At 57.9% G+C, this 115,343-nt stretch carries 107 protein-coding genes (1 of these 107 running past the window's edge); 80 read left to right on the top strand and 27 right to left on the bottom strand.

Features of this window, described 5'->3' with window-relative positions; all coding sequences use genetic code 11:
- From B3R00_RS07645 to B3R00_RS07625, 5 genes are all read right to left on the bottom strand, one after another.
- A protein-coding gene (locus B3R00_RS07645) for a heavy metal translocating P-type ATPase (RefSeq protein WP_286998444.1) crosses the window boundary here: on the bottom strand, positions 1-897 show its 5' end (the start). The gene continues 1,599 nt to the left of window position 1, outside the view; 897 of the gene's 2,496 nt are visible here — the first part of the coding sequence; the start codon lies at positions 895-897; the stop codon falls past the left edge of the window.
- Between the two features lie 205 nt (positions 898-1,102).
- The gene (locus tag B3R00_RS07640) at positions 1,103-1,609 is read right to left on the bottom strand and encodes a DUF2501 domain-containing protein (protein WP_286998442.1); all 507 of its coding nucleotides are present in this window, start codon (positions 1,607-1,609) and stop codon (positions 1,103-1,105) included.
- 296 nt (positions 1,610-1,905) lie between these two features.
- Entirely contained in the window at positions 1,906-2,613 is a 708-nt protein-coding gene (locus B3R00_RS07635; protein ID WP_286998440.1) for a DUF4136 domain-containing protein, read from the bottom strand.
- 186 nt (positions 2,614-2,799) lie between these two features.
- Positions 2,800-3,771, bottom strand: coding sequence for a tRNA 2-thiocytidine(32) synthetase TtcA (gene ttcA, locus B3R00_RS07630; protein WP_376747613.1), 972 nt, complete (start codon positions 3,769-3,771; stop codon positions 2,800-2,802).
- A gap of 5 nt (positions 3,772-3,776) precedes the next feature.
- A complete protein-coding gene (locus B3R00_RS07625) occupies positions 3,777-4,151 on the bottom strand; it encodes a dihydroneopterin aldolase (RefSeq protein WP_045267681.1) in 375 nt (124 codons plus the stop codon).
- Positions 4,152-4,397: 246 nt separating this feature from the next.
- Between B3R00_RS07625 and B3R00_RS07620 the strand changes: the two genes are divergently transcribed.
- The 3 genes from B3R00_RS07620 (at position 4,398) to trxC (ending at position 6,220) form a co-directional block, all read left to right on the top strand.
- Positions 4,398-5,408: a class I SAM-dependent methyltransferase gene (locus B3R00_RS07620; RefSeq protein ID WP_312425268.1), complete on the top strand. Its 1,011-nt coding sequence runs from the start codon at positions 4,398-4,400 to the stop codon at positions 5,406-5,408.
- A gap of 17 nt (positions 5,409-5,425) precedes the next feature.
- A complete protein-coding gene (locus B3R00_RS07615; protein WP_174862422.1) occupies positions 5,426-5,632 on the top strand; it encodes a DUF2905 family protein in 207 nt (68 codons plus the stop codon).
- Positions 5,633-5,779: 147 nt separating this feature from the next.
- Positions 5,780-6,220, top strand: a complete 441-nt coding sequence (gene trxC / locus B3R00_RS07610; protein ID WP_286998436.1) for a thioredoxin TrxC — start codon at positions 5,780-5,782, stop codon at positions 6,218-6,220.
- Positions 6,221-6,254: 34 nt separating this feature from the next.
- Here the strand turns inward: trxC and B3R00_RS07605 are convergent, their stop codons facing one another.
- From B3R00_RS07605 to B3R00_RS07585, 5 genes are all read right to left on the bottom strand, one after another.
- The gene (locus B3R00_RS07605; protein WP_286998434.1) at positions 6,255-7,415 is read right to left on the bottom strand and encodes an aminotransferase class V-fold PLP-dependent enzyme; all 1,161 of its coding nucleotides are present in this window, start codon (positions 7,413-7,415) and stop codon (positions 6,255-6,257) included.
- A gap of 102 nt (positions 7,416-7,517) precedes the next feature.
- Positions 7,518-8,696: a GGDEF domain-containing protein gene (locus B3R00_RS07600; RefSeq protein ID WP_286998432.1), complete on the bottom strand. Its 1,179-nt coding sequence runs from the start codon at positions 8,694-8,696 to the stop codon at positions 7,518-7,520.
- Positions 8,697-8,767: 71 nt separating this feature from the next.
- Complete coding sequence (locus B3R00_RS07595) at positions 8,768-9,133, bottom strand: DUF779 domain-containing protein (RefSeq protein WP_286998431.1); 366 nt, start codon at positions 9,131-9,133, stop codon at positions 8,768-8,770.
- Between the two features lie 139 nt (positions 9,134-9,272).
- Positions 9,273-10,793 (bottom strand): aldehyde dehydrogenase family protein, encoded by a 1,521-nt coding sequence (locus tag B3R00_RS07590; protein WP_286998430.1) that lies wholly within the window; start codon positions 10,791-10,793, stop codon positions 9,273-9,275.
- A 145-nt stretch (positions 10,794-10,938) separates the two neighbouring features.
- A complete protein-coding gene (locus B3R00_RS07585; protein WP_286998429.1) occupies positions 10,939-12,180 on the bottom strand; it encodes a multifunctional CCA addition/repair protein in 1,242 nt (413 codons plus the stop codon).
- A gap of 83 nt (positions 12,181-12,263) precedes the next feature.
- Between B3R00_RS07585 and B3R00_RS07580 the strand changes: the two genes are divergently transcribed.
- Both B3R00_RS07580 and queC read left to right on the top strand, forming a co-directional pair.
- A complete protein-coding gene (locus B3R00_RS07580; RefSeq protein WP_286998427.1) occupies positions 12,264-12,719 on the top strand; it encodes a hypothetical protein in 456 nt (151 codons plus the stop codon).
- A 68-nt stretch (positions 12,720-12,787) separates the two neighbouring features.
- The gene (gene queC / locus B3R00_RS07575) at positions 12,788-13,492 is read left to right on the top strand and encodes a 7-cyano-7-deazaguanine synthase QueC (RefSeq protein ID WP_286998425.1); all 705 of its coding nucleotides are present in this window, start codon (positions 12,788-12,790) and stop codon (positions 13,490-13,492) included.
- Positions 13,493-13,506: 14 nt separating this feature from the next.
- Here queC and B3R00_RS07570 read toward each other — a convergent pair whose 3' ends face one another.
- The 3 genes from B3R00_RS07570 to B3R00_RS07560 form a co-directional block, all read right to left on the bottom strand.
- Complete coding sequence (locus tag B3R00_RS07570; RefSeq protein ID WP_286998423.1) at positions 13,507-14,190, bottom strand: glutathione S-transferase family protein; 684 nt, start codon at positions 14,188-14,190, stop codon at positions 13,507-13,509.
- A gap of 93 nt (positions 14,191-14,283) precedes the next feature.
- Positions 14,284-14,559 carry a hypothetical protein gene (locus tag B3R00_RS07565; protein WP_284213054.1) on the bottom strand — a complete coding sequence of 92 codons (276 nt, stop codon included), beginning with the start codon at positions 14,557-14,559 and terminating at the stop codon, positions 14,284-14,286.
- Positions 14,560-14,578: 19 nt separating this feature from the next.
- A complete protein-coding gene (locus B3R00_RS07560; RefSeq protein WP_219162849.1) occupies positions 14,579-15,151 on the bottom strand; it encodes a 5-formyltetrahydrofolate cyclo-ligase in 573 nt (190 codons plus the stop codon).
- Between the two features lie 14 nt (positions 15,152-15,165).
- Between B3R00_RS07560 and B3R00_RS07555 the strand changes: the two genes are divergently transcribed.
- Positions 15,166-17,148: a lytic transglycosylase domain-containing protein gene (locus B3R00_RS07555; protein ID WP_286998421.1), complete on the top strand. Its 1,983-nt coding sequence runs from the start codon at positions 15,166-15,168 to the stop codon at positions 17,146-17,148.
- Positions 17,149-17,274: 126 nt separating this feature from the next.
- Here the strand turns inward: B3R00_RS07555 and B3R00_RS07550 are convergent, their stop codons facing one another.
- The 3 genes from B3R00_RS07550 to B3R00_RS07540 all read right to left on the bottom strand — a co-directional run bounded on the left by B3R00_RS07550 (position 17,275) and on the right by B3R00_RS07540 (position 20,883).
- Complete coding sequence (locus B3R00_RS07550; protein ID WP_286998420.1) at positions 17,275-18,072, bottom strand: aspartate dehydrogenase; 798 nt, start codon at positions 18,070-18,072, stop codon at positions 17,275-17,277.
- A gap of 154 nt (positions 18,073-18,226) precedes the next feature.
- The gene (locus B3R00_RS07545; protein ID WP_286998419.1) at positions 18,227-19,171 is read right to left on the bottom strand and encodes an MBL fold metallo-hydrolase; all 945 of its coding nucleotides are present in this window, start codon (positions 19,169-19,171) and stop codon (positions 18,227-18,229) included.
- A 2-nt stretch (positions 19,172-19,173) separates the two neighbouring features.
- The gene (locus tag B3R00_RS07540) at positions 19,174-20,883 is read right to left on the bottom strand and encodes an AMP-binding protein (RefSeq protein ID WP_286998552.1); all 1,710 of its coding nucleotides are present in this window, start codon (positions 20,881-20,883) and stop codon (positions 19,174-19,176) included.
- Between the two features lie 212 nt (positions 20,884-21,095).
- On the opposite strand from B3R00_RS07540, the gene B3R00_RS07535 reads away from it, so the two are divergent.
- From B3R00_RS07535 to B3R00_RS07490, 10 genes are all read left to right on the top strand, one after another.
- Positions 21,096-21,578 carry an Lrp/AsnC family transcriptional regulator gene (locus B3R00_RS07535; RefSeq protein WP_219162845.1) on the top strand — a complete coding sequence of 161 codons (483 nt, stop codon included), beginning with the start codon at positions 21,096-21,098 and terminating at the stop codon, positions 21,576-21,578.
- Between the two features lie 328 nt (positions 21,579-21,906).
- Positions 21,907-22,617, top strand: a complete 711-nt coding sequence (locus B3R00_RS07530) for a GNAT family N-acetyltransferase (protein ID WP_286998418.1) — start codon at positions 21,907-21,909, stop codon at positions 22,615-22,617.
- 105 nt (positions 22,618-22,722) lie between these two features.
- Entirely contained in the window at positions 22,723-23,607 is an 885-nt protein-coding gene (locus tag B3R00_RS07525) for an HlyC/CorC family transporter (RefSeq protein WP_286998416.1), read from the top strand.
- Complete coding sequence (gene lnt, locus B3R00_RS07520; RefSeq protein WP_286998414.1) at positions 23,604-25,178, top strand: apolipoprotein N-acyltransferase; 1,575 nt, start codon at positions 23,604-23,606, stop codon at positions 25,176-25,178. Before B3R00_RS07525 ends, lnt begins: the two co-directional genes overlap by 4 nt.
- Before the next feature lie 170 nt (positions 25,179-25,348).
- Positions 25,349-25,873, top strand: coding sequence for a bifunctional 3-hydroxydecanoyl-ACP dehydratase/trans-2-decenoyl-ACP isomerase (fabA, locus tag B3R00_RS07515; RefSeq protein ID WP_219162843.1), 525 nt, complete (start codon positions 25,349-25,351; stop codon positions 25,871-25,873).
- The gene (fabB, locus tag B3R00_RS07510; protein ID WP_286998413.1) at positions 25,870-27,090 is read left to right on the top strand and encodes a beta-ketoacyl-ACP synthase I; all 1,221 of its coding nucleotides are present in this window, start codon (positions 25,870-25,872) and stop codon (positions 27,088-27,090) included. The genes fabA and fabB overlap by 4 nt, the downstream gene beginning before the upstream one ends.
- 106 nt (positions 27,091-27,196) lie before the next feature.
- Positions 27,197-27,760: a D-glycero-alpha-D-manno-heptose-1,7-bisphosphate 7-phosphatase gene (locus B3R00_RS07505; protein WP_286998412.1), complete on the top strand. Its 564-nt coding sequence runs from the start codon at positions 27,197-27,199 to the stop codon at positions 27,758-27,760.
- Positions 27,761-27,811: 51 nt separating this feature from the next.
- Positions 27,812-28,585 carry a lysophospholipid acyltransferase family protein gene (locus B3R00_RS07500; protein ID WP_219162840.1) on the top strand — a complete coding sequence of 258 codons (774 nt, stop codon included), beginning with the start codon at positions 27,812-27,814 and terminating at the stop codon, positions 28,583-28,585.
- On the top strand, positions 28,582-29,334 hold the full coding sequence (locus tag B3R00_RS07495; protein WP_286998411.1) for a M48 family metallopeptidase: 753 nt from the start codon (positions 28,582-28,584) through the stop codon (positions 29,332-29,334). Before B3R00_RS07500 ends, B3R00_RS07495 begins: the two co-directional genes overlap by 4 nt.
- A 169-nt stretch (positions 29,335-29,503) precedes the next feature.
- Complete coding sequence (locus B3R00_RS07490; protein ID WP_286998410.1) at positions 29,504-29,923, top strand: rhodanese-like domain-containing protein; 420 nt, start codon at positions 29,504-29,506, stop codon at positions 29,921-29,923.
- A gap of 42 nt (positions 29,924-29,965) precedes the next feature.
- On the opposite strand, the gene galE is transcribed toward B3R00_RS07490, so the two are convergent.
- Positions 29,966-30,985 (bottom strand): UDP-glucose 4-epimerase GalE, encoded by a 1,020-nt coding sequence (gene galE, locus B3R00_RS07485; protein WP_286998409.1) that lies wholly within the window; start codon positions 30,983-30,985, stop codon positions 29,966-29,968.
- A gap of 87 nt (positions 30,986-31,072) precedes the next feature.
- Positions 31,073-31,552 carry a peptidoglycan-binding protein LysM gene (gene lysM / locus B3R00_RS07480; protein WP_286998408.1) on the bottom strand — a complete coding sequence of 160 codons (480 nt, stop codon included), beginning with the start codon at positions 31,550-31,552 and terminating at the stop codon, positions 31,073-31,075.
- A gap of 181 nt (positions 31,553-31,733) precedes the next feature.
- Here lysM and B3R00_RS07475 point away from each other — a divergent pair, with 181 nt between their 5' ends.
- From B3R00_RS07475 to rfbC, 5 genes are all read left to right on the top strand, one after another.
- On the top strand, positions 31,734-32,507 hold the full coding sequence (locus B3R00_RS07475) for a type III pantothenate kinase (RefSeq protein ID WP_286998407.1): 774 nt from the start codon (positions 31,734-31,736) through the stop codon (positions 32,505-32,507).
- A 71-nt stretch (positions 32,508-32,578) separates the two neighbouring features.
- Positions 32,579-33,649 carry a dTDP-glucose 4,6-dehydratase gene (gene rfbB, locus B3R00_RS07470; protein WP_286998406.1) on the top strand — a complete coding sequence of 357 codons (1,071 nt, stop codon included), beginning with the start codon at positions 32,579-32,581 and terminating at the stop codon, positions 33,647-33,649.
- Positions 33,646-34,536 (top strand): dTDP-4-dehydrorhamnose reductase, encoded by an 891-nt coding sequence (gene rfbD / locus B3R00_RS07465; RefSeq protein WP_286998405.1) that lies wholly within the window; start codon positions 33,646-33,648, stop codon positions 34,534-34,536. The genes rfbB and rfbD overlap by 4 nt, the downstream gene beginning before the upstream one ends.
- 59 nt (positions 34,537-34,595) lie before the next feature.
- Positions 34,596-35,486: a glucose-1-phosphate thymidylyltransferase RfbA gene (gene rfbA, locus B3R00_RS07460; protein ID WP_286998404.1), complete on the top strand. Its 891-nt coding sequence runs from the start codon at positions 34,596-34,598 to the stop codon at positions 35,484-35,486.
- Positions 35,483-36,037 carry a dTDP-4-dehydrorhamnose 3,5-epimerase gene (gene rfbC, locus B3R00_RS07455; RefSeq protein ID WP_286998402.1) on the top strand — a complete coding sequence of 185 codons (555 nt, stop codon included), beginning with the start codon at positions 35,483-35,485 and terminating at the stop codon, positions 36,035-36,037. Before rfbA ends, rfbC begins: the two co-directional genes overlap by 4 nt.
- A 206-nt stretch (positions 36,038-36,243) precedes the next feature.
- Here rfbC and B3R00_RS07450 read toward each other — a convergent pair whose 3' ends face one another.
- Complete coding sequence (locus tag B3R00_RS07450; RefSeq protein ID WP_376747617.1) at positions 36,244-37,335, bottom strand: zinc ribbon domain-containing protein; 1,092 nt, start codon at positions 37,333-37,335, stop codon at positions 36,244-36,246.
- Positions 37,336-37,489: 154 nt separating this feature from the next.
- Complete coding sequence (locus tag B3R00_RS07445; protein WP_286998399.1) at positions 37,490-38,629, bottom strand: SPFH and helix-turn-helix domain-containing protein; 1,140 nt, start codon at positions 38,627-38,629, stop codon at positions 37,490-37,492.
- 357 nt (positions 38,630-38,986) lie between these two features.
- Here B3R00_RS07445 and glyQ point away from each other — a divergent pair, with 357 nt between their 5' ends.
- From glyQ to B3R00_RS07260, 37 genes are all read left to right on the top strand, one after another.
- A complete protein-coding gene (gene glyQ, locus B3R00_RS07440) occupies positions 38,987-39,925 on the top strand; it encodes a glycine--tRNA ligase subunit alpha (RefSeq protein WP_286998398.1) in 939 nt (312 codons plus the stop codon).
- Between the two features lie 77 nt (positions 39,926-40,002).
- Positions 40,003-42,117, top strand: a complete 2,115-nt coding sequence (glyS, locus tag B3R00_RS07435) for a glycine--tRNA ligase subunit beta (RefSeq protein ID WP_286998397.1) — start codon at positions 40,003-40,005, stop codon at positions 42,115-42,117.
- A 66-nt stretch (positions 42,118-42,183) separates the two neighbouring features.
- A complete protein-coding gene (locus B3R00_RS07430) occupies positions 42,184-43,479 on the top strand; it encodes a nucleotide sugar dehydrogenase (protein ID WP_286998396.1) in 1,296 nt (431 codons plus the stop codon).
- A gap of 11 nt (positions 43,480-43,490) precedes the next feature.
- Positions 43,491-44,543: a Gfo/Idh/MocA family protein gene (locus B3R00_RS07425; RefSeq protein ID WP_286998394.1), complete on the top strand. Its 1,053-nt coding sequence runs from the start codon at positions 43,491-43,493 to the stop codon at positions 44,541-44,543.
- 3 nt (positions 44,544-44,546) lie between these two features.
- A complete protein-coding gene (locus tag B3R00_RS07420; RefSeq protein WP_286998393.1) occupies positions 44,547-45,128 on the top strand; it encodes an acyltransferase in 582 nt (193 codons plus the stop codon).
- Between the two features lie 7 nt (positions 45,129-45,135).
- A complete protein-coding gene (locus B3R00_RS07415; RefSeq protein ID WP_286998392.1) occupies positions 45,136-46,218 on the top strand; it encodes a DegT/DnrJ/EryC1/StrS family aminotransferase in 1,083 nt (360 codons plus the stop codon).
- Positions 46,219-46,227: 9 nt separating this feature from the next.
- Positions 46,228-48,069 (top strand): acyltransferase family protein, encoded by a 1,842-nt coding sequence (locus tag B3R00_RS07410; RefSeq protein WP_286998391.1) that lies wholly within the window; start codon positions 46,228-46,230, stop codon positions 48,067-48,069.
- Between the two features lie 6 nt (positions 48,070-48,075).
- The gene (locus B3R00_RS07405) at positions 48,076-49,338 is read left to right on the top strand and encodes a lipopolysaccharide biosynthesis protein (RefSeq protein ID WP_286998390.1); all 1,263 of its coding nucleotides are present in this window, start codon (positions 48,076-48,078) and stop codon (positions 49,336-49,338) included.
- 2 nt (positions 49,339-49,340) lie between these two features.
- Entirely contained in the window at positions 49,341-50,303 is a 963-nt protein-coding gene (locus B3R00_RS07400; RefSeq protein ID WP_286998389.1) for a methionyl-tRNA formyltransferase, read from the top strand.
- A gap of 234 nt (positions 50,304-50,537) precedes the next feature.
- Positions 50,538-51,293 carry a GNAT family N-acetyltransferase gene (locus B3R00_RS07395; protein ID WP_286998388.1) on the top strand — a complete coding sequence of 252 codons (756 nt, stop codon included), beginning with the start codon at positions 50,538-50,540 and terminating at the stop codon, positions 51,291-51,293.
- 2 nt (positions 51,294-51,295) lie between these two features.
- Positions 51,296-53,209: an asparagine synthase (glutamine-hydrolyzing) gene (gene asnB, locus B3R00_RS07390; protein ID WP_286998387.1), complete on the top strand. Its 1,914-nt coding sequence runs from the start codon at positions 51,296-51,298 to the stop codon at positions 53,207-53,209.
- Complete coding sequence (locus B3R00_RS07385) at positions 53,206-54,567, top strand: polysaccharide deacetylase family protein (protein ID WP_286998385.1); 1,362 nt, start codon at positions 53,206-53,208, stop codon at positions 54,565-54,567. Before asnB ends, B3R00_RS07385 begins: the two co-directional genes overlap by 4 nt.
- Positions 54,568-54,599: 32 nt before the next feature.
- A complete protein-coding gene (locus B3R00_RS07380) occupies positions 54,600-55,847 on the top strand; it encodes a hypothetical protein (protein WP_286998383.1) in 1,248 nt (415 codons plus the stop codon).
- 11 nt (positions 55,848-55,858) lie between these two features.
- Complete coding sequence (locus B3R00_RS07375) at positions 55,859-57,028, top strand: hypothetical protein (protein ID WP_286998382.1); 1,170 nt, start codon at positions 55,859-55,861, stop codon at positions 57,026-57,028.
- On the top strand, positions 57,015-58,250 hold the full coding sequence (locus tag B3R00_RS07370) for a glycosyltransferase (protein ID WP_286998381.1): 1,236 nt from the start codon (positions 57,015-57,017) through the stop codon (positions 58,248-58,250). The genes B3R00_RS07375 and B3R00_RS07370 overlap by 14 nt, the downstream gene beginning before the upstream one ends.
- Positions 58,237-59,280 (top strand): polysaccharide biosynthesis protein, encoded by a 1,044-nt coding sequence (locus B3R00_RS07365; protein WP_286998379.1) that lies wholly within the window; start codon positions 58,237-58,239, stop codon positions 59,278-59,280. The genes B3R00_RS07370 and B3R00_RS07365 overlap by 14 nt, the downstream gene beginning before the upstream one ends.
- Positions 59,281-59,285: 5 nt before the next feature.
- On the top strand, positions 59,286-60,416 hold the full coding sequence (wbjC, locus tag B3R00_RS07360; RefSeq protein ID WP_286998377.1) for a UDP-2-acetamido-2,6-beta-L-arabino-hexul-4-ose reductase: 1,131 nt from the start codon (positions 59,286-59,288) through the stop codon (positions 60,414-60,416).
- 60 nt (positions 60,417-60,476) lie between these two features.
- Positions 60,477-61,619 carry a non-hydrolyzing UDP-N-acetylglucosamine 2-epimerase gene (gene wecB, locus B3R00_RS07355; RefSeq protein WP_286998375.1) on the top strand — a complete coding sequence of 381 codons (1,143 nt, stop codon included), beginning with the start codon at positions 60,477-60,479 and terminating at the stop codon, positions 61,617-61,619.
- A gap of 19 nt (positions 61,620-61,638) precedes the next feature.
- A complete protein-coding gene (locus B3R00_RS07350) occupies positions 61,639-62,868 on the top strand; it encodes a glycosyltransferase family 4 protein (protein WP_286998373.1) in 1,230 nt (409 codons plus the stop codon).
- A 72-nt stretch (positions 62,869-62,940) separates the two neighbouring features.
- The gene (locus B3R00_RS07345) at positions 62,941-63,540 is read left to right on the top strand and encodes a sugar transferase (RefSeq protein ID WP_286998371.1); all 600 of its coding nucleotides are present in this window, start codon (positions 62,941-62,943) and stop codon (positions 63,538-63,540) included.
- A gap of 68 nt (positions 63,541-63,608) precedes the next feature.
- Entirely contained in the window at positions 63,609-64,271 is a 663-nt protein-coding gene (locus B3R00_RS07340) for an acetyltransferase (RefSeq protein WP_286998369.1), read from the top strand.
- A 67-nt stretch (positions 64,272-64,338) separates the two neighbouring features.
- A complete protein-coding gene (locus B3R00_RS07335; protein WP_286998368.1) occupies positions 64,339-65,514 on the top strand; it encodes a DegT/DnrJ/EryC1/StrS family aminotransferase in 1,176 nt (391 codons plus the stop codon).
- Positions 65,505-67,532, top strand: coding sequence for a polysaccharide biosynthesis protein (locus B3R00_RS07330; protein WP_286998367.1), 2,028 nt, complete (start codon positions 65,505-65,507; stop codon positions 67,530-67,532). The genes B3R00_RS07335 and B3R00_RS07330 overlap by 10 nt, the downstream gene beginning before the upstream one ends.
- 116 nt (positions 67,533-67,648) lie before the next feature.
- A complete protein-coding gene (gene argB, locus B3R00_RS07325; RefSeq protein ID WP_219162811.1) occupies positions 67,649-68,539 on the top strand; it encodes an acetylglutamate kinase in 891 nt (296 codons plus the stop codon).
- A gap of 332 nt (positions 68,540-68,871) precedes the next feature.
- The gene (locus tag B3R00_RS07320; protein WP_286998365.1) at positions 68,872-69,594 is read left to right on the top strand and encodes a response regulator transcription factor; all 723 of its coding nucleotides are present in this window, start codon (positions 68,872-68,874) and stop codon (positions 69,592-69,594) included.
- A gap of 112 nt (positions 69,595-69,706) precedes the next feature.
- Positions 69,707-70,780, top strand: a complete 1,074-nt coding sequence (locus B3R00_RS07315; protein WP_286998364.1) for an ATP-binding protein — start codon at positions 69,707-69,709, stop codon at positions 70,778-70,780.
- A gap of 90 nt (positions 70,781-70,870) precedes the next feature.
- Positions 70,871-71,560: a nucleoid occlusion factor SlmA gene (gene slmA / locus B3R00_RS07310; RefSeq protein ID WP_219162808.1), complete on the top strand. Its 690-nt coding sequence runs from the start codon at positions 70,871-70,873 to the stop codon at positions 71,558-71,560.
- A gap of 201 nt (positions 71,561-71,761) precedes the next feature.
- On the top strand, positions 71,762-72,463 hold the full coding sequence (locus B3R00_RS07305) for a TetR/AcrR family transcriptional regulator (protein ID WP_286998363.1): 702 nt from the start codon (positions 71,762-71,764) through the stop codon (positions 72,461-72,463).
- A gap of 42 nt (positions 72,464-72,505) precedes the next feature.
- A complete protein-coding gene (locus B3R00_RS07300) occupies positions 72,506-74,302 on the top strand; it encodes an acyl-CoA dehydrogenase C-terminal domain-containing protein (protein ID WP_286998362.1) in 1,797 nt (598 codons plus the stop codon).
- 57 nt (positions 74,303-74,359) lie between these two features.
- Complete coding sequence (locus B3R00_RS07295) at positions 74,360-74,794, top strand: DUF2147 domain-containing protein (RefSeq protein WP_286998361.1); 435 nt, start codon at positions 74,360-74,362, stop codon at positions 74,792-74,794.
- A 211-nt stretch (positions 74,795-75,005) separates the two neighbouring features.
- A complete protein-coding gene (locus tag B3R00_RS07290; RefSeq protein ID WP_286998360.1) occupies positions 75,006-77,408 on the top strand; it encodes a 3-hydroxyacyl-CoA dehydrogenase/enoyl-CoA hydratase family protein in 2,403 nt (800 codons plus the stop codon).
- 168 nt (positions 77,409-77,576) lie between these two features.
- A complete protein-coding gene (locus B3R00_RS07285; RefSeq protein WP_286998358.1) occupies positions 77,577-78,770 on the top strand; it encodes an acetyl-CoA C-acyltransferase in 1,194 nt (397 codons plus the stop codon).
- A 3-nt stretch (positions 78,771-78,773) separates the two neighbouring features.
- Positions 78,774-79,802, top strand: coding sequence for an alpha/beta fold hydrolase (locus B3R00_RS07280; RefSeq protein ID WP_286998356.1), 1,029 nt, complete (start codon positions 78,774-78,776; stop codon positions 79,800-79,802).
- Position 79,803: 1 nt separating this feature from the next.
- Positions 79,804-80,661, top strand: coding sequence for an acyl-CoA thioesterase (locus B3R00_RS07275; protein WP_376747612.1), 858 nt, complete (start codon positions 79,804-79,806; stop codon positions 80,659-80,661).
- 81 nt (positions 80,662-80,742) lie between these two features.
- On the top strand, positions 80,743-81,534 hold the full coding sequence (locus B3R00_RS07270) for an enoyl-CoA hydratase (RefSeq protein WP_219162801.1): 792 nt from the start codon (positions 80,743-80,745) through the stop codon (positions 81,532-81,534).
- 183 nt (positions 81,535-81,717) lie between these two features.
- Positions 81,718-82,209 (top strand): thioesterase family protein, encoded by a 492-nt coding sequence (locus B3R00_RS07265; RefSeq protein ID WP_286998354.1) that lies wholly within the window; start codon positions 81,718-81,720, stop codon positions 82,207-82,209.
- A gap of 177 nt (positions 82,210-82,386) precedes the next feature.
- Positions 82,387-82,950: a bactofilin family protein gene (locus B3R00_RS07260; RefSeq protein ID WP_286998353.1), complete on the top strand. Its 564-nt coding sequence runs from the start codon at positions 82,387-82,389 to the stop codon at positions 82,948-82,950.
- A gap of 120 nt (positions 82,951-83,070) precedes the next feature.
- Here B3R00_RS07260 and B3R00_RS07255 read toward each other — a convergent pair whose 3' ends face one another.
- On the bottom strand, positions 83,071-83,529 hold the full coding sequence (locus B3R00_RS07255) for an acyl-CoA thioesterase (protein WP_219162798.1): 459 nt from the start codon (positions 83,527-83,529) through the stop codon (positions 83,071-83,073).
- Between the two features lie 46 nt (positions 83,530-83,575).
- On the opposite strand from B3R00_RS07255, the gene B3R00_RS07250 reads away from it, so the two are divergent.
- Positions 83,576-85,396 carry an ABCB family ABC transporter ATP-binding protein/permease gene (locus B3R00_RS07250; protein ID WP_286998352.1) on the top strand — a complete coding sequence of 607 codons (1,821 nt, stop codon included), beginning with the start codon at positions 83,576-83,578 and terminating at the stop codon, positions 85,394-85,396.
- Between the two features lie 471 nt (positions 85,397-85,867).
- A complete protein-coding gene (locus tag B3R00_RS07245; RefSeq protein WP_286998351.1) occupies positions 85,868-87,697 on the top strand; it encodes a Na/Pi cotransporter family protein in 1,830 nt (609 codons plus the stop codon).
- 158 nt (positions 87,698-87,855) lie between these two features.
- Here the strand turns inward: B3R00_RS07245 and B3R00_RS07240 are convergent, their stop codons facing one another.
- From B3R00_RS07240 to B3R00_RS07225, 4 genes are all read right to left on the bottom strand, one after another.
- Positions 87,856-88,248, bottom strand: a complete 393-nt coding sequence (locus B3R00_RS07240) for a hypothetical protein (RefSeq protein WP_286998350.1) — start codon at positions 88,246-88,248, stop codon at positions 87,856-87,858.
- A gap of 425 nt (positions 88,249-88,673) precedes the next feature.
- Entirely contained in the window at positions 88,674-89,711 is a 1,038-nt protein-coding gene (locus B3R00_RS07235; RefSeq protein WP_286998348.1) for a DctP family TRAP transporter solute-binding subunit, read from the bottom strand.
- A gap of 45 nt (positions 89,712-89,756) precedes the next feature.
- Positions 89,757-91,055: a TRAP transporter large permease gene (locus B3R00_RS07230; protein ID WP_286998346.1), complete on the bottom strand. Its 1,299-nt coding sequence runs from the start codon at positions 91,053-91,055 to the stop codon at positions 89,757-89,759.
- On the bottom strand, positions 91,052-91,612 hold the full coding sequence (locus B3R00_RS07225; protein ID WP_286998344.1) for a TRAP transporter small permease: 561 nt from the start codon (positions 91,610-91,612) through the stop codon (positions 91,052-91,054). Before B3R00_RS07225 ends, B3R00_RS07230 begins: the two co-directional genes overlap by 4 nt.
- A 197-nt stretch (positions 91,613-91,809) precedes the next feature.
- On the opposite strand from B3R00_RS07225, the gene B3R00_RS07220 reads away from it, so the two are divergent.
- The 5 genes from B3R00_RS07220 (at position 91,810) to B3R00_RS07200 (ending at position 96,288) form a co-directional block, all read left to right on the top strand.
- Positions 91,810-92,760, top strand: a complete 951-nt coding sequence (locus B3R00_RS07220; RefSeq protein WP_286998343.1) for a LysR substrate-binding domain-containing protein — start codon at positions 91,810-91,812, stop codon at positions 92,758-92,760.
- Between the two features lie 320 nt (positions 92,761-93,080).
- Positions 93,081-93,977: an amino acid ABC transporter substrate-binding protein gene (locus tag B3R00_RS07215; RefSeq protein WP_286998341.1), complete on the top strand. Its 897-nt coding sequence runs from the start codon at positions 93,081-93,083 to the stop codon at positions 93,975-93,977.
- Positions 93,978-94,084: 107 nt separating this feature from the next.
- Positions 94,085-94,840, top strand: coding sequence for an amino acid ABC transporter permease (locus tag B3R00_RS07210; protein WP_174862451.1), 756 nt, complete (start codon positions 94,085-94,087; stop codon positions 94,838-94,840).
- A gap of 3 nt (positions 94,841-94,843) precedes the next feature.
- Positions 94,844-95,515 (top strand): amino acid ABC transporter permease, encoded by a 672-nt coding sequence (locus B3R00_RS07205; protein ID WP_174862452.1) that lies wholly within the window; start codon positions 94,844-94,846, stop codon positions 95,513-95,515.
- A gap of 32 nt (positions 95,516-95,547) precedes the next feature.
- Complete coding sequence (locus tag B3R00_RS07200) at positions 95,548-96,288, top strand: amino acid ABC transporter ATP-binding protein (protein ID WP_284213095.1); 741 nt, start codon at positions 95,548-95,550, stop codon at positions 96,286-96,288.
- 201 nt (positions 96,289-96,489) lie between these two features.
- Here B3R00_RS07200 and B3R00_RS07195 read toward each other — a convergent pair whose 3' ends face one another.
- A complete protein-coding gene (locus B3R00_RS07195) occupies positions 96,490-97,269 on the bottom strand; it encodes a siderophore-interacting protein (protein ID WP_286998338.1) in 780 nt (259 codons plus the stop codon).
- Positions 97,270-97,357: 88 nt separating this feature from the next.
- Between B3R00_RS07195 and pyrC the strand changes: the two genes are divergently transcribed.
- The 6 genes from pyrC (at position 97,358) to B3R00_RS07165 (ending at position 102,977) form a co-directional block, all read left to right on the top strand.
- Positions 97,358-98,401 carry a dihydroorotase gene (gene pyrC, locus B3R00_RS07190; protein ID WP_286998336.1) on the top strand — a complete coding sequence of 348 codons (1,044 nt, stop codon included), beginning with the start codon at positions 97,358-97,360 and terminating at the stop codon, positions 98,399-98,401.
- 301 nt (positions 98,402-98,702) lie between these two features.
- Entirely contained in the window at positions 98,703-99,395 is a 693-nt protein-coding gene (locus B3R00_RS07185) for a hypothetical protein (protein ID WP_286998335.1), read from the top strand.
- Between the two features lie 135 nt (positions 99,396-99,530).
- The gene (locus B3R00_RS07180) at positions 99,531-99,908 is read left to right on the top strand and encodes a hypothetical protein (RefSeq protein ID WP_219162785.1); all 378 of its coding nucleotides are present in this window, start codon (positions 99,531-99,533) and stop codon (positions 99,906-99,908) included.
- A 125-nt stretch (positions 99,909-100,033) separates the two neighbouring features.
- Positions 100,034-100,951 (top strand): NYN domain-containing protein, encoded by a 918-nt coding sequence (locus B3R00_RS07175; protein WP_219162784.1) that lies wholly within the window; start codon positions 100,034-100,036, stop codon positions 100,949-100,951.
- 309 nt (positions 100,952-101,260) lie between these two features.
- Positions 101,261-102,136, top strand: coding sequence for a protease HtpX (htpX, locus tag B3R00_RS07170; protein ID WP_219162783.1), 876 nt, complete (start codon positions 101,261-101,263; stop codon positions 102,134-102,136).
- A gap of 145 nt (positions 102,137-102,281) precedes the next feature.
- Positions 102,282-102,977, top strand: coding sequence for a hypothetical protein (locus B3R00_RS07165; RefSeq protein ID WP_286998332.1), 696 nt, complete (start codon positions 102,282-102,284; stop codon positions 102,975-102,977).
- Positions 102,978-103,189: 212 nt separating this feature from the next.
- Here the strand turns inward: B3R00_RS07165 and B3R00_RS07160 are convergent, their stop codons facing one another.
- A complete protein-coding gene (locus B3R00_RS07160) occupies positions 103,190-104,092 on the bottom strand; it encodes a LysR family transcriptional regulator (protein WP_219162781.1) in 903 nt (300 codons plus the stop codon).
- Positions 104,093-104,230: 138 nt separating this feature from the next.
- On the opposite strand from B3R00_RS07160, the gene B3R00_RS07155 reads away from it, so the two are divergent.
- The 9 genes from B3R00_RS07155 to B3R00_RS07115 form a co-directional block, all read left to right on the top strand.
- On the top strand, positions 104,231-106,345 hold the full coding sequence (locus tag B3R00_RS07155) for a 3-hydroxyacyl-CoA dehydrogenase NAD-binding domain-containing protein (protein ID WP_286998330.1): 2,115 nt from the start codon (positions 104,231-104,233) through the stop codon (positions 106,343-106,345).
- A gap of 168 nt (positions 106,346-106,513) precedes the next feature.
- Positions 106,514-107,710 (top strand): acetyl-CoA C-acyltransferase, encoded by a 1,197-nt coding sequence (locus tag B3R00_RS07150; RefSeq protein ID WP_286998550.1) that lies wholly within the window; start codon positions 106,514-106,516, stop codon positions 107,708-107,710.
- 152 nt (positions 107,711-107,862) lie between these two features.
- Entirely contained in the window at positions 107,863-109,059 is a 1,197-nt protein-coding gene (locus B3R00_RS07145; RefSeq protein ID WP_219162779.1) for an acyl-CoA dehydrogenase family protein, read from the top strand.
- Between the two features lie 24 nt (positions 109,060-109,083).
- Complete coding sequence (locus B3R00_RS07140; RefSeq protein ID WP_286998326.1) at positions 109,084-110,220, top strand: acyl-CoA dehydrogenase family protein; 1,137 nt, start codon at positions 109,084-109,086, stop codon at positions 110,218-110,220.
- A gap of 65 nt (positions 110,221-110,285) precedes the next feature.
- A complete protein-coding gene (locus B3R00_RS07135; RefSeq protein WP_286998325.1) occupies positions 110,286-111,092 on the top strand; it encodes an oxepin-CoA hydrolase, alternative type in 807 nt (268 codons plus the stop codon).
- A 25-nt stretch (positions 111,093-111,117) separates the two neighbouring features.
- Positions 111,118-112,368: a CaiB/BaiF CoA transferase family protein gene (locus tag B3R00_RS07130; protein WP_286998323.1), complete on the top strand. Its 1,251-nt coding sequence runs from the start codon at positions 111,118-111,120 to the stop codon at positions 112,366-112,368.
- 107 nt (positions 112,369-112,475) lie between these two features.
- On the top strand, positions 112,476-113,477 hold the full coding sequence (locus tag B3R00_RS07125; RefSeq protein ID WP_376747610.1) for a Bug family tripartite tricarboxylate transporter substrate binding protein: 1,002 nt from the start codon (positions 112,476-112,478) through the stop codon (positions 113,475-113,477).
- Between the two features lie 43 nt (positions 113,478-113,520).
- Positions 113,521-114,507 (top strand): Bug family tripartite tricarboxylate transporter substrate binding protein, encoded by a 987-nt coding sequence (locus tag B3R00_RS07120; RefSeq protein ID WP_286998321.1) that lies wholly within the window; start codon positions 113,521-113,523, stop codon positions 114,505-114,507.
- Between the two features lie 163 nt (positions 114,508-114,670).
- On the top strand, positions 114,671-115,343 hold a 673-nt coding region (locus B3R00_RS07115; RefSeq protein WP_286998320.1), incomplete at its 3' end, for an electron transfer flavoprotein subunit beta/FixA family protein.

Here is a 115,343-nt window from a genome sequence, read left to right as displayed (position 1 = left end):
ACGGCCCTTGGCGCGGGCCTCCAGCATGCGGCCCAGCAGGATCAGCGCGACGATGACGGCGGCGGCCTCGAAGTACACGTTCACCGTGCCGGCGGGCAGCAGGCTGGGCAGGAAGGTGGCAACCACTGAATAGCTGAACGCCGCCAGCGTGCCCACGGCGACCAGCGAATTCATGTCTGGCCCGCCGCGCAGCAGCGCGGGTAGCCCCTTGGTGTAAAAGCGCCGCCCGGGAATCAACAGCACCAGCGCGGTCAGCACACACTGCAGATACCAGCTGTTTTGCAGGCCGATGGTGCCCGCCACCCAGTGGTGCATGCCGGGGATCAGGTGCGAGCCCATCTCCAGCACAAACACCGGCAGCGCCAGCACCGTGGCCAGGGTGAAGTCGCGCTGCAGCGCGGCGTATTCGGCTTCCTTGTGCGCGGCCTGGGCCTCGGCTTGCGCCCGCGCGGCCTGGGTGTCGATGGGTTGGCCGGTGTAGCCGGCCTTGTCCAGCGCGGCCAGCAGGGCCTCCAGCGTGGCACTGCCTTGCACCGTGGCGCGCTCGGTGGCCAAGTTCACCTGGGCCGCTGTCACGCCGGGCACTTTTTTCAGGGCACGCTCCACCCGGCCGACGCAGCTGGCGCAGGTCATGCCCTCGACGGCCAGCTCGATGGTCTGGCTGGGCACCTCGTAGCCGGCTTTTTCAATCGCTTGAACCACGGCGGCCATGTCGAGCTTGCCCGCAGGCTGGATGTGGATGCGTTCGGTGGCCAGGTTGACACTGACCTCGGCCACGCCCTGTACTTTGCGCACGGCTTTTTCGACCCGGCCCACGCAGCTGGCACAGCTCATGCCTTGCACGGGCAGGCTGAGGGCCGCAGTGGCGGAAGGAGATGCTGGAGTGGGGGCATTCATACGCAGAACCTGTATCTCGAGGAGAAGGAATGGAAGCTAGCCTAATCCTTGACATCATGGGAAGGTCAAGCGCAGGGGTATGGCGCTGCTGCAAGGCAGAAAAAAGGCCAGCAGCGATTGCAAGCCTTTTTGGCATTTAGCGCTGATGTAGCAAGCGCTGGCAGCTATGGTTTGCGTATTGAATGCGTGAGACGCATCGAACGCGTCAAAGCAAAGATTTGGCGTTGTCCAGCACAAAGTCGCAGGCTTTTTCCTTGAGGTCGCCTTGGAGCTTGTCCATGCTGAATGTTTGCCCGTTGCTGCCGGTAATCATGCCGCCCAGGCCCTGCATATAGCCCGGGTCTTTGGGCGCCTGTTGCTGCTGCGTGCCCATGCCCAGTTTGCCCAGCAGCTGGGCTTTCACCTGTTCGGCCTTGTTGGGGTTCAGGTAGTTGTTTTTCAGGCAATAGGTGATCACACCTGCCGCATTGCCGGCCGAGCCCGACGCCGGCACGCCCAGCGAAGACAGTAGCCCTCCAGCCGCGCCGCCACTACCGCTGCCCAGCAGGCCGCTCAAGGCCGATGTGCTGCCGCTGCTTTCGGCGGGGGTGCCGCTGCCGCCGAACTGCGTGGCTTGCTGGCGCAAGGTGTCGCCCCAGTTGGCGGCTTGGGCTGTCCAGGCAGCTGCGCACCAAGCGGTGCCCAGGGCGATGCTGCGTATCCAATGTTTCATAGCTCACTCCCAAAAAGGATTGCAATGCACGCAAGTTACCACGCAGTGCGGCCGCAGGGCTGTGGGCGCATGTAGCCATTTGAAAAGTGGGCGGTGGTGGGGGCTTGTATGAGGGGACAAAGCTGCGTAGGGCAGTGCCTTCCCGGGGCGCCTACGGGGGGGGCTGCGCATGGAGCGGCGTGCGGATGGCCGGTGGCCATAGCCTCGGTTGGAGCACATATAAAAAAACAGGCATCCAAGGCCTGTTTTTTATCGAACCACGCTGCAAGCGTTGCCAATGTGGCAGTGCTATACGTTCAGCGGTTCACGGGTGCAGGCGCCGTCACGGCTGGCGTTGCCGTGCTTGGGGTTGCGCCAGCGGGGGCGTTGGGAGACTTGGTAGCCAACGGGGTAAGCGTGGTGCGCACGGTGCGGCTGCCCTGCGGGGGATGGGGGAAGTCGCTCAGTGCGGCATCGAACAAGATGTTCCAGATCACGTTGTCGTCCATCCACACTTCATCGTAGGTGGCCGACGTTTCGTAGACGATTTTCTGGCTTTGCTGGTCGCGCAGCACCAGCTTGACGCCTCGGTAATACACCATGGGCGGGGTATCCATCCATTGCATGCCCATTCCGACGCGGGGGCCGCCCCAGCCCATGCCAAAGCCGAAGCGTGGGCCGTAGAACCAGTCGTCATATGCAGGGTGGTAGGCGCGGCCTTGGCTGGCGTTGGCGCCAACTTGCACGACCAAGCGGGCCAGGTCAGGGCGTGGATCGCGCGTTAGGCCCACGCGCTGCAGGGCTTTTTCTGCGGCAGCCTCCACCTTGGCAAAGCTTTGCTGCTGGCTTTGGGACGGCAACAGTTCCATGCGGTAGGTGGCTGGCAGGGTGATGCCCGCCATGCTGGAGTAGCTTTGGACGCTGGAGGTGATCTCACGGGGGCCGCTGGCACAGCCCGCTAACAATGCCGCGCCGGCAATCAGTGCAGCGCAGGTCCAGCGACGAGATGGGGGGAGGTGGTTCATGGGAGGTACTCCTCGTTCATGGTTGTTCTTTGCCTGAACGTCAGATCAACGATACACCGAGCAAGTTCCGGGTGCATGCAGGCCGTGTGCTCAAAGCCGGTTTTTGCATAAAAAAAGCCCCGCCTTGGCACGGGCGGGGCTGGAGTAGTGGCTCAGTGGCGCAGTGCCTAGAGCATGGCAGCGGATTTAGCCAATTTGAACCACTTGCACGCCACCGGGCAGGGTGGGGGCGGTGGGCAGCTCTTCATGGTCAAACGCCATGTCTCCGTTCGGGTCGGCAATGCCGGTGGCCTTGGCGTCCTTGAAGTTGTGCAACTGGGGGTCCATCATGTGCGTGGTCACGATGTTGCCCATGGCGCGGAACATGCTCTCGATGCGGCCGGGGAACTTCTTGTCCCACTCGCGCAGCATGTCGCCCACGGCCACGCGCTGCAGGCCGTCCTGGCTGCCGCACAGGTTGCAAGGAATGATGGGGAAGTTCTGGTACTGCGCCCAGCGTGCGGTGTCCTTTTCGGGCACATAGCACAGGGGGCGAATCACCACGTGCTTGCCATCGTCCGACACCAGCTTGGGCGGCATGCCCTTCATGCGGCCGCCGTAGAACATGTTCAGCATCAGCGTCTGCACGATGTCGTCGCGGTGGTGGCCCAGCGCTACCTTGGTGCAACCCAGGCGGTCGGCCACCGAGTACAAAATGGCACGGCGCAGGCGCGAGCACAGGCCACAGGTGGTCTTGCCCTCTGGAATCACGCGTTTGACCACCGAGTATGTGTCTTGCGTTTCGATGTGATAGTCCACGCCGATGGACTGGAAGTACTCGGGCAGGATGTGGTCAGGAAAGCCAGGCTGCTTCTGGTCCAGGTTCACAGCCACGATCTCGAACTTCACGGGCGCACGTTTTTGCAGCTTGCGCAGGATGTCCAGCAGGGTGTAGCTGTCCTTGCCGCCGGACATGCAGACCATGATCTTGTCGCCTTCTTCGATCATGTTGAAGTCCATGACCGCACGGCCGACTTCGCGGCACAGGCGCTTTTCCAGCTTGATCTGCTCGCGCTCGATCTTGATCTTGCCGGGCTTGGCCTCGGCAGCAGCATCTGCTGCGGGGTTTTCGGCAACGGCTTCTTCGGCCATCCAGGGGTTTTCGGTCACAGCATTCATGGGGTTCACCATTGTCCGGTTTCGACGCGAATGGCTACTTCGCAGTCGTCAAAAATCTCTAACTTGGCAATCTTCACACGCACGCCCAGCACGCCGGGCAGTGCCATCAGGTTTTGCGCCAGCACACCGGTCAGGCGCTCCAGCAGGTCGGTATGACCGGCAGTGCACGTGTCGATGATGGCGTTGCGCGCCAGTCGGTAGTCCAGCACCTGGGCAATATCATCGCTGGCGGGCAACAGGGGCTGCACACCCATGTTCAGCTCGGCATCGACCTGAATGGGTTGGGCTGCCTCACGCTCGAAGTCAAGAATGCCCAGGCGTGCGTTCAAGCGCAGCCCTGAGAGCGAAATCGTGCGTTGACCGGTGGTAACCGATGACATAGTGGGTGCCCAGAGCGCCGCTGGCAGGCCTGCATCTTCTGGCAATTTGCGTATCAATCTTGGTGGGAGGGCACCGTCAACAACCTCCTGTGTACTGCGGCTTGCGCCGTTTTGGCACGCAGCGCGCTCCGCTGGGGTGACAATGCAGGGGTCATGACAGAACCCACAATTTTAACGAACGCATTGCGTTTGCATATCGACAAGGCCATTGCCCAAGCGGGTGGATGGATAGGTTTTGACCAATTCATGGCCTTGGCCTTGTACACGCCGGGGCTGGGTTACTACGCCAATGACACGGCCAAGTTTGGTTTCATGCCCGATTCTGGCAGCGATTTTGTGACGGCCCCCGAGCTGTCGCCTGCCTTTGGCCAACTGCTGGCCGCACAGGTGGCCGAGGCCTTGGCCCAGACGGGCACCCATGAAGTCTGGGAGTTTGGCGCAGGCACGGGCGCTCTGGCCTTGCAGGTGCTGGATGAACTGCAGCGCCTGGGCGTGGCCATTGAGCGTTACACCATCGTCGATCTGTCGGGCACGCTGCGCGCACGCCAGCAAGCGCGTTTGGTCGCGCACGCCCCCAAGGTGATGTGGGCCAGTGAACTGCCCGCGCACATGCAAGGCGTGGTGATTGGCAACGAGGTGCTGGATGCCATGCCCGTGCACATCATCGCCCGCGTCAATCGCCAATGGTACGAGCGCGGGATTGCCGTGGAAGAGGGGGAGCTGGTCTGGGCCAACCGCCCCACCGACTTGCGCCCGCCGCTGGAAGTGGAGGGCGAGCACGACTACGAAACCGAGATTCACCCCCAAGGCGAAGCGTTTATTCGCACGCTGGGTGAGCGTTTGCAGTGCGGCGCGGCTTTCTTTATCGACTACGGCTTTGGTGAAGGCGAGTATTACCACCCGCAGCGCCACATGGGCACCATGGTCTGCCACTACCAGCACCAGGTCGACAGCAATCCGCTGGACAAAGTGGGTCTCAAAGACATCACCGCCCACGTTAACTTCACGGGCACCGCCGTGGCGGCCCAGGACGCTGGCATGGAGGTGCTGGGCTACACCACGCAAGCGCACTTTCTCATCAACTGCGGTCTGCAAGCCAAGCTCGATGCGATGAGCGCTACCGAACGCCCCAGCGCCATGAAGCTGATGCTGGAGCACGAGATGGGCGAGCTGTTCAAAGTGATTGGCTTTGCCAAGGGCGTGGAGCCTTGGGATGCCCTGGGCTTTGTGCGCGGCGACCGCACACACCGTCTCTAAGCCACGGAGCCCCCTGCATGATCCGCTGGATGCTGCTGATCTTTATCCTGCTGGTGCTGGTCAACAGCACGTCGGGCATCTTGCGCAAAGTGGGGCTGGGGCGGCTGCCGGGCGATTTCACCTTCCGCCTGCTGGGGCGTGAGGTGTTCATACCCTTTGCCAGCGCGGTGCTGGTGACGGTGCTGCTCTTCAGTACTATCAAGCTGGTGGCTTGGCTGTTTTGATGTAAATGTATAGCTTCTAGCGCTTTATGGATAAGCGTTGGGAGCATATTTTGCATCTAACCTTCAACCGCATGCGGCGTGGGATGGCGGCTTGCAAAACGGTGCGCCGTCACCATGTGTAGGTTTTGCACAAGCCCTGGAGCTGCCATGACCGTTATGGACCCCCTGCACATCGTGTGCCCTCATTGCCACAAAACCAACCGCGTAGCCCAAGCTGCGATGGGCAGCGATCCCCACTGTGGCAGCTGCCACCAAGCCCTGTTCACGGGCGAGCCCGTGCAGTTGGATGCAGACAGCTTTGCCAAGCATGTGGGCCGCAGCCATATCCCCGTGGTGGTGGACTTTTGGGCGCCGTGGTGTGGCCCTTGCCGCATGATGGCACCGGCTTTTGCACAGGCTGCGCAGCAACTCTCTCCCCAGGTGCGTTTGGCCAAACTGGATACCGAAGCTCACCCCCAAGCCGCAGCACCCTACGGCATCCGCAGCATTCCCACCATGATTGTTTTTGACGGCGGCAAGGAAGTCGCCCGTATTTCCGGTGCTTTGCCGGCGGGCGAAATTGTGCGCTGGGTGCAGTCGGTGGTGTAAGGCGCGTGTGGCAACTGCAGTACTGCCGAGGTTTTTAAATGATAGCTGCAGACGCTTGCGCAGACTGCGTTGGAATTGATTTTATGGCATGCAATAGCGCGGTGATATCCGCAGCTGTGGTGTGCCACGCCACCGAGGCTCGCACCACGGCGTCTAAGCCCCGGGCTTGCATATCCAGTGGCGCAAAGCCCATGCCGCTGGCGGCAACCTGAATGTTGTGGCGCAGCAGGGCTTGCTGTACTTGCGCGGGCGTCCATCCTTGCACCGTGAACGCCACAATGGCGCAATCAGCGGGCGCTGAAGGCAGGTGGCGGAGGGTGACGCCGGGCACCGCTGCCAAGGCGCTACGCAGCTGGCTGGCACGCTGGGCAATCGTGGCAAAGCGCTCGGTCCAGCCTGTGGCAGCAGCCTCCTCCAAGGCGGCGAGCCAACCCAGTTTGAGTGCGATGGAGGACTCGGACTGCTCCAGCACACGGGCATCGTGGCGCAATGCGGGGCCTGCAGCGGTGATGGGGCAAGAGACGTGGTCCACGGTCATGGGCTGCAGTTGGGCGGCAAAGCCGGGCTTGAGGTACACCAAGCCGGTGCCTCGGGGGCCGCACAGCCATTTGCGTCCGGGGGCCGTCAGCGCGTCGCAGTGCAGCGCCTGCACATCCACCGGAATGTGTCCTAGCGCCTGCGCCGCATCCACCACATAGGTGATGCGGTGGCGGGCACACAGTTGGCCCACCGCCACGGCGTCATAGATGGTGCTGCCATGAGCTGGCACCCATGTCAGCGCGATGAGGCGCACCCGCTCATCCAGCATGGCTTCCAGCGCGGCCAGATTGATGGCGCCATCGGGCGTGCAGGGCATGGTTTCCAGCACACAGCCGGTGCGATCTTGCAACTGCAGCAGCATGGCGTAGTTGCCACCCCATTCGCCGGGGGCAACCAGCACACGGTCGCCGTGTTGCAGCGCCAGCGCCCCCACAACCGCGCACCAGCCGTGGGTGTTGCCGGTGGTCAGTGCAATGTCTTCCGGCTGGCAGTGCAGCAGTGCGGCCAACTGAGCGTACAGCGCCTGCAACTGCGGCTGTGCCTGCTGCGCTGCGGCGTAAGGGCCTGCGTGCTGCTCACGCTGCAAGTGTGCTGTGATGGCGTGCAAGGCACGGTCTGGCATGAGGCCGCCAGCGGCTTGGTTGAAGTAATGCATGGCGCAAAAGCAGCACAAACTGCGAGAAAGCAAACAGGCTTCATCCTAGCCCAGGAGGGTGGTTACTCCGTCCTTTAGGGGGCGGGTGCTGCCTTGGTGGCCTCAGGCAGTGGTGAGTGCAGCGTCTGGGTTGATGGTGGGTTCTCCTTCCACCTGCAGACAGTTGCGGCCAGTTTTTTTGGCCAGATACATCAGTTGATCGGCACGCTGCAGCGTCTCTTGAAGGCGCTCCTGGGCGCGCAGTCGTACTATGCCAAAGCTGGCTGTCACTTGCCGTTGGGGCTCGGGCGGGCACCAACAGGTGCCAGCCATGTGGGCTTGAATGCGGGCTATCAGTTTTTGGGCTTGCTCAATAGTGGTGTCCTTGAGCGCCAGCACAAATTCATCGCCGCCTAGTCGCGCGGTGACGTCTGCCTCTCGGACCAAGCTTTGCAAAATGTGGCCAAACTGGCGCAGCACCTCATCCCCGGCGGCATGGCCGCACTGGTCATTGATGCCTTTGAAATGATCCAGATCGCACATCACCAGCACACGAAATCCTCTGGCGTAGGGCGTGGGGGTGCAAACTTCTTCAAAGGCCCGGCGGTTGATCAGGTTGGTTAGGCCATCATGGTCCCGCTCTGCGCGCAGCTTGGCCGTGGAGTCCGCCAAAGCGCAGGCGATCAGTGCTGCGGTATACATCGCAATGACGGCGAGCAGCACCAACAGATTGACCCGCAAAAAGGTGATCTCGGTGAGTGGGCCCAGCGGCGCTGGCGTGGCTGTGAGCAGCCCCACAGGGCGCATCCACATCAGCAGTGTGGCCAGCGTAAACAGGGTCACAGCAATGCGATCGGCGGTATGGCGTTGCGGTGCCCTCCAAACGCCTGGCACAACCAGGTACAGCACCATGGCCATGGAGAGCGCAACGATGGCCCTGCGCGCGACCGGGTCAGGGGTGTGGAGGGTGTACCAGGCGATGCCGCCCAGCATCAGCAGGCCGATGGTCCACACGGCATAGGACTGTACGGTGCGGCCCATGCGTATTGCAATGGCACGTGCAGCGTATACCGCTGCTAGCAAATACAGGCTTGCTGCGCCTGCGGCGACAAAAAAACCAGGGTTGGTGCCGCCGAAAATGTCTGTGGCGAAGGCCAACGTCACCAGCGCGTAGCTGCTTGCTTGCCGCAGCAAATAGCGGTGTGCGCGCAGAAAAAAACTACCGATGGTGCAGGCAGCGGCGAGCAGCAGCAGAAAGACCGGAATCGCGACGGCATAGTAGTGAAAGCTCGTTGCATGCATGGGAACCTCGCTCATCGGCATGGAAGGCGGCAAAGCGGGCTTTGTCTGGTGGTGGGGCGGCGTCGCCGTGCTTAGGGCGTGCGCAGGGCGCGCAACTCTTCATCGCTGAACACCCGCGAGCGTGTGAGGAAGGCTTTGCCTTCGGGCCCCTCCAGTGACAGCGTGCCGCCGCCGTGGCCGTCAATCACATCGATGATGAGTTGCGTGTGCTTCCAGTACTCAAACTGCGAGGTGCTCATGTAAAAGGGCAGACCACCGATCTCGCCCAGCTTCACATCACCCGGGCCAATGGTCAGCTCGCCCTCGATGTAGCAGTTGGCGGCGCTGTTGTCGCAGCAACCGCCGGATTGGTGGAAGAACAAATGGCGCCCGTATTTGGCCTTGAGCACCTCAATCAGCGCCAAGGTGGCGGGCGTGGCAATGACGCGATCAACCATGGGTGCTCCTTGTTGAAAAAGATAGCTGCTAGCGCTTGATGGGTAAGCGCTAGTGGCTGTTTTTATTGCAATTTTTAGGATGGGAGTTGGTTCGGTTGGCCGGTGTAGCACCTCGCCTGCGGGGTGCTACACCCACCGTTTAGAAGAACCCCAGTTTGGATTCGGAGTAGCTCACCAGCAAGTTCTTGGTCTGCTGGTAGTGGTTGAGCATCATCTTGTGGTTCTCACGCCCCACGCCCGATTCCTTGTAGCCGCCAAACGCTGCGTGCGCGGGGTAGTGGTGGTAGCAGTTGGTCCACACGCGCCCCGCCTTGATGCCGCGCCCCATGCGGTAGGCCACGTTGCCGTTGCGGCTCCAGACGCCCGCGCCCAGGCCATAAAGCGTGTCATTGGCCAGCTCCAGTGCTTCGGCTTCGGTTTTGAAGGTGGTCACGGCCAGCACGGGTCCAAAGATTTCTTCCTGGAAAATGCGCATTTTGTTGTGGCCTTTGAAGATGGTGGGCTGCACGTAGTAGCCCCCTTCCAGCGCACCGCCCAGTTGGGCCTGCGCGCCGCCAATCAGCACTTCGGCACCCTCTTGTTTGCCCAGATCGAGGTAAGAGAGGATTTTGGTCAGTTGCTCCTTGCTGGCCTGCGCGCCCATCATGGAGCTGGGGTCCAGCGGGTCGGCATGCTTGATAGCGGCCACGCGCTTGAGCACCCGTTCCATGAACTTGTCGTAGATGGACTCGTGAATCAGCGCCCGTGATGGGCAGGTGCAGACTTCGCCCTGATTGAAGGCAAACAGCACCAGGCCTTCAATGGCCTTGTCCAGAAAGCTGTCGTCCTGGTCCATCACATCGGCAAAGAAGATGTTGGGCGACTTGCCGCCCAGCTCCAGCGTGGCCGGAATCAGGCTGTTGGCGGCGGCCTGGGCAATCACGCGGCCCGTGCTGGTGGAGCCGGTGAAGGCAATCTTGGCAATCCGCTTGCTTTGCGCCAGCGGCATGCCCGCCTCACGGCCAAAGCCGTTGACGATGTTGAGCACACCCGGTGGCAACAAATCACCAATGATGCCCATGAGCACCAAGATTGAGATGGGCGTTTGCTCGGCAGGTTTGAGCACCACGCAGTTGCCTGCGGCCAGTGCAGGGGCCAGCTTCCACGCTGCCATTAGGATGGGGAAGTTCCACGGAATGATCTGCCCCACCACGCCCAGCGGCTCATGGAAGTGGTAGGCCACGGTGTCGTTGTCGATCTGGCTGATGCCGCCTTCCTGCGTGCGGATGGCCCCCGCAAAGTAGCGAAAGTGGTCGGCGGCGAGCGGAATATCTGCGTTCAGCGTTTCGCGGATGGCTTTGCCGTTGTCCACCGTTTCCACATAGGCCAGCAGCTCTTTGTTGGCGTCAATACGGTCGGCAATCTGCAGCAAGATATTGCTGCGTTCGGTGGGGCTGGTTTTGCCCCAGGCATCGGCAGAGGCGTGGGCGGCGTCCAGCGCTTTTTCAATGTCGGCGGCGGTGCCGCGTGCAGCCTGGGTGTAGACCTTGCCGGTAATGGGTGTGGTGACGTCGAAATACTGCCCCTCGCTGGGGGCCACCCACTGACCACCGATGTAGTGGTCATAACGCTTTTGGTAGGTGTGTAGCGCGCCGGACTGACCGGGAAGTGCATAGGCCATGGGAAAACCTCCAGAACAAAGCAAACAGGGATGGGTGGGTGTGGGCACGCGCTGCAAAGTGGCGCCCGACCTGTACATATTCCGCCTTGTTCCAGAGGCTGCGTTTAGCGGTTTTCCCTTGCTGGAAACCCCGTAGCGTATTGGCTTACATAGCCGCCAAAGCCTGTGCCACGGCCTGCGTGCGTGCGGCGGTGACGGCTTCGCCAATCGCTTTGCCTTGGAGGCCTTGCTGGGCGGCGGCTTGGGCAATCGGCGCTGTGTTGACCGCCAGCGCGGCGTCCAGCGCGGCCTGTAGGCGCAGACGCTGGGGGTAGGGCTGGGTTTGTAGGCCCTTACGGCCCCGTGCGTCGCATTCGCAGGCCAGCAATGCTTCAGTAAAGCGCTCGGGTTTACGGATGGCGTCGCAGCGCTCCAGCAGGCGCATCACGGCGGCGGCGTTCAGATCGCTGCTGCGGTGGATGTTGCCGTGCTCGCGCGCCACCACGTCGGCCAGCTCTTTGCAGTCGTTGGGCACGCGCCAGCGGTCGCAGACTGCTTGGAGCAGCCGGGCGCTGCGCTGCTCATGGCCAATGTGGCGCGGCAGCACATCGGCGGGCGTGGTGCCTTTGCCAAAGTCATGGCACAGGCAGGCAAAACGTACCGTCAGCGGTGCATGCAACTGCGCGGCCATGTCCAGCACCAGCATGGCGTGCACACCGGAGTCCACCTCGGGGTGGTACTCGGGGCGCTGCGGCACGCCCCACAGGCGGTTGAGCTCGGGCAGGATGACTTGCAAGGCACCGCAGTTGCGCAGCACCTCAAACATGCGTGAGGGTTGGGCTTCCATCAGCCCGCGGCAGATTTCCTGCCACACGCGCTCGGGCACCAGGTGGTCGGTCTCGCCAGCTTGCACCATCTCGCGCATCAGTTGCAGCGTTTCGGGGGCGACGCTGAAGTCCTCAAAACGCGCCGCAAAGCGGGCCACGCGCAGGATGCGCACCGGGTCTTCGCGGAACGCATCGGTCACATGGCGCAGCAGTTTGGCTTGCAAATCCGCTTGGCCGTTATAAGGGTCAAATATGGCTCCAACGCCCGTCCAGTCTGCGGGGGCTGCTATGGCATTGATGGTCAAGTCGCGCCGGGCCAAGTCTTCTTCGAGTGTGACGTCGGGCGAGGTATGCACCACAAAGCCGCGGTAGCCCACGCCGCTTTTGCGCTCGGTGCGCGCCAGTGCGTATTCCTCGTGGGTTTTGGGGTGCAAGAACACGGGGAAGTCTTTGCCCACAGGCGTAAAGCCTTGGGCTGTCATGTCTTCGGGGGTGGCGCCCACAACCACCCAATCGGTGTCATGAAAAGGGCGCTGCAACAGGCGGTCGCGCACGGCGCCGCCGACCTGGTAAATCTTCATGCCAGCAAGTGTAGAGGCGTGTGCGAGGGAATGGGCTTTGTTGCTAGAGTTGCCCCCTTATTGTTTTGTTTGTGCGTGCTGCCATGTCCCTGCTTGCTTCTTTGACCATTGCCCAGCTGAACCCCGACGGCAGCGTGCTCGTGCCTGAGGCGCCGGATGCGCAGGCCCAGGCGGCAGCGGCTGCACTGGAGCGTGAGGCGCAGTGGGAGGCCATGCAGGCGCAGATGAAAGATCTGCAAGCGGTGCTGGCCATGCCGCTCAAAGACATCTTGGCCGAGCACGACAAGCTCAAAAAAAATGCTGCCGCCTGGGATGCCTACGCCGCCATGTGGATGCTGGGCCAGCGCGCCATGCGCCGGATGGCCATGGACTTGGCGGCCAAACAGGGCGTGAGTGAAGAGGATGTGGTCAAGCAGGCCCTGACGTATGCCACCGATGTATTGAACAATGAGGGCGAAGACTTGGGCGGCTCGGTGGCACCTGCACAGTTGGAGCACATTGGTCGCCACAAGCCGTTTTTGCGCCAGCAGTTCAAATAGGCGGGCAGCGGGGCGGTGCATGCCCCAAGTGCGCAGGGGGTGTGCGCGAGCGTGCTGTAATTTCGCCCATGCATACGACCGCACTTGTGATGTTTTCGGGTGGACAAGATTCCACCACCTGCCTGGCCCATGCGCTCGCTCAGTACGAGCGCGTAGAAACCTTGGGTTTTGACTACGGCCAGCGCCATAGCGTGGAGATGACGCAGCGCCTGCGCGTGCTGGAAAAAATCCGTGCAGATTTTCCGCAGTGGGCGCCCAAGCTGGGGGACGACCATGTGCTGAGCCTGGATGTGCTCAAGCAAATTGGCGGTTCTTCGCTGACCGATGATGTGGCCTTTGCCATGCAGGCCGATGGCTTGCCCAACACCTTTGTGCCGGGGCGCAATCTGCTGTTTTTGACGCTGGCGGGGGCGCTGGCGTACCGCCGCGGGCTGCAAGTGATTGTGACCGGCGTGTGTGAAACGGATTTTTCAGGCTACCCGGATTGCCGCGACGACACCATGAAAGCCATGCAGCTGGCGCTGAACCTGGGTTTGGAGCGCCGCCTGCGCATTGCCACGCCGCTGATGTGGATTGACAAGGCCGCCACGTGGCAGATGGCCCATGCGTTGGGGGGCGAGGCGCTGGTGCAGCTGATCGTGCAAGACACCCACACCTGCTACGAAGGCACGCGCGATGTGCTGCACGACTGGGGCTATGGCTGCGGCACCTGCCCCGCGTGCGATCTGCGCGCCAAGGGCTGGCAGCGCTGGAAGCAGGCGCAGGCGGTGTAAGTGGGGGCAAGCGCTTAGCGCTGCGTACGGTAAGGCTCGTCTTCTGGCACAAAGTCGTGCTCGGCCAGTGCGGCGCGGCTCCACTCCTGCACCGCGGGCAGGGCACGCACGCGGTCGATGTAGGCGCGAATGGCGGGTGGCACGGGCAGGTCGTAGGTGTGCAGGCGCATGCACACCGGGGCAAAGAACGCATCGACCATGCTGAAAGCGCCCAACAGCATGGGGCCGCCGTGGGTTTGCAACTGGGTGCTCCACATCTCGACGATGCGCGCCACATCCGCGCGCACACCGGCTTGCTCGGCCCAGACCTTGGCCCCCACCTCGGGCAGATGGGCTTCGATGTTCATGGGGCAGTGGCTGCGCAGGGCAGTAAAGCCGCTGTGCATTTCTGCGCACAGGCTGCGTGCGCGGGCCCGGTCGTCCACTGCGCGGGGCCACACGCCGGCGAGGGGGAAGGTTTCTGCCAGATATTCGGCAATCGCCAGCGTGTCCCACACGGCCAGGCCGTCGTGCACCAGCAGCGGCACATTGCCCGTGGGGCTGAGCGCCCGCATGGTCTGCTTGAACTGGGAGTTGGGCGCAAAGCTGTCAAAGCGCACCATGACTTCCTCAAAGGCGATGCCCAACTGGCGCATCGCCACCCAGGGGCGCATCGACCATGAGGAGTAGTTCTTGTTGCCAATGTACAGCTGCAGCATGGTGCGCTCCTTAAAGGAAAACATAGCGCCTAGCGCTTGTAATGCTTAGGTCTGAGGTGGATAACTATTGAAAACCGTTGCAGTAACAGCGCCTTAAGCTTCTTTTTTTGCACGGGGGCGCAAACTGGCCTGGGCGGCCTGGGTTTGTTCCACCATGTGCGACAGCCACACCTGGCTCTCGGGCAAGTCAAACAGAAAGTCCCAGATGGCATCGTGCTGGCGCGGCGTGAGGCTGCGTGGGCCATGCTTGCGCATGTGGCGCTGCAGGCGTTGCACTTCGTCAGGCGTGAGCGGCTCGTGCATGGGGGTTAGCGGGGGGCGCTGCAGCAGCAGACGCTGGGGAACCGATTTCTTTTTGCGAACAGGCATACAAACAGTCTAAACACCATCACACCGGCCAAACGACGCCGTTGTCGTTCAGGATGGCGTCTAACGGCACATCGTGGGGTTCTGGCAGGAAATCTTCAATAAAACCCTGCGTAAAGCCCAGCCCCACCGTGAACGGGCGCGGGCTGAGGCTGGAGAGCGTGCGGTCATAAAACCCACCGCCATAGCCCAGACGGTAGCCGCCGGGGGCATAACCCACACAGGGCACAAACAGCAAAGAGGGGGTAATCACCTCGGTGTCTTTGGGTTTGGGAATGCCGTAGGCATCCTCTTCCATCGGGCAGCCGGGGTGCCAGGCGTGAAAGCGCATGGTCTTGGTGACTTTGTCGATCACCGGCAGGCCAATGCGGCGGCGCTGGGGTTTGTCGAGCAATTCGCCATCCTCTTTCCAGCGGTGCAGCACCGGCAAGGGGTCAAATTCGCCCTTGATCGGCCAGTAAGCACCTATGACCAGATCGGGGCGATGCACCAGCCAAATGCGCATCACGCGTTGTAAATCGTCTGCGCACTGTAGGCGGTCTGCCATATTCAGGCGTTGCTGTACCAAAGTGCGTCGAAGGGCCGTTTTGTCCATCACATAATTCCCCCATGCAATTGCACAAGATTCTGACACCGCTTTGCGCGGCCGCACTTTTAAGCCTTCCCGTTTCTTGGGCAGCAGCCCAAACAGCGGCGGACAATGTTTTGCTGCAAATGCAGGAAGCAGCGCGCAAAGGTGACAAAGCGCGGCTTTCTGCGTTGCTTCCACAGGCGGCAGGCCACCCGCTGGAGCCGTGGGCGGCGTACTGGGAATTGAAGGCACGCTTGAACACGGCAGCACCGTCCGAGGTTGATGCGTTTTTACAACGTTGGCGTGGCACTTACCAAGAAGACCGGCTGCGCAACGACTGGCTGCTGCTGCTGGGACAGCGCCGCCAGTGGAATGACTTTGCGCGCATGCTGCCCGAGTACCGCATGAACGACGACAAGGAAGTGCGGTGCTATGACCTGGCCATCCAAACCATTGAGCAGCGCCAGCCCGAGCACGCGACGCAAGAAGTGGTGCGCCTGTGGCATGGGCAGCGCGATGCCGATGACGGCTGCACCTATGCCGCTAGTGAGCTGTATGCCATCAAAAAGCTTGACGACAACGACATCTGGAAGCGCGCACGCCTGTCCGCAGAGCTGAACCGCCAGACCGGTGCGCGCCGTGCCGTGGCCATCGTCGCGCCGGATGCTTTGCAGCATGTGAGCGAAGTGTTTGCATCGCCCGCGAAATACCTGGCAGGCACCAGCAAGGTGCGTGGCGACACACGCCGCGAGCTGGCTTCGCTGGCGCTGATCCGCATTGCCAGCAATGACCCGGAACAAGCCGCCAATTTGATGGACACGCGCTGGGGCAGCCAGCTGCGCGCCGAAGAGCGCGACTGGGTGTGGGGGGTGATCGGCAAGGTCAGCGCACGCCGCTTGTCCAGCGATGCCGTGGACTACTTTGCCAAGGCTGGCAAGTCCGAGCGCATGTCCGAAGAGGCGCAGGAGTGGATGGTGCGCGCCAATTTGCGCGCCGGCAACTGGAAAGCCGTGCGCAAGACGATCGATGCCATGCCCGCTGCATTGCAAGCTGACAGCGCCTGGGTCTACTGGAAGGCGCGCGCTTTGCTCAATGACCGCCACGTGAGCCAGGCCGAACAGGCCGAAGCGCAGCGTTTGCTGCAAAGCATTGCCAGCGTGAAGGGCTTCTATGAAAAGCTGGCGCTGGAAGATTTGGGGCAAGTGGTACAGATGCCGCCTGCGCCCCAGCCGCTGACACCGCAAGAGCAAGCTGCTGCGGCCCAAAATCCTGGGCTGCAGCGTGCGCTGTATGCCATCAACATGGGGCTGCGCAGCGAAGGTGTGCGCGAGTGGAATTACACCGTGGGACTGCACATTCCCGGCGGAATGACCGACCGCGAACTGCTGGCGGCGGCCGACTTGGCGTGCAAACAGCAGGTGTGGGATCGCTGTATCAACACCAGTGAGCGCACCCGCGAGGTGATCGACTGGAAGCAGCGTTTTCCCATGCCATTCCACGATGCCGTAATTGCGCAGTCCAAGAATATTGGGCTGGACCCGGCCTATGTGTATGGCTTGATCCGCCAGGAGAGCCGCTTCATCATGGATGCGCGCTCACACGTGGGGGCATCGGGTTTGATGCAGGTGATGCCCGCCACGGCCCGTTGGACGGCCAAGAAAATTGGCATGACGGACTTTCAGCCCAGCATGATCAACGACCGCGATGTGAACATCGTCATCGGCACGTCCTACCTGAAGCTGGCGCTGGATGACTTTGATGGCTCTATGCCGATGGCCGCAGCGGGCTATAACGCGGGGCCAGGTCGCCCGCGCAATTGGCGCAATGGCCCCGTGCTGGATGGTGCGATCTGGGCCGAAAATGTGCCTTTCACGGAAACACGTGATTACGTGAAGAAGGTACTGTCCAACACCACCAACTACGCGGCCTTGATTACCGGCCAGCCCCAGTCGCTCAAAGCCCGGCTGGGCACCGTAGGCCCGAAGGTGACCATGGCGGAATACAACCGCGATTTGCCGTAAGTTGAATTTACGCCCCCCTAAAAATGGCTGCCCGCATGGCAGCCATTTTTGCGTGGAGCGCTGTATCTGCTGCAGCGTTCTGTGCTGCGCCGATCGGTGAGGGACGAGGGGTGTAGGCCGCAGCCCTTACATCACCCACCTGCCCGTGCGTTGCACGATGGCGCGCACGATGCTGTAGACCGTCAGGGCGGATGTTTTCGGATTGGCCGCCAAGGGCCTGCCTTGCAAAGTCAGTTCCATGCAGCCAAAAGCACCGCGGGCTTGGATGTGGTGCACATTGGTGTCGACGGCGGGGTCGGCAAACAGGCGCACCGTGGTGTGATCCAGCCCCAGCCCGGCCAGTGCCACCGTTGCGGCCACATTGGCATTTTTGGGGTAACGCAAGGCAGCTTCGCGCGCGGTGCCCTCAAAAATGCACACTGCTTCGCGCAGGCTGGCCAGCTCACACCATGCTGCAGCGGGGGTACCCGCCCATGCCAAAGGCGGTTTGCGCCCGGTGTAGATCACTTGAGCTAACCCTCCGAGCTGTGCGGCAGACAGGGCATCCACGCCTCCAATCGCGCCAGATACCAGCTGTATCTGGGTGTTGCCTGCTGCGGCGGCGGCCTCTAGGGCTTGCGCCATGCCGGGCGTACTCAAAGCCCCGATGGAGGCCACCACGCAAGCAATGCCGCGCTCCAGCGCGGGCTGCACATGCTGCGCAATCGCACTGTGGCCGGCGCACTCCACCAACAGAGCGGGGTGCGCAGTGTCTGGGAGAGCGTGTACGAGCTGCGCGCCCGGTGCTAAATCTGCCAGCGCCTCCAGCAGCTGTGGCGTGATCCGTGACACCACCACCCACTTGGGGTGTACGTGGGGGTACTGCTCCAACAGCGTCAGTACGCTGCGCCCGATAGCGCCGCAACCTACCAGTGCAATTTCCATGGTGAATATCTCCCTGCTTTCTTTTCTGCTGCTCTGAACGCACCGTAGCAGCCTGAAAGCCGAAGGGCCTGGAGCAGCAGCGTGTACGCAGGTCTTTTAACCGATTGTGGGCGGGGCAGTGGGGAGTTGTGCCCGCAAGACAGCGGCACAGCAATCAGCGGTTGCACAGCATGGTGGTGCCATCATGCTGCTCGATGGCGGCTGCGCCACTGCCCACGAGTTCTTGCACCAACTGATCCAGCCAAGCCTGCAGTGTGTGCGCCGCGAAATACTGGGCGTGCAATAGCCCGATGTAGGGGGTTTGCAAACACCAGTCATGTGCTTGCTGCAGCGGCAGGGTTTGCCACTCCAGCAGCTTGTATTTGAGTAGCACCTTGGCCGCGTAGCGGGCATGGCGCTCAGGGCGCTGCACAAAGCCTTGCAGGCGTTGGCGGGCCGTGGTCAGTGCACTGAAAACATCGCTGAACATGGGGCCGTGGCCGGGCAGCACCAAGGCGGGTTGCAAGGCTTCAATCACATCTAGGGTGGCAGTGACTTCTTCAAACGCCTGGATGCCTTCAATTTCCGGGAAGACCACGCCAAAGCCGTGCTCCCAGAGCGCGTCGGCTGAGATCAGTATGCGGCGTTCAGGCTCAAACAAGATGATGGAGTGCGGGTCATGTCCCGGCGCAGCATGGATTTGCCAGGTTTGCGCGCCCAGTTGGATGTCGGTGCCCGGTTGCAGCACATGCTGTGCCTGAAAGGGCGGGCATGTCTGGCCGGTTGGGGTGTAGCTCAGCGCAACAGGGTTCCACTGCGCCACATGCTGCGCTTGGCCCGGGGCAATCCAGGTTTGTGCGCTGGGCCACTGCGCCTGCAAGGCCGCGTTGCCGCCGCAGTGGTCGCTGTGCAGATGGGTGTTGAGGATGTGCGTGAGTGGCTTGCCACCAATGGTGCTGCGCACCAGATCCACGGTTTGTGCGGCGTGCACCCAGTACCCGGTGTCTACCACGGCGGCGCTGTGTGCATCCACAAACACGATGTTGTTGGCAGACAGCCAGCCTCTTTCCAGGAAAAACATACCGGGCCACAGGCCCGGTGTTGAGGTGGTGGCGGGCATGTTCAATGCGGGGCTGGCGCCTTGGCAGCGGCGGGGGTGTTACGCAGTTCGCGGCGCAAAATTTTGCCCACATTGGTCTTGGGCAATTCTTCGCGAAACTCGATGTATTTGGGGCGCTTGTAGCCTGTCAGGTTGTCGTGGCAGTAGCGCATCAAACGCTCTTCGGTCAGCGAGGGGTCGTTTTTGATGACAAACACCTTGATCGCTTCGCCCGAGTGTTCATCGGGCACCCCCACGGCAGCGCATTCCACCACACCGGGGCACAGCGAGATGACGTTTTCCAGCTCGTTGGGGAAGACGTTGAAGCCGCTGACCAAAATCATGTCTTTCTTGCGATCAATGATCTTGGTGTAGCCCCGCTCGTCCATCACGCCGATATCACCGGTGCGCATAAAGCCATCGGCGGTGAAGGCTTTGGCGGTTTCTTCGGGCTGGTTGTAATAGCCGCGCATGACGTTCGGGCCTTTGATGCAGATTTCGCCGTTTTGCCCTTGTGGGACGTTGTTGCCATCATCATCTTTGATAGCGATATCAATGCCCGGCAGGGGCAGGCCAATCGTGCCGCTGAAGTGGGTGGCGGTGACGGGGTTGTTGGTACCAATCGCGCACGTCTCGCTCATGCCCCAGCCCTCAATCATGACTTTGCCGGTCACTTTTTGCCATTGCTTGGCGGTACCTTCCGAGGCGGCCATGCCCCCCGCTTGGGAGACGGCCAGCGCGGAGAAGTCGATGGCACGGAACTTCTCGTTTTGCAGCAAGGCGTTGAACAAGGTGTTCACGGCCGGCAGGGTGTGGAAGGGGCGCTTGCGCAGCACTTCGACAAATTTGGGAATATCGCGCGGATTGGGAATCAGGCTCAGGCTGGAGCCTTGGCGCAGCGCCAGCAGCAGCAAGGTCAGGGCAAAGATGTGGTAGAGCGGCAAGGCGGCAATGCTGTGCAACTTGCTGAGGTTGGGTTGCCCCTGGTAGGCCGGCGCAAACCATGCTTCGGCCTGCAAGGTGGCGGCAATGATGTTGCGGTGGGTGAGGATCGCCCCCTTGGACAGGCCCGTGGTGCCCCCGGTGTATTGCAAAAAGGCGATGCTGTCGTGGTTGACGGAGGGTTTGCGCAGCGGCTTGCCAGCACCGATGGACAGTGCTTTCTTGAAGGGCGTGACGCTGCGGCCATCCAGCGCAATTTCGTACTTGGGCACCATTTTGGCGAGGTGCCGTACGGCAAACGTGATCCATGCGCCGTAGGCTGCGCCCAGCAGGTCGCCCATGGCGGTCATGCACACATGCTGGATACGCGTGCGCCCAATCACGTCCGCCAAGGTGTGCGCGAAGTTCTCCAAGATGATGATGACCGTGGCGCCAGAGTCTTTGAGCTGGTGCTCCAGCTCACGCGCGGTGTACAGCGGATTGACGTTGACGCAGGTGTAGCCCGCGCGCAGCACCCCCGCCATGCTGACGGCAAACTGCGGAATATTGGGCAGCATGATGGCAACCCGGGCGTCGGGTTCCAGCTGCAGGCTTTGCAGCCAGGCACCGAGCTGCTGGGAGAGCTTGTCCAGCTCGCCATACTTCATCCACACATCCATGCACACGCTGATGGGCTGATCGGCATACTTCTTCAATGAATCTTCCAGCAGTTCCACGACGGAGCTGTATTCCTCAGGCTTGATATCGTGAGGAACCCCGGCGGGATATTCCTTCAACCACAGTCGATCCATGTCAGTGCCTTTCATTGCAGAAGTTCCGATGCCCGCAAACATTCTTGAAGGCTGCACCTGATTTGGGGATGGGGCTTTACCTAGGAAGCGGCGCAACAGAGGGTTAGCACGGGCGCTGCAATATCAAAATAAAGGCGTGAGGTAATGCTTGTTTGCAAAAATCTGCAGCCAACTCTTATATATGACTGATTGCCTCCCTAAAATTCCACCACATGACTGCAGAACACACCCTCGATAAGCTTGACCGATCCATCCTGCGCCGGCTGCAGGAAAATGGCCGTGAAACGTATGACGTGATTGGCGAGCAGGTGGGCCTTTCGCCCAGCGCGGTGCTGCGCCGCGTCAAGCGGCTGGAGGAAGCAGGGGTGATCGAGCGCTACGTGGCCTTGGTGCCTCCTGAAAAAGTGGGGCTGGGCCTGACGGCATATTTGAACGTGCGGCTGGAAAAAAGCTCTGAAACCCACAAGCGCAACCCCATGGATGCGTTCAAGCAAAGCGTGCAAAACTGGCCCGAAGTGGTGGAGTGCGCATCACTGACCGGTGAGATGGATTACCTGCTGCGCGTAGTGGTGGCTGATATGCAGCACTACAGCCGCTTCATCATGGAAACCTTGCTCAAGCACCCCAGCGTATCGGATTGCAAAACCAGCTTTGTGCTGGACCGCGTGAAGGCGACGACCTCAGTGCCCGTGTAAAAATAAAAAGATAGCTACTCTCGTATTATTTATAAGCACTTCAACGTGCTTTGAATTTGAAATTGTCGTTAATAAAGCGCCGGCAGCTCACTTTTTGATATGACATGGAAAACAGCGCCTACGGGCGCTGTTTTTTGTGGTGCAAAAGCCGCGTTCGGGGCACGCCACCCCGGCAAGTTTGGGCCCCTTCATATCCAGGGTAAAGGTTTTATGTTGCAATGCAGCAAATACACGTAAACCCTAGGTTTAGGCTGCGCACCGGATAGATATCAAAGTGTGGTGCAATGGCTGAAACCACGCGCCAAGCCTCTCGCACAGGACTTTGACCATGACAGAGCCCCTCCGTTGGATCACTTCTCCTTGGAAAGCCAGCAAGCAATGGCTGCGCAAGGCATCGGCCAAGCGCAGCGTGCCCAGCATGGTGCCGATTCGCGAGCTGTCCGAGCGCCACCGCGCGCGCATCCGCGCGCACTTGCTCAAGCTGGACCAAAGCGATCGCTACCTGCGCTTTGGTTATGCCGCCAATGATGAGCAGGTGGTGCGCTATGCCGACAACCTGAACTTTGCGCGTGACGATATTTTTGGCATCTTCAATCGCCGCCTGGAGCTGATTGCCATGGCGCACCTGGCCTATGTGGACTTGGCCGAACACAGCAATTGCGCGGAATTTGGCGTGTCCGTGCTGAAAACTGCACGGGGGCTGGGGCTGGGCACCCGCTTGTTTGCACGGGCAATGCTGCACTCACGCAACAAGGGTGTGGAGATGATGTTCATTCACGCGCTGAGCGAGAACACGCCCATGCTCAAGATTGCGCGCAATGCAGGCGCTCGCGTCAAACGCGATGGCACCGAATCCGAAGCCTATTTGCAGCTGCCCGCAGCAGGGCTGGAGAGCCAAGTTTCAGAGCTGTGGGACAACCAAGTCGCCGAGGTGGACTACCAGTTCAAAAAACAGGCCAAGCAGTTTTGGAGCATCTTGGCGGATGTGCAGGAAATTCGCCAAGGGGTGCGCGAGGGGCGCCATAAGTCAGCGCCTTAAATGTGTGTAGCAGGCGCGGTTACCCGCAGGTGGTCATTGCTGGGGCACGGGAATCCGCTATCCTTGGGGCCCTATTCACTACCGCACGTCCTGCACTGAAAGACTGTGTCTGACCCGCATCCTGCGCGCCATGCTGAGCGCGAAGACAAGCGCACTTTCCTGCAAAAAATTGTCGAATTCATTCATCCGGGGCTCGACTCCAAGGATGAGTTGATCGAAACCCTGGCCGAAGCCGAAGACAACGAAGTCATTGGCACCGAAGCACGCGTCATGCTGGAAGGCGTGATTCGCATGGCAGACCGCACCGCCAGCGACATCATGGTGGCCGCTCCTCGCATGGACCTGCTGGACATCGAAGCTCCCTACGCCGAGATGCTGGTGCAAGTGATCCGCACGGCCCACTCTCGTTTCCCGGTCTACGAAGGCGAGCGTGACAACATCATTGGCATTTTGATGGCCAAAGACTTGCTCAAGCTGCAGCGCTCTCCCACCATGAATGTGCGTGCCTTGCTGCGGCCCGTAACGTTTGTGCCTGAGACCAAAGGCTTGTACGACCTGCTGCGCGAATTTCGATCCAATCGCAACCACATGAGCATTTTGGTGGACGAATTTGGCAGCGTGGCGGGCCTGGTCACGATGGAAGACGTGCTCGAAGAAATAGTGGGTGAAATCGAAGACGAGTTCGATGTGCCTGAAGAGGATGGCGACATCTTTGCCCTGGCTGACAACACCTACCGCGTGGCTGGTCATACGCCGCTCGAACGTGTGGAAGAGGCGTTCAGCGTGACTTTCCCCAGCGAAGACGGCGTGGATACATTCGAAACGATTGGTGGCTGGGTCAGCCATGAAATGGGGCGATTGCCCAAGCGTGGTGAGTCACTGCAGGCTGCGGGGTTGAAGTTGACGGTGCTGCATGCCAAAGGTGGTGCGGTGCGGTGGTTTCAGGTCACCCGTGTATCTGATGACTGGCCACAGGAGCGCACTGCATGAGCGCAGTGGCCCCGGCGCCAGCGCAGCGCACCCAGCTCTGGGGCTGGATGGTAGCCATGGTGGGCTCGGGTGCGCTGCAAGCGGCCTCACTGGCATGGCCTTCGAATGGGCAGCCGCTGTGGTGGCTGCAACTGCTGTCACTCAGCGTGCTGTGTGTCGGTGTGCAACGCGCGCACAGCGCCAAGCAAGTGGCATGGCTGGCGGGGCTGTTTGCCACCACCTGGCTGACCGCCACTTTCTGGTGGCTGTTTATTTCCATGCACACCTATGGTGGCTTGCCCGCGCCTTTGGCCGTGGTTGCGGTGCTGGCACTGGCGGCTTTTTTGGGCAGCTATTACGCGGTTGCGCTTTGGCTGTGGAAGCGCTGGGCACGACCGGGCTGGCACGCCGTCATGCTGTTTGCCGCATGCTGGACGTTGGCAGAGCTGGCGCGCGGCACGCTGTGGACAGGCTTTCCCTGGGGCGCGGTGGGCTATGCCCATGTGGAGGGGCCTTTGTCGGCCTGGCCCCGCTGGTTCGGTGTGTATGGCACCGGGCTGGTAGCTGCAGCCTTGGCGATGGGCGTGGCGCAGTCGCGCATTTTGTGGTCCCAAAAACTGCAGTTAGTGGGTGTCGGCTTGGTTGGGTGTACGGTATGGTTAGGCGCTGGCTGGAGTCAGCAGCAGGCCCAAATGTCTGATTCCGCCCAATCACCCGAACGCCCCGCTGTGACGGTGGCCTTGCTGCAGGGCAATATTGCGCAAGATGAAAAATTCATACCCGGCAGCGGGGTCGAGCAGGCATTGCAGTGGTATGGCGAGCGTTTGCTGCATCCGCAGGCGGAACTGGTGGTAGCGCCGGAAACCGCGATTCCGTTGCTGCCGCAGCAGTTGCCAGCAGGGTATTGGAAAGCAATTTCTGCGCCGTATCGGCAGCCCCAAAGCACATCGGCCGGATTGATCGGCATCCCTTTGGGTAATGAAGTGCGGGGCTATAGCAATGCCGTCGTGGGCTGGATGCCCGGGGAAATGCCAGAATATAGGTACGACAAGCACCATTTGGTGCCCTTTGGCGAATTCATTCCTCCGATGTTTCAGTGGTTTGTTCGCATGATGAACATACCCTTGGGTGACTTTTCGCGCGGCAGCGTGGGTCAGGCACCTTTTGTCTGGCGGGGTGAGCGCTGGGCGCCCAATATTTGTTACGAAGACTTATTCGGAGAAGAATTAGGAGCACGCTTTGCTGATGTTTCTAAGGCTCCGACAGTATTTGTCAATGTCAGCAATATTGGATGGTTTGGCGACAGCATTGCGGTAGATCAGCACTTGCAGATCAGCCGCATGCGCGCTTTAGAGTTTGAACGCCCGATGCTGCGTGCTACCAATACAGGAGCTACGGCGGTGATTGACCACCGCGGCGCGGTGCAAGCGGCTTTGCAGCCCTACACCCGCGACGTGCTCTTGGCGCAGGTGCATGGGCGAGACGGCATCACACCTTTTGCGCGCTGGGTATCGCACTGGGGGTTATGGCCGTTGTGGCTGTTTTGCGTGGTTGTCGTAGCTTGGTGTGCCAAGCAACGCAAGAAAATTTGAGCAAACAGGGTGTGATTGATACGTTATGTGAAGATTGCGTGGGCTTTCGCCCGCCAAGCTGGCTGTGAACTTCCATAATGTCCGGCTGTGCGCAGCACGCGTTTAAACTGTCGCGATCACATACACGAGAAACCAAGTAGCGGCTCAGCCGCTGCGGAGCAAGTTAGAAAATGGCTGAATCTTTTTCATATGAACAACTGATCGCTTCTGGTGAAGGCAAGTTGTTTAAGCCCGATAGCGGACGTTTGCCTCTGCCTCCCATGCTGATGTTTGATCGCATCACACACATCTCTGAAGATGGTGGCGCGCATGGACTGGGCAAAATCGTAGCTGAATTGGATGTCAACCCCGATTTGTGGTTCTTCAAGTGCCACTTCCAAGGTGACCCCGTCATGCCCGGCTGCTTGGGTTTGGACGCCATGTGGCAGCTGATTGGCTTTTATCTCACTTGGCTGCAACTGCCCGGTCGCGGCCGTGCGCTGGGTGCTGGCGAAGTGAAATTTACGGGGGAAGTTGGCCCCGACGTGAAGCTGGTGCGCTATGAAATCGACATCAAGCGCGTCATCAAGCGCAAGCTGAACATGGCGATTGGCGATGCGCGCCTATTTGCGGATGGCAAGGAAATCTATGTAGCCAACGACCTGCGCGTAGGGTTGTTCCTGCGTGAAGGTGACGGTCAAGGGACTGCGGCATGACAAAACGCGTAGTGATCACGGGCGCGGGCATTGTCTCGTGCATTGGTAACGACTTGGCGACGGTGGAGACTTCGCTGCGCGAAGGTCGATCCGGCATCAAAGCCATGCCCAAGTTCACAGAACTGGGTATGCGCAGTCAAGTGGCTGGCATTCCCGAGATCGACGTGGAAGCGCGCATTGACCGCAAGCAGTTGCGTTTTATGGGCGATGCAGCGGCTTACGCGCAGATCGCGCTGGAAGACGCCATTGCACAAGCAGGTTTGCCTCCAGAGATGGTGAGCCACCCGCGCACTGGTTTGATCATGGGCTCGGGCGGTGGATCACCTGCCAACCAGATCGAAGCGGCAGATACGCTGCGTGAGAAAGGCATTCGCCGCGTGGGGCCCTATCAGGTCACACGTTGTATGAGCTCAACGGTATCGGCTTGTCTTGCGACCAATTTCAAGGTCAAGGGCATCAATTACTCCATCACATCGGCATGCTCGACATCGGCGCACTGCATTGGCGCTGCGGCCCAGCAAATCGCCTGGGGCATGCAGGACGTGATGTTTGCAGGCGGCGGCGAAGAGCTGTCGTGGGGGATGTCGTTGCTGTTTGATGGCATGGGTGCCATGTCCAGCAAATACAACGCAACACCCGAGAAGGCTTCGCGTGCTTACGATGCCCACCGTGACGGCTTTGTGATTGCTGGCGGTGGCGGCGCTGTGGTGCTGGAAAGCCTGGAGCATGCACTGGCACGCGGCGCCCACATCTTGGGCGAAGTGGTGGGCTTTGGCGCGACCTCCGACGGTGAAGACATGGTGGCTCCATCGGGCGACGGTGCTGTGGCGTGCATGAAGCAGGCCCTGGAAACAGTGAACGCACCGATCGACTACATCAACACCCACGGCACATCGACCCCGGTGGGTGATATGCAAGAAGTGCGTGCCATGCAGGCCTTGTTCGGTGACAAGGTACCGCCTTTCTCGTCGACCAAGTCGTTGACGGGGCATTCGCTGGGAGCTACGGGTGTGCAGGAAGCGATTTACTGCCTGATTATGCTCAACAAGCAATTCATCGCGGGATCTGTGAACGTGGAAACCCCCGATGAAGCTTTGGGTGCGATGCCTTTGGTAACCCAAACCCGCGATGCGCAGTTGAACACGGTCTTGTCTAACAGCTTTGGCTTTGGTGGCACCAACGCATCGCTGGCATTGCGCCGTTGGACCGGCGCTTAACCCAAGCGCGGTGACCGACAAAAAGCGGTGGTGCTTGGGGTTTTCATAACCCTGGCACCGCCGCTTTTATCATGTGCCGATTGCTTGCATTGACTGCTTATTGCCTATGAAGCTCGCTATCTTGGATCGCATTGGTACCCTCAATATGGAGGGCGAGGATTCCATTGTGGCGCTCAAGGACTGGACGCCCCAAGAAGGGGTGCTGGAAGCGGTGGCACAGCTCAACCGTGGCGGCTGGCATGTCGCGCTGGCCACCAACCAGCCTGGTCTGGGGCGCGGCAGTTTTGATGTGAATGACCTCAACGCCATTCATTTGCGCATGCAGCGGGAGCTGGCTGCTGCCGGGGCGCGCATCGAGGCGGTGTTTTTTTGTCCGCACACGCCGGAAGAGCACTGCGCGTGCCGCAAGCCTGCGCCCGGCTTGCTGCAGCAAGTGGCTGCCCGGTACGGTGCAGAGCCGCACGAAGTGTGGGTGGTTGGGCAAAACGCCAAGCATTTGCAGGCTGGTGAAGCGATGCATGCCCATGTGATCTGCTTGCAGCTGGATGAGCAAACGCCTGCCTCCGACATGGCGTCACATATACCGCGCTACACCAGTTGGAAAGCGCTGGCCGATGCGCTGGCGCCCGATGTGCAGGTGCCACCTCCTGCCCCCGTGGTTACGGGTTAATTGGTGCACACTCTCTGTTTTTGACACTGGCCTATCGTTAGGACTGCCTTCATGTCGTTTATTCGCTCTGTGATCCACATGCTGTGGATGGGCATCACTGTCGTTCCTTATACCTTGCTGATTTTGATCGTGCGCCTGTTCGGTGGCTCTGCAGCGCTGCGCTGGAAGATTGCCCGCGCGTGGCTCAAGCTGAGTGTGGACAGCGCTGGATGGTTTTGTGGCGTGAAATACCGTGTGCAAGGCATGGAAAACCTGCCTACGGATGCGCAGCAAGGCGTGGTGCTGCTGTGCAAGCACCAATCGACCTACGAAACCTTTTTGATGCCAGCGATCATGCCCCGCGCTTTGGCCTATGTGTTCAAGAAAGAGCTGCTGAGCATCCCCTTCTTTGGCTGGTCGATTGGCAGCCTGGACATGATTCACATTGACCGCAAGCATGGCTCTCGTGCGTTCCACAAGGTGGTGGAGCAAGGCAAGCGTCTGCTGGCGCAAGGTATCTGGGTCATCATGTTCCCCGAAGGCACCCGCGTTGCCCGTGGCGAAGTGGGCGAATACAAAACCGGCGCAACCCGTTTGGCCATCATGACGGGCGTTCCCGTGGTGCCGATTGCCGTGACTTCTGCCAAATGCTGGCCGCGCAAATCGTTTGTGAAAACCCCCGGTGTGGTGGATGTATCGGTGGGCCCGATGATTGCCAGCGCAGGGCGCAAGCACGAAGAGCTGATGGTGGAAGTGCAAGCCTGGATCGAAGCCGAAATGCGCCGTCTGGACCCCGAGGCCTACCCGGCAGCTACCGCAGCCATCAGCAACGACGGTCAAGCTTGAGCCCCTTGGAGTTTGCCCACCCGAAAGCCACGCACACCGCCCCACTGGGCAGTGCCCGCGTGGCTTATTGGCTGGTGCGCAGCAGCAGGCGCAGCATTGGGCTTGAGGTCAGTGACAGCGGCCTGACCGTACGCGCGCCCTTGCGCGCCAGCATGGCCAACATTGAAGCAGTGTTGCAGGAGAAGGCGCGCTGGGTACTTGCCAAGCTGGGTGAGCGCGAAACACGCAACCAGCAAGTGCCGCAGATTGCCTGGCAGCACGGTGCCTACTTGCCGTATCTGGGCGGCGTGCTGCAACTGCACTTGCACCCAGCAGCCCCACGGGGCGGCGAGTTGTTGGCCGTGGGAGAGCAGCGCTGGGCGTTGCATGTGAACTTGCCCACCGATGCAGCAGGCTCCAGCGTGCGCGCGCAAGTCAATGCATGGTGGCTGCGCCATGCACGGGCCGTATTTACTGAACGCCTGCAGCGCTTTGCACCCGAATTGGGCGTGCAGTGGCACAGCCTGCGCTTGTCCAATGCACGCACCCGCTGGGGCAGCGCCAAGGCGGATGGCGGCATCATGCTCAACTGGCGGCTGCTGCACTTTCGCCTGCCAGTGCTGGATTACGTGGTGATTCACGAACTCTCGCACCTGCGCGTGATGGACCATAGCCCCAGGTTTTGGGCGGTCGTCGCATCGGCATGCCCAGACTACGCACGTCTGCGCGCAGAACTGCACCAGCACCCAGCCCCAGACTGGGTGATATGAAAAGAATAGCGGTTAGCGCTTTACTAGTAATGACTTGGTGTTGAAAGTCGTCTAAGTTTGTTGTTTCGAAGGCGCTGGCAGCTATGTTTTTTTATTAAACATGATGTGGCGTACCCAGCGCCCGTGTGCGAAACTGCACTGCAATCTAGTCATTCATAAGGATCGTGCGATGACCGCTCCGCAAACGCTTCAAGTCATTCCCGCTGCAGCTTACGCGGGGGATATTCCTGCGCAGTTGGCCTGGCAGTGGGTGCAGGCGGGTGAAGCCGTGTTGATTGATGTGCGCACCGACGCCGAGCGCGCCTGGGTGGGGCAAGTTCCGGGCGCGGTGCCCGTGCAGTGGAAGCTGTGGCCCGGTATGGCCAACAACCCCGATTTCGATGCGCAACTCCAAGCCGCTGTGCCCGCTGGCGGAAAGACCGTTTTGCTGTGCCGCAGTGGCGTGCGCTCGGTGGCAGCCGCAGCACGTGCCCAGCAACTGGGTATTGAGGCCTACAACATCCTCGAAGGTTTTGAAGGAGATGTGGATGCGAATGGCCACCGCGGCAATGTTGGCGGCTGGCGCAAACAAGGGCTGCCTTGGCGGTAAACCACTATCCAAAATAAAGCGCAGTAGTGGGCGCTTTATTGTTTAACTGCGATAGCCATTGGGGTTTTGGCTTTGCCAACGCCATGCGTCAGCGCACATGGTGAGCAGGTCTTTCTCAGCGCTCCAGCCCAGAACCGCCAGTGCGTGAGCCGGGTTGGCATAGTAACTGGCAATATCACCAGGTCTGCGCGCCACAACTTCATAAGGCAGTTTTTTGCCGCAAGCCTCTTCGAAGGCACGAATGACTTCTAAGACGCTGCAGCCTTGGCCTGTGCCGAGGTTGATGGTGAGCAATTCAGGCATCGTGGTGGATGCGAGCCGCTCTAGCGCTTTCACATGCCCGCGTGCAAGATCCACCACGTGGATATAGTCGCGAACCCCCGTGCCATCCGGGGTAGGGTAGTCTCCCCCAAAAACCTGAATACGTTCACGCTTTCCTACGGCAACCTGTGCGACATAAGGCAGCAGATTGTTCGGAACATCTGCGGGGTCTTCGCCAATCAAGCCACTGGGGTGGGCGCCAATCGGATTGAAGTAGCGCAGCACTGCCACAGACCATTCGGGACTGGCATGGTGTAGGTCAGCCAGTATTTCTTCTACAAACAGCTTGCTGCGGCCATAAGGGTTCGCTGCTTCGGTGCGATGCTGCTCATCCAAAGGCAGGTACTGGGGGGTGCCATATACGGTGGCAGAAGAGCTGAAAACCAGTGTTTTCACGCTCTGTGCTTGCATTGCACGAAGCAAAACCAAGCTGCCATTGACGTTGTTGTCAAAGTAGTCCACAGGTTGCGCTACTGATTCGCCGACCGCTTTCTTGCCCGCAAAGTGCACCACGCTATCAATGCAGTGCTGCTGTAAAGCTTTTTCGAGCGATGCCTGATCGCGGACATCCCCTTCAATGACCGTGATGGATTGGCCTGTAATGCCTTCAACACGGCGTACAGCTTCCGTGTGGCTGTTGATGAAGTTGTCATAAATGACAACTTCATGGCCGTTTTGCAAAAGTTCGATCGCAGTGTGGGTGCCGATATAGCCAGCGCCGCCAGTGAGCAGGGTTTTCATCCCTATATTGTGCGGGGAAGTTGGCGGTGTCTTTCGGGAAAAGTAAAGCGCTCACTCTGAGCGCTTTATGTGGGAATCGAGAGCGGCTTACAGCGCAGGAATGCGCAGCTTTTGCCCAGGGTAGATTTTGTCAGGGTGGCTCAACATGGGCTTGTTGGCTTCAAAGATCACTGGGTATTTGTTGGCATCGCCATAGTATTTTTTGGCGATGGCAGACAGCGTATCACCGCGCACCACGTCGTGGTACTGGGCTTCGGGTTCAGGGGAGGTCACCGTCATCTGGTTATCCACCGAGGTGACGCTGGCCACGTTGCCGCAGCACAGGGTGACTTTTTCTTTGACGGCCTGGGTAGGGGCCTCGCCCGCCACCGTGACTTTGCCCTGGCTGGCGTCATAACTGACTTTGAGATTGCTGACGCCCAGATTTTGCACATGGATGTAATTCTCAATCGCTGCGGCTGCCTTGCTATTGAGCTCACCCTGCGAGGTCGCTGGGGCTGCAGCTTGTGCATCTTTGCCGCCAAACAGCTTCTCACCAGCTTCTTTGATAAAACTAAACAGGCCCATACATTCACTCCTGAAAAATAGTTGGGAAAGAGCAATCAATGTACCGGTAAACAATTTGTCTGCAAGGCCAGACACTTCCTACGCGCATTTTTTGACAATTTGCGCTGAAATGGTGCGTTGATCGGGTGGTCGTGTCGCAAAGCGCACGTATGCAGGGCCAAAAATCTTGATAATGCCGCCCATGACTTTTTTGGCCATTGATATCGGCAACACCCGCTTGAAGTGGGCGATGTATGACGCCCCACGTCCCGGTGCAGCTTTGCTGGCTCATGGCGCGGAGTTTTTGGAACACATTGAGCGCTTGGCAGAGGGGCCTTGGAGTAAGCTGCCCGCGCCGACCCATATGCTGGGCTGCGTGGTGGCAGGAGAGACGGCGCGCCGTCGTGTGCACGATCAGATGGAGTTGATGCTCGGCTGGAACTTTGAACCCCAGTGGGTGGTGCCTTCTGTCCATGAAGCGGGGGTGAGTAATGGTTACGAACATCCATTGCGCCTGGGGGCCGACCGCTGGGTGGCCATGATTGGTGCACGCCACCATATCTTGCAGCGTGGCAACGAGCGCCCCTTGATTGTGGTGATGGTGGGTACGGCCGTCACGGTTGATGCACTCGATGCGCAGGGTAACTTCTTGGGCGGCTTGATTTTGCCCGGGCATGGCATCATGCTGCGCGCGCTGGAAAGCGGTACCGCAGGGCTGCACGTGCCAACCGGCTTGGTCACCCCTTTTCCCAAGAATACGAGCGATGCTTTGACCAGCGGTGGCACCTATGCGATTGCCGGCGCGGTCGAGCGCATGTACCAGCATTTGTATCTGCACTGCAGCATGGAGCCTGCCTGTGTGATGGCCGGCGGGGCGGGCTGGAAGATGGTGCCCAGCATGACGCGTCCCTTTGAACTGGTCGATAACCTTATCTTTGAGGGGTTGCTGGTGATGGCGCAGCAGCGCTGGAGGTAACTGCGCCACCTTGAAGGAGCAGGCAGGTGTTTGATAATGGGCTGCTTTCTTTGATGTCTTGAGCACTTCCCATGATTCTTGTCACCGGCGGCGCAGGCTTTATTGGCGCTAATTTTGTTTTGGACTGGCTGGCTTCCAACGACGAGCCTGTGGTGAATCTTGATAAGTTGACCTATGCAGGTAACTTGGAAAACTTGGCCAGCCTGCAAGGCGATGCACGCCACGTGTTTGTGCAAGCCGACATTGGCGATAGCGCGGTCATCAGTGCTTTACTGGAGCAGCACCAGCCACGTGCGGTCATCAACTTTGCGGCGGAAAGCCATGTGGACCGATCCATTCATGGCCCTGAAGATTTCATTCAAACGAATGTGGTGGGCACTTTCCGTTTGCTGGAAGCGGTACGTGCTTACTGGAATGAGCTAGAGAGCGAGGCCAAGTCCAGTTTCCGTTTCTTGCACGTGTCCACCGATGAGGTGTATGGCACTTTGTCATCCACCGAGCCGGCTTTCACCGAAGACCACAACTACGAGCCCAACAGCCCGTATTCAGCCAGCAAAGCGGCATCGGACCATTTGGTGCGTGCCTGGCACCACACCTATGGCCTGCCGGTGCTGACCACGAATTGCAGCAACAACTATGGCCCGCTGCATTTCCCGGAAAAGCTGATTCCGCTGATGATTGTGAATGCCTTGGCGGGCAAGCCGTTACCCATTTATGGCGATGGCATGCAAGTGCGTGACTGGCTTTATGTGCGCGACCACTGCAGTGCGATTCGCTGTGTGCTGAAAGCGGGTAAGTTGGGAGATACCTACAACGTCGGTGGCTGGAACGAAAAGGCCAATATCGACATCGTCAAAACAGTGTGTGCGCTGCTGGATGAGCTGCGTCCGCGCGGAGATGGCTTGTCGTACGCTGAGCGGATCACCTACGTGACAGACCGCCCAGGCCATGACCGCCGCTATGCCATTGATGCCCGCAAGCTGGAGCGCGAACTGGGCTGGAAGCCGGCAGAGACCTTTGAATCCGGCATTCGCAAAACGGTTCAGTGGTACTTGGACAACCCGCAGTGGGTGCAGAACGTCCAGTCTGGCAGCTACCGCGACTGGTTGCAAAAGCAATACGAGCCTAAGGCGTCCGCATGAGGATTCTGCTCTTGGGCTGCAATGGTCAGGTCGGCTGGGAGCTGCAGCGCAGTTTGACTGTCTTGGGGGGGGTTGTTGCACTGGGGCGTGATAGCACGACACTGTGCGGAGATTTAGCGAACCCCGAAGGTATTGCTGCTACGGTGCGGGCGGTAGCCCCCGATGTGATCGTCAATGCTGCTGCCCATACCGCCGTGGATCAAGCCGAGCGTGAAGTGGAATTGGCACGGCTGCTCAATGCGACCACCCCTGGGGTATTGGCACGCGAAGCCCATGCGTTGAATGCTTTGCTGGTGCACTACAGCACCGACTATGTGTTTGACGGGAGCGGCAATGCGCCGCGTGCAGAAGACGCTGCCACGGCCCCGCTGTCGGTGTATGGGCAGACCAAGCTGCAAGGGGAGCAACTCATCCAGGCCAGCGGCTGCAAACACCTGATCTTTCGCACCAGCTGGGTTTATGCGGCGCGCGGCGGCAACTTTGCCAAGACCATGCTGCGGCTGGCACAAGAGCGCGAACAACTGAACGTGATCAACGAGCAGTTTGGCGCGCCGACAGGGGCGGATCTGCTGGCGGATGTCACGGCGCACGCGATTCGTCATGTTGCGCAGCACCCGGAGCATCTCGGGCTGTACCACTGCGTAGCGGGTGGAGAGACCACATGGCATGCGTATGCCGAATTTGTGATCGCTACGGCACGGCAGTTGCGCCCCGACTTGGCTTTCAAGGTGCAAGCCATCCAAGCCGTGCCCACCAGCGCATTTCCTACACCGGCAAAGCGCCCGCGTAACTCACGCCTGAGCACCAGCAAACTGCAAACCGCCTTGGGGCTGCACCTGCCTGATTGGCAGCAAGGTGTACGGCACATGTTGCAAGAGATTTTGTAAAGAAATTGGCCTCTGGCGCTTATCTATCCAGCGCTGGCAGCTATCAAACATAGGTTTTTATGACAACACAAGTGCGCAAAGGCATCATCCTCGCAGGTGGCTCTGGCACACGCCTGCACCCGGCCACGCTGGCCATCAGCAAGCAACTGCTGCCCGTGTATGACAAGCCCATGATTTACTACCCGCTCAGCACGCTGATGCTGGCCGGGATTCGGGACATCCTGATCATCAGCACCCCGCAGGACACGCCGCGCTTTGAGCAATTGCTGGGCGACGGCAGCCAGTGGGGGCTGAACCTGCAATATGCCGTGCAGCCCAGCCCCGATGGCTTGGCACAGGCATTTTTGATTGGCGAAGCTTTTCTGAGCGGTGCTCCCAGTGCGTTGGTGTTGGGGGACAACATTTTCTATGGACATGATTTTCCGAGGCTTTTGCTTCAGGCGGGTTCGCAAGCCAGTGGTGCGACTGTTTTTGGTTATCACGTGCAATCGCCTGAGCGTTACGGTGTGCTGGGTTTTGACGCACAAGCGCGCGTTCAATCCTTGGAAGAAAAACCCCCAGTGCCCAAATCTAACTATGCCGTGACAGGCCTGTATTTCTACGATAGCCAGGTGGTGGAGTTGGCCAAGTCGCTCCAGCCTTCCCCGCGTGGCGAGCTAGAGATAACGGACTTGAACAAGCTCTACCTGGAAAAGGGGCAGTTGAACGTGCAGTTGATGGGCCGTGGCTATGCATGGCTGGATACGGGCACGCACGATAGCCTGTTAGAGGCAGGGCAGTTCATCGCGACGCTGGAGCAGCGTCAAGGTTTGAAAGTGGCATGCCCCGAAGAAATCGCTTACCGTGCGGGCTGGATTGATGCTGGGCAGGTCGAGAAACTGGCCCAGCCGCTGCTCAAGAATGGCTATGGCCAGTACTTGATGCAGGTGCTCAAAGGTGGCGTGCGATGAAAGCAACTCCCACCGCCATTCCAGAAGTGATGGTGATTGAGCCCAAGGTGTTTGGGGATGCACGAGGCTTTTTCTACGAAAGCTTCAACCAGGCAGCGTTCAATGCCGCGACGGGTACGACGTTCGAGTTTGTGCAAGACAACCACAGCCGCTCCAGCATGGGTGTGCTGCGTGGGCTGCATTACCAACTGCCACCGCATGCCCAGGGCAAGCTGGTGCGAGTGGTGCGCGGTGCCGTATGGGATGTGGCAGTGGATATCCGCCAGAACTCTCCCACCTTTGGTCAGTGGGTGGGGCAGGAGCTGACCGAAGATAACCATAAGCAGTTCTGGATTCCCCCCGGCTTCGCCCATGGTTTTGTGGTGCTCAGCGAAAGCGCAGATTTTTTGTATAAAACCACGAATTACTACGCACCACAGTCAGACCGGGGGCTGCTCTGGAATGATCCAGACATTGGCATTGCCTGGCCCGATCTAGGAATGGAGTTTTTGCTGTCTGACAAAGACCAAAAGCAACCCCTGTTGCGCAACGCCGAGGTATTGGGCGCATAAATTTTGGGGCATAGCGAACACGCAGGTTGTGCTGTGTGTGGTTCTACCAAATACAAAGGGCTGCGATGGCAGCCCTTTGTATTTGCGTAAGCCTTGTTGAAAACATAGCTGGTAGCGCTTGCTAGAAGCCAATTTTTAATACCAAACTATTGGAAATGGCTATTTATAAAGCGTTGCCAGCTATTGTTTTTGTGTGATGCATGCGGTCATGCGTTTTGCATGATGCCCAGCACGATGGCCACCGCGATCAGCGCGCACACTACGGCAAAGCCAATCTTCACCCAGCTGTACGGCCGCTCACCCGCAATCTGGCCGGTGTAGCCATTGGCAATGATCTGGTAGTTTTTGCTGCCATAGGTATAGCCCACGATCCACACCGGCACCAGCACGTGCTTGAAAGTACGGCCCGCGTATTCCCGCTGTACGCGCAGGTTGCGGTAGGTGTCGCCGGGCACCTGCCGCGCGCACAGGGCTTGCACCTGGCTGTCCATGTCTTGCTCGTTGAGTTTGGCGGCTTTGCCCAGGTCAACCTGGTAGCGCTCCACTGTCCAGCCGCGCACAAATTCGGGGGTGTAGGGTTTCAAATCTGTGGTGGTCGGGAAGGGCTCTACCTGCCGCAGCAGTTGGGGGTGCGCCCCCACAGTGCCGGGCACGAGTTCATCATCAAAAAAGTGGCGCAGACTCCCCGATGCAGATTGCCAGCGCACATGGCGCACCTGCCGTGTCTGGGTGGTGCCATTTGCATCGCGGTAGGTTTCCGTGGTGTAGTAGTAATACCCGGCATCGGCTTGCCATGCCGCGCTGACATGGGCATCAAACGTCCAGTACGGCAGATACACCCCGTGCAGCGTATCGGTGAGTGCAGCGTGCTTGAGTTTGTTAGGCGCAAACCAGCGGCTGCCGTACCACTGACGGATGCGGTCGCGGATCTGGCCGTCGCTGACCTTGAAGGGCAGGATGCTCTGTGGCGTGATGGCGTCGCTGCGTTCCTCGTGCGCGACGATGGATGGAGAGCCGCAGAAGTCGCAGCGCTGGGCCACGCGGCCATCCACAAAAACCGAAATTGCCTGGCAGTTCTGGCACTGCACCTCTTGGCGCTGGCCGCCCCAGCCACGCCCACTGGCTGGGTTTTGCAGGGCTGCGTACAGGTCTTGCTCCACGATCTCCTGACCCAATTGCTCACGCGCCTCGTCACTCCACGGCACCAAAGTGCCGCAGTAGGGGCATTGGAGTGATTGCGCCTTGGCATTCCATTCCAGGTTGGCACCACACTCGGGACAGGGGTGCTTGCGCACCATGGAGGGTTGAGGGGTGCCGCTAGCCGCAGCGTAAGAAGAGGCAGAGGTATCAGTCACTGACAATGATCCAAAGAATCACGAGCGCTATGGGCAAGAAGCAATGGCTTCCCCGCAGCGAATTGGGGGAAGCCGCGCAGCGGCTGAGGGTGCGTGGTTAAGCTCCGCGCAGAAATTCATCCAGCGCAGCCTGCGCAATGCGCCAGTTGGCGCCGATCTTGCGGCCCTTCAGGTTTCCAGCCTCCAGCTCGGCCAGCACGTCGGCCACGTCCACGCCCAGCAACTGGGCGGCCTGCTCCGGCGTGTAGACCTGCAACGCCGGGGCTGCGCCGGCCGGTGTGGCCTGGGCAGCAGCTTGTGCGGCTTGGGCTGCGGCGGGCGAGAATGCATCGTGCCTCGCTGGCGCGCCCAGTCCAGGCTGGGTTCCCGGGGCGGTGCTCGGTTGCTGCATTTGTCGCATCATCTCCTGGGCCATGCCAAAGCCCATGGCCATGGTGGCGGGCAGGGTGGCCGCCGCCGCGCCTTCGCCGCCGCTGGCCATGGCCTGGCCCATCTGGTACTTCACATAGTCGTTGAGGTTGCCGATGGCGCCCATGCTGGAGCGCTTGTCGATGGCCTGCTCCACCTCGGGCGGCACGGAGACGTTCTCCAGCACGAAGCTGGTCACCTCGATGCCGTACTTCTCGACCATGGCCGGGTTGATGATCTGCACCAGCGCCTGGCCCAGGTCGCCATAGCGCGTGGCCACGTCCAGCACCGGCACCTGGGCCTTGGCCAGGGCCTCGGTGAAGACGCTGACGATGCGCGAGCGCATGGTGTCGGCAAACTCGTCGATGCGGAAGTTCTGGTCCGTGCCCGCCACCTCCTTGAGGAACAGCGCCGGCTGCACGATGCGGAAGTCGTAGGTGCCGAAGGCGCGGATACGCACCACGCCAAAGTCCTTGTCGCGCATCAGCACGGGGTTGGAGGTGCCCCACTTGTTGCCCGTGAACAGGCGCGTGTTGATGTAGTAGACGTCGCACTTGAAGGGCGACTGGAAACCGTACTTCCAGCCCAGGATGGTGGACAGCACGGGCACGTTCTCGGTGCTCAGCGTGTGCTTGCCGGGGCCGAACAAGTCGGCGTACTGGCCGGCGGCCACGAACTGCACCTGCTGCGATTCGCGCACGATCAGCTGCGCGCCGTTCTTGATTTCCTTGTCGTCGTCCGGCCAGCGGTACGACAGCGTGTCGCGCGAGTCATCGGTCCATTCGATGACTTCAATCAGCTGGTTCTTGATGATGTTGAACAGATTCATGCCACGCCTCGCTAGCCGGTCAGAAGAAAAAGGGTGGAGCCATTGTAGGGCGTGGTTTTGGGCAGCGAGGCACAGAAAAATTCAAAAAATATAGCTATTAGCGCTTATTGCATATATGTTTAAACCATAAATAGCATTGAAGTGACTGCAAGGAAGGCGCAAGGCGCTCTCTTATTAAAAGCGTCGCAGCCTTTGTTGATCATTGAAAGACGCTGTAACTGCCGATAGGGTAGCGAGAGGCCTAGAATCACCCCTTTGCGCGCGAGCGGGGCATTTGCTGTGCCCGCTGGTTGTGCGGTCTCTTATAACGATGGGGTTGGCGCTTGCGTGCCAGCCTTCTACCCTTTTTCAGACACCATGCTGACTTTCCAACAAATCATTCTGAAACTGCAGTCCTACTGGGCCGAACACGGCTGCGCACTGCTCCAGCCCTATGACATGGAAGTCGGCGCCGGCACTTCGCACACCGCCACCTTCCTGCGCGCCATCGGCCCCGAGCCCTGGAAGGCCGCCTATGTGCAGCCCAGCCGCCGCCCCAAGGATGGCCGCTATGGCGAGAACCCCAACCGCCTGCAGCACTACTACCAGTTCCAGGTGGTCTTGAAGCCCGCGCCCGACAACATCCTGGAGCTGTACCTGGGCTCGCTCGAAGCCCTGGGCTTCGACCTGAAGAAAAACGACATCCGCTTTGTGGAAGACGACTGGGAGAACCCCACGCTGGGCGCCTGGGGCCTGGGCTGGGAAGTCTGGCTCAACGGCATGGAAGTGACCCAGTTCACCTACTTCCAGCAAGTGGCAGGTATTGACTGCAAGCCCGCCACCGGCGAAATCACGTACGGCCTGGAGCGCTTGGCCATGTACCTGCAGGGCAAGGAATCGGTGTACGACCTGGTCTATACCGACGGCCTGTCCTATGGCGATGTGTTCCACCAGAACGAGGTGGAGCAGTCCACCTACAACTTCGAGCACTCCAACGCCGACTTCCTGTTCAGCGCCTTCTCGGCCCACGAAGACACGGCCAACAAGTTGATTGACGCGCAGTTGGCGCTGCCCGCCTATGAGCAAGTGCTCAAGGCCGCACACACCTTCAACCTGCTGGACGCGCGCGGCGCCATTTCGGTGACCGAACGCGCCGCCTACATCGGCCGCATCCGCAACCTGGCGCGCGCCGTGGGCAAGAGCTACCTGGACAGCCGTGCGCGCCTGGGCTTCCCCATGGCGCCCAAGGCCCATGCGGAAGAAGTGCTGGCCGAGCTGGCCAAGGCGGCCGAGCAGCAAGCCAAGAAGGCTGCGTAAGCGGGCCTTGTCTGAATACTTAATCAAATTTGCCTCTAGCGCTTATCTAATAAGCGCTAGCAGCTATCAAAAATACCATGAACGCACAGAATCTTCTTGTTGAACTGTTTGTTGAAGAATTGCCTCCCAAGGCCTTGCAAAAGCTGGGCGATGCCTTCGCCGGCGTGTTGTTTGAGCAACTGAAAGCCCAGGGCCTGCTGGCATCCAGCGAAGCGCGCTTGACGGCTTACGCCTCGCCCCGCCGTTTGGCCGCACACATCACCGAAGTGCTGCCCCAGGCCGAAGACAAGGCGGTGTCGCAAAAGCTCATGCCCGTGTCGGTGGGCCTGGATGCCGAAGGCAAAGCCACACCTGCGCTGCTCAAAAAGCTGGCGGCACTGGGTGCAGACGAGTCCGCTGTCGCGGGCCTGCTGCGCGAAGGTGAAGGCAAGGCCGAGGCCCTGTTCTACGCTTCCACCGTCAAGGGCGTGGTGCTGGCCGATGGCGTGCAAAAAGCACTGGACGAAGCGATTGCCAAGCTGCCCATCCCCAAGGTCATGCGCTACCAGTTGCAGGACGGCTGGACCAGCGTGAACTTTGTGCGCCCAGCCCACGGCTTGGTCGTGCTGCACGGCACGCAAGTGCTGGTCGGCGTGAAGACGCTGGGCTTGACCGCAGGCAACGCCACGCACGGCCACCGCTTTGAAGCCAAGGTTGACCCCGTCGTGATCCACAGCGCCGACAGCTATGCCGAGCAACTGCGCGAAGAAGGCGCCGTGATTGCCAGCTTTACCGAGCGCCGTGCCGATATTGCACGCCAGCTGCAAGCGGCAGCCGAGCGTGTGGGAGGCGGTGTGCGCCCGATTGACGATGCCGCGTTGCTGGACGAAGTGACTGCGCTGGTCGAGCGCCCCAACGTGCTGGTCTGTGAATTTGAAAAAGAATTCCTGAACGTCCCGCAAGAGTGCCTGATTCTGACCATGAAGGCCAACCAGAAGTACTTCCCGCTGTTGGATGCGAACGGCAAACTGACCCACCAGTTTCTCATCGTCAGCAACATCAGTCCCGCTGATGCCTCCGCCGTGATCGAAGGTAACGAGCGCGTGGTGCGCCCCCGCTTGGCCGACGCTAAGTTCTTCTTCGACCAGGATCGCAAGAAAACCCTGGAAAGCCGCGTCGAAGGCTTGGGCAAGGTGGTGTATCACAACAAGCTGGGCACCCAGGGCGAACGCGTCGAGCGCGTGCGCGCGATTGCCAAGGCGATTGCCCAACAACTGGGTGACGCGCAGCTGGTGGCGCAGGTTGATCTGGCCGCCAAGCTTGCCAAGACCGACCTGGTGACCGATATGGTGGGCGAATTCCCCGAGCTGCAAGGCACCATGGGCCGCTATTACGCCCTGAACGACGGTCTGGATGTGGCTGTAGCCGATGCCATCGAAGACCACTACAAGCCCCGCTTTGCCGGTGACGAACTGCCGCGTGGCGACGTCGGCGTGGTCGTGGCCCTAGCCGACAAGCTGGAAACCCTGGTCGGTATGTTCGGTATTGGTAACCTGCCTACCGGCGACCGCGACCCCTTTGCCCTGCGCCGCCATGCACTGGGTGTGATCCGCATGCTGGTGGAAAAGAACCTGCCGCTGGAACTGCACGCCCTGCTCAAGAGCGCTGTGCCAGCCTTTGGCGACAAAATCACAGACGCCACCGCCCAGCTGGAAGATTTTTTCTTTGACCGCCTGTCCGTCAGCCTGCGTGAGCAAGGCTACAGCGCTCAGGAAGTTGACGCCGTGCTGGCCCTGCGCCCACAGCGCCTGGCAGACGTACAAAAACGTCTGGAAGCCGTGCGTGCCTTTGCCGCGCTGCCCGAAGCACAGGCCCTGGCAGCAGCCAACAAGCGTGTGGGCAATATCCTGAAAAAGTCGGAAATCGACGTTCAGGCGCGGGTAAACGAGGCGCTTCTAGTAGAGCAGGCTGAAAAAGACCTGTTTGCCGCTTTGCAATCCGTGGCCCCCAAGGCGCAGCAGCAGTTTGAAGCAGGCGACTACACCGCAAGTTTGCAGACCCTGGCAGCATTGCGTGCCCCTGTGGATGCGTTCTTTGAGCACGTCATGGTGAATGCTGAAGATGCCGCTTTGAAGGCCAACCGTTTGGGCTTGTTGGCAGCATTGCATATAGCCATGAACCGCGTGGCAGACCTGGCAAAACTGGCCGTATAAAAAGTGTTGATCCCATGCTGAACCGAAGCGTGGGTTAGGTAAACACCTTAAGAAGAAGCTAAAAAGATGAACTTTTCAGATGCCAGCATTGCCATTATCGGTCTTGGCTACGTAGGCCTGCCTTTGGCAGTCGAATTCGGTACCAAGCGAAAAACTTTAGGGTTTGACATCAGCGCCCGGCGCATCGATGAGTTGCGCGGTGGGCAAGACCATACCCTGGAATGCAGCCCTGAACAGCTGCGTAGCGCGGTTCACCTTCACTACAGCCACGAGATTGAAGATCTGCGTGCCTGTAAGGTGTTTATCGTGACAGTGCCAACGCCCGTCGATCAGGCAAATCGCCCAGATATGACGCCGTTGATCAAAGCTAGCCAAACCGTAGGAGCGGTACTGAAAGCTGGCGATGTAGTGATTTATGAATCCACGGTATATCCGGGCGCGACCGAAGAGGTTTGTGTGCCGGAGCTTGAGCGCATGAGTGGCCTGAAATTCAATCAGGATTTTTTCTGTGGTTATAGCCCTGAGCGCATCAACCCAGGTGACAAGGTCAACACACTGACCACGATTAAAAAAATTACCAGTGGCAGCACCCCAGAAGTGGCCGCAGCGGTCGACGGCTTGTACCGTGAAATCATCACTGCAGGCACGCATCTAGCCAGCAGCATCAAGGTGGCAGAAGCTGCCAAGGTGATTGAGAACACACAGCGTGACTTAAATATTGCGCTGGTCAACGAGCTTTCAGTGATTTTTGCCCGTTTGGGAATTGACACTTTGGATGTACTGGAGGCCGCCGGCAGCAAGTGGAACTTCTTGCCTTTCCGCCCTGGAATGGTGGGTGGTCACTGCATTGGCGTGGACCCCTATTACCTGACGCACAAAGCTGAGCAGGTGGGATATCACCCTCAAGTGATTTTGGCGGGACGCAGAATTAACGACAACATGGCGCGTTATGTCGCCCGCAATACCGTCAAGATGATGCTGCAAAACGGCATGGATGTACCACGCTGCCGTATTGGTGTGATGGGTATTACTTTCAAGGAAAACTGCCCGGACATCCGCAATAGCAAGGTCGTGGACATGGTGCATGAATTCGAAGCCTGGGGCGCGCAAGTTGTTGTGGCTGACGCATGGGCTGATCGAGAAGAGGTGCACCACGAATATGGCATCACCTTGGGGCAAATTGATGAAGCACATCCGGTAGATGCTCTCGTGGTAGCCGTGGGGCATAACCAATATCGCAGCTTGTCTGGGGCGCAACTCAAGACTTTGACTCGGGGCAACCAGCCAGTTCTGGTCGATGTGAAGTCTTTATATGACCGCCATGCGCTCGCTGACCAAGGTTTTTCCATCTTCCGCTTGTAATTGAGACTTTTATGCTGACCCCTGTTCAAGACCGAAAAGTTCGCTTTGCACTCGTTGGTGCTGGCCGTATTTCAGCCAACCACTTTGGTGCTATGGATCAGCACAAGGATCGGTGCGAGGTGGTGGATGTCTGTGACATTGACCCTTCAGCGCTGGCACAAGCTGTCGAGAAAACCGGAGCTCAAGGCCATGCATCTCTGCAAGCGCTGTTAGCCAAGACAACAGCTGATGCGGTGATCTTGACCACACCCAGTGGCCTTCACCCTAGGCAAGCGATTGAAGTTGCGCAGTCAGGGCGTCATGTAGTTAGCGAAAAGCCTATGGCCACACAATGGCACGAAGCTTTGGGCATGGTTCGAGCCTGCGACGACGCAGGGGTCAAGCTCTTTGTAGTGAAACAAAACCGCCGCAACGCAACTTTGCAATTGCTAAAGCATGCAGTGGAGCAGGGCCGTTTTGGCCGCATATATAGCGTTGCCCTGAATGTGTTCTGGACGCGTCCCCAAGAGTATTACGACGCTGCCAAGTGGCGTGGTACGTGGGAATGGGACGGCGGGGCCTTTATGAACCAAGCCAGCCACTATATTGACTTACTCAACTGGCTGATTGGCCCAGTTGAAAGCGTAATGACCTACACAGGAACGCTGGCACGCAATATTCAGGCCGAAGATACCGGAGTTTCGGCCATTCGTTGGCGCAATGGTGCCATGGGCACCTTAAATGTCACCATGCTCACGTATCCCAAAAATCTGGAAGGCAGCATCACCATTTTGGGCGAAAAGGGTACGGTGCGCGTTGGGGGTGTAGCGGTCAACGAAATTCAGGAATGGCAGTTTGCAGATCAACGCCCGGAAGATGAAGAGATCAAGCAGGCCAGCTATGCCACAACCAGCGTTTATGGTTTTGGCCACCCGCTGTATTACGACAACGTCATCAAAGCCCTGCAAGGCCAAGCAGAGGCGGAAACTGATGGCCGTGAAGGACTCAAGAGCCTGGAGTTACTGACCGCCATGTACCGCTCAGCACGTGATGGCGTTCGCGTTGCATTGCCACTGGAGCGCTGATTCATGAATTACTCAGTGCATTCCAGCGCCATCGTCGATGAGGGCGCGCAGATTGGAGAAGGTAGTCGTATCTGGCACTTCGTTCATGTCTGTGCACAGGCAAAAATTGGCCGTGGTGTTTCGCTGGGACAAAACGTCTTTGTCGGTAATAAAGTCGTGATTGGCGATCATTGCAAAGTACAGAACAACGTGAGCGTTTATGACAACGTTACGCTGGAAGAAGGCGTGTTCTGCGGCCCCAGCATGGTGTTTACCAACGTGTACAACCCGCGCTCGCTCATTGAGCGAAAAAATGAATATCGCGATACCTTGGTTAAAAAGGGCGCTACTTTGGGTGCTAACTGCACCATCGTGTGTGGTGTCACGGTAGGTGCCTATGCGTTTGTAGGTGCAGGCGCAGTGGTGAACAAAGATGTGCCAGATTACGCACTCATGGTGGGGGTACCCGCAAAGCAGATTGGCTGGATGAGCGAATTTGGAGAACAGCTAGATCTGCCCCTTAAAGGAGAAGGGCAAGTAGTCTGCGCGCACACCGGTAAAAATTATGTATTGAGCGGTACTACCGTCACACAGCAACCAGATTGAGTAATCCATGCAATTTATTGATCTTAAAACGCAGTATCAAAAATTAAAAAAAGAAATTGATGCTGGTATTCAGCGCGTATTGGACCATGGTCAATACATTTTGGGGCCAGAAGTTGCCGAACTAGAAGAGAAATTAGTAGCGTATACCGGTGCAAAATATTGCATTACAGTGGCTAACGGCACAGATGCTTTGCAAATCGCTCAAATGGCATTGGGTATTGGCCCTGGCGATGAAGTAATTACACCTGGTTTTACTTATATTGCGACTGCAGAAACTGTAGCCTTACTGGGTGCGAAGCCAATTTATGTAGATATTGATCCGCATACATACAACCTGAATCCTCAAATGCTGGAAGCAGCGATTACCCCTCGTACCAAAGCCATTATTCCAGTTAGTTTGTATGGGCAGTGCGCGGATTATGACGCGATTAATGAAATTGCTGCCCGCCACGGGATTCCTGTTATTGAAGATGCAGCGCAGAGTTTTGGTGCAACTTATAAGGGTAAAAAGAGCTGCAATCTCACCACTATTGCCTGTACTAGTTTCTTCCCCAGCAAGCCCTTGGGCTGCTACGGCGATGGAGGGGCTATTTTTACCAATGATGATGAATTGGCGAAGGTGATGCGCCAGATTGCCCGGCATGGGCAAGATCGCCGCTACCACCACATCCGCGTGGGCGTGAACAGCCGGTTGGATACGCTGCAAGCGGCCATCTTGCTACCCAAGCTGGCTGTACTGGACGAAGAAATTGCCCAGCGCCAGCAAGTGGCCGAGCACTACAACGCCTTGCTGAATCAGGCCGGGATTGCCACCACGCCTCAGATCGAAGCTCATAACACCAGCGTCTGGGCACAGTACACCGTGCAAGTGCCTCAGCGTAGCCAGGTGCAAGCGCAGTTGCAGGCCGCAGGCATCCCTACCGCGGTGCACTACCCCACGCCACTCAACCAGCAACCCGCCGTGGCAGACTCTGCCGCACGCTTGCCTGTGGGTGATGCAGTGGCTCAGCGGGTGCTAAGCCTGCCCATGCACCCTCATCTCGACGATGCCAGCATTCGGCGCATAGTTCACGCACTCTCGCTGCAGTAATCTTTTTTGATGAGTGACAACACCTCTTATCGCTCCGACATCCAGGGGCTACGCGCAGTGGCCGTGTTGGCCGTCATGCTGTTTCACTTCAATCCCACCTGGCTGCCCGGTGGGTTTGTTGGAGTGGATGTGTTTCTGGTTATCTCCGGCTACCTCATCGCCCGTATCCTGCTGGCGCGAAAAGCCCAGCCGGATTACCACCTTGGTGGAACGCTGCGGTACTTCTATGTCAGCCGCCTCAAGCGCATTGCCCCTGCGTATTTCGCCATGCTGGTGCTGGTATCGCTGCTTGCGGCAGTGCTGTTTCTGCCGCAAGACTTGGCTATTTATAAAAAGGGCTTGAACCAGGCAGCCTGGTTTAACAGCAATCACTACTTTGCCGGTTTTGGCGACTACTTTGCACCAGCCAACCATGAGCAGCCCCTGTTGCACACTTGGTCGCTGGCGGTCGAAATCCAGTTCTATCTGCTGGCCCCGTTTCTGGTGTTGCTTTTGCCCACCAGAGTGCTCCAATGGATGCTGGCCGCCTTGTTGATCGGCCTGACAGCCTTGGCTGAATACCGCCTGCGCATCCTCGGCATCCAGCAAGAAACTTATTACAGCCTCTACGCCCGTCTACCGGCATTCTTCGTCGGCGCCCTGGTGGCGCTGTGGATGCATGCAGCGGGGGGAGTGAAACCCTGGCTTGGCAGCCTGGGCCTGGTCTTGGTGCTGGTCTCGGCAGCGGTACAACCGCGACTAGGCCCCTTTCCGGGCGTGCTTGCGCTGCTTCCCGTGACGGGCGCAGCGCTCATCTTGTTGCGTCCGGTGCAGGGAACGGTCGGACAACTGCTGGCCAGCAAGCCCATGGTCTGGGTGGGCGAGTTGTCGTATTCGCTTTATTTATGGCACTGGCCCGTGCTGGCCTTGATGCGCTACTACACTGGCTCGCAGGTGCTCGACATGCCGTTGAGCCTGCTCTTCATCGTACTCACCGTGGTGCTGGCTACTGTCTCGTACTACGTGGTCGAAACCCCGCTGCGTGCCCACCGTGCCCGCTTTAAGCAAATGCTGGGCTACAGCTTGCTAGTCGGGGGTGTTCTGGCCACAAGCCCCGCCATGGCTGCCATCAACCGGGTACTCTCGCCTGCGCCACTGCCCATCGAATACCAGCGCTATGCCGACCCCGCCACGATCTGCCACGGCCAGATCGTGGGCGACTGCCTGCAAGGCGACTTCAGTAGCGACAAGGAAGTACTGGTGCTGGGCGATTCCCATGCTGCCATGCTTAACCTATTCTTTGACCAGCTGGGCAAGGAGCTAGGCTTCAAGGCCCGCATCATCACCGCCAGCAGTTGCGTAACCATTCCGGGTTTTGACTATCAGCGGATTGCCGAGTGGGCGCACGAAGCCTGCCTAAAGCAAATCGAGCAGGCACAGAAATACCTGCCTAGCGCTAAAACCATCTTTCTTGCCGCCAGTTGGAATTGGCAACTGGCCTCCAGTGACTTTCAGCACGTCTTGGAGGCTTTCTTGGATGGGCAAAGCCAAGCCGGTGCCCGGATTTACATCTTGGAGCAAGAGCCTTTGCTCAGCAAAAATCCACTGCGTGCCTTGCGCTTCAGCGCCTTGGGGCTTGGGCCAAAAATCGACATCGACTCTGCCTATCAGCAAGCCAACGCCAGCCTGCAGCGCCTAGCTGCCCGTCACCCCGGCGTAACCAGCCTGAACTTTGAAGCCAGCGGCATGTTTACCCAGGCACCCTTTGCCGATGGCATCCCTATTTATCTGGATGAGCACCATCTGAACGAAGCTGGTGCAAAACGTTACGCCGCCGCGGCACGCAGCGCATTCACAAAAATCATGGATTAAAACCGAATGCGCAGATTTCTCCCAAAAAGTGCCTACGCCCGCAACGTGCTCACGCTGATGACGGGCACCACGCTGGCGCAGGCCATACCGATCGCCATCAGCCCACTGCTCACGCGCCTGTACAACCCGGAGGAATTTGGCCGCTTTGCCCTCTACATGGCTGTGGTCTCTATCGCCAGCGTGCTGGTCACCGGGCGCTATGAACTCGCCATCATGTTGCCGCGCCAGGACAAAGACGCCCTGCACATTGCCGCCGTGGCCATGGTGCTCAGCATCGCCATCAGTGCCGTGTTGTTGTTCGTTGTCCTCTTCTTTGCCCAGTCGATCGCCGTACTGCTGGGTGATGTCGCGCTGGCGCCATGGTTGTACTGGGTGCCAGCAACTACCCTGCTGCTAGGCTTGTACCAAAGCCTCAACTACTGGAGCAACCGCAAAGCCCAGTACAAGCGCCTAGCCATTAGCAGCGCGACGCAAAGCAGCAGTGCAGCGCTAGCGCAACTGAGCAGTGGTTACGCGGGCAGTGGTGCCGTAGGCCTCGTGGGTGGACAAATCACCGGGCAGGTGTTGGCCACTAGTGTGTTGGCACGCCTGATTTGGCGCGAAGACCATGAGGCAATCCGAGCACTACGCCTACGGCGTAGTCTGGTGTTGGCAAGAAAGTACATCAATTTTCCCAAATACCTAATCGTTGCTCACGGTTTCAACACCGCTTCGGGTCAAATGCCCGTGCTGATGCTCAGCGCCTTATTCAACACTGCAGCGGCGGGTTTTTTCACTCTTACCCAGCGAGTCATGACCGTGCCTATGTCTCTGATCGCAAAGGCCTTGGGTGACGTCTTCCGGCAAGAGGCCAGCCACGCCTATAGCCACCTAGGCCAGTGTAAGACGATTTATGAAAAAACCTTCAAGCGCCTACTGCTGATCTCGGTAATCCCTTTTACTGCATTCTTCTTCGTAGCGCCCACCTTGTTTGCCTGGATATTTGGTGAACAGTGGCGCGTGGCCGGTGAGTATGCACAAATTTTGACGCCAAAATTTTTCTCTGATTTTGTTGTAGGGCCACTCAGTGCCATGTTCATGATTGCCGAGAAACAACGCTTGGATTTGTTGTGGCAAATATGCTTGGTTTTGACGGGGGCGGCTTCTTTTTATCTAGGATATTTGTTTTCGGATGTAAAGCTTGCGTTGATTGCTTACGTTGCAAGTCACTTTTTTATGCAAATCATTAATTTTATTATGAGTTATAGATTTGCAAAAAATAATATTTAAATATGAGAGAAATCAAAATATTGTTGATAACGCAAGGCGTTTCAAGGCTGGTAAAACCACTGTTTAATTCAGAATACCAAGTGGTAGGGGTTTTAGAATCCATGCCACGAGAATTTAATAATTTTAAAAAAAATTCTTTATTGGCCGATATTCTGAAAAAAATCTACAGCAGAGTAATGAATAAAGATTTATCCCTCTCTGATTTTTGTAAGAAAAAAAATATCGCTTATAATTTCATTTGTAAGAAAAATGCAAAAGAAGTCGCAGCCTGGATTGAGAGTTTGAAGCCGGATTTAATTGTGGTTTCGAGCATGTCTCAACTTCTTAAGGAAGATGTCCTTAAAATACCACCACTTGGCGTAATCAACCTACACCCGTCATTCTTACCAAATTATCGTGGTGCCAACCCAGATTTTTGGCAATATTACGATATGGAAATGAACCCTGGAGTCACGGTTCATTATGTGGATGTTGGTGAAGATACGGGTGATATCATCTTTCAGGAAAGAGTGCATATTCCATTGGGTACCAAATCCCCCGCACGACTGGATAAGCTGATTGGCGAATTGGGTGTATCGCTGATGTTAAAGGCGATTGATGCTACTGCGCATGGCAATGCGCCGCGCACACCGCAGCCAGCGCAAAGCCCGACTGCACGGTCCCGCAACTTGAAGCCCGAAGAGCATACACAAATTATTGATTGGAAAAATTGGCCGATAGAGCGCGTGTGGCATGTACTGCGTGGCACGGAGCTGTGGCTGAATGCCATTAAGCAACCTGTCGGCATGTTGGCTGGGCAGCGCTGGTCGATTCAGGAATATGAAAAAACAGAGATGCCACAAGGCACACCTGGTGAAGTTGGAAGATATAAAAAAAGAAAATGTGTATTTACCAAGGATGGTGTAATTTATATAGATATAAATTTTGATATTAAAAAAGTAATTCTAAAAATTCTTCAGAAATAATTTATCTTGGAAATTAACTTGTCTGATCGCATAGCTAAATACCGCAATCTCTGCACCCAAGAAGCCTCTATTCCCCTGTTCAGCCAAGCTTGGTGGCTGGATGCTACGGCGGGTGAGGGGGCTTGGGATGTGGCCTTGGTGGAGAAAGGTGACACCGTCGTTGCAGCCATGCCTTATGTACCGCGTCAACGCTACGGCTTCACGGTGCTGGGCCAGCCCGCCTTGACGCAAACCTTGGGCCCTTGGCTGCGCGAGACGGACGGCAAATCCTCCTCCAAACTTGCGCAGCAAAAAGACCTCTTGCAGGCCTTGATTGCCCAACTGCCGCCTTTTGCCTGTTTCACCCAAAACTGGCACTGGCGAATGGGCAACTGGTTGCCGTTTTACTGGGCGGGGTTCCAGCAAACCACGCGATATACGTACATCTTGCATGCGTTGGGTGATGAGGCAACGCTGTGGGGGGGGATGCGGGAAAATATTCGCACTGATATCAAAAAGGCCAGCAATCGCTTTCAACTACGTGTTCGTGATGACTTGACTCTCGATGATTTTCTGGTGCTTAACCGCATGACCTTTGCCCGCCAGAACATGGCCTTGCCCTATACCGAGGCCTTTTTACACAAACTGGATCAAGCTTGCGTTGCACGGCAGGCACGCAAGATCTTCATTGCCGAAGACGAACAAGGCCGCCGCCACGCCGGGGTGTACATTGTGTGGGATGGCAACAGCGCTTATTACCTGATGGGTGGTGGTGACCCAGAATTGCGCAACAGCGGTGCCACCAGCTTGTGCATGTGGGAGGCAATTAAGTTTGCTGCGTCAGTGACCAAGTGTTTTGATTTTGAAGGCTCAATGATCGAGCCAGTGGAAAGATACTTCCGCGCCTTTGGTGCCCAGCAAACGCCATACTTTACGGTCAGCAAAACCTCATCACGAATTATGAAAGTGGTTCAATGCCTGCGTGACTTCAAAAAAGATTGGAATAAATAATCATGTGTGGAATAGCAGGTATTGTTTCTCAAGCTCCTATCGATGCTGCTTATATTCAGCGCATGGGTGATGTGCTGGCGCATCGTGGCCCGGATGGGCAGGGCTTCATGCTGTCCCAGGGTGTGCATGCTGAAAGCCCGCTGCCGGGTTTGATTGAATTTTCTCCAGTATTGCCTTGCCATGTGGCACTGACGCACCGACGTTTGGCGATTGTCGATTTAAGCCCATTGGGGCATCAGCCCATGGTCTGGCAGCAGCGTTACGCCATCACTTTCAATGGCGAGATTTACAACCATGTTGAATTACGCCAAGAACTAGAGGTGTTGGGTTACGCCTTCGCATCCCATTCGGATACCGAAGTGATTTTGGCTGCCTACGATGCCTGGGGAGTGCAATGCCTGAATAAATTCAATGGCATGTGGGCGTTTATGCTGGTGGATACGCAGCAGCATCGAATTTTTGTGAGTCGTGACCGCTTTGGCGTCAAACCGCTGTATTACGCTCAAACCAATGAAACTTTTGTTTTTGCGTCAGAGATTAAAGCGTTGCTTGAGCATCCCGTAGTGGATGCGATTCCAGATAAGGATTTCGCAAAACAATATCTACGCTCTGGGGCTTCTGAGGAAGGTGGTCAGACCGCGTGGAAAGGTATTTCCCGTTTTCCTGCTGCCAGCTATGTTGAATGTGAAATCACTCAGTTAACTGCAGGCTGTTGGACGCCCGTCCCGTATTGGGATGTGCAGCCCAATCTCAGTACCGAAGCCTTTGACGATGCCAAGGCCCAGCAACTGGCCAATACTTATTACCATTTATTGGAAGATGCTGTACGTCTTCGCTTACGTGCCGATGTCAAGGTTGGCTCGGCACTTTCGGGCGGGCTGGACAGTTCGTCCATCGTGTACCTGATCAACAAACTTTTAAAAGAGCAAGGTGTTGCTGATCGGCAGGAGACTTTTTCCAGCGTGTACAAATCCGCGGGTGTGCAAGATTGCGATGAGTCACAATTTATTGACCACTTGGCGCAAGCGCTGGATGTACGCTCCAACCAAATTGAACCTCATGTGGACGATGTACCAGCCGAGCACGAAAAGGTAATCTATGCTATGGATTATCCGCCGGAGAGTACCTGTATGTCGGGTTGGCACACTTTTTTGCGCGTGTCGCAGTCGGATGTCACCGTTACCCTTGATGGCCAAGGGGCAGATGAGCAGCTAGCTGGATATTTGCCCTATCTGGCATATTGGTTTGCGCAAATGCCACTAGGGCAAGTGGCGCGTGAACTTCCAAAAATTTTTGAAATCCCTGGTGCTTCACGTTCAGCATTGCGAGGCTTGGCGGTGGGGATGGCGCGGCGGATATTGGGTGAGTCCATCACGTTGATGTTGGTACGTAAATTAGGCTATCAGATCGATCCTTTTATACATCTGAATCAGAAATTGGTTCAGGACTTAAAGACGTCACTGCGTGTATTGATTCACTACTCAGATCGCGTATCAATGGCTCACTCGATTGAATCACGCATGCCTTTTATGGATTATCGTGTCGTGGAGTTTTTGGCTTCAGTGCCTGCAGTCTATAAATTACACGGCGGTTGGACTAAATATCTGGCACGGAGGGCGTTTTCGGGCAAGCTGCCCGATGAAATCGTCTGGCGCAAAGATAAAATGGGTTGGCCAATCCCAGAAACCCATTGGTTTGAAGGAAAGCTTAAAAGCTGGATGGCAGAACATGTGACCAATCCAACCTTTCTTCAGTGGCTGGGCGTGACCGTAGCCGATGTGCCGCTCGATAGACCCGATGTGCCCATGACACACAAGGTGCGCTGGCTCAATCTGGCAACTTGGCACCATTTGTTTGTGGTCAAAGCACCAGCGCCGCAGCTGCTGGCCGATAAAAGTGTAGAGACGCAAACATGAAGTGTTGGTGTACCCCAGCCGCTCTAGACTGGCTACAAGTCATCCTGCAAGAACGCTTTGGCCACGCGTTTGAGCTGCAACTGCAGCCTGACGTACAGTGCATCGCCCTGCGCCTGCCCGGTGATACGCGCTACATCGCCTTGGCACTGGACGGCACTACCTTTACCCGCGCGGATTCTAATCTGCCCTGTGCCCAGTGGAATGCTAGCGCCGAAGGCTGGCCCACCGCGCTGCCCGGCGCATTGCCCGCGCCCGGTTCCGCGAAGCTGCCCACGCCGTTGATTACAAGCACCGAAAACGGCGGGCGTATCGACTATGACATTCTGGGCCTGACTTACTGGATGCTTACGCGACGGGAGGAGGTGAGTCGTACTGATCTGGATAGCCATAGACGCTTTCCAGCAGTTAACTCACACGCCTACCGGCACCATTATTTGGAGCGCCCCATTGTCGATGAATGGCTGCATGTGCTGGGGCAGGTGATGGCCAGGACCTGGCCGGGCATAGCGCTCACGCAACACCAGTTCAGTATGAAGGTGAGCCATGACGTGGATTCTCCGAGCCTGTATGCCTTCAAACCATGGAAAACGATTGCACGCATGATGGCTGGACATGCACTCAAGCGCCGCGATTGGCAAGCGTTTTGCACAGCACCTTGGGTGAAGTTGGCGACCAATGGAGTACTGCACCCTGCTGACCCCTACAACACCTTTGAGTGGTTGATGGATGTATCTGAAGCGCATAACCTCACCAGCGCCTTCTACTTTATCTGTGGGCGCACTAGCAATATGGATGCTGACTATGAGCCAGAACACCCCATCATCCGCGCCCTTATGCGCCGTATCCATGAGCGCGGTCACGAGATTGGTCTGCACCCCAGCTATGGAACCTATCAAAAACCAGAGCTGATTACGCAAGAGGCGCAACGATTACGGGTCATTCTTGCTGAAGAAAATATCAAACAAAGTGCGATTGGCGGGCGCATGCACTACCTGCGCTGGCAGCAAGCTACCACTTTGCAAGCTTGGAACGATGCAGGTATGGCTTATGACAGCACTCTGGGGTATGCCGATAGACCCGGTTTTAGATGTGGTACATGTTTTGAGTATTTTGGGTTTGTTCCAGAGACTCAGAAAATGTTAGAAACTCGGATACGCCCCCTAATAGCTATGGAATGTTCTGTAATGGACAACGCTTATCTTGGATTAACTAATAATCAAGCTGCTAAAGATAAATTCTTGGAGCTTAAAATTAATTGCTTTAAATTGGGTGGGTGTTTTTCCATGCTATGGCATAACTCATATTTCGCTAATGATATTAATTTGAAAGAACTATATGAGCATATTTTTCATGATTAAACTGAATAAAAAAATTTAAAGGAATTAGATTGATGCTTGCTATGTTTCAAGCAGTATTGTTGTTATTTTATTTTATTTTAAATATTTTCAATATTGAAGACAGCAGATCGGGTTTGTTGTTGTTATTGTTTTTTTTATTATTTTCATGTTTCAGTGTTTTTTTTGATTTAATAAATGGTCGGCTGGTAGTAAAGCGGAATATTTTAATTTTTTTATTATTTGTTTTTTGGTTAATTTTACGATTATTAATTGATGTGCAAGATATCGAGTACATTAAACAGCTGACGTTAGCTACTGCCACTGGAGTTTTGATTTATTTTTTAGTGGGAGTTTTTATTGAATTGCAGTTTCGAAAAATCGAAAACCATTTTTTTTATTATTTTATAATTTTCTTGTATTTTGCTTCTTCGTTTGTTATATTATATAAGTACATAAACCTGATTGCTGATGCTGATCGATTTTATATTTATATAGAAGATGGAGGGTATCAGAGAATCGGTAACTTTATGATAATGATTTCATTATCTGTTTCTTATTGTTTTTTACGGCTTTGCGTTGATCTTAAAAAAAATATAGTCAATAGTTTTTTTGTATTCGCTCTCTACAGTGCTGGTGTTGGTTGTATGTTAGTAAGTAGCCAAGTAATTGGTTCTAATGCGGCAACTGTGAATTTGGCTCTGATCTACGGTATTACATCTGTTTTTGTTTTGTTGGGGGGGGATAAATTTGTCAATTGGGGGAATGGAGTTTTCTTCATTAGGTCAAAGATGGTAATTCATCAAATAATAAAAAAATGTGTCTTTTTTGCTATTTTTTGTTTTGCTATATTATTTGGTATTATTGTTTCTTTTGATATTGATATTTATCAAGCAAGGTTTTTTGGATTTGGAAGCGGTGTGAATGACTCATTAGAGTCACGAAGTAAAATATTGAGCGATTATGCTATTCAGCAGCTTGAATTTGCTCCTTTTTTTGGAAGTACGAGAGTTTCATACGTTGTTACAGGAGATCAAGGTGCGTACATTCATTCATTTCTATTGCACTTAATATCTTGGCTGGGTATATTGGGGTTGATTATTTTTGTTGCGTATATTGTGGATGTGTGGTTTTCTTTATTCAGATCGATTAAATATAAGTACCAAGAAAACTTTCTTGCATCATGGCTGTTTGTTTGTTTTTGTGCGATTTTTTTAGTTGCAAATATTGCAACTCCTATGTTTTGGGTCGTCATTTATTTTATTTTAGGGTTTGCGTCGCAAACTTTTGTTAGACCTAGGTAGAGTTAAGTTTTATGAATGATTTATTCTTCGAAAATGATGATTTGAATTTATACGTGTTGGTAACAATGACGAATTGGGACGAAGCTCCTCGAATTCGACATGAGGTTGCTAAATTTCTTTCTGTTAGGAATAATGTTTTATTCATTCAAATATATTCCCAGAGGGGGCGCTTTAGAAAAGTGCAAAAGTTGCATCCTAGAATTATTATAGAAAAGGCTGGTTTTTCGCTTCCTGGGTTAACTCGATTGTTTTGGGTTGTCCCATTTTTTAGAAAAATTTATCATTGGTATTTGAGTATTTGTATCTCTAGGGTCGTAAAAAAATACACAAATAAAAAATTTTTGCTAGTTAGCTTTCAATACGACTTCCCTGAAGTTTTTAGTATTGATGATGTTTTTGCGGGGGTGTATTTCTGTAATGACGATTTCGTTGGGCAGGGTTATAAACAGAGTGAGTTTGTTAAAAATATTAAATATAAAACTCAAGGTCAGGTTGTTCGAAATGCGGATTTAGTCGTGACTGTGAGTGATCCATTGCAGGAGTTATTAAGCAAGTACTCTAATGATGTTAAATTGATTTATTCTGGACATGGTTTTGACTTGAATAGAAGCTTAGATTTTTACAATAAAAAAACAATAAAAAAAGATGATATAAATGTTTGTTATTTAGGGTTTCTAAATTCAGGTGTTGCGGTTGAATGGCTTTATTATATCGCCACGCAGGATGATATAAATCTAACGATAGTCGGGCCTCTGTCGAAATCTGTCTTGGAAGCCTTTGGTAATAAAAAAAATTTCAAGCACATTGATATACTAGTCAATGAACCATTGCAAGATTTTTTATTGAGTCAAGATGTTTTGTTAATGCCTTATTCTTCAAGTGTTGCAAATAATATGACATCTACGCCGGCAAAACTTTTTCAGTATATTTCATCTGGGAAGCCAATTGTTTCTAGTATCATGCCTAATCTCATTAGGCTGCCTGATAAATTTGTATATATGGCTAAAGATAAATACGAATTTTACAGTTTAGTGAAAAAATCGATTGAAGAAAATTGCAAAGAACTAGCTCTGGAGCGAATTGAATTTGCAAAAAAACACACTTGGAGTGCAAGGGGGGAGGAGTTTGATCGCCTTGTCAACGCTGTTCTTGTGAGATCTGATAGGAATGAAAATGCCTAATTTCAGTGTTGTTTTTCTTGGGGGTGTTTTTTTTGATGAAGATGCTATTTTAGAAGATTCCGTAGGACCGGTTCAGAATGCTGCAAACTCATTGCAGAAGAAATATATTTCTGGTTTTGTTGATCAGGAGGATGTCATTTCGGTCGATATTGTTAATTTTCCATTTATTTTTCCATACCCTAAATTTTATAAGAAAAAAATATATAAGCCAACAAGAGAAAGTGGTGTTTTCTTAGGGGCAAATATTCATGAGCGAAGTTTTTTGAATTTAAGATTTTTTAGATTTTTTTCTAGAGCGATCGGGGCTTTTTTTTGTGCTTTTACTATTTTAAAGAAAAGAAAAAATAATGAAATTATTTTTATTTGCTATTCGATGCATTTTCCTTTTGTATTAGCTTGTTTTCTTCTTAAAATTTTCTGTAAAAAACCAATTTTTGGATTAATAATTCCTGATTTGCCAGAATTCATGGCGGTCAGATCAGGTATAAAAAAGATAATTTATAATTTATTTTCGAAGATATCTTATTGGCTGGCTCGCAGACAAGATTTTGTTGTGCTTATAACTCAACAAATGAGAGATTTTTTTCCAAAACAGCCTTCTTTTATTATTGAGGGGATGTCAGATTTTTGTCGTCTTGATGTTGATTTAGCCTCTTCCTGCTTTAATTTGCCTGATAATTTTTTCTTTTATTCGGGAACGCTTGATAAGCGATATGGAATATTGGACTTATTAGCAGCCTTTGCCAGTGATGAATCTGGTTGTTCCAGTCTTGTGGTGTGTGGCTCAGGCAATGCGTCAGAGGATGTTTTGTCAGCAAGTATGAAAAATAAGCGTATTGTTTTTCTGGGGCAAATTCCTAATAAGGATGTTATTTTAATACAAAAAAAAGCTAATTTTTTAATAAACCCAAGAAAAAACTCATTGGAATATACAAAATACTCATTTCCATCGAAAATTATGGAGTACATGTCTAGTGGTACGCCTGTTCTGATGTATAAGCTAGATGGCGTACCATCTGAATATTATGATCATTGTTATACTGTAGATGATTTTAATCGAGATTTGATGTGTGCTATTCGAAATTTATCGATTATGAATAATAATGAGACTGTAAAAAAAGGATTGGGGGCTAAGAAATTCGTTTTTAAAAACAAAAATCCTAGAAGTCAGATATTTTCATTGATCGATTTTATAAAAGAGAAGTTTTATGTTCAAAAATAAAATATTGCTTATTACCGGTGGCACCGGCTCTTTCGGTAATGCCGTACTCAAGCGTTTCCTGGACACGGGGATTGCTGAAATTCGCATCTTCAGCCGTGACGAGAAGAAGCAAGATGACATGCGCAAGCGCTATAACAGCGCCAAGATCAAGTTCTACATTGGCGATGTGCGTGATGAACGCAGCGTGGAGCAGGCCATGCGCGGCGTGGACTATGTCTTCCATGCTGCCGCGCTCAAGCAGGTACCGTCGTGCGAGTTCCATCCCATACAGGCGGTGCGCACTAATGTGCTGGGAACAGAGAACGTCCTTGAGGCTGCGATCCAGGCAGGGGTCAAGCGTGTGGTATGCCTTAGCACTGACAAGGCCGTCTATCCCATCAACGCCATGGGTATCAGTAAGGCAATGATGGAAAAAGTGATGGTGGCGACCAGTCGTAACCTGGAGGGCTCGGGTACGGTGATTTGCGGTACACGCTATGGCAATGTAATGGCGTCGCGTGGCTCGGTGATTCCGCTGTTTGTGCAGCAGGTATTTGCGGGCAACCCCATCACCATCACCAACCCGGCGATGACCCGCTTCATGATGACGTTGGCCGATGCGGTGGATCTGGTGCTCTATGCCTTTGAGCATGGCAACAACGGTGATATTTTTGTACAGAAGGCCCCGGCCGCCACAGTGCAAGTGCTGGCGCATGCGGTTTTGGCGTTGATGGGCAAGCCTGATCATCCAGTGCATACCATTGGTACCCGCCATGGCGAAAAGCTCTACGAGGCGTTGCTCAGCCGTGAGGAATTGGCTTGCGCTCAGGATATGGGCGATTATTACCGTGTACCAGCTGATGGCCGTGATCTCAACTATGCGAAGTTCACTGAGCAAGGTGAGCAGCGCCTGACCGAGACCTCGGAGGAAGAGGACTACAACTCACACAACACCCTGCGCCTGGACGTGGAAGGCATGAAGCAGTTGCTGCTTAAACTGGATTTCATGCAGCGCATTGCACGCGGTGAGCACGCCGAGGCTGAGGAGTAATTGCTGTGAAAAAGGTCTTGATCACCGGTGCCAATGGTTTTGTTGGCAAGAACCTGCAACTGCATTTGGCTGAGCGCAAGGATGTGCAGGTCTTGAGCTTTACGCGTGAAAACGATGTGGCGCAATTGCCGAGTCTGCTGCAGGAGGTGGATTTTGTTTTTCACCTGGCTGGCGTTAACCGTCCGCAAGACCCGCAGGAGTTCGGCGTTGGCAATGCAGAGCTGACGCAGATGTTGTGCCAGGCGGTGGGTGCGGTAGTCGCAAATACGGGGCGAAAGATTCCCGTGGTGTACACCTCGTCCACCCAGGCTGCGCGCGAGAACCCTTATGGGCAGAGCAAGCGTTTGGCTGAAGAGGCGCTGTTTGACCTGCAGCGCATATCGGGTGTGTCGGTGCATGTGTTCCGCCTGCCCAATGTCTTTGGCAAATGGTGCAAGCCCAATTACAACTCGGCCGTGGCCACTTTCTGCCACAACATTGCGCGTGAGCTGCCCATTCAGGTCAATGACCCTGCTGCGGCGCTGACGCTGGTGTATGTGGACGATGTGGTAGAGCGATTCATCCAACTCTTGGATGGCGCGGATGCCATGGTCGATGCCGATGGGTTTGCGGTACTGGCGCCGCAATACACCACGACCGTGGGTGAACTGGCGGCCCAGATCAAGACCTTCAAGGGCAGCCGCAGCACGCTGATGACCGAGCGTGTGGGCACTGGCTGGATTCGTGCGTTGTACGCCACCTACGTCAGCTACTTGCCGGTAGAGGCTTTCACCTACACCGTGCCGATGTATGGCGATCCGCGCGGGGTGTTTGCCGAGATGTTGAAAACGCCCGATTGTGGCCAGTTCAGCTACTTCACTGCGCACCCAGGCATTACACGCGGTGGGCATTACCACCACACCAAGACGGAGAAGTTTTTGGTGATCAAGGGGCAGGCGCGCTTCAAATTTCGCCACATGCAGACCGGCGAAGCTTATGAACTGGTGACCAGTGGCGACAAGGCCGAAATTGTGGAGACAGTGCCGGGCTGGACACACGACATTACCAACATTGGCCCTGAAGAGATGATCGTCATGCTCTGGGCGAACGAGGTATTTGACCGTGCGCGGCCGGATACCTTTGCCTGCCCGCTGTAGCCATTGCCATCAAGTGCCCGGCACGCACGGGTGCTTACTCACTTCTTTTCAGATTTCACAATGAAAAAACTCAAAGTCATGACCGTGGTCGGTACCCGGCCCGAGATTATTCGCCTTTCCCGCGTCATGGCTCGCTTGGACGAGCATTGCGAGCATGTGCTGGTGCATACTGGTCAAAACTATGACTACGAGCTGAACCAGGTGTTTTTTGACGACTTGGGCTTGCGTAAACCAGATTATTTCTTGAATGCAGCTGTGGGCAGTGCTGCTGAGACGATTGGCGCCATCATTGCCAAAATGGATGCTCTGCTGGTTACTGTGCAACCCGAGGCCATGCTGGTGCTGGGTGATACCAACAGTTGCCTGAGTGTGATTCCGGCAAAACGGCGCAAAGTACCGATCTTCCACATGGAGGCAGGCAACCGCTGCTTTGACATGCGTGTACCCGAGGAGATTAACCGCCGCATCGTGGATCACACAGCAGATATCAACCTGACCTACAGCACCATTGCGCGTGACTATCTGTTGCGTGAAGGCTTGGCGCCTGATCAGGTCATTAAAACAGGTAGCCCGATGTTGGAAGTGTTAACGCACTACCGTTCGCAGATTGTCGCTTCTGATGTGCTGCAACGCCTTGGCTTAACTAAAGAAGGGTACTTTGTTGTCAGTGCCCACCGTGAGGAGAATATTGAGAGCGAGCGCAGTTTTACCAAGCTGGTGGCGGTGCTCAATGCCGTGGCGCAAGACCATGGCCTGCCGGTGGTGGTCAGCACCCACCCGCGCACCAAGAAGCGTATCGACGCGACGGGTGCCCAGTTTCACCCGCTGGTGCAGCTGATGAAACCGTTGGGGTTTCATGACTACAACCACCTGCAATTGCATGCCAAGGCGGTGTTGTCAGACAGCGGCACTATCAATGAAGAGGCCAGCATCTTGAACTTCCCGGCGCTTAACCTGCGCGAGGCGCACGAACGCCCCGAGGGCATGGAAGAGGCCGCAGCCATGATGGTGGGCTTAGAGGTGGAGCGCGTGCGCCAAGGCTTGGCCATTTTGGCCACCCAGCCACGAGGCAACGACCGCAGCAATCCCCACGGCATTCGCCCTGTTTACGACTACAGCATGCCAAATGTGAGCGACAAGGTGCTGCGCATCGTGCACAGCTACACCGATTATGTGAACCGCGTGGTGTGGAAGAAGTATTAAAAGACAGGGTCGTTACGCCATGAAACCCCCCCGTGTTTTGCTATTGACCCAATGGTTTGACCCCGAACCCACCTTCAAGGGCCAGGTGTTTGCACGCGAATTGGTGCGCCAGGGCTTTGAGGTGGAAGTGCTGACGGGCTTTCCCAATTACCCGGGGGGCAAGCTGTACCCCGGCTACCGCATCCAGTGGCTGCAGCGGGAGGTGATCGACGGGGTGCAAGTGACCCGGGTCCCGCTGTATCCCAATCATGACCAGTCGGCCATCAAGCGGGTACTCAATTACGCCAGCTTTGCCGCATCGGCATCGATCTACGGAGTGTTCATGGCCAGACGCGCCAGCGTGATATATGCCTACCACCCACCATTGACGGTGGGTATGGCTGCGGCGCTGATCAAGCTGTTTCGGCGTATACCGGTTGTGTACGACATTCAGGACATGTGGCCTGACACTTTGCGTGTCACAGGCATGATCAACAATCCCAAGGCGCTGAACATGGTGGCCCATGTGTGTCGCTGGGTCTACCGACGCATGAGCCACATCGTGGTGCTGTCGCCCGGCTTCAAGCGCTTGCTGCTGGAGCGCGGCGTGCCTGAATCTAAACTTAGTGTGATTTACAACTGGGCCGACGAGGCTTCGCTGGCAGCTCCAGTGGGGCAGGTTTCGACAGAATTTGCGACGCCAGAACAGTTTCGGATTTTGTTTGCCGGCAACATGGGCAAAGCGCAGGCCTTGGACACCGTGCTTAATGCGGCTGCGCTGTTGCAGCGGCGTGGAAGCCGTGTGTGCTGGGTCATGCTGGGGGGCGGGGTAGAAGTGGAAAGACTCAAAGCTGAAGCAGCGCAACGGCAACTGAGCAATGTGGTGTTTTTGCCTGCTGTGCCCATGGCCGAAGTGGGTGCGTATCTGCAATCTGCAGATGCTCTGCTGGTACACCTGCGAAAAGACCCGTTGTTCGAGATCACCATTCCTTCCAAAACCCAAGCCTATATGGCAGTGGGTAAGCCGCTGCTGATGGCTGTGGATGGTGATGCCGCGGATTTGGTGCGCCAGTCCGGTGGTGGCGTGGTGGCTGAATCCGAAAATGCCGAAGCCCTAGCAAATGCTGCAGATCAGCTGGCGGCTATGTCTTCAGAATCTTTGGCCACTATCGGTCATCAGGCAAAAAGTTTTTACCGTGAGCATTTGGGATTGGCTCAGGGCGTGCACAAATTTGGTGAAATTTTCAAGCGTATGGCGAAGAAAATTTGACTTGCAATTATTCTTTTCAAGAAGCACTACACAAGAAACGTTGATAGCTATTTTTCTAATTAAGTGACCCTGATGAAACGCTTTTTCGATATCACCGTATCTGCGCTTGCCTTATTGCTCTTAGCTTTACCCCTGCTGCTATTGATCTGGCTAGTGCGGCGAAAGCTGGGCAGCCCAGTGTTCTTTCGCCAAGTGCGTCCGGGGCTGAATGGTTTGCCGTTTGAGATGGTCAAGTTCCGCACTATGACAGATGCGCGCGGCCCGGATGGCCTGTTGCTGCCAGATGCTGTGCGGCTCACACCTTTTGGCCGATTTTTGCGTTCCACCAGCTTGGATGAACTACCTGAGCTGTGGAATGTACTCAAGGGCGAGATGAGCCTGGTCGGGCCGCGTCCCTTGCTGATGGAGTATTTGCCGTTGTACTCGCCCGAGCAGGCACGCCGCCACGCAGTGCGCCCGGGGGTGACGGGCTGGGCACAGGTCAATGGCCGCAATGCCATTGGCTGGGAGGAAAAGTTCGCGCTGGATGTGTGGTATGTGGACCATCAGTCGCTGTGGCTGGATCTCCAAATCCTGTGGCTGACGGTCAAGAAGGTACTGGTGCGTGACGGCATCAGCGCAGCCGGTGAAGCAACGATGAGCAAGTTCACAGGCGGTCCGCAAAAAAAATGAATGAAATTGGCTGATTCCCCTTTCAGGGTAAGCGATATAAGCTATCAATATTTAAAAAGGAGTCGGGTTTGCATCCACAAGATTTGTTTGCTGTCTATGGTGCCAGTGGCTATGGTCGCGAAGTAATGCCTCTGGCACGCCAGCAATTAGCGCAGGCTGGGGTGGGGCTGGATCAACTGGTTTTTGTGGATGATGCACCTGGGCCAGCGATGCTCAATGGCCAACGGCTGTTAACTTATGCGCAGTTTCTGGCCACGCCTGTGCGCCAGCGTCATGTAGTGTTGGCAATTGCGAATAGTGCCGTGCGAGAAAAGCTGGCACAGCGCTGTGCTGCCGATGGTGTGCTGCCCTGGAGTGTGGCGGCGGCCAATACCGTGCGCATGGACGCCGTGGAACTGGGGGAGGGGGCCATCCTTAGCCCCTTTGTGACGTTGACCAGCAATATACGGATTGGCAAATGTTTCCATGCCAATCTCTACAGTTATGTCGCGCATGACTGTGTGGTGGGTGATTTCGTTACCTTTGCCCCAGGGGTGCAGTGCAATGGCAATGTGGTGATTGAAGACCATGCCTATATCGGTACGGGTGCAGTGCTTAAACAAGGGGGGCCTGGCAAGCCGCTGGTGATTGGCCGGGGCGCGGTCGTCGGTATGGGCGCCGTGGTGACCAAAAGTGTGCCGCCTGGCACGACCGTGGTCGGTAATCCTGCAAGAGTATTGGAAAGAAATTAGTCAAATTGACCTCAATCCCATATGCAAACTGCATTTGCAGTTCATGTTTTAAAAAATTTTCTTAGCCATGCTTAACACCTCTTTCTCCCCCTGGCCCAGCTTTACTACCGAAGAGGCCACCGCCGTGCAGCAGGTGCTGTTGTCCAACAAGGTCAATTACTGGACAGGCCAGGAGTGCCGCACGTTTGAAAAAGAGTTTGCCGCTTGGGCCGAAGCCCGTTATGCCGTGGCGCTGGCCAATGGCACGCTGGCACTGGATGTGGCGCTGAAAGCGATGGGGATTGGCCCGGGGGATGAAGTTGTGGTGACGCCGCGCACCTTCATCGCCAGCATTTCTTGCGTTGTCAATGCTGGTGCTGCACCTGTTTTTGCGGATGTGGAGGCCGACAGCGGCAATATCAGCGCGGCCACCATCGCCCGGGTGCTGACACCGAAAACCCGCGCAGTGATCTGTGTGCATCTGGCTGGCTGGCCTTGCGATATGGATCCCATCATGGCGCTGGCTGAGCAGCATGGCCTAAAGGTGATTGAAGACTGTGCCCAGGCGCATGGTGCACGCTACAAAGGCCGTAGCGTAGGGAGCATTGGCCATGTGGGTGCGTGGAGCTTTTGCCAGGACAAGATCATGAGCACAGGTGGTGAGGGGGGCATGGTCACCACCAACGACGAAATGTTGTGGCGTGCTATGTGGAGCTTCAAAGACCACGGTAAGAGCTATGCGGCTGTGTATGAGCGAGAACACGCCCCTGGTTTTCGTTGGCTGCATGAGAGCTTTGGCACCAATTGGCGCATGTTGGAAATGCAAGCAGTGATCGGGCGCATTCAACTCAAACGCATGCCGGAGTGGTCGGCCCTGCGAACGCGCAATGCGATGAGCATTCTTGCTGCATGCCGTCAGTTCCCTGCACTGAGGGTGCCCGAAATTCCTGAAAACATTGTGCATGCACATTACAAATGCTATGCCTATGTCAGGCCTGATCAGCTTGCCGATGGCTGGAGCCGGGATCGTATCGTCGCGGAAATCAATGCGCTGGGCGTGCCTTGTTACCAAGGTTCGTGCTCGGAGGTGTATCTGGAAAAGGCTTTTGATGGCACGGGTTGGAGGCCTTTAGATCGGTTGCCGCATGCCAAGGAACTGGGTGACGCCAGCTTGATGTTCTTGGTGCACCCCACTTTGACCGAGGCTGAGGTACAGCAGACCTGCGCCGCAATCCATGCAGTGATGGAAAAAGCATGCCGTTAAATGCTTTGGCGGTGCCACTGCTCAAGCTGCCGCGCTTGACCAAGCAAATTGTGGTTTTCATCGCCGATGTATGTGTTTCACTCGTGGCGGTCTGGCTGGCGTTCTATCTTCGGATAGATCAAGTAGGTGGGCCTGTTTTAGAGCAGGGCTATGTGTATGGTTTAGCGATTGTGCTATTTGTGCCTATCTTTGTGCGCATGGGCCTGTATCGGGCCATCTTCCGTTACGCCGGTATGCCCGCCGTGGTGGCGACAGCGCTGGCCGTGACCATCTATGGCATCGTCTTTTTTGCCCTCTTGTTGTGGTTGCGCTGGGATGGCGTGCCGCGCAGTATTGGCCTGATTCAGCCCATCTTGTTTTTGCTGCTTGCCGGGGGCTGGCGAATTCTGGCGCGCTACTGGCTTTCAGGGGTGACGGATTCTGAGAGTCCTCGGGCCACAAAGAAGCATTTGCTGATTTACGGTGCCGGTGAGGCAGGTGTCCAAACTGCATCTGCCCTGAATGTGATGCGTGAGTTTTCTGTGCGCGGCTTTGTCGATGATGACCAGGGCAAAGTTGGCCGCACCATCCATGGGGTTCCGATTATTTCGCCAACTGCTGTTGCAGATTTTGTGGCGCAGCACAGGATTTCCGACATCCTGCTGGCCATTCCTTCGTTGGGGCGCCAGCGTCGCCGCGAAATTATCGACCAGCTGCAACTGTTGCCTGTGCATGTGCGCTCCTTGCCGGGCATGCTGGATTTGGCCTCGGGCAAGGTTTCGGTGTCGGATTTCCAGGAGCTGGACATCGAAGACCTGCTGGGCCGCGACCCGGTAGCTCCTGATCCGCAGTTGCTGGCCAAGAACTTGGCTGGCAAGGTGGTGCTGGTCACAGGCGCTGGGGGCAGTATTGGCAGCGAGCTGTGCCGCCAGATTGTGCGAGAGCAGCCGCAAAAGCTGGTGCTGGTGGAGCACAACGAGTATGGGCTCTATGCCATCCACCAAGAGCTGCAACTGCTGTGCAAGGAGCAGCAGTTGAGGGTGGAGATACACCCGCAGTTGGGCAGCATCCGGAATTTGCGCAGATTGCGCGCCATTTTCGAGAGGCACCAGCCGCACACGGTCTACCATGCGGCGGCCTACAAGCATGTGCCCATGGTGCAGGCGAATCCTTCGGAAGGCATTCTGAATAATGTGTTTGGCACCCTCAACGTGGCGCGTGCAGCTATGGAAAGCGGTGTGGACCACTTTGTGCTGATCTCCACCGATAAAGCGGTGCGCCCCACCAATGTCATGGGGGCCAGCAAGCGTATGGCAGAGCTGGCGTTGCAGGCTTTGGCCAGTGCGAAGATGGTGGATTACGCCCCTGTGGATGAGCAGCCGCTAGGCGTGTCTGCGCCGATTCGCAACCAGACCTGCTTTTGCATGGTGCGTTTTGGCAATGTATTAGGCAGCAGCGGCAGTGTGGTTCCGCTGTTTCGCAGCCAATTGCGTGCAGGTGGGCCGTTGACGGTGACGCATGCCGAGGTAACGCGCTATTTCATGACCATTCCGGAAGCTGCGCAATTGGTGCTGCAGGCTGGCGCCATGGGAGAGGGGGGCGATGTCTTCGTACTCGACATGGGTAAGCCCGTCAAAATTGTCGACTTGGCGCGGCGCATGATTCGTCTGTCGGGTATGACGGTCAAGGATGATGCCCATGCTTCCGGAGACATTGAAATCAAGGTGGTGGGCCTGCGCCCTGGTGAGAAGCTATATGAAGAGTTGCTGATCGGTGACAACCCAGAAGCGACGGCACACCCTCGGATCATGAAAGCCCATGAGCAGTTTTTGACGTGGGATCAGTTATTGCCGCATCTGTTGACTTTGCGTGCTGCTGCGAAAGCTGCGGATGCGGATGCGATCAATGATGTGCTGAAGCAGTTGGTCAGTGGCTATGTACGATCGCATGCAGCAGATGAGCAGCGCTTGGGTTCCACCACCACGCAGCAGCTCATGCAGGCAACGCCTGCTGCAGAGGTACGCAGAGAAACACTGTAATGGCTTGATCCTCGATTTAGTTGAGGCAAAATTTACTCTATGAGCAAGGCCGCTACCATCAGCGGCCTTTTCCATATTTAACTTGCACACGTCCTGTAGCTCAGGCGTTGATATTCATGACCACTCTCACCCACATCACCCCCCGCGACAAAGCTGAAATCCTCGCTCAAGCGCTGCCCTACATCCGCAAGTTCCATGGCAAGACCATGGTCATCAAGTATGGCGGTAACGCCATGACCGATCCTGCGCTGCAGGCGGACTTTGCGGAAGACGTGGTGCTTTTGAAGTTGGTGGGGATCAACCCGGTGGTGGTGCATGGCGGGGGGCCGCAGATTGAAACCGCACTGAACCGACTGGGCAAGAAGGGCGAATTCATCCAGGGCATGCGAGTGACCGACGCGGAGACCATGGAAGTGGTGGAGTGGGTGCTGGCCGGTGAAGTGCAGCAGGACATCGTGGGCCTGATTCACCAGGCAGGCGGCAAGGCCGTGGGCTTGACGGGGCGTGATGGGGGGCTGATTCGCGCCAAGAAGCTGAAGATGGTGGATAACAGAGATCCATCCATCGAGCATGATGTGGGGCAGGTGGGCGATATTGTGGCGATTGACCCCAGCGTGGTGCAGGCGCTACAAGATGATGCCTTCATTCCGGTGATTAGCCCCATCGGCTTTGGCGAAGAGAACGAGAGCTACAACATCAATGCCGACGTGGTGGCCAGCAAGCTGGCGACGGTGCTGCAGGCTGAAAAACTGGTGTTGCTGACCAATACCCCCGGCGTTTTGGACAAGGGCGGCAATTTGTTGACCGATCTGACCGCGCGTGAAATTGATGGTCTGTTTGCCGACGGCACCATCTCTGGCGGCATGTTGCCCAAGATCAGCGGTGCGCTCGATGCTGCCAAGGCGGGTGTGAACGCGGTGCATATCATTGATGGTCGTGTGCCGCATTCGATGCTGCTGGAGATCCTTACCGATCAGGCTTACGGCACCATGATCCGCAGCCACTGATTGAGTTCATGCATTGTTAAAAACGCTGAGCGCCCCAAGCCTCAGCGTTTTTTCATGGACGGCCCAAATTCCAAATAGTCACGGCAGTGACAAAAACTCACTAATATGGCTGCTGAAAACGGGGAGGCAGTTCCGCGTGCGGATTGCACCATCGAAGACCCGCACATACCACCCTGGATGCGTCGTGACTTTGCCTGGACATACTTTGGTATTGAAGGCGGTTTCGCGTTTCGTCTCCATCGCAAATCCAAGATTTGCTGGGTGGGGTATGAGCGGCTCAAAAGCAAGTGCAGCGCCTGATAGAGAAAAAGGCGCGCATAAGGGGACTTGGAATGCGGCTTTTGCTGGTTGAAGACGATTTGATGGTGGCCAGCGGCATGAAGCTCGGGCTGACCGATGCGGGCTACGCTGTGGACTGGGTCAGCAGTGCGGAACGTGCCTTGGAGGTGCTGGCGCAAGAGTCATTTGATATTGCGATTTTGGATATCGGCCTGTCTGGCATGGATGGGCTGGAGCTGCTGCACCGCATGCGCAGCAAAGGCATGGCTTGCGCCAGCATGCCGGTCTTGATGCTCACGGCGCGCGATGGGCTGCACGACCGCGTGCGAGGGCTGGATTTGGGGGCGGATGACTACATGGTCAAGCCCTATGAGTTGCCCGAGCTGCTGGCGCGCTTGCGTGCACTGCTGCGCCGTTCGCAGGCTGCGAATAGTGCGGTGCTCAGTTTTGGGCCTTTAGCGCTGGATACTGCCGCGCACAGCGTAGGCGTATGGACGGGCGGCGAAGAAGGCGCTGGTGAATTGCAAAGCATTGACCTGGGTCCGCGTGAATGGACGGTGCTGGAGTATTTGCTGATCCACGCGCCCAAGCCCGCCAGCAAAGACAAGTTGCTGCAGGCGCTGACGGGCTGGGACAAAGAGATCACACCGAACGCCGTGGAAGTGTATGTCTCGCGCCTGCGCGCCAAGCTGGAGCCCCACGGCGTGGCACTGCGGTCCATCCGGGGTTTTGGCTACCGGCTAGATTTGCTGCAGGCAGAAACTGCAGCCAATTAGTTTTTTGCAACTTTTATAGCTGCTAGCGCTGATTAATCAAGGATTTCAAATAGAAAAGTATCTGAAGTCTCAGTGAATCAAGCGCAACCAGCTCTTTTATTTGATGAAGCCCATGCATCTGCTGGTTCGCAAGCGTTTGGTGGCCTTGCTGCTGCCCATGTTGCTACCCGTCTTGGGGCTGCTGGCGGCCGCGGTGTGGCTGGGTTACAGCGTGGCGGCACAGATTGCGGCATACCCGGGGCAGTCGCCGCATTGGGGCGATGTGCTGGTGGCCGCCTTGCCAGCGCTGGTCATGTTGCTGCTGCTGGCCGCCATGGCACATCTGGCCGCACGCAATGCCTTGGCGCCGTGGATTACCTTGGCGCAGTCCGTGCAGGCGCGCTCGCCCAAAGATTTGGGGCAAATTGCGATTGCGCCTGAAGACCCGATGGAGGTGCGAACCATGGCCGAGGCGCTCAACCGTCTGTTTGCGCGTGCCCATGCAGAGCGCAACGCCCAGCAGCGCTTTATTGCCGATGCGGCGCACCAGCTGCGTACACCGTTGGCTGCCTTGCAGTCGCAGGTGGAAGCCTGGGCCTTGATGGCGCATGCAGCGCCGGAGAAAACCATCCATCTGCCCGCACAGCAGGTAGACCAACTGCGCCAGGCTTCGCGCCGCACCACACAGTTGGCCAACCAGCTGCTGGCGCTGTCGCGCGTGGACAGCCGACTGGGGCAAGGCGAAGCAGCCCAGCGAGTGGATTTGAAAAGCCTGTGCGAAACGCTGCTGGAATCGTTTCTGGACAGCGCGCTGGAAAAAAGTTTGGATCTAGGGCTGGAGGCCGAATCTGCGCACGTAAGTGGCCACGAATGGCTGCTTCGCGAATTAATCAGCAATCTTTTGGACAATGCCATCAAATACACGCCCCCCGGCGGCCAGGTCACCTTACGCTGTGGTAAACACGTTGGCGATGAGCGGCAGGTGCGCGCTTATGTCGAAGTCGAAGATGATGGCCCCGGTGTGCCTGTGGGTGAGTACACACGCTTGACGCAGCGCTTTTATCGCCTGCCCGGTGCGCCAGCGGAAGGCACGGGTCTGGGCCTGGCTATTGCAGAAGAAATAGCACAAGAACACGGCGCCGCCTTGTATTTCGGTAAAGGCGCCAACGAGGCCGGAATGAAAGTTCAACTGCTATTTGGGGAGTGATAACTTCCGATTCGGTTGATCTGACAAACGGTTACTTCCACAATTCTCTGTGAGAGAATGAATCGATTTATCTGTTGATTTGCTTGCCTTATGTCCGTATCTGAAGTTCTGAGCCCTCTGACCAAAACAGCCGAGACTGTAGTTGCTAACGCCACGTTGGAGGAGCAACCCCGCACGCGCAAGCGCCCTAAACCTGGTGAGCGTCGTGAGCAGATTCTTCAGGCACTGGCAGCCATGCTGGAAAAGCCCGGCAGCGACCGCATCACCACGGCCGCATTGGCCGCCAGTCTTTCCGTCAGCGAGGCGGCGCTGTACCGCCATTTCGCCAGCAAGGCCCAAATGTTTGAAGGCTTGATCGACTTCATCGAGCAATCGGTGTTCTCGCTCGTGCAGCAAGTGGCGGGCCGCGACGGCGAAGCCCTGGAATACACCCCCGAAGACGGAGCCCGCCGTGCCGCGCGCATCGTCGCTTTGGTGCTGCAGTTTGGTGAGCGCAACCCTGGTATGGTGCGTGTGCTGGTGGGCGATGCCCTGCTGCTGGAGCACGACCGCCTGCAAGCGCGCATGAACCAGTTCTTTGACCGGATTGAGTCCACGCTGCGCCAGTGCCTGCGCCCTGCTGCAGGCGCTCTTGGCTCTGCCATGCCTACGGTGGATGCCCAAGTGGCCGCCAGCGTGTTGATGTCGTTCGTGCAGGGCCGCTTGCAGCGCTTTGTTCGCACCGGCTTTCGCCGTCAACCTACCGAGCACCTGGATGCCAGCTTGGCGATGATGATCTGAGTGGTGCCGTACTGATCCACTGCATCTACTGATGCTCCAAGGGTGACAGCCATGCTGTCACCCTTTTTTTATGGCGCTATGAATGGCTGCTTCAAGTAGCGTTGAAAAATCTCACCAAGCCAAGGGTTAGCACCAATGCTCAAAGCGAGGGGATGTTTTTACGATTAAAAAAGAACGAACGTTCGTTTTTATTGGTGATGCATGCCTTCGACCCCACACATTTTCCCTACGGTTCCCACTTCTTCCTCGCTGGTGCCTAAGCAACGCGGCGCGGCGACGGGACACCGCGTCTCTGCCAAAGGGCTCCAAACCAAGGCGCACATCATTGATGCGGCCTTGCAGCTGGCCATGCACAACGGCTTGGAAAGCCTTTCGATCGGCGGTCTGGCTGAAGTGACGCAAATGAGCAAGTCGGGCGTTTTTGCCCATTTTGGCTCACGCGAAGAACTCCAGATTTCTGTGATTCGTGAATACCACCAGCGTTTTGAGCAGGAGGTGTTCTACCCCGCCATGCAGGTCGCACGGGGTTTGCCGCGCCTGCGCGCATTGTTTGACAACTGGATGAAGCGCACAACCATCGAGCTGGATTCCGGCTGTATCTATATCAGCGGTGCGATCGAGTTTCAAGACAACATCGGCCCGGTGCGGGAAGCATTGGTCAATTCGGTCGGCACCTGGCATGCCGCGCTGCGCCGCACGATTGAGCAGTGCAAAGAGCTGGGCGACCTGCCCGTGGATGCCGATGCGGACCAAATTCTTTCTGAAATTCACGGCCTGATTTTGGTCCTGCATTACGAAGCGCGCTTTTTGCGCAGCGCTGGCGCCTTGCAGCGCGCTTTAACTGGCTTTGAACACATTTTGCAGCGCTGCGGTGACCGTGCTGCAGCCACCCCCAAGGCTTGAATTTTTCACGACTTTATTACTGATTAGACCAGGAGACACACCATGCCCAGCTACAACCCGCCTTTGCGCGATATGCAATTTTTGATGCACGAAGTCTTCCATCTGGAAGACGAGTACAAGGCATTGCCCAAGCACGCTGAGGTGGATGCCGACACCATCAATGCCGTGCTGGAAGAGGCAGGCAAGTTCGCGGCCAACGTCACTTTCCCGCTGAACATCAGCGGTGACGAAGAGGGCTGCCAGCTGGACAAAACCACGCACGAAGTGACCACGCCCAAGGGCTACAAAGAGGCCTACCAGCAATTTGTGGAAGGCGGCTGGCCTGCGCTGTCGTGCGATCCGGAATACGGCGGCCAAGGTCTGCCGTTTGCGATCAACTCGGCCTTGTACGAAATGCTCAACAGCGCCAATCAGGCCTGGACCATGTACCCGGGCTTGTCGCACGGTGCCTATGAAGCCCTGCACGCGCACGGCTCCGATGCGCTCAAGGCCAAGTACCTGCCCAAGTTGACCAGTGGCGAGTGGACCGGCACCATGTGCCTGACCGAACCCCACTGCGGCACGGATTTGGGCCTGCTGCGCACCAAGGCCGAGCCCCAGGCCGATGGCACCTACAAAATCACGGGCAACAAGATCTTCATCTCGGCAGGTGAGCACGACTTCACCTCCAACATCGTGCACCTGGTGTTGGCACGTTTGCCCGATGCACCGGCTGGCTCCAAGGGCATCAGCCTGTTTGTGGTGCCCAAGTACCATGTGAATGCGGATAGCAGCCTGGGCAGCCGCAACGGCATTTACTGCGGTGGCCTGGAGCACAAGATGGGCATCAAGTCCAACGCGACCGCGCAGATCGTGATGGAAGACGCGGTGGGTGAGATGGTGGGCCAGCCCAACAAGGGCCTGCAAGCCATGTTTGTGATGATGAATGCAGCGCGCCTGGGCGTGGGCAACCAGTCGCTGGGTCTGACCGAAGTGGCCTACCAGAACGCCCTGGCCTACGCCAAAGACCGCCTGCAGATGCGCAGCCTCTCGGGCACCAAAGCCAAGGACAAGCCTGCCGACCCCATCATCGTGCACCCCGATGTGCGCCGCATGCTGCTGACGGCCAAGGCCTATGCAGAAGGCGGCCGCGCGCTGTCCACCTTCTGCGCGTTGCTGATCGATAAAGAACTGAACCACCCCGACGAAAAAGTGCGCAATGACAGCGGTGAGCTGGTGGCGCTGCTGACCCCTATCGTCAAGGCTTTCCTGACCGACAACGGCTGGATCTCCACCACCGCCTGCCAGCAGGTGTTTGGCGGCCACGGCTTCATCAAAGAGTGGGGCATGGAGCAGTATGTGCGCGACAACCGCATCAACATGATCTATGAAGGCACCAACGGCGTGCAGGCGCTGGACTTGCTGGGCCGCAAGGTGCTGGGCAACCAGGGCGCGACGTTGAAGAAATTTGGCAAGCTGGTGGCGCAACTGGTGGAAGAAGAGGGCGTCAACGAAAAGATGGCCGAATTCATCAACCCCATCGCCATGTTGGGCGACCAGATGACCAAGTTCACCACTGAGATCGGCTTCAAGGGCATGCAAAACCCTGACGAAGTGGGCGCTGCGTCGGTGGATTACCTGCGCGTGGCCGGTCACCTGGTGTTTGGCTACCTGTTTGCCCGTATGGCGCAGGTGGCGTTGCGTGCCATTGCCGAAGGCAACACCGATCCGTTCTACGTTGGCAAGTTGCAGACCGCGCGCTTTTACTTTGCCAAGTTGTTCCCTGAGACCGTCACCCTGATGCGCACCGCCCGTGCGGGTAGCAAGGTGTTGATGGATACCGATGCTGCTCTGAATTAAGTAGCTGCCGGCGCACGTATTTCCTTCAATGTGAAATTCTTTGATACGGAGGTTTTGATGAATAAAGCGCTAGCAGCTCTGATGTTTGTAGCGTTCTCTGTGCCTGTCATGGCGCAGATGACCCCCGTGGGTCTGTGGAAGAGCTTGGATGAAAAAACCGGTGCGCCCAAGTCGGAGGTGCGCATCTCTGACCTGGGTGGTGTGCTGACTGGCAAGGTGGAGCGCTTGTTGCGCGAAGGTGCCGATCCGCATGCGGTGTGTGACAAGTGCACGGATGACCGCAAAAACGCTCCCATGGTCGGTCTGGAAATCATCCGCGGCGCCAAGCAGGCCGAAGGCAAAACCGTGTGGGAAGACGGCAAGATCCTCGACCCTGAAAACGGCAAGACCTACACCTTGCGCCTGACCCCGGTGGAAGGCGGCAAGAAGCTGGAAGTACGTGGTTCCATCGGCCCCTTTGGGCGCACCCAAACCTGGGTGCGCGTGCAGTAAGAGCCAATAACACCACCCAGAAAATCGAAGATTTGCCTTGAAGACGGGGTGCGAAGCCGCAGGCCGTAGCAGCGTACGACAAGGCAAAGCAACGACGTATCCAGGGTGGTGTTGGCGGTCTAAAGAAGAACAACGCTGACCCAGCCTGCACGGTGCCATCCTGGTGGGGCGCCGTGCAGGCCTAGCGGGTCTGCATTCCATGGAACATCTCATGTCCCGATTCAATGTGAAAAAAGTCGCCGTGCTGGGCGCAGGCGTGATGGGTGCGCAAATTGCCGCGCACTTGGTCAACGTCAAGGTGCCGGTCATTCTGTTTGACCTGCCGGCCAAGGAAGGCTCCAAGAGTGCCATCGCTGAAAAGGCGATTGCCAATCTGAAAAAGCTCAAGCCCTCGCCGATTGGCGTGGCGGAAGATGCGGACTTGATTCAGCCCGCCAACTACGAAGAACACCTGAAGCTGCTCAAGGGCTGCGACCTCATCATCGAGGCGATTGCCGAGCGCATGGACTGGAAGCTCGATCTGTACACCAAGGTCGCACCGTTCATTGCCAAGCACGCGCTGGTGGCCTCCAACACCTCGGGCCTGAGCATCACCAAGCTGAGCGAAGCGCTGCCAGAAGCCATCAAGCCCCGTTTTTGCGGCATCCACTTCTTCAACCCACCGCGCTACATGCCGCTGGTGGAGCTGATCAACACCCCCACCACCAATCCTGAGGTGCTGGACCAGCTGGAGGCCTTTGTCACCAGCGGTCTGGGCAAGGGCGTGGTACGCGCCAAAGACACCCCCAACTTCATTGCCAACCGCATCGGTATTGCCGGCATGCTGTCGACCATGAAGGAGGTCGAGAACTTCGGCCTGACCTACGACGTGGTGGACGATCTGACCGGCAAGAAGCTGGGCCGTGCCTCCTCGGGCACCTTCCGCACCGCCGACGTGGTGGGTCTGGACACCATGGCCCACGTCATCAAGACGCTGCAAGACACTTTGAGCGCCGAGACCGATCCGTTCTACGGCAGCTTTGGTACCCCCCCCGTGCTGGCCAAGCTGATTGAGCTGGGCCACTTGGGCCAAAAGACCAAGGCCGGTTTCTACAAGAAGGTGGGCCGCGACATTCTGCAGTTCGAGCTGGACAGCGAAGACTACATCCCCGGCGGTGGCAAGGCCGACGAGGTGTATGCGCGCATGCTCAAAAAGCCCGCTGCCGAGCGCCTGAAACTGCTGCGCAACGCCGAAGGCGCACCTGGCCAGTTCCTGTGGGCCATTTTGCGTAACGGGTTCCACTATGCCGCCATCCATCTGGAAAGCATTGCCGAATCGGCGCGCGATGTGGATCAGGCCATGCGCTGGGGCTTTGGCATGAAGCAGGGCCCGTTTGAGCTGTGGCAGGAAGCGGGCTGGCTGGAAGTGGCGCAGATGATCCAGGAAGACATCGACGCTGGCAAGGCGCTGTGCAACGCACCGCTGCCCAAGTGGGTGTTCGAAGGCCCTGTGGCCCAGGCTGGCGGTGTGCATACCGCCGAAGGCTCATGGAGCCCTACGCAAAACAAATTTGTAGCGCGCCGCGTACTGCCCGTCTACGAAAGACAGCTTTTCCCTGAAAAACTACTGGGTGAAACCAGCCTGCCTGACTGGAAGACGGCAGGCACCACGCTGTTCGAATCCAAGGCGCTGCGTACCTGGACGCTGGATGGCGATATTCTGATCGCCAGCATCAAGAACAAGATGCACGCCATCAGCCCCGAAGTCATGGAAGGCTTGATGGAAGCTGTGGATACGGCCGAACAAGACTTCCAAGGCATGGTGATCTGGTCCGGCGATGCACCGTTCAGCGTGGGTGCCGATCTGGAAGCCACCATGCCCGCCTTCTTGATCGGTGGCGCCGATGCCATCGACAGCATCGAGAGCGAGCTGCAGAACCTGATGCTGCGCATCCGCTACGCGCAGGTGCCGGTAGTCGCTGCGATCCACGGCATGGCACTGGGCGGCGGCTGCGAGCTGGCGGTGTATTCGGCCCGCCGTGTGGCGCACATGGAAAGCTACATTGGCCTGGTGGAAGTGGGCGTAGGCCTGATCCCCGGTGCTGGCGGCTTGACCTATATTGCCCGTCGCGCTGCTGAGAATGCCAAGAGCAGCACCAGCAAAGACATCCTGCCTTTCCTGACCGAAGGCTTTACGGCTGCGGCCATGGCCAAGGTCGGTACGTCTGCGATTGAGTCGCGCAAGCTGGGCTACCTGCTGGATTCCGACATCATCGTGCCGCACAAAGATGAGGTGCTGTTCACCGCCATCAACGAAGCCAAGAGCATGGCCGCAGGCGGCTGGCGCCCACCGCTCAAGCGCCTGTTCCCCGTGGCGGGCCGCAGCGGCATAGCCACCATCAAGGCGCAGTTGGTCAACATGCGTGACGGCGGTTTTATCAGCGCCTACGACTTCAAGATCGCCACGCTGATTGCCGAGATTGTGTGCGGCGGCGAAGTGGAAGCCAACTCAATGGTGACCGAGGAGTACCTGCTGGCGCTGGAGCGCAAGGCCTTCTGCCACCTGATTGGCCAGCCCAAGACCCACGAACGCATTTTGGGCATGCTCAACACCGGCAAGCCCGTTCGCAACTGATGAAGCTACTGCGCGTCCTTCATGCCGCGTTGGGCGGTGCTCACCATCCTCACGTACCGCAAGTACGTTGCGGTGGTTGTGCTCCGTCCGCCTTGCCTGCAGGCCGCTCGCGACGCTTCCTCAGCCGCGAACGCAGTGTCTTTCAAACGAATTTCTGAAAGATCAAAAATGAAACAAGTACAAGACGCGTACATCGTTGCCGCCACACGCACGCCCATCGGTCGTTCGGGCCGCGGTTATTTCAAAAATACCCGCCCTGATGACCTGCTGGTGGCCGCGATCAAGTCGGCCATGCTGCAAGTGCCCACGCTGGACCCCAAGGCGATTGAAGACTCCATCATTGGCTGCTCCTTCCCCGAAGGCGAGCAAGGCATGAACATGGCGCGCATCGCCATGGGGTTGGCGTTCAACCACCCTGTGGGCGGTATCACCGTGAACCGCTTTTGTGCCTCTGGCATCTCGGCCATCCAGATGGCGGCCGATCGCATCCGCATCGGTGAAGCCGATGTGCTGATCGCGGGCGGTGCCGAGTCCATGAGCATGGTGCCCATGGGCGGCAACAAGCCCTCGTTCAACCCTGCGGTATTTGCGCGGGACGAAGACGTGGGCATTGCCTACGGCATGGGTTTGACGGCCGAGAAGGTGGCCCAGCAATGGAAGGTAACGCGCGAGCAGCAGGACGCGTTTGCGCTGGAGTCGCACCTGCGTGCCGTGAAGGCCCAGCAGGCGGGCGAGTTCACCGACGAAATCACGCCCTTCGACATCGTCGAGCGTTTCCCGAATCTGGCCAACGGTGAGGTCATCACCAAGACCCGCACCGTGAACCTGGACGAAGGCCCCCGCCCGGACACCACGCTGGAAGCCTTGGGCAAGCTCAAGCCGGTGTTTGCGGCGCGCGGTTCGGTCACGGCGGGTAATTCCTCGCAGACCAGTGACGGCGCCGGCGCCTTGATTTTGGCCAGCGAAAAAGCCGTCAAGCAGTTTGGCCTGACGCCGCTGGCGCGCTTTGTGAGCTTTGCCGCCCGTGGCGTACCGCCGGAAATCATGGGCATTGGCCCGATTGAGGCGATTCCTGCTGCGCTGCGCTACGCAGGGATTAATTCGCAAGACATCGACTGGTACGAGTTGAACGAAGCCTTCGCGGCCCAGTCGCTGGCGGTGATGAACACGCTGGGTCTGGACCCGGCCAAGGTCAATCCCATGGGTGGCGCGATTGCGCTGGGCCACCCCTTGGGTGCGACCGGCGCTATCCGTGCTGCCACGGTGGTGCATGCGCTGCGCCGCCACAACCTGAAGTACGGCATGGTGACCATGTGCGTAGGCACGGGGCAGGGCGCTGCCGGCATCTTCGAGCGCGTGTAAACCATGGCAGACGCACGCACAGCCAGCCAGGGTGTCGAGGTGCGCTGGCAAGCGTCTGCGTTGGAGGTGGCAGGGGCTGCGGGGCCATTGGCCTTGCGCCACTGCCAGCCTGTTGATCAGCAAGTGCTCGGGCAGGTCATCATCGCTGCGGCGGTGGGGGTGCCGCAGCGGTTTTACACACCGCTGGCCCAATGGTTGGCTGCCCATGGCTATGCCGTCACCACCTTTGATTACCGTGGTCATGCAGAGTCTTTGCAGGGGCCGTTGAAACAGGCGCAAGCAAATTTACTCGACTGGGCTGCCGACTGTGCTGCTGTCGCACAGCACCAGCGCCAGCACATGCCCGGGGTGCCGCTGTACTGGATCGGGCACAGCGTGGGTGCGCAGTTGCCAGGCATTCATGGCAGCCATATGCCGATTGACGGCATGCTGGCGATTGCCAGTGGCAGCGGTTACTGGCGCGACAACGCGCCGCCCACACGCCGCAAAGTGCTGCTGTGGTGGCATGTGATTGCCCCCGTGGTGACGACGTTGTACGGCTGCTTTCCCGGTAAAAAATGGGGGCTGGTGGGGGACTTGCCGGCGGGCGTGGTGTGGCAGTGGCGGGCGTGGTGCATGCACCCCAACTACGGCATTGGCGTCGAAGGAGAAGTGCTGCGCACAGCGTACGCCGCTGCACGCTACCCCGTGCATGCGTTTTCGGTAGAAGACGATGAAATGATGTCCTGGCGCTCGACCGCATCGCTGGTCAGTTGGTACCGCAACTGTCCCCAAACGATGGAGCGCCTGCGCATGCTGGAGGTGCCGGGCCGCCGTATTGGCCATTTTGGGTTTTTCCGTGCCGAGATGGCGTCTTGCCTGTGGCCACGTGCCTTGGCGGTGCTAGAGCGTTGGCGTTGCGGGGAAAGCCAGCTGACGCCTAAGGGTCAGCCATCTGCAGGCACAAGCTCTACATTCTCTAAGATGGCACGGAGCACCGGGGCTTTGGATAACCAGCCCGGGCAAGGTGAGCTTTTCTCGGAGAACCCATGATATGAGCGCCCCTCAAGATTCTCACAAGGATGCAGTGACTGGCCTTCACCCCCTGGATGTCGCGTTGTGCATGACGCCGCTGCCCGACGGCTGCGTGCAAGCCCAGGCGCCTGCTGCGTACTGGAACATGGTGGGCCCCTACGGGGGTATCACCGCCGCGCAGATGCTGCAAGCCGTGCTGCAGCACCCCGCTTTGCTGGGTGAGCCCATCTCCCTCACCGTCAACTTCGCAGGCCCGGTAGAAGCTGGTGATCTGCGCATTGAAGCCGTACCGGTGCGCACCAACCGCTCGACCCAGCACTGGACAGTGGTCATGGGCCAGACCAATGCGCAAGGTGAATTTCTGGTGTCCACCACCGCCACCGTGATTACGGCCGTGCGCCGCGCTACCTTCAGCCAAGATGATGTGCCCCATCCGGCCATGCCAGCCCCCGAACGCTGCGAGCGGTTTGACACGCGCGGTGCGATGGAGTGGCTGCAGCGCTATGACATGCGTGTGGTGCAAGGTGCCATCCCCAAAACATGGGATGACAGCGAGCATGAAACCCTGTCCCAGCTGTGGGTGCGCGATGAACCTGCGCGCGCGCTGGACTTTGCGGCGCTGGCAGCACTGTGTGATGTGTTTTTCCCCCGTGTGTGGCTGCGCCGTGCACGCCGGGTTCCGGCGGGGACGGTCGGGATGACCGTATATTTCCACGCTGACGCCGCGCAATTGGCGCGCCAAGGTGATCGCCACCTGCTGGCGCAGGCCAGTGCGCAGGCTTTTCGCAATGGCTACTTCGACCAGACCGCTCAGCTGTGGGATGCCGAAGGCAGCTTGCTGGCCACCAGCCACCAAATTGTTTATTACAAAGAGTAAGGCCGTGCGCCAAGGCCGGTAGCGGTGCCTTGCACCGCCGCTGGCTGAGCGCGCGTCTGCTCTTTTTTTGCAGGAAAACCCATGACAGACACCACCCAGCAAGACATCCTGGTGCACACCGAAGCCGGTGTGCGCACCATCACGCTCAACCGCGTGGAGAAAAAAAATTCCATCACCCAAGCCATGTATGCCGCGATGGCTGCTGCATTGACCAGCGCCGTCGACGATGCTGGCGTGCGCGTGGTGGTGCTGCAAGGCGATGCCACCGTGTTCAGCGCCGGCAACGACATTGGCGACTTCTTGGCGCGCCAAAGCGGCAACGATGGCCTGCCCCAGCAAAGCCCGGTGTTTCAGTTTTTGCATGCCTTGGCAGACTTTCCCAAACCGCTGATCGCCGCCGTGGCCGGCCCCGCTGTGGGGATCGGTACCACCATGCTGCTGCACTGCGACCTGGTGTATGCGGGCGACAACGCAGCGTTTTCCATGCCGTTTGTGAACCTGGGCCTGTGCCCTGAGGCGGCATCCAGCCTGCTGCTGCCCCGCTTGATGGGCTACCAGCGCGCAGCAGAAGCGCTGCTGCTGGGTGAGCCTTTTATGGCGGAAGCCGCCTTGGAAGTGGGCCTGGTCAACCGCGTGGTGCCGCCTACCGAAGTGAATGGTGTGGCACAGGCGCAGGCCGCCAAGCTGGCCGCCAAACCCTTGTCAGCCTTGGTGGAAACCAAGCGTTTGATGAAGGGCGGCCAGCGCGATGAGGTCAAGGCCAAGATGGCCGAAGAAGGCCAAAGCTTTGGCAGCATGCTGACCCAGCCCGCAGCCCGCGAAGCCTTCACCGCCTTCATGGAAAAGCGTAAGCCCAACTTCAGCAACTGCTGAAGTTGGTAGGTCTGCGTATGTAGACCGTTAGCGCGCAGCGGGAGCGCGTTTTTGTTCAAAGAGAAAATCTTTTTTCTTAAAAACTAGAGCTGCTAGCGCTTTATTTACTTAGATTCCCGATACTTTTGTTTTGGAAATCAATGGTTTAAAAGCGCTGGCAGCTCACTTTTTTGTTGATTGCCTATGTCCCACCAACGAACGGTGCCTGCAGCGGACTTTCAGTTTGAGCCCGAATTCATGGCGGTGCTCAAGCATGTGACCGAAGAATTCATTCCTTTCAACAAGGTGCTGGGGCTCAAGCTGGAAAGCGCCAACGCCACGGTGGCCACGGCCACGCTGGAGATGAAGTCTGAGTTGGTGGGGCACGCCACCTACCAGCGTATTCATGGCGGCGTGATCAGCGCGGCGCTGGATGCGATGGCGGGCATTGCGGTGATGAGTGCCATCAGTGCCAAACACATGGACGAGCCCCCGATGAAACGTGCCGAGCGTTTTGCCAAGCTGGGGACGATTGATTTGCGCGTCGACTATATGCGCCCCGGCATTGGTGAGCGCTTCAGCGTGCGGGCTGAAGTGCTGCGGCTGGGCTCGCGCGTGGCCACCACGCGCATGGAATTTTTGAGCGAGCAAGGGGAAGTGCTGGCAGCGGGCATGGCAGCCTACATCACGTCTTGATACGTTTTTTGTAGCGAGTGCGCTTGGCAGGGCGCTGCATGCGGCGCTGGTTGTATGTGCAGGCAACAGGCGTAAGCAGACGCCACAACCGAAGTCTTTGCTTACGCTTGTTGCGAAACGAGGGTGTGGGGATGGGCCTTGGCTTTCTAAGCTCAAGGCTTTCTATCTGGAGGATGCATGGCCGTGAACAGCCCCTTTTTTACCAAGCGTGAGCCGCAAACATTTTCGACCCGTCCCGGCAGTTCGTTGGGAGGCCTATCCAGCAGCACCACGGCCGCCAGCAGTGAATCCGCTGCCAGCGCGCGCGCCGTAGAAAACAGTGCCAGCACAGCCAGTACGGTACCTGCCACAACGACCGAGCAGGGCGGCAGCAAGCTGACAGTGGGCCCCAACATTAAGCTCAAAGGCGTGGAGATCACCGATTGCGACACCCTGGTGGTGGAGGGCACGGTCGAGGCAACGATGGACTCGCGCGTGATTCACATTGCGCAGCAGGGGGCATTCCACGGCTCTGCCGAGATTGACATCGCCGAGATTCACGGTGAGTTTGCCGGATCGCTCACCGTGCGCCAAAAGCTGGTGATTCACAGCACCGGCAAGGTCAGCGGCAAGATTCGCTACGGCAAGATTGTGATTGAAGAGGGCGGCCAGCTCTCTGGGGAAATTGAAGTGGGTGTGGGCGCGCGCAGCAGCAAAACTGCCCCAGCCAGCAGCGCTGCTGTAGCCATCGCGGCTGCGTGAGTGCGGCGGCGCGCAAGCGCCGTTGCATGCGCAGCAAAAAAAGCCCAGCGCCACTGCGTCTGGGCTTTGGCGTTTCTGAAAGGCTGAAGCCGGGTGCAGCGCGCTTTCAGTCTGAAGTCTTCAGTCTTCTTGCTGGGGCAAGATGGAGGTAGGGCCTTCTTCCGCAGGCGCAGGGGTGTTCATGGGGCGGGGATTGCCTTCGGCATCAATCGCCACATAGGTCAGCACGGCTTCGGTTACCTTGACGTATTCGCCCTGGCGGCTCATGCGCTCGGCAAACACCTCGATATCGACGGTGACCGAGGTGCGCCCCACGCGGGTTACGCAGCCGTACAGCGACACCACATCACCCACTCGGATCGGGTGCTTGAAGACAAACTCTTTGACCGCTACGGTCGCCATGCGGCCACCTGCTAAACGCATGGCCAAGGTGCAGCCCGCCAAGTCCACCTGCGACATCACCCAGCCACCAAAAATATCGCCATTGGCGTTGCAATCTCCGGGCATGGGCACGACCTTGAGGATCAACTGCTTATCGGTAGGCAATGCAACGCTGGGTAAATCGGAAGGACGGGGCATGGGAGACAATCTGGCAACAAAAACGAACAACGCGGAATTGTCTCTTATGCGACGTGGTGGCGAACCAGCTTCTTCAGAACCCTCAGTTTCCAATGTGGCTAATGCGGCCGAATGGTTGGCCCTGCGCCGGTTGCTGCCCTATCTGTGGCAATACAAATGGCGCGTGCTGGCGGCGCTGCTATTCATGGTGGGGGCCAAGCTGGCCAATGTGGGCGTGCCGCTGCTGCTCAAACAGCTGGTTGATGCCTTGAATGTGCAACCCGGCGATAGCGCAGCCCTGCTGGTGGTGCCCGTGGGCTTGCTGCTGGCGTATGGCGCGCTGCGCTTTTCCACTTCGCTGTTGACGGAGCTGCGCGACCTGGTGTTTGCCAAGGCCACGCAAGGGGCGTCGCGTTCGATTGCGCTGGAGACGTTTCGCCATCTGCATGCGTTGAGCCTGCGTTTCCACCTAGAGCGGCAAACCGGAGGCATGACGCGTGACATTGAACGCGGCGTGCGCAGCACCGAATCGCTGGTCTCGTATTCGCTCTACAGCATCTTGCCCACGCTGATTGAAATGTTGCTGGTGCTGGGTATTTTGGCCTTCACCTTTGATGCCGGTTTTGCCGCCATCGCTGCTGTGGCGCTGGTGTGCTACATCACCTTCACCGTTAAAGTCACCGAGTGGCGCACCCAGTTTCGCCGCGCGGCGAATGTGCAGGATTCGGCCGCCCACACCAAGGCGGTGGATGCACTGCTGAACTACGAAACTGTCAAATACTTCAACAACGAAGACTTTGAAGCACGCCGCTACGACGAGAACCTGCAGGAATTGCGCCGCGTGCGCCTCAAAAGCCAGCGCAGCTTAAGCCTGCTCAATGGCGGCCAGCAACTCATTATTGCCACCGCTCTGGTGGCCATGCTGTGGCGGGCCACGCAAGGTGTGGTGGCGGGTGAGTTGTCGCTGGGGGACTTTGTCATGGTCAACGCCTTCATGATTCAGCTGTACGTTCCGCTGAACTTTTTGGGCACGCTCTACCGTGAAATCAAGCAGAGCATGGCCGACCTCTCGCGCATGTTTGCCCTCATGGACAAAGAGCGCGAGGTGGCCGACCCCCCTGGCGCCCAGCCCTTGCAGCTGCAGGGCCAGCCCACGGTGCGTTTTGAGAATGTGCAGTTTGCCTATGACCCCGAACGCCCGATTTTGCAGGGCGTGAGTTTTGAGATTCCCGCAGGTAAAACCGTGGCCGTGGTGGGCGCTTCGGGCGCCGGCAAAAGCACGCTGGCGCGATTGCTGTACCGGTTTTATGACGTGCAAAGCGGCCAGATTGCCATTGCCGGGCAGGACATCCGCACGGTCACGCAGGCCAGTGTGCGCAAGGCAATTGGCATCGTGCCGCAAGACACGGTGCTGTTCAACGACACCGTGGCCTACAACATTGCCTATGGCCGCCCCGGCGCCACCCAGGCACAGATTGAAGCCGTGGCCCGGGCTGCGCGCATTCACGACTTTATTGCGGCCACGCCCCAGGGCTATGCCACCAAGGTGGGCGAGCGCGGCTTGAAGCTCTCGGGTGGCGAAAAGCAGCGTGTGGCGATTGCGCGCACCTTGCTCAAAGACCCGCCCGTGCTGATTTTTGATGAAGCCACTTCTGCGTTGGACAGCCAGACGGAGCGTGCCATCCAGCACGAGCTGGCCAGCGCTGCCCAAGGCAAAACCACGCTGGTGATTGCGCACCGCCTGTCAACGGTGGTGGATGCGCATGAGATTTTGGTGATGGAGGCCGGGCGCATCATCGAACGCGGCACCCACGCGGACTTGCTGGCCCAAGGCGGGCGCTATGCCCAAATGTGGGCCTTGCAGCAAAGTGCCGATGTGGTGGAATAGGCCGTACATTCATTTTTTTGATAGCTTTAAGCGCTTGCCATACTTGTGCTAAAGCCTGATTGGATTGATTTTTTCGTGCTGGTTTGTCAAGCACTTGGCACAGCGGGATGTGTATTGGTGGGCACACTCCGCACCTACGGCGTGACCGTGCGTGGGGGGATACGGAAAGTGGTGGATAGCGCTGGGCGCTGCCGCCGCGGACGTGGATTGGCGCTAGGGCAATCGACGGTTACATTTCAGAGGGCCGCCCTTGGTTACCCCGGTTGGAACAACGGGGCTGTCCTACACTGCACGGTTTTGTGACGCTGTGCTAACGACCGCGCGCGCAGTCACATGGCCCGAGTGAGCGCCCGGGACAGGCCGTGATGCTGCAGGGGGCAACTCAAAAGGCCCCAGCGGTTCGTTCTGTACGCGCAGCGTGGTGCTGCGGCGTCGCTTTATCACCCCACCCCAAAATTGCAAAGGTGCGACGTGCTCAGCCCCGTCTATTCCAAACATTCCCTCATCGTGCTGGCCTTTGCGGCTTTGGCATGGTCGTTCTGGTACAGCGCAGGCTGGCTGGTGCTGTGCGCGGGCTTGGCCTTGTTTCTGTTTGGCATGCAGAGCCTGGAGCAAGGCCTCAAAAGTCTGGCCGGTGGCAAGTTGGAGCAGTGGCTTTCCAAAAGCACGGCCACACCGTTCAAGGGGCTGCTGTTTGGGACGGCGGCAACCTTTGTGCTGCAGTCCAGCACCCTGGTGTCGCTGCTGACAATTGCGTTCCTGAGCACGGGTTTGATCTCCCTGGCAGGCAGCATTGCCGTGCTGTTTGGTGCCAATTTGGGGGCGACCAGCGGCATTTGGCTGCTGGCCTTGGCGGGGCAGAACATCAGCATGGCCAAGTTGGCCATGCCGCTGCTGGTGTTCGGTGTGCTGCTGGGCTTCTCGGGCGACAAAGGCAAAGCCATTGGCCGCTTTTTGCTGGGTATTTCACTGATTTTTTTGGGCATTGACCAAATCAAGGAAGGCTTTTCCAGCTTTGGTGATTTGCGCCTGGATCGCTACAGCGCCCAGGGCATGCAAGGGGCTTTGCTCTTTGTGGGGGTAGGCACCTTGATTACCGTGGTGCTGCAATCAAGCCATGCAACGTTGATGCTGACGCTGGCCGCGTTGGCCAGCCAGCAGCTGGAGCTGTCGCAGGCGCTGTCGATTGCGATTGGCTCCAACGTCGGCTCTGCCGTGTCGACCGGTGTGATGGGCATGATTGGCAGCGCCCGCAGCGGCCAGCGTTTGGCGGTGGCACACGTGGTGTTCAACTGCACCACGGCGGTGCTGGCGTTTTTCTTGCTGTCACCCATGGCATGGGTGGTCATGCAGGGGGCAGGGTTGATGGGCATGGGAGACAACAAGCTGATCCAGCTGGCCATGTTCCACACCCTGTTCAACGTGATGGGTGTGGGCGTGTTTTGGCCGCTGCAGCAGCAACTGGCCAAGGCGCTGGAGCGCTGGCTGCCCGATGCGCAAGAACCCTCTGTACTGATTGCAGCGGATGTCACGCAGGTGGTGCAGACCACACGCGCACGCTATTTGCAACCCGCGTCGCTGCGAACGGTGGAAAGCGCGTGCAGTGCTGTCTCCAAAGAGCTGCAGCATATGGGGCGCCTGGGGCTGGAAGTGGTGGCTTATGCCCTGTATGCCCCGCCGCTGCTGCGCACTGCGCTGGAGCGTGAAGACCCCGAGTTGCGCAGCCGTTTGCAGCAGCAGGCGATCAATGCCGACGTGCTCTACAAAACCCACATCAAAGGCGTGTATGCCGATTTGCTGGAGTTCATGGGCAGCATGGTGCAGCCGATGGACAGCGCCCAGCAAGAATTCTGGCAGCACAGCCAGGTGGCGGCGTTTCAGCTGGTGGAGGCCGTAAAGGATGCGCACCGCCTGCAGCGCAATATGTACAAATACCTGCAAGAGCCCGATGACTGCGCCGCGCGCAGCAGCTATCTGGAGCTGCGCTTGTACATGCTGCAAACCCTGAAAGACATCCGAGTGCTGAGCGTGTCGGAGCTGCCTGAATCGCAATGGGTGCAGGAGCTGCAGGCGCTGGATGCCTCGGTGGCCGCTTTTGATGCTCAGTTTCGCAAGCACCTGTTTGCCTCGATCCGCGGAGGCTTGCTCGATGGCTTGACGGTCAGCTCCTTGATGAACGACTTGGGCTTTGCCCAAACCATCATCCATGGGCTGCGCCAGGTGCTGCTGCTGGGCGAGGGCCACGAAGCGGCACGCCAGCAACAGTTGTTGATGGGCGATGCGCCGCTGATTCAGGCATAGGGTGTGGGCATACCCCGCATGCAATTCCAGGTGTGAACGTTTGCCTTTGCCTTGCTGGGTGAACCCCATGTGGGGTGAACACGCCTTCGCCATTCCCATCAAAAAGAGCTGTCCGCGCTGATTTAGCCAGCGCATGCAGCTCTTTTTTGTGCGGGTGTTTATTGGTGCATGCCAAACAGCGACACTGGCCGCTGCTGTAGTGGCAGTCTGGTGGACGCCGTGGTGGGCGGAGGGCAGGTGGCCACCGGCTGCAGCGCAGACGCACCCGCTTGGCGGTGACTGGCCTGGAGTTTGCGCTGGTGCTGTTGTAGGAGCCAGGCGCCCCAGCCCCACCACAGCAGCATGGCTGCTGCACAGGTATACGCCAGCAAGGACAGGGTGGTGGGCAGCGGGCGCGTGGAAGCCATCCACAGCCCCATGATGCTGAGCATGGCCAAGGCACAGCCCACAATCAGGTACACAGTCACCAGCACCGAGGCGGCGAAATGCTGGTCCAAGACGGTATCCCGGGGGGAATGGATGGGCGCGAAAGCAGAGGAAGCGGCAGACATGAAAACTCTCCAGCGGACACAACACGCAGCGCGCACCGAGGGGCTCACGTTGCAATACCAAAGCCAGGAGAGCTGCCGCTACAAGTACCAGAGTCATTCCAGCAAGACGCGTGACTGTAGCGGATATCAGTGAATACCCTTGTTGGCGCAGCGATGGAATCTGATGCCGGGGGTTTATGGGTTTTTAATGAAAAAAGCTCCTATCGCTCATGGGTGCTGCGCGGGCAGCTACTATTTTTTTGAATGACTGTGCCCAATCCGCAACGTGTTCCTGCGCGGGTTGGCTTGCCGTGTGTGCCGCGGGGCGGCGGCGTGACGTGGGCAGCGCTGCGGAGCACGCTCGATTTCATGGGCTGAAAAAAAAGGAGCCTGAAGGCTCCTTGGTGCAGATGGCCCCTTGGTGAAGGGGCAAATCGGCATGCTGATTACTTCTTGCGCTCCGCGATGGCTTTTTCAGCCATGTCCACCAGGTTGGTGCCGATCTGGGGCTTCCACTTGGTGTAGACGCTCTTGGTGGCGTCGGCAAACACCTTGCGTTGCGCGGCGCTCAGGTCGGTCACGGTCACGCCCAAGGCGGTCAGTTCTTTGACCAAAGGCTTGTCGGCTTCGCTCATGCCCTTGCGGGAAATGACGATTTGCTCTTTGGCAGCATCCAGCGCGGCTTGCTTGACGATGGCTTGGTCTTCCTTGGTCCAGCTGGCCCACACGTCCTTGTTCACCACGTAGATCAGCGGATCGTTCATGTAGCCCCACAGCGTCAGGTGCTTTTGGCCCACGGTGTTGAGCTTGGCCGCCATGTACACGGACACGGGGTTTTCCTGGCCGTCCACGGCGCCGCTGGCCATGGCGGGCTGGGCATCGGCCCAGCTCATTTGCGTGGGGTTGGCACCCAAGGCCGTGAAGGTGTCCAGGAACAGGGGGGAGCCGACCACGCGGATTTTCATGCCTTTCAGGTCTTCGGGCTTGGCAATCGCATGCTTGGAGTTGGAGATTTCACGGTAGCCGTTCTCACCCCAAGCCAGTGGCAGCACCCCGGCCTTGTCGATGGTCTTGAAGATTTCTTGGCCCACTTGGCCTTGCACCACGGCATCCACCGCAGCGTAGTCGGGGAACAGGAAGGGCAGCGAGAACAGGTTCAGCGCCTTGACCTGGGGCGACCAGTTGATGGTGGAGCCCACGGCCATGTCGATCACGCCCTGGCGGATGGCGCTAAACTCGCGCGTTTGGTCGCCTTGCACCAGCGAGGTGCCGGGGTACAGCTTGATGTTGATACGGCCCTGGGTGCGTTCGCGCACTTTGTTGGCCCACAGTTCAGCGCCCTTGCCCCATGGGAAGGCCGTACCCAGCACGATGGACAGACGGTATTCGTCTTTGTACTTGGCTTGCGCGTGGGCGGCAGGCAGGCCCATGGTGAGCAAAGTGGCGGCGGCTGCCGTGACGGTCAGGAAAGTGCGCTGTTTCATGGTTTGTCTCCTCTTAGGGTTTAAGTTTTCAAGCACTCAGAAAAATCAGTAGCCTAGCTTGGCGGGCAGCCACAGCGCCAGCTGCGGGAAGGCAATCACCAGCAGCATGACCAGGAACATGGCTATCAGCATCGGGATGACCCAACGCACGGTGGATTCCATGGGCACGCCGGCGATGCGGCAGGACACCATCAGGTTCACGGCCAACGGCGGCGTGAACTGGCCCAGGGCCACCTTCAGCGTCAGGATCACACCGAACCACACGGGATCCCAGCCGTAGTGCTGCATGATGGGCAGCAGCAGCGGCACGAAGATCAGAAAGATGGAGATGCCGTCCAGGAACATGCCCACGGTGATCAGCAGCAGGATCAGCAGCATCAGCACGCCGTATTCACCCAGTCCGGAGTTGACGATGGCAGCGGCCACCGGATCAATCACACCCAGCGTGGACAGCGAGAAGGCAAAAATACCGGCCAGCGACACCACCAGCATGATCACGGCCGACAGCTCACCGGCTTCGCGCAAGATGGTGAACAGGTCGCGCAGGCCAATCGTGCGGTGGATGCACATGCCGACAAACAGGCCGTAGAACACGGCCACTACCGCGGCTTCGGTGGGTGTGAACCAGCCGGCGCGCATGCCGCCCAAAATCAATATGGGCGCGGCCAAGCCCCAAATAGCTTCTTTGAAGCTTTTCCACAGTTCGGGCCGGGGCAGCGCGGCTTCCAGGTGGCCCATCTTGTGTTTGCGCGCCATCCACACGGCAGGCACGATCAAGGCAATGCCCGCCAAGATGCCGGGCACCATGCCCGCGGCAAACAGCGCCGGCACCGAGGCGCCGGGCACCAGCACCGAGTAGATGATGAAGGCCACCGAAGGCGGAATCAGGATGTCGGTGGCGGCAGCCGCGCCCACCACGCTGGCCGAGAAGCTGCCGGGGTAGCCTGCGCGGTACATGGCCGCAATCATCACGCCGCCCACAGCCGCCGCATTGGCGGGGCCGGAGCCCGAGATGCCGCCCAAGAACATGGCCACCACAATCGCCACCAGCGGCAGCATGCCGGCGCCACGGCCGACGATGGCAATCGCAAAGTTCACCAAGCGGGCGGCGACGCCGGAGCGGTCAAAGATGGAGCCCACCAGCACAAACATGGGAATGGCCAAGAGCGGGTACTTGCCCAGACCCGCATAGAAGTTTTGCGGCACGGCCAGCAGGCCGAACCATTGCGTATCCAGACTGGCCAGCGCAATGCAGGCGGCGCCCGCTAAACCCAAGGCCGCGCCAATCGGCACGCCCAAGAACATCAATACCAAAAAGGCGACAAACAGGAGCGTGGCGATCATGGCTGCTCCTTGCTGGTGGTTTCGGCGGACTCGATGATTTCGCTCTCCAACGCGCCGGGTTTGCCTTGGCGGACGAACAGGCCAATGGCGCGGGCGGTGATGGCCAGCGAGCAAATGGGCAACCAGATGGAGTACCACCACTGCGGCACACCAATGCCGGGTGAGGTTTCCTCGTAGCGCCAGTCGTCCCACACGACGCGGGCGCTCAGCACCACCAGCAGTCCAAAAAGTAGAGCTACGGACGCAGAGCCCAAGCGCGCTAGCGCCTTTTTTCGGGCTGCAGTGCCACGGCTGGTGAGGAATTCAATGCGGATGTGCTGATCACGCGCGACGGCTGCGCTGCCAGCCACCATGGCCAGCAAAATCATCAGAAAGATGGAGATTTCTTCCGTCCAGGCAAAGGAAGCATCGGTGAAATAGCGCACCAGCACGTTGCCAAACGTGATCAGGGCCAGCAGCGCCATGATGATGACGGTGAGCCAATCTTCAATGCGAAGGGAGCGTGGCTCGTCAGAGCCTGCGGCCACAGGGGCCGGGCTGGATGTGGGTTCGGACATGTCGCGGAATCGAAAACAGAAGCAAGAGAGGGCGCTAGTGCGATTCCGGAGCAGGCTGTGTTGTGCACGCCAGCCGGACGCTGAGCTCGGGCACGGATGGGCGCGCAAGCTCAAGCAGCATTATTGGAGCTTTCTTTTACATTGACTATGCGGAACCTACTGAGGCGTCAGATTCCGGCAAGGCGATAATCACGGCTATGGAAACAAAATGGCTTGAAGACTTTGTAAGTCTGGCTGAAACGCGCAGCTTCAGCCGCTCCGCCCAACTGCGCCATGTGACACAGCCCGCGTTTTCGCGCCGTATTCAGGCGCTGGAGGCGTGGGCCGGTACCGATTTGGTCGATCGCAGCTCTTACCCTACGCGTCTGACGTCGGCGGGCAAGACCATGTACGACCAAGCGCTGGAGATGCTGCAGTCGCTGCAAAGCACCCGCTCCATGCTCCGCGCCCACTCCAGCAGCGACAAAGGCATGGTGGGCTTCGCCGTGCCGCATACGCTGGCGTTTACCTTCTTCCCCTCGTGGGTGTCGCAGGTGCAAGAGCAATTTGGCTCTTTCAAAAGCCGCCTGATTGCGCTGAATGTGCACGATGCCGTGATGCGGCTGGTGGAAGGCGGCTGTGACTTGCTGATCGCCTACCACCACAGCTCTCAGCCTTTCCAGCTTGACTCTTCGCGCTATGAAATGGTGCGTTTGGGTGAAGAGCTGCTGGCGCCCTACGCCAAGCCGGATGCCAAGGGGCAGCCCCTGTTCATGCTGCCGGGCACGGCGGCAGAGCCCTTGCCGTTCCTGGCCTATGGGCCTGGAGCCTATTTGGGGCGCTTGACGGAGTTGCTCCTCAAAGAAGCAGACATGCCGGTGCACCTGGAGCGTGTGTACGAAACCGATATGGCCGAAGGCCTGAAAGCCATGGCGATCGAGGGGCATGGCGTGGCATTCCTGCCATATAGCGCCGTGCGCAACGAATTGGCCAGTGGGCGCCTGGTCAGCGCGGTGCCCGCAGGGTCGAGCAAATTTCAGCTGCCCATGGATGTGTTGGCCTACCGTGAAAAACCAACGGGCAAAGACGCACAAAAAACCGTGGTGCAGGCCTTATGGAGCTTTTTGCAGCAATTGGCTGCCGAGCAAGAACAGCGCAAGACCAACTAAATGGCACAGAGATTGCAAAGAGGGTGGTAGCACCCTCTTGCGAAGCGATTTCCCGGGGGACTGGGACATCGCTTTTTTTTGCCTTTTTCACCAAATAAGTGCAAAAAATGGAGCTTTTTAGGGGTTTGTACGCATCAAACTTTTTCTTGGAAGCGGTTTCAACCTTTTACGATGGAAGACATTCCGCTTGGCGATGCGAGAGGGGCGGTAATTTCTGTCACATACCGGACAAAGTGTGGCAGATTATGTACATCATGCATGACCCTATGCGTTAAGCGATGGGCTGCTTGTTCAACAAGATTGACTTTGAGGAGCTCTGTATGAAGAAACATTTGCTGGCAGCCGCCGTATTGGCCTTGGCAACTGGAAGCGCGATGGCGCAAGCCAATGACACTTTGGCGAAGGTCAAGGCATCTGGCAGCCTGACGCTGGGCGTGCGTGAATCTTCGGGTGCACTGGGCTACACCTTGGGTGACGGCAAATACGTGGGTTTCCACACTGAAATGGCTGAAAACATCACGGCCGATATTGGCAAGCAGCTGGGCACTAAGGTGCAAGCCAAGTACCAGCCCGTGACGTCGCAAAACCGTATTCCGCTGGTAGTGAACGGCACCGTGGATCTGGAGTGCGGCTCCACCACCAACGACCTGAACCGTCAAAAGGATGTGGATTTCGCCAACACCACCTATGTGGAGCAAGTGCGCATCGCCGTGAAGGCCAACTCTGGCATCAACGATGTCAAGGACTTGAATGGCAAGACCGTGGCCACCACCACAGGCACCACTTCGGTGCAGTTGCTGCGCCAGAACAAGCGTGCTGAAGGCATCGAGTTCAAGAACATCATGGGCAAGGACCACGCCGACAGCTTCTTGCTGCTGGAAACTGGCCGCGCCGATGCGTTCGTGATGGACGGCTCGATTCTGGCGGGCAACATCTCGAAGTCCAAGAACGCCAAGGACTTCAAGATTGTGGGCGAGCCGCTGTCTACCGAGCCAATCGCTTGCATGGTGCGCAAGAACGATCCTGCCTTCCTGAAGGCCGTGAACGATTCCATCGCCCGCCAGGTCAAGGACGGCACGCTGGCCAAGCTGTGGGACAAGTGGTTCATCCAGCCGATTCCTCCAGCCAACGTGGCGGTAGGCTTGCCTTTGTCGGATGCGACCAAGGATGCTTGGAACAACCCCAACAACAAGCCTAAGGAAGATTACAACAAGTAATTTTTTGCCGACGGGATGCGCCCCACCTGCATCTTGCGGGCCGGGGCGTTTTCCGTTGGAGGGCCTGTCCGAGACAGGCGTAAGGTGGTTAATTGGAAGGAAATCCTATGAATTGGGATTGGCAAATGTTCTGCGAAGACACGCTGGACCGCACGGTGCGCGAAGGCTGTTTTGGCAAGGACGGCGACATCACCTATCTGGACTGGATGCTGTCGGCCTGGGGCTGGACGGTCTCTGTGTCCATCTTGGCGCTGCTGCTGGCGCTGGCTGTTGGTGTAGTGATCGGTACCTTGCGTACCTTGGAAAACCGTCCCTGGACGGTGCGTTTGGGCAATGCGTGGGTGGAGTTTTTCCGCAATATTCCATTGCTGGTACAAATTTTTATCTGGTACCACGTGGTGCCATCCATCTTCCCGGCGATGAAGTCCGTCTCGGGCTTTGTGCTTGTGGTGTTGGCCTTAGGTTTCTTCACTTCGGCGCGGATTGCCGAGCAAGTGCGCTCGGGCATTCAGGCCTTGCCCCGTGGTCAGCGCTATGCGGGCATGGCCATGGGCTTTACCACCTGGCAGACCTACCGCTACGTGCTGCTGCCCAATGCGTTTCGCATCATCATTCCGCCGCTGACCAGCGAGACGATGAACATCTTCAAGAACTCGTCGGTGGCGTTTGCCGTGTCGGTGACCGAGTTGACCATGTTCGCCATGCAGGCGCAGGAAGAGACAGGTCGCGGCATTGAGGTCTATCTGGCCGTGACCGGCCTGTACATCGTGTCGGCCTTCACCATCAATCGCATCATGGCCTTCATTGAAAAGCGCACCCGTGTGCCGGGCTTGGTGGCAACCACTGCAGCGGGAGGTCACTAAACCATGAACTTCTCTTTGGATTGGTCTTTCTACAACTGGGACTTGATCAGCAACTTCGTGATCAAGGGCCTGGGTTTCAGCCTGATGCTGACCGTCATCGCGACGCTGGGCGGTATTTTCTTTGGCACTTTGCTGGCGCTGATGCGCTTGTCTGGCAAGCAATGGCTGGTCGTGCCTGCCACCATCTATGTCAATGGCATGCGCTCCATTCCGTTGGTGATGGTGATCTTGTGGTTCTTCTTGCTGGTGCCGCTGGTCATTGGCAAACCGATTGGTGCCGAAATGTCGGCCATCATCACCTTCATCGCGTTTGAGGCCGCCTATTTCTCGGAAATCATGCGCGCGGGCATCCAGTCGATTCCACGGGGACAGGTGTTTGCAGGGCAGGCTATGGGCATGACTTACGGCCAGAACATGCGCCTGATCATCTTGCCCCAGGCGTTCCGCAACATGCTGCCCGTGCTGCTGACGCAAACCATCATCTTGTTCCAAGACACCTCACTGGTGTATGCGATTGGCGCTTACGACATGCTCAAGGGCTTTGAAGTGGCGGGCAAGAACTTTGGTCGCCCCATGGAAGCGTATTTGGCGGCGGCTGTTATTTACTTTGTGATCTGCTTTGCCCTGTCGTATATGGTCAAGCGGCTGCACAAAAAGATCGCCATCATTCGTTGATGCGCACGGTCTGAAAGATTGAGGATTTATTCATGATCGAACTCAAGAACGTCTCCAAGTGGTATGGCAGCTTCCAGGTGCTCAACGACTGCTCAACCCGCATCAAAAAGGGTGAAGTGGTGGTGGTGTGCGGCCCTTCGGGCTCTGGCAAGTCCACGCTGATCAAGACCATCAACGCGCTGGAGCCCATCCAAAAGGGTGAGATTTGGGTGAATGGCACGGCCGTGCACGACACCAAGCACACCAACTTGCCCAAGTTGCGTTCCACCGTGGGCATGGTGTTCCAGCACTTTGAGCTGTTTCCCCACCTGACGGTGACGGAGAACCTGACGATCGCCCAGATCAAGGTGCTGGGCCGCAGCCCCGACGAAGCCAAAGTGCGTGGCCTGAAGATGCTGGACCGCGTGGGCCTGATGGCGCACAAGGACAAGGTGCCCGGCCAGCTCTCGGGCGGTCAGCAGCAGCGCGTGGCGATTGCCCGTGCGCTGTCCATGGACCCGAATGTGATGCTGTTTGACGAGCCGACTTCGGCGCTGGACCCTGAAATGGTGGGCGAAGTGCTGGACGTGATGGTGAGCCTGGCCAACGAAGGCATGACCATGATGTGCGTGACGCACGAAATGGGCTTTGCCAAGAAGGTGGCCAGCCGCGTGATCTTCATGGACGTGGGCGGCAAGATTCTGGAGGACTGCACCAAGGAAGATTTCTTTGGCAACCCCGATGCCCGCCAGCCGCGCACCAAGGATTTCCTGAGCAAAATTTTGCAGCACTGACGCCAGGCCTGCGGCCCGCAAGGCCGCCGCGCGCATGAGCCGATAAAAAAGCCGCTGTGGTCAGCGGCTTTTTTTTGTTGGGAGTGCGTGCCCCAAGCATGCATGGGGTATGCATGCCAAGCACAAAAAGCGGCGCTAGCGCTGATGCAGCAAGCGCTGGTAGCTATGAATTTCTTTGGCTGAGCATCATGGGGCTGGGCGTTATTCCTTGTCAGCCAACTCTTCGTGGTGTGCCACTTCGCCGTGCTTCCAGTACGCGGCGATGCGCATGCGCTTGGGGCTGGCGCCCTTGGATACAGCCATTTTGCGCAGCGCGGCCATTTCGCTGTGCTCGCCCGCTGCCCAGACAAAGCCATGGCCTTCGGCCGGGGGCAATGCTTCCATCGCGCGGGTCAATGTGTCCACCCACTGCACATCCAGTTGCGCGGGAGATTGCAGGGGCCGACGGTCGGCTTCGGGCACGGCCAGGCGCACCATGACTTTGGCTGTGGCAGGCAGCTGCGCCAAGCCGCGCTCGATGGCAGGCAAGCCGCTGGCGTCGGCCAGCAGCCAGTACCAGTCAAAGTCTTTGGCAATCACCATGGAGCCGCGTGGCCCGGCCACGCCCACCCAGCAGCCCATGGGTGCCGTGCGTGCCCATTCGGTGGCGGGGCCGTGCTCGTGCAGGGCAAAGTCCACGGTCAGGGTGTTGGTGGTCCAGCGCAGCGGGGTGTAGTCGCGCATGGTGGGGCGGGGGCCGTCGATGAAAGGCTTGCCATCCACCATCTGGGGCAGCAGGGGCTTTTCCAGACCTTCTTGCGGCAGGATGAGCTTGAAGTGGTCGTCAAACCCCGCGCTGGCAAAGTCGCGCAGTTCGCCCACCAGGGTCAGGCGCAGAAAGCCGGGGCTGATTTGCTCGCGCGAGAGCAGCTGCAGGTGGCGGGCCTTGAAAGGGTGGCGCACGCGTTCAAAAGCAGGGGTAGCGTTCACTTCGTTGGTCATGGAGTTGTGTTTTTAAATGAGAGTGTTTCTCATTATGCCCACAAGATTTGCAGCCCTGCTGGCAGGCAGTCAATGGGACAATAGCGGCATGACTGCCCCCACCACCCTCACCATTACCCGCCCCGATGATTGGCACCTGCACGTGCGCGATGGCGATGCCATGCGCTGCGTGGTGCCGCACAGCGCCCGCCAGATGGGCCGCGCCATCATCATGCCCAACCTCAAGCCGCCCGTGACGACGGCCGAACTGGCCGTGGCTTACCGCGAGCGCATTCTGTCGGCTGTGCCCGCTGGTAGCCAGTTCCAGCCGCTGATGACGCTGTACCTGACGGACAACCTCACGCCCGACGAAATCGTGCGCGCCAAGGCGGCTGGTGTGGTGGCCTGCAAGCTGTACCCCGCCGGTGCCACCACCAACTCGGACCATGGCGTGACCGATCTGCGCAAGATCTACCCCACACTCGAAGCCATGCAGGGCGAAGGCTTGGTGCTGCTGGTACACGGTGAAGTCACAGACCCCAGCATTGACCTGTTTGACCGCGAAGCCGTGTTCATCGAGCAGCAACTCAAGCCATTGCGCAAGGATTTCCCGGAACTCAAGATCGTCATGGAACACGTGACGACCAAGGAAGCGGCCGAGTACGTGGCTGCGGCCGATGACTTTCTGGCTGCCACCATCACGCCCCAGCACCTGCTGTTCAACCGCAACGCCATCTTCCTGGGCGGCGTGCGTCCGCACTTTTACTGCCTGCCGGTTTTGAAGCGCGAAACCCACCGCTTGGCCTTGGTGCAAGCGGCGACCAGCGGCAGCAAGAAGTTCTTCCTGGGTACCGACAGCGCACCGCATGCGGCACATCTGAAAGAAGCCGCCACCGGCTGCGCGGGCTGCTACAGCGCGCATGCGGCCATCGAGATGTATGCCGAAGTGTTCGACGGCGCCGGTGCGCTGGACAAGCTGGAAGCCTTTGCCTCCTTCAACGGCGCCGATTTTTACGGCCTGCCGCGCAACACCGATACCATTACCCTGGTCAAGGAAAGCTGGACGCCGCCCGTGAGCTTTGAATACGGCGAAGGCGCCCAGCTCAAGCCACTGCGCTTTGGCGAAGCCCTGCCTTGGAAGATGGTGGATTAAAAACAGGAGCTTTTAGCGCATGTATTTACTGGCTTTTCAAGTACTTTGTGCCTGAAAACAAGCAAGGGGCTGCGCAAGCAGCTCCTTTTTTTATGGTTCTACAGAAGCTGACTTTTCGTGGAAGAAGGCTGCTTTCAGACCTCCCTTCTCATATGGGCTATTTGTGAGCAGAGGTAAGCTGCGTGTGGCAATGCAGCAATTTTTCCTAAAATGCCTTCATCATTGACCTTTTACAGGCTAATGCTCGTGCAGGCGCATGTCTACGCAGACCGTCTTGTTGCGGCATTATGGAAAAAACAATATGCAATACCGCCCTCACGTTCTGGCAGCGAGTCTGATGTTGGCTGTTACCTCGGCCATGGCGCAGTCGGCAGTTGCGAACCCTGCCGCAGTTTCCTCCGCGAAGACGTTTCCGCTTCAGGGTGAGTACGCGCAGATCGAGACGAGCAACACCCGTGCCATGGTGGGGCTGCTGAATGGCGGTACTGCCGCAGACAAAGCCATGGTGGTGGACACCTTGGTGCAGCGACCCGGAAAGTTTCAGCCGCCCGTGCTGTTTGCAGTGTCTCAGACCCTGTTTCAAGCCGGCAAGAAGGATGATGCGGCCTTCTTGTTTTATGCCGCCCAGCTGCGGGCACGCATGGATGCCAACCTGAGTACTGACCCGAGTGCCGGGCAGGCGGTGGGTATCTTGAGCCAACGCTATGGACCACAGATCAACCAGTACATGCTGCAGGATCTGGACAAGGCGCAGCAGTTGATGGCACAGGTGCAGGCTTGGGATCTCCAAACACCCTACGACTATGACCGCCGTTGGATCAGCCTACATGGCATGGGCGCGTTCCTGGCATCTTCCAACCCAGGCCAGGCTGCCAAGCCGTTGATGGTGGCCGAGGATCAGTGGCAGGCCGTGATCGCAAAGACTACTTTGACGGTTTTCGCGAATCTTTGGACGAGCTGCGAGCCAGCGCAGCGGCCAAGCGTTAAGAGCTGATCACACCGTTTTTGAAGCGCTGCTGCCTTGCCTGGCCGTACGAAGGTATTACCTGTGACTTGCTCGGTGGAGATCTGAGCTTTGGGTGAAGCCGGGATTTCAATATGTGCAACGAGAAACAACTAGGAGACAAGCGTGAGAGCACTTAAAAAAGCAGGAGCAGCCATTGCTATGGGCGGTATGTTGATGACTGGGGTACATGCGGCCGCTTTGGATGAAACCTCGTCCAAATTGATCCACATGACAGCTCAGTTCACCGAGATGGGTCTGGCCTGTGGCGAAACGTCTGCCAGCGATGCCAGTGCAGGCAAGGCCAAGCAGCGTCAGGTCATGCAGGCCCAAGGCATTGATGCACAAAGCTATGACAAGGCTTATGACGCGGCAAGCGCAGACTTCCGTAAAAAGTGGGCGGCTCTACCTGCCGAGAAGCAAAAAAGCACTTGTGCCGGAATGAAGCGTAAAAGCCAGGAAAGCGCGGCCCGCCTCAAGGAAAGCGCAGTCAACCTCAAATAAGCTGCCATGGCAGAACCAGTCCAGCGGACGGTAGTGGATGGTTTGCATGCAAAGGGGAGAGCGTCGGTTTACTCTCGCCGGAGTCGATGCATGAAAAATATGCCCTATTGCACACAGGAGACTGCATGCCCGTTGATACCCAGCCCCGTATTGCTCTGTTGATTGATGCGGACAATGCGCCCGCCGAGATGATTGATGAGATCTTGACGGAGCTTTCCACCTTCGGTGTCATCAACACCCGCCGCGCCTATGGCAACTGGACCAAATCGGGCCTGCATGGCTGGCAGAACAAATTGCTGGAATACGCCGTGCGGCCCATGCAGCAGTTTGATTACTCCAAAGGTAAAAACGCCACCGATATGGCCATGACGGTGGACGCGATGGAGTTGCTGTACACCGAAAAGCCCGATGCGTTTGGCATTGTTTCGTCCGACGCGGATTTCACGCCACTGGTCATGCACCTGCGCGCCAAAGGTGCGGCCGTGTATGGCTTTGGTGCCGAGCAAACGCCCAAGGCATTTGTGAATGCCTGCTCGCGCTTTTTGTATTTTGATGCCTTGCTGGAGCTGGGTGATGGTATTGCTAGTCGCAGTGATCGTAGAGATGTAGTGTTGGAAAACGGTGATCCACAAGTACTACCGTTGTCTAGTGCTGCCAGCAAGGATGCCGTGACGCAACCCAGCATAACTAAAGCACCAGTCAGTGCTGCAGAGGTCGCGAGACCAATGCCCTGCAAGTTGCCAGTACCCACAAACTTGCTGCGTCAAGACACGAAGTTGTTAGCAATGTTGCGTGATGCTGTGAAAGCTACCCAGGATGAAGCCGGATGGGCAGCTGTTGGTAAGGTTGGGACGCATATTGGCAATAAGCTGTCTTTTGATGCTCGCAACTATGGATACTCGACGTTGAGTAAGTTGTTAGCGGCGATCCAAGCGTTTGATTTTCGTGATGAAGGTACGTCACGCGTTGCTGTTCGAGACAAACGAGCTAAGAAGGCTGGTCCCTTGTCAGCTGGGTCTGCCGAAGTTCATACTGCTAAATAGAGGCTTGGTATGTGCAAAAAATGCCAACGGCATCGAGTATGGGCGAAGCACCATTTGTGCAGCGTGGCTATGTAACGGTAGAGGCGGTGCAACGCCCAAGAATGCGTGGAACTTCGGCGGCACAACGCTGCTCCAAACAGCGATTGCTTCTATGATGGCTGTCGTAAAAAAGCGTGCACCCCAATAAGACCTAAATTCAATAACAGACGGGGTGTGGCAGGTGACAACGCTTGAATCCGCAGACTGGACCCTCATTTTGCAAGCTGAGGCCATGAACCTGTTTTTTCCCCACCGTGGAGAAATCCAAGAATGAAACGTATCGCTCTCTTTTTGTTGACCAACATTGCCGTCGTGGCGGTGCTGGGTATCACGGCCAGCTTGCTGGGCGTGAATCGCTTTTTGACCGCCAACGGACTGAATCTGGGCGCCTTGCTGGGCTTTGCCTTCATCATGGGCTTTGGCGGCGCCATCATCTCACTACTGATCTCCAAGCCCGTGGCCAAGTGGAGTTCGGGTGTGCACGTGATCGAGCAGCCCCGCAACGCCGATGAAGCCTGGATTGTGGACACCGTGCGCAAGTTTGCTGACAAGGCTGGCATTGGCATGCCTGAAGTGGGTATCTACGAAGGTGAACCGAACGCCTTCGCCACCGGCGCCTTCAAGAACAGCGCGCTGGTGGCGGTGTCCACAGGCCTGCTGCAAGGCATGACGCGCGAAGAGGTGGAGGCCGTGATTGGCCATGAGGTGGCCCACGTTGCCAACGGCGACATGGTGACCATGACGCTGATCCAGGGTGTGATGAACACCTTTGTGGTGTTCCTGTCGCGCGTGATCGGCTATGCGGTGGACAGCTTTTTGCGCAAGGGCGATTCGGAAAACTCCGGCCCCGGCATTGGCTACTACGTGACTACCATCGTGATGGACATCTTGCTGGGCTTTGTGGCTGCCATGATCGTGGCCTGGTTCTCGCGCCAGCGTGAATTCCGTGCCGACGCCGGTGCCGCACAGTTGATGGGGCGCAAGCAGCCTATGGTCAATGCCTTGGCCCGCTTGGGTGGCATGGTTCCCGGTGAGCTGCCCAAGAGCATGCAGGCCATGGGCATTACCGGCAACATCGGCAAGCTGTTCTCCAGCCACCCGCCCATTGAAGAGCGTATTGCCGCACTGCAAAGCGCGCAGCCATAAACGAAGCGGTGGCGATGTCGGCGTGCGCTGGCCTTGTCACAACTTGTACGCAGTCTTTACCCGTGCTTTACCACTTTAAGAAGAACCCCGGTCAACATTTGGCCGGGGTTTTCGTTTCAGAGGTATACCCCTGAAAGGAGTTGCCATGTCATCCACTGTTTCTTCTCGTCCACGCCACCTCAGCGTCCGGTTATGGGCTGCTGCCGCGGCCGTGGCAGGTACCGCTTTGCTAAGCGGCTGTGTGGTGGCTCCTTTGGAGGATGGCTATAACGACTATGGCTACACCAGCACTACGGTCTACACCACCTATGGCCACCCACCACCACCGCGTGTGGAGTACCGTTATGCGGCGCCATCCCCCTCGCACATCTGGATAGGGGGGGATTGGTTCTGGGCCGGCAGCCGTTATGACTGGCGACCTGGGTATTGGGCGCCTCCGGGCTACCGGCCTGTACCGCGTCCACCCCACTCGGGATATGCACCACCCCCGCCCGTGCGGCCGATGCCGCCCATGCCCAGCCGCCCATCGATACGCCCGGATGAGCAGCCGCGCCCACCGTATTGGCGTCCCGAAGGGGGGCAGCCGCCCCAGGTGCGCCCTGAGCGGCCCCGTCCTGGTGCAGATCGCCCGCAGATCTTGCCCTCGTACCCCTCGCAGCCAGGCATGGAGCGGCCAGAGCGCCCCCGTCCGCCGCACATCCGGCCCGATGACGCAGAGCGCCCACGGCCAGATATGCGGCCTGACCGCCCCCGCCCCGAGGCTAGGCCTGCATGGCGCTCGGATGCCGAAGAGTCGCGTCGACCCTTCCCACGCCGTGAGCGCGACCGTCGTGACGAATGAAGCTTTCGGCTGACAAAGCTGCTGCCCAAGCTGCAACCCGCTGGTGCCTTCCAGCGGGTTTTTTTATGCTTGCTTGTCTCCAACTCGATTGCACACTTGCTGCGCTTCGCAGGCAGCTATAGAGACAGCCACCGAGATTGCAGTTGAGGCTGTGTGGTGGGCGTGTGGTGGGCGTGAGGTGGGCTGTGGTGGCGTGGGTATGTCGTGCGGGTTTACAGCGCTGCAGTGTCTGCGCCGCGCGCCTTGGCCAGCAAAAAATCAATGCAGGTGCGCACCGCCCTTGTCTGGTGGCGGTTGGGTAAATACAGCAAATACATGTGCGTGCCAAAAATGCTCAGTCGGTAGTCGCTCAGGGTGGTCAACACCTCGCCGCTGGCAATCTTGTCTTGCAGCACATAGTCGGGCACCAGGCCCACGCCCAAGCCAGCCAGAATGCCTTCGCGCAAAAACGGAAAGTGCTCGGAGCTGAGAGTGGGCTCCAGGGTGACTTCCTGGCGCTCCATCCCTTGGTAGGCGGCCACACGCAACTGGCGGCCCATGACACCTGCCGTAATCAAAGGGCTGGCGCGCAGCTCCATCAGCGTTTGTGGCAGGCCGTGTTGTGCCGCGTAGTCTTGGGAGGCACAGGCGATGTAGCGCACATCCCCCAAGCTGCGCGCAATCACGGACAGCGGGGGCTCTTGCATCACGCGGATGGCAATGTCCACCTCATCGCGCAGGTTGTCGGCGCGGTTCTCGAACAGCACATCCAGCACGATGCCAGGGAACTGGCGCTTGAACTCAATCAGCCACGGGCTCATCACGATCTGCCCGTAGCCGCTGGGCACGCTGATACCCACGCGCCCGCGCAGCTCCTGGCCCAGGCTGGTGATGGTTTCGCGCGCGGCCAGCATTTCGTTGTGGATGTTGCGCCCGTGCTCGTACAGGCGCAGCCCGACCTCGGTGGGCTCTACCCGGCGCGTGGTGCGTTTGACCAGTTGCACGCCCGCTTGCTTTTCCAGTTGTGCCAAGTGGTAGCTGACATTGGCACGCGTCATCTTGAGCTTGCGCGCGGCCTGGCTGAGGTTGCCGCTATCAATGATTTCCACCAGCAGGGTGAGCGATTGCAAATCCACAGGGGGTACTCCTAGGGTTAACCCTTTGCATTGTCTAAACTTATTTGACAGTCTGTCAATTAATCAAGTGATTGTAAAGAAGCATTGTCGTAGTACAAACGGCTTTTCCCCTGAATACCGATAGCCGGAGACACGCGCATGAGTTTCGAAAACACTGCTTCTGTGGTTCAAACCCGCCTGGATGGCGAGGTACTGGTCGTTAGCATCAACAACCCGCCGGTCAATGCCCTGGGCCAGGCGGTGCGTGCTGGTTTGCTGGCTGCCGTAGAGCAAGCTGCGGCCGATGCGGCCGTGCAAGCCGTGCTGATCGTGGGTGAGGGCAAGGCCTTCATCGCCGGTGCGGACATCCGTGAATTTGGCAAGCCCGCCATGCCCCCTTCCTTGCCCGAAGTGTGCAACGCCATCGAAGCCAGCAACAAGCTGGTGGTGGCTGCGGTGCACGGTGCCGCACTGGGTGGTGGTCTGGAAATCGCGCTGTCGGCCCACTACCGCCTGGCGTTGCCCAAGGCGCTGCTGGGTCTGCCCGAAGTGAATCTGGGCCTGCTGCCCGGCGCCGGTGGCACCCAGCGTGCACCGCGTGTGATGGGGGTGAAGGCCGCGACCGAGCTGATGCTCAGCGGCAAGCACCTGAGCGCCAAGGCCGCCGCAGCGGCAGGCTTGGTCGACAAGCTGGTGGATGGCGACGATGTGGTCGCTGCAGGCCTGGCCTACACCCGCGAACTGCTGGCGGCTGGCACTGCCGTGCGCCGCACCCGTGACATTGAGATTGCCGACAAGGTGGGCGCACTGGCCGACCTGGAAGCGCTGGCCATTGACACCGCCAAGAAGGCGCGTGGCCTGTTCTCGCCGCTGAAGATCATCGAGTGCGCCAAGGCGGCCGTGAACCTGCCGTTCGAGCAGGGTCTGGCCCATGAGCGCGCCCTGTTCGTGCAGTGCCTGGAAAGCCCCCAGCGCCAGGGCCTGATCCACGCTTTCTTTGCCGAGCGTGAAGTGACCAAGATTCCCGAAGCCAAGGCCGCCGCACCGCGCGCCTTTGCCAAGCTGGCCATCATTGGCGGCGGCACCATGGGCGCTGGCATCACCGTGTCGGCCTTGGATGCCGGCTTTACCGTGACCATGATTGAGCGCGATGCCGAGTCCATCGCCCGTGGCCAGGCCAATGTGGAAAAGGTCTACAACGGCCTGATCGCCAAGGGCCGTATGACCGAAGAGGGCAAGGCCGCTGTGATGGCCCGATACACTCCTTCGATCAGCTACGACGACATCGCTGATGTGGATCTGGTGATCGAAGCCGTGTTTGAAGACCTCGAAGTCAAAAAGGCGGTGTTCAAGGAGCTGGACCGTGTGTGCAAGCCAGGTGCCGTGTTGGCCACCAATACCTCCTACCTAGACATTGACGCGATTGCCAACGCCACCAGCCGCCCGCAAGACGTGATTGGTCTGCACTTCTTCAGCCCCGCCAACATCATGAAGCTGCTGGAAATTGTGGTGCCCGCCAAGGTGAGCGCTGACGTGGTGGCCACCGCGTTTGAGCTGGCCAAGAAGATGAAGAAAGTGCCGGTGCGCGCAGGTGTGTGCGATGGCTTTATCGGCAACCGCATCTTGGCCGTGTACAAGCAAGCGGCCGACTACATCATGGAAGACGGCGCATCGCCTTACGAAATTGACGAAGCCGTGCGCGGTTTTGGCTACCCCATGGGCCCCTTCCAGGTCACCGACCTGGCCGGTGGCGACATTGGCTGGGCCACCCGCAAGCGCCGCGCTGCCACACGCAACCCCGCTGCACGCTACGTGGAAGTGGCCGACCGCATCTGCGAAAACGGCTGGTTCGGCCAGAAGACCGGCCGTGGTTTTTACCTGTACCCGCAAGGTGCCCGTGTGGGCCAGCCTGACCCCGAAGTGCTGGCGATTGTGGATGCCGAGCGCGCCAAGAAGGGCGTAACACCACGCAAGTTCACACCGGAAGAAATCCTGCGCCGCTACATGGCCGCCATGGTCAACGAAGGTGCCAAGGTGGTGGAGGAGGGCATTGCCCTGCGTCCTTTGGATGTAGACGTGACCTTTATCTCCGGCTACGGCTTCCCCCGCTACCGCGGTGGCCCCATGAAGTGGGCTGATATGCAGGGCTTGGACAAGGTGCTGGCAGACATCAAGGAATTCGAGCAGGAAGACCCGCTGTTCTGGAAGCCCGCAGCGTTGCTGGAAAAGCTGGTGGCCGAAGGCAAGAACTTCGACAGCCTGAATCAGGGCTAAGCCACTTCGCTGGCGCGAAACCCGCAGCGCACCCCGTGTGCGCTGCATCAAATAAAGAAGCTGTTAGCGCAGGAAATACAAGAACTTCAGGGTGAAAAGACTTTGAAGTACAGGAAACATCAGCGCTAACAGCTATCAAAAAACCAAACCGAGACAAACACCATGAGCATGCGCGAAGCCGTTATTGTTTCTACCGCCCGTACCCCGTTGGCCAAGTCGCACCGCGGCGAATTCAACGTGACCCCTGCTGCACAGCTGGCCGCTTTCTCGGTCAAGGCGGCGGTAGAGCGCTCGGGCGTGGACCCAGAAATGATCGAGGACTTGATCCTCGGCTGCGGCAACCCCGATGGTTTTCAGGGGCGCAACCTGGGCCGCCAGACCGTGATCCGTGCGCAGCTGCCGCTGAGCATTGCGGGCACCACCATCACCCGCTACTGCGCCTCCGGTCTGCAATCGATTGCGATTGCGGCGGGCCGCGTGGTGGCCGAGGGGGTGGATGCGATGCTGGCTGGCGGAGTGGAAACCATCTCGGGCATTCGCGCCGGCAACAACTTGTCCACCGACATGGACCCCTGGCTGGTGCAGCACAAGCCCGAGCTGTTCATGGCCATGATCGACACTGCCGATGTGGTGGCCAAGCGCTACAACATCTCGCGTGAAGACCAAGACGCGTTCTCGCTGCGCAGCCAGCAGCTGACCGCGGCTGCGCAGGCCAACGGTGTGTTCGACAACGAAATCATCGCTTGCGCCACCAAGATGGCCGAGAAGAACAAGGAAACCGGCGAAGTCACCTACCGTGATGTCGTCGCCACCAAAGACAACTGCAACCGCGCCAGCACCACGCTGGAAGGTCTGGCCAAGCTGGAGCCGGTGAAGGGCCCTGGCAACTTCATCACCGCAGGCAATGCTTCGCAGCTGTCTGACGGCTCCAGCGCCTGCGTGGTGGTGGAGGCCAAGGTGGCCGAGCGTCTGGGCCTCAAGCCCCTGGGCGCTTTCCGTGGCTTTGCGGTGGCCGGTTGCGAGCCCGATGAGATGGGCATTGGCCCGGTGTTTGCCGTGCCCAAACTGCTCAAGCGCCACGGCCTGACCGTGGACGACATCGACCTGTGGGAGCTGAACGAAGCCTTTGCTTCGCAAGCCCTGTACTGCCAGCGCCAGCTGGGCATTCCGCTGGAGCGCCTGAACGTCAACGGCGGTGCGATCTCGATTGGTCACCCCTTCGGCATGACCGGCGCACGTCTGGCCGGTCACATCCTGCTGGAAGGCCAGCGCCGCAAAGCACAGGGCCAGCGCGTGAAATACGGCGTGGTCTCCATGTGCATTGCCGGTGGCATGGGCGCAGCAGGCCTGTTTGAGATTTATTGATACCCCCTGAGTCGCTGCGCGCCTTCCCCCTGAAAGGGGGACGACAGCCTCGCGTCGGGGCTGCCCTAGCTCGCTGTCTCTGACCTCAGAGTCAGCGGTGCGAATGACCGAAGCGCGCAGTACAAGGAACAGGAATTACTGAGGAAAAAGCAATGGATTTGCAATTTACCCCCCAAGAACAAGCCTTCCGTGCGGAAGTGCAAGCCTTTCTGAAAGAAAAGCTCAGCCCCGCGTTGGCCAACAAGGTCCGTGGTGGCCAAATCCTGAGCAAGCAAGACTTGCAAGGCTGGCACGACGTGCTCAACGAGCGTGGCTGGCTGGCCAACCACTGGCCTGCCGAGCACGGCGGCCCAGGCTGGGGCGCAGTCGAGAAGTTCATTTTTGAGAACGAATGCGCGCTGGCTGGTGCCCCCCGTTTGGTGCCGTTTGGCGTGAACATGCTCGGCCCCGTGCTGATCAAGTACGGCAATGAGCAGCAAAAGAACTACTGGCTGCCCCGCATCCTGAACGGTGCGGACTGGTGGTGCCAGGGCTATTCCGAACCCGGCTCGGGCTCGGACTTGGCCTCCGTCAAGACCACTGCGGTGCGCGATGGCGACCACTACATCGTCAACGGTCAAAAGACCTGGACGACGCTGGGCCAGCACGCCAACATGATTTTCTGCTTGGTGCGCACCAACAAGGACGTGAAGGCACAAGCGGGTATCAGCTTCTTGCTGGTGGACATGAACACCCCTGGCGTGGAAGTGCGCCCCATCATCACGCTGGATGGCGAGCACGAAGTCAACGAAGTGTTCTTCACCGACGTGAAGGTGCCGGTCGAGAACCTGGTGGGCGAAGAAAACAAGGGCTGGACGTACGCCAAGTACCTGTTGACCTATGAGCGCACCAACATCGCTGGCGTGGGCTTCTCGGTGGCTTCGCTGGAAAAGCTCAAAGTGGCGGCCAGTCGCACCCTGTACAAGGGCAAGCCCCTGTCGCAAGACCCGCTGTTTGCTGCACGTTTGGCCAAGGTCGAGATCGATCTGGAAAACATGAAGACCACCAATATGCGCGTGATCGCTGCAGTGGCGGGTGGCGGTGTGCCCGGCGCGGAAAGCTCCATGCTCAAGATCAAGGGCACCGAGATCCGCCAGGAAATCCTGTCGCTGATTCGCCGCGCCATGGGCCCCTACGCTGCGCCGTTTGAAGAGGCTGCCATGCACGGCACCAACACCGAGCCTACCGTGGGCCCCGAAGAGGCGTACTCGGCCGCTGCCGCTTACTTCAACTATCGCAAGCTGTCGATCTTCGGCGGCTCCAACGAAATTCAGAAAAACATCATTTCCAAAATGATTTTGGGTTTGTAAGCAGAGCACAGAAGGAACAAGACCATGAACTTCGAACACACCGAAGACCGCCGCATGCTGGCGGACACCTTGAACCGCTTTGTGGCTGAGCAATACGGTATCGAGCACCGCAACAAGATCGCTTACGGCGAAGAAGGCCACAGCGCTGAGCTGTACGCCCAATTTGCCGAGCTGGGCGCCATTGGCGCGCTGTTCAAGGAAGAAGACGGCGGCTTTGGCGGCGCAGGCTTTGACATCAGCGTGGTGTTTGAGTCGCTGGGCCGTGGCCTGGTGGCCGAGCCCCTGCTGGGTGCGCTGGTGGTGGGCCAGGGCCTCATCGCTGCGGGCACTGAGTCGCAAAAAGCCAAGCTGGAAGACATCGTGGCCGGTGGCGTGATTGCTGCGCTGGCGCACGACGAACCTGGCAGCCACTATGAGCTGAACAACGTCCAGACCACCGCGGCCAAGTCGGCCAGCGGCTGGGTGCTGAGCGGCGCCAAGGGCGTGGTGGCATTCGGTGCCAAGGCTGATTTGCTGCTGGTATCGGCACGCACCTCGGGCAACCAGTACGACCAGGACGGCATCAGCCTGTTCCTGGTGGATGGCAACACGGCAGGCATCAGCAAGCGCAGCTTGCAGCGCTTTGAAGGTGGCCGCGTGGCAGAGCTGACATTCAACAACGTACAGCTGAGCACCGACGCATTGCTGGGCGCCGAAGGCAAGGGCTACGGCGTGCTGGAGCGCATCAGCGGCTACGCACTGCTGGCGCTGGCAGCCGAATCCGTGGGGGCCATGGATGTGGCCAAGCAGCACACGCTGGAATACCTGCAAACGCGCAAGCAGTTTGGCGTGGCGATTGGCACCTTCCAAGCCCTGCAACACCGCATGGCCGATGTGCTGCTGGAAATCGAGCAAGCGCGCTCTGCCGTGATCAACGCGGCAGACGCTATCGACAATGCCGAAGGTACAGCCCAGCAAAAGGCGCTGTCGGCCGCCAAGTACACCGTGGGCTATGTGGGCACCAAGGTGGCGCAAGAGAGCATTCAGCTGCACGGCGGTATTGGCATGACCTGGGAGCTGCCGCTGGCGCACTACGCCAAGCGTCTGGTCATGATCGATCACCAGTTTGGTGACGAAGACTTCCACTTGGCACGCTTTAGCGAGCTGGGTCAGGCAGCCTAAGCACCGGTGGTGGCGCGCGCAATTTTTTGCGCGCGGTCAAGCGATAAGAACCAAGGAGACACACTGTGAGCCAAGCACTGCTGGTACGACGCGAGGGGCATGTCCTCATTCTCTCCAACAACAATGTGGCGGCGCGCAACGCGCTGTCCCCCGAGTTCTATGCGGCCGTCACGACCGCGCTGGCGGACGCCGCAGCCGATGCCAGCATCGGGGCGGTCATCCTGACCGGCGAAGGCGGGCATTTCTGTGCCGGCGGCGATCTGCGCCAGCTGGCCAAGCGCCGTGAGCTGCCCGTGGCGCAGCGCCGTGAAAAGCTGGAAGGCCTGCACGATTTGATCCGCGCCGTGCGCGATTGCCCCAAGCCGGTGATTGCCGCGGTAGAAGGTGCAGCGGCGGGCGCAGGGCTGTCGCTGGCCTTGGCCTGCGACATGCTGGTAGCGGCCAAGAACAGTGTGTTCTCGGTGGCGTATGTGAAGGTGGGCTTGACGCCCGATGGCGGTGCCACAGCGTTCTTGTCGGAGTTTGTGTCGCGCCAGGTGCTGACCGAGCTGTGCCTGACGGGCGAGCGCATCAGCGGCGAGCGCATGCATGCATTGGGCCCTGTCAATCGTTTGGCAGAGCCCGGGCAAGCCGTGGAGCAGGCCATGGTGCTGGCTCAGCAAATTGCCCAAGGCCCTGAGTTGGCGAACGCCCGCATCAAAGACCTGTGCCGCCAGGCACCGCGCAGCACGCTGGAGCAGCAACTGGAGCAGGAAGCGCAATACATGGTGCAGTCGCAAGAGACCGAGGAATCGCGCGAAGGCATTGCGGCGTTTTTGGAAAAACGCGCAGCCAATTTCCGTCAGAGCGCCGCTGTGGCACTGACGAAATAAACACGTATCAGGGAGCAAAAAAGTAATGACCGCCAATCAAGCCGTGCCTGAAGGCATGGATTTTCCGCTGGAAGGCGTGCGCGTTCTGGACTTGTCGCGCGTGTTTGCCGGCCCTTTGTGTGGGCAGGTATTGGCTGACTTCGGTGCCGACGTGGTCAAGGTCGAGCACCCCGGACGCGGTGACGACACCCGCGACTGGGGCATGCGCATCGGCAAGACCGAGACCACCTACTACAACAGCATGAACCGCAACAAGCGTTCGGTCACGCTGGATCTGCAAAGCGCCGAAGGTGTGCAGATCATTTATGACTTGCTGCCGCAGTTTGATGTGGTGATCCACAACTTCAAGCACGGTGGTGCGGACAAGCTGGGCCTGGGCTACGAGAAGCTCAAGTCCATCAAGCCCGATCTGATTTACTGCAGCGTGGCGGGCTACAACAGCGACACGCCCGAGGCCAAGCGCCCCGGCTATGACCTGGTGATCCAGGCCGAAGCGGGCCTGATGGCCATCAACGGCGAAGAAGGCACGCCGCCCCTGAAGTTTGGTGTGGCCGTGGTGGACTTGATGACCGGCATGTACGCCGCACAAGCGGTGTTGGCGGCGCTGTACCGCAAGAGCCGCAATGGCCGAGGCCGTCAGATTGAGCTGGCGCTGTACGACTGCGGCCTGACCATCAACGGCTACTACGCGCTGGATTCGATGCTGCTGGGCCACGACACCCAGCGCTACGGCAATGCCCACCCCTCCATCGTGCCTTACGGCCTGTTCGACGCGGCCGATGGCCCGCTGATCATCGGCGTGGGCAACAACCGCCAGTACGAAGCGTTTTGCCGCAACGTGATTGAGCGCCCAGATTTGTTTGAAGACCCGCGCTACGCCACCAACGTGGAACGCGCCAGGAACCGCCTGGAAATCTTACCGCTGCTCAAGTCCATCATCGCCACGCATCCGCGCAAGCAGTTGCTCGAGCGCATGCAAGCGTGTGGCATTCCTTGCGGTGAGGTGGCAGGCTTGCACGAAGCGCTGACCAGCGAGCGCACCCAGCAAACCGGCATCTTCCAGCAAATGCCCCACCCTGTAGCAGGGCAGACCTGGGTGTTTGCGCCGCCGTACCGCCTGGACGGCCAGCGTCTGCCAATTCGCCACACCCCACCTACGCTGGGGGGGGCCACCCGCGAGGTGCTGCAAGAGCTGCTGTCTATGAGTGATGCGCAACTGCAGGCACTGAAAGACAAGGGTGTGCTCACCTTGCCAGAGGCACCAAGCAGCACTTGATTTTGACGGTCAGGCCCGTGACAGGACCGCTCCAGCAGAGGGCGGCTTGCAGGGTAGGAGGCCTGACCACTTTGCGTGAACCTACGCGTACCCAGGGAGACAATTACATGGACAAGCTTCACCCCAACCGCCGCCAGTGGATGGCCACCGCCGCTGCCGCAGCAGGCACCAGCCTGGTCGGTTTGCCCGCTTGGGCCAAGTCGGCCTATCCGAACAAGCCGATCCGTTTCATCGTGCCCTTTAACCCCGGCGGTGCAACCGACATCGTCGCTCGCGTGCTGGCCGAAGCCATGAGCAAGCGCCTGGGCCAGCCAATCGTGGTGGAAAACAAGGCGGGTGCGGCCGGCATGCTGGGCACAGACCAAGTCGCCAAGTCAGCACCGGATGGCTACAACGTCTTGCTATCGCTCAGCACGTCCATGCTGATCAACCAGTACCTCTACACCAAGATGGCCTACAACCCGCAAAAGGACTTGTTGCTGCTGTCGGAGCTGGCCTCGGCCCCCGTGACCTTGGTGGTACACCCTTCGGTGCCCGCCAACACCATGCCAGAGCTGCTGGCGTGGGTGAAGGCCAACAAGGGCAAGGTCTCGTATGGCAGCTGGGGTGTGGGCTCGTACGCACACCTGGGCGGCGCGTACATGAGCAAGACCATGAACGCCGACATGTCCCACGTGGCCTACCGGGGCGAGGCGCCCATGATCCAGGAGTTGATTGGTGGCCAGCTGCAGCTGTGCTTCTCCAGTGCCCAAAACACCAAGCCCTTCATTGACAACGGCCGCCTCAAAGCGATTGGCGTCACGGGCAAAGCGCGCATGTCGGTGCTGCCGAATGTGCCCACGATTTATGAGCAAGGCGTGACCGATGACGCCTATGCAATTGCGGGCTTTGTCGGCATGGCGCTGCCTGCAGGCACTCCCCAAGCCGTGGTAGATGCGCTGTCCGCAGCCATCCAGCACGCCGCCCAAGACCCCAAGGTCAAAGAGCGCATCGACGGTGCAGGCTTCCTGCCCGTTTTCAGCAGCCCCGACGCATTTAGCAAAACCTATGCGCAGGCGGCACCCGTATGGAAAGCATTGGTCGAATTGGCAGAGGCCAAGGTCGACTGAGCCCCTTAACCGTAAAAAGTAATAGCAACAAGAGACAACCGTTATGCAAACAACACGCACCATCACCCGCCGCCTGCTGCTGGCTACCGCCGCGACCGTGGTTGCAGGCAGCGCTTTGGCGCAGCAAGCCTGGCCCGCCAAGCCCATCACCCTGATCGTGCCCTTCCCAGCAGGTGGCCCGACAGATGTGGTCTCGCGCATTGTGGGCAAAGAGCTGGCAGACCGTTTGAAGCAGCCCGTGATCGTGGAAAACCGCGCTGGCGCTTCGGGCTCGATTGCCGCCATGCAGGTCAAGCGCGCAGCACCGGACGGCTACACGCTGATGACCTTGGCCACCCCCACGCTGTTTGCACCGCTGTTCTACAAGGGTGCAGGCTACGACGTGACCAAGGACTTCACGCCGATTTCCATGATTTATGACCTGCCGATTGTCATGGTGGTCAACCCCACCAAGCTGCCCGGTGTCAACACCCTGCCCAAGCTGATTGAAACCGCACGGGCGCAGAAAGACCCGCTCAACTACACCACCAGCGGCGCAGGCAGCTTTGGCCACATGAGCATGGAGTTGCTCAAAGAGCTGGGCAAGTTCGACATGCAGCACGTGGCCTACAAGGGGGGCGTGCCTGCCATTACCGACACCATTGGTGGTCAGGTGCCCATCATGTACGCCGACCTGGTCGCTGCGCTGCCGCACATCAAATCCGGCAAGCTGGTGGCTGTGGCTGTGGGTTCGCCCGAGCGTGTGAGCGTGGTGCCAGAAATCAAGACCATTGCCGAACAAGGCATTGATGGCTTTGCGGCGGTATCGTTGGGCGCTTTGCTTGGCCCCAAGGGCATGCCTGCCGATGTGGTGGCCCGCCTGAACAAGGAAGTCAAAGAAATCCTGGCCGACAAAGCCGTGCAAGAGCGCATTTTGGGCGCGGGCGCCATTGCCAACTTCATGCCTGCGCAGCAGTTGCAAGACAGCCTGGCCAAGGACTACGCCAAGTGGAGCAAAGTGGTCAAGGACAAGGGCATGGTGGCGGAATAATGCCGTGCTGTGCGTCCCCCGCAGGGGCGCACAGCATTGCGAATGAAGCCTGCATTAGCCATTGGTGAAGCCTCATTTCTGAAATACTGAATTCATAGCTGCTAGCGCTTGCTGTATAAGCGTTAGCAACCGTTTTAACCAACAACTTCCGAAAGAGAAAACCATGAAGGTATTGGTACCCGTCAAGCGCGTGGTGGACTACAACGTCAAGGTTCGCGTCAAATCCGATGGTACAGGCGTAGACATCGCCAACGTCAAGATGAGCATGAACCCGTTTGACGAAATCGCGGTGGAAGAAGCCGTGCGCCTCAAAGAAAAAGGCGTGGTCACTGAAGTGATCGCCGTCTCCTGCGGCGTGACCCAGTGCCAGGAAACCCTGCGCACGGCCATGGCCATTGGTGCCGACCGCGCCATCCTGGTGGAGACCGATGCCGAGCTGCAGCCCCTGGCCGTGGCCAAGCTGCTCAAGGCCCTGGTGGACAAGGAACAACCCGGCCTGGTGATTTTGGGCAAGCAGGCCATTGACGGCGACAACAACCAGACCGGCCAGATGCTGGCGGCGCTGGCCGACCTGCCCCAAGCCACCTTCGCCTCCAAGGTCGAAGTCGCTGGCGACAAAGTGAATGTGACCCGTGAAGTGGACGGCGGCCTGGAAACTCTGGCCCTGAGCACCCCCGCCATCATCACCACCGACTTGCGCCTGAACGAGCCCCGCTACGTCACCTTGCCCAACATCATGAAGGCCAAGAAAAAGCAGCTGGACACCGTCAAGCCTGAAGAGCTGGGTGTTGATGTGGCCCCCCGCATCAAGACCCTGAAGGTGGCCGAGCCCGCCA

Source organism: Comamonas sp. UBA7840 (genome assembly GCF_002501455.1).
In the GTDB taxonomy this organism is placed as follows: domain Bacteria; phylum Pseudomonadota; class Gammaproteobacteria; order Burkholderiales; family Burkholderiaceae_C; genus Comamonas; species Comamonas jiangduensis.
This window is presented reverse-complemented; position numbering and strand designations above follow the sequence as displayed.

Coding starts and splice junctions, on each gene's coding strand:
- B3R00_RS07640 (WP_286998442.1), bottom strand. CDS start 1,609: ATGAAACATTGGATACGCAGCATCGCCCTGGGCACCGCTTGGTGCGCA.
- B3R00_RS07635 (WP_286998440.1), bottom strand. CDS start 2,613: ATGAACCACCTCCCCCCATCTCGTCGCTGGACCTGCGCTGCACTGATT.
- ttcA (WP_376747613.1), bottom strand. CDS start 3,771: ATGAATGCTGTGACCGAAAACCCCTGGATGGCCGAAGAAGCCGTTGCC.
- B3R00_RS07625 (WP_045267681.1), bottom strand. CDS start 4,151: ATGTCATCGGTTACCACCGGTCAACGCACGATTTCGCTCTCAGGGCTG.
- B3R00_RS07620 (WP_312425268.1), top strand. CDS start 4,398: ATGGCCTTGGCCTTGTACACGCCGGGGCTGGGTTACTACGCCAATGAC.
- B3R00_RS07615 (WP_174862422.1), top strand. CDS start 5,426: ATGATCCGCTGGATGCTGCTGATCTTTATCCTGCTGGTGCTGGTCAAC.
- trxC (WP_286998436.1), top strand. CDS start 5,780: ATGACCGTTATGGACCCCCTGCACATCGTGTGCCCTCATTGCCACAAA.
- B3R00_RS07605 (WP_286998434.1), bottom strand. CDS start 7,415: ATGCATTACTTCAACCAAGCCGCTGGCGGCCTCATGCCAGACCGTGCC.
- B3R00_RS07600 (WP_286998432.1), bottom strand. CDS start 8,696: ATGCATGCAACGAGCTTTCACTACTATGCCGTCGCGATTCCGGTCTTT.
- B3R00_RS07595 (WP_286998431.1), bottom strand. CDS start 9,133: ATGGTTGATCGCGTCATTGCCACGCCCGCCACCTTGGCGCTGATTGAG.
- B3R00_RS07590 (WP_286998430.1), bottom strand. CDS start 10,793: ATGGCCTATGCACTTCCCGGTCAGTCCGGCGCGCTACACACCTACCAA.
- B3R00_RS07585 (WP_286998429.1), bottom strand. CDS start 12,180: ATGAAGATTTACCAGGTCGGCGGCGCCGTGCGCGACCGCCTGTTGCAG.
- B3R00_RS07580 (WP_286998427.1), top strand. CDS start 12,264: ATGTCCCTGCTTGCTTCTTTGACCATTGCCCAGCTGAACCCCGACGGC.
- queC (WP_286998425.1), top strand. CDS start 12,788: ATGCATACGACCGCACTTGTGATGTTTTCGGGTGGACAAGATTCCACC.
- B3R00_RS07570 (WP_286998423.1), bottom strand. CDS start 14,190: ATGCTGCAGCTGTACATTGGCAACAAGAACTACTCCTCATGGTCGATG.
- B3R00_RS07565 (WP_284213054.1), bottom strand. CDS start 14,559: ATGCCTGTTCGCAAAAAGAAATCGGTTCCCCAGCGTCTGCTGCTGCAG.
- B3R00_RS07560 (WP_219162849.1), bottom strand. CDS start 15,151: ATGGACAAAACGGCCCTTCGACGCACTTTGGTACAGCAACGCCTGAAT.
- B3R00_RS07555 (WP_286998421.1), top strand. CDS start 15,166: ATGCAATTGCACAAGATTCTGACACCGCTTTGCGCGGCCGCACTTTTA.
- B3R00_RS07550 (WP_286998420.1), bottom strand. CDS start 18,072: ATGGAAATTGCACTGGTAGGTTGCGGCGCTATCGGGCGCAGCGTACTG.
- B3R00_RS07545 (WP_286998419.1), bottom strand. CDS start 19,171: ATGCCCGCCACCACCTCAACACCGGGCCTGTGGCCCGGTATGTTTTTC.
- B3R00_RS07540 (WP_286998552.1), bottom strand. CDS start 20,883: ATGGATCGACTGTGGTTGAAGGAATATCCCGCCGGGGTTCCTCACGAT.
- B3R00_RS07535 (WP_219162845.1), top strand. CDS start 21,096: ATGACTGCAGAACACACCCTCGATAAGCTTGACCGATCCATCCTGCGC.
- B3R00_RS07530 (WP_286998418.1), top strand. CDS start 21,907: ATGACAGAGCCCCTCCGTTGGATCACTTCTCCTTGGAAAGCCAGCAAG.
- lnt (WP_286998414.1), top strand. CDS start 23,604: ATGAGCGCAGTGGCCCCGGCGCCAGCGCAGCGCACCCAGCTCTGGGGC.
- fabA (WP_219162843.1), top strand. CDS start 25,349: ATGGCTGAATCTTTTTCATATGAACAACTGATCGCTTCTGGTGAAGGC.
- fabB (WP_286998413.1), top strand. CDS start 25,870: ATGACAAAACGCGTAGTGATCACGGGCGCGGGCATTGTCTCGTGCATT.
- B3R00_RS07505 (WP_286998412.1), top strand. CDS start 27,197: ATGAAGCTCGCTATCTTGGATCGCATTGGTACCCTCAATATGGAGGGC.
- B3R00_RS07500 (WP_219162840.1), top strand. CDS start 27,812: ATGTCGTTTATTCGCTCTGTGATCCACATGCTGTGGATGGGCATCACT.
- B3R00_RS07490 (WP_286998410.1), top strand. CDS start 29,504: ATGACCGCTCCGCAAACGCTTCAAGTCATTCCCGCTGCAGCTTACGCG.
- galE (WP_286998409.1), bottom strand. CDS start 30,985: ATGAAAACCCTGCTCACTGGCGGCGCTGGCTATATCGGCACCCACACT.
- lysM (WP_286998408.1), bottom strand. CDS start 31,552: ATGGGCCTGTTTAGTTTTATCAAAGAAGCTGGTGAGAAGCTGTTTGGC.
- B3R00_RS07475 (WP_286998407.1), top strand. CDS start 31,734: ATGACTTTTTTGGCCATTGATATCGGCAACACCCGCTTGAAGTGGGCG.
- rfbB (WP_286998406.1), top strand. CDS start 32,579: ATGATTCTTGTCACCGGCGGCGCAGGCTTTATTGGCGCTAATTTTGTT.
- rfbD (WP_286998405.1), top strand. CDS start 33,646: ATGAGGATTCTGCTCTTGGGCTGCAATGGTCAGGTCGGCTGGGAGCTG.
- rfbA (WP_286998404.1), top strand. CDS start 34,596: ATGACAACACAAGTGCGCAAAGGCATCATCCTCGCAGGTGGCTCTGGC.
- rfbC (WP_286998402.1), top strand. CDS start 35,483: ATGAAAGCAACTCCCACCGCCATTCCAGAAGTGATGGTGATTGAGCCC.
- B3R00_RS07450 (WP_376747617.1), bottom strand. CDS start 37,335: ATGGTGCGCAAGCACCCCTGTCCCGAGTGTGGTGCCAACCTGGAATGG.
- B3R00_RS07445 (WP_286998399.1), bottom strand. CDS start 38,629: ATGAATCTGTTCAACATCATCAAGAACCAGCTGATTGAAGTCATCGAA.
- glyQ (WP_286998398.1), top strand. CDS start 38,987: ATGCTGACTTTCCAACAAATCATTCTGAAACTGCAGTCCTACTGGGCC.
- glyS (WP_286998397.1), top strand. CDS start 40,003: ATGAACGCACAGAATCTTCTTGTTGAACTGTTTGTTGAAGAATTGCCT.
- B3R00_RS07430 (WP_286998396.1), top strand. CDS start 42,184: ATGAACTTTTCAGATGCCAGCATTGCCATTATCGGTCTTGGCTACGTA.
- B3R00_RS07425 (WP_286998394.1), top strand. CDS start 43,491: ATGCTGACCCCTGTTCAAGACCGAAAAGTTCGCTTTGCACTCGTTGGT.
- B3R00_RS07420 (WP_286998393.1), top strand. CDS start 44,547: ATGAATTACTCAGTGCATTCCAGCGCCATCGTCGATGAGGGCGCGCAG.
- B3R00_RS07415 (WP_286998392.1), top strand. CDS start 45,136: ATGCAATTTATTGATCTTAAAACGCAGTATCAAAAATTAAAAAAAGAA.
- B3R00_RS07410 (WP_286998391.1), top strand. CDS start 46,228: ATGAGTGACAACACCTCTTATCGCTCCGACATCCAGGGGCTACGCGCA.
- B3R00_RS07405 (WP_286998390.1), top strand. CDS start 48,076: ATGCGCAGATTTCTCCCAAAAAGTGCCTACGCCCGCAACGTGCTCACG.
- B3R00_RS07400 (WP_286998389.1), top strand. CDS start 49,341: ATGAGAGAAATCAAAATATTGTTGATAACGCAAGGCGTTTCAAGGCTG.
- asnB (WP_286998387.1), top strand. CDS start 51,296: ATGTGTGGAATAGCAGGTATTGTTTCTCAAGCTCCTATCGATGCTGCT.
- B3R00_RS07385 (WP_286998385.1), top strand. CDS start 53,206: ATGAAGTGTTGGTGTACCCCAGCCGCTCTAGACTGGCTACAAGTCATC.
- B3R00_RS07380 (WP_286998383.1), top strand. CDS start 54,600: ATGCTTGCTATGTTTCAAGCAGTATTGTTGTTATTTTATTTTATTTTA.
- B3R00_RS07375 (WP_286998382.1), top strand. CDS start 55,859: ATGAATGATTTATTCTTCGAAAATGATGATTTGAATTTATACGTGTTG.
- B3R00_RS07370 (WP_286998381.1), top strand. CDS start 57,015: ATGAAAATGCCTAATTTCAGTGTTGTTTTTCTTGGGGGTGTTTTTTTT.
- B3R00_RS07365 (WP_286998379.1), top strand. CDS start 58,237: ATGTTCAAAAATAAAATATTGCTTATTACCGGTGGCACCGGCTCTTTC.
- wecB (WP_286998375.1), top strand. CDS start 60,477: ATGAAAAAACTCAAAGTCATGACCGTGGTCGGTACCCGGCCCGAGATT.
- B3R00_RS07350 (WP_286998373.1), top strand. CDS start 61,639: ATGAAACCCCCCCGTGTTTTGCTATTGACCCAATGGTTTGACCCCGAA.
- B3R00_RS07345 (WP_286998371.1), top strand. CDS start 62,941: ATGAAACGCTTTTTCGATATCACCGTATCTGCGCTTGCCTTATTGCTC.
- B3R00_RS07335 (WP_286998368.1), top strand. CDS start 64,339: ATGCTTAACACCTCTTTCTCCCCCTGGCCCAGCTTTACTACCGAAGAG.
- B3R00_RS07330 (WP_286998367.1), top strand. CDS start 65,505: ATGCCGTTAAATGCTTTGGCGGTGCCACTGCTCAAGCTGCCGCGCTTG.
- argB (WP_219162811.1), top strand. CDS start 67,649: ATGACCACTCTCACCCACATCACCCCCCGCGACAAAGCTGAAATCCTC.
- B3R00_RS07320 (WP_286998365.1), top strand. CDS start 68,872: ATGCGGCTTTTGCTGGTTGAAGACGATTTGATGGTGGCCAGCGGCATG.
- B3R00_RS07315 (WP_286998364.1), top strand. CDS start 69,707: ATGCATCTGCTGGTTCGCAAGCGTTTGGTGGCCTTGCTGCTGCCCATG.
- slmA (WP_219162808.1), top strand. CDS start 70,871: ATGTCCGTATCTGAAGTTCTGAGCCCTCTGACCAAAACAGCCGAGACT.
- B3R00_RS07305 (WP_286998363.1), top strand. CDS start 71,762: ATGCCTTCGACCCCACACATTTTCCCTACGGTTCCCACTTCTTCCTCG.
- B3R00_RS07300 (WP_286998362.1), top strand. CDS start 72,506: ATGCCCAGCTACAACCCGCCTTTGCGCGATATGCAATTTTTGATGCAC.
- B3R00_RS07295 (WP_286998361.1), top strand. CDS start 74,360: ATGAATAAAGCGCTAGCAGCTCTGATGTTTGTAGCGTTCTCTGTGCCT.
- B3R00_RS07290 (WP_286998360.1), top strand. CDS start 75,006: ATGTCCCGATTCAATGTGAAAAAAGTCGCCGTGCTGGGCGCAGGCGTG.
- B3R00_RS07285 (WP_286998358.1), top strand. CDS start 77,577: ATGAAACAAGTACAAGACGCGTACATCGTTGCCGCCACACGCACGCCC.
- B3R00_RS07280 (WP_286998356.1), top strand. CDS start 78,774: ATGGCAGACGCACGCACAGCCAGCCAGGGTGTCGAGGTGCGCTGGCAA.
- B3R00_RS07275 (WP_376747612.1), top strand. CDS start 79,804: ATGAGCGCCCCTCAAGATTCTCACAAGGATGCAGTGACTGGCCTTCAC.
- B3R00_RS07270 (WP_219162801.1), top strand. CDS start 80,743: ATGACAGACACCACCCAGCAAGACATCCTGGTGCACACCGAAGCCGGT.
- B3R00_RS07265 (WP_286998354.1), top strand. CDS start 81,718: ATGTCCCACCAACGAACGGTGCCTGCAGCGGACTTTCAGTTTGAGCCC.
- B3R00_RS07260 (WP_286998353.1), top strand. CDS start 82,387: ATGGCCGTGAACAGCCCCTTTTTTACCAAGCGTGAGCCGCAAACATTT.
- B3R00_RS07255 (WP_219162798.1), bottom strand. CDS start 83,529: ATGCCCCGTCCTTCCGATTTACCCAGCGTTGCATTGCCTACCGATAAG.
- B3R00_RS07250 (WP_286998352.1), top strand. CDS start 83,576: ATGCGACGTGGTGGCGAACCAGCTTCTTCAGAACCCTCAGTTTCCAAT.
- B3R00_RS07240 (WP_286998350.1), bottom strand. CDS start 88,248: ATGTCTGCCGCTTCCTCTGCTTTCGCGCCCATCCATTCCCCCCGGGAT.
- B3R00_RS07235 (WP_286998348.1), bottom strand. CDS start 89,711: ATGAAACAGCGCACTTTCCTGACCGTCACGGCAGCCGCCGCCACTTTG.
- B3R00_RS07230 (WP_286998346.1), bottom strand. CDS start 91,055: ATGATCGCCACGCTCCTGTTTGTCGCCTTTTTGGTATTGATGTTCTTG.
- B3R00_RS07225 (WP_286998344.1), bottom strand. CDS start 91,612: ATGTCCGAACCCACATCCAGCCCGGCCCCTGTGGCCGCAGGCTCTGAC.
- B3R00_RS07220 (WP_286998343.1), top strand. CDS start 91,810: ATGGAAACAAAATGGCTTGAAGACTTTGTAAGTCTGGCTGAAACGCGC.
- B3R00_RS07215 (WP_286998341.1), top strand. CDS start 93,081: ATGAAGAAACATTTGCTGGCAGCCGCCGTATTGGCCTTGGCAACTGGA.
- B3R00_RS07210 (WP_174862451.1), top strand. CDS start 94,085: ATGAATTGGGATTGGCAAATGTTCTGCGAAGACACGCTGGACCGCACG.
- B3R00_RS07205 (WP_174862452.1), top strand. CDS start 94,844: ATGAACTTCTCTTTGGATTGGTCTTTCTACAACTGGGACTTGATCAGC.
- B3R00_RS07200 (WP_284213095.1), top strand. CDS start 95,548: ATGATCGAACTCAAGAACGTCTCCAAGTGGTATGGCAGCTTCCAGGTG.
- B3R00_RS07195 (WP_286998338.1), bottom strand. CDS start 97,269: ATGACCAACGAAGTGAACGCTACCCCTGCTTTTGAACGCGTGCGCCAC.
- pyrC (WP_286998336.1), top strand. CDS start 97,358: ATGACTGCCCCCACCACCCTCACCATTACCCGCCCCGATGATTGGCAC.
- B3R00_RS07185 (WP_286998335.1), top strand. CDS start 98,703: ATGCAATACCGCCCTCACGTTCTGGCAGCGAGTCTGATGTTGGCTGTT.
- B3R00_RS07175 (WP_219162784.1), top strand. CDS start 100,034: ATGCCCGTTGATACCCAGCCCCGTATTGCTCTGTTGATTGATGCGGAC.
- htpX (WP_219162783.1), top strand. CDS start 101,261: ATGAAACGTATCGCTCTCTTTTTGTTGACCAACATTGCCGTCGTGGCG.
- B3R00_RS07165 (WP_286998332.1), top strand. CDS start 102,282: ATGTCATCCACTGTTTCTTCTCGTCCACGCCACCTCAGCGTCCGGTTA.
- B3R00_RS07155 (WP_286998330.1), top strand. CDS start 104,231: ATGAGTTTCGAAAACACTGCTTCTGTGGTTCAAACCCGCCTGGATGGC.
- B3R00_RS07150 (WP_286998550.1), top strand. CDS start 106,514: ATGCGCGAAGCCGTTATTGTTTCTACCGCCCGTACCCCGTTGGCCAAG.
- B3R00_RS07145 (WP_219162779.1), top strand. CDS start 107,863: ATGGATTTGCAATTTACCCCCCAAGAACAAGCCTTCCGTGCGGAAGTG.
- B3R00_RS07140 (WP_286998326.1), top strand. CDS start 109,084: ATGAACTTCGAACACACCGAAGACCGCCGCATGCTGGCGGACACCTTG.
- B3R00_RS07130 (WP_286998323.1), top strand. CDS start 111,118: ATGACCGCCAATCAAGCCGTGCCTGAAGGCATGGATTTTCCGCTGGAA.
- B3R00_RS07125 (WP_376747610.1), top strand. CDS start 112,476: ATGGACAAGCTTCACCCCAACCGCCGCCAGTGGATGGCCACCGCCGCT.
- B3R00_RS07120 (WP_286998321.1), top strand. CDS start 113,521: ATGCAAACAACACGCACCATCACCCGCCGCCTGCTGCTGGCTACCGCC.